Source organism: Lentzea sp. NPDC092896, from assembly GCF_044754905.1.
GTDB lineage: Bacteria > Actinomycetota > Actinomycetes > Mycobacteriales > Pseudonocardiaceae > Lentzea.
This window is the reverse complement of the sequence record NZ_JBIVPX010000012.1, coordinates 165,757-260,671: the sequence shown is the minus strand read 5'-3', so window position 1 is coordinate 260,671 and position 94,915 is coordinate 165,757. Positions and strand designations below refer to the sequence as shown.

Annotated in this window: 107 protein-coding genes, 1 tRNA gene and 2 pseudogenes (1 of these 110 cut by a window edge); 44 read left to right on the top strand and 66 right to left on the bottom strand. The window is 68.4% G+C overall.

Annotated features, from left to right (window positions below):
• Positions 1-55: 55 nt before the first annotated feature.
• The 3 genes from ACIQF0_RS42230 to ACIQF0_RS42220 are packed head-to-tail and all read right to left on the bottom strand — an operon-like array spanning position 56 to position 2,653.
• Positions 56-1,180: a ubiquinol-cytochrome c reductase iron-sulfur subunit gene (locus ACIQF0_RS42230; protein ID WP_360042460.1), complete on the bottom strand. Its 1,125-nt coding sequence runs from the start codon at positions 1,178-1,180 to the stop codon at positions 56-58.
• On the bottom strand, positions 1,177-1,989 hold the full coding sequence (locus tag ACIQF0_RS42225) for a c-type cytochrome (RefSeq protein WP_401039650.1): 813 nt from the start codon (positions 1,987-1,989) through the stop codon (positions 1,177-1,179). The genes ACIQF0_RS42230 and ACIQF0_RS42225 overlap by 4 nt, the downstream gene beginning before the upstream one ends.
• 52 nt (positions 1,990-2,041) lie before the next feature.
• Positions 2,042-2,653 carry a heme-copper oxidase subunit III gene (locus ACIQF0_RS42220; RefSeq protein WP_093599929.1) on the bottom strand — a complete coding sequence of 204 codons (612 nt, stop codon included), beginning with the start codon at positions 2,651-2,653 and terminating at the stop codon, positions 2,042-2,044.
• A 93-nt stretch (positions 2,654-2,746) separates the two neighbouring features.
• On the opposite strand from ACIQF0_RS42220, the gene ACIQF0_RS42215 reads away from it, so the two are divergent.
• The 4 genes from ACIQF0_RS42215 (at position 2,747) to ACIQF0_RS42200 (ending at position 5,540) form a co-directional block, all read left to right on the top strand.
• On the top strand, positions 2,747-3,160 hold the full coding sequence (locus ACIQF0_RS42215) for a hypothetical protein (protein WP_401039648.1): 414 nt from the start codon (positions 2,747-2,749) through the stop codon (positions 3,158-3,160).
• 65 nt (positions 3,161-3,225) lie between these two features.
• Positions 3,226-3,636: a hypothetical protein gene (locus ACIQF0_RS42210; protein ID WP_319978396.1), complete on the top strand. Its 411-nt coding sequence runs from the start codon at positions 3,226-3,228 to the stop codon at positions 3,634-3,636.
• Positions 3,637-3,643: 7 nt separating this feature from the next.
• On the top strand, positions 3,644-4,696 hold the full coding sequence (gene trpD, locus ACIQF0_RS42205) for an anthranilate phosphoribosyltransferase (protein ID WP_401039645.1): 1,053 nt from the start codon (positions 3,644-3,646) through the stop codon (positions 4,694-4,696).
• 157 nt (positions 4,697-4,853) lie between these two features.
• On the top strand, positions 4,854-5,540 hold the full coding sequence (locus ACIQF0_RS42200) for a lysophospholipid acyltransferase family protein (protein ID WP_360042448.1): 687 nt from the start codon (positions 4,854-4,856) through the stop codon (positions 5,538-5,540).
• A 177-nt stretch (positions 5,541-5,717) separates the two neighbouring features.
• Here ACIQF0_RS42200 and ACIQF0_RS42195 read toward each other — a convergent pair whose 3' ends face one another.
• Together ACIQF0_RS42195 and coxB are read right to left on the bottom strand one after the other, a co-directional pair.
• A complete protein-coding gene (locus tag ACIQF0_RS42195; protein WP_360042445.1) occupies positions 5,718-6,134 on the bottom strand; it encodes a cytochrome c oxidase subunit 4 in 417 nt (138 codons plus the stop codon).
• A 13-nt stretch (positions 6,135-6,147) separates the two neighbouring features.
• The gene (gene coxB, locus ACIQF0_RS42190; RefSeq protein WP_401039641.1) at positions 6,148-7,080 is read right to left on the bottom strand and encodes a cytochrome c oxidase subunit II; all 933 of its coding nucleotides are present in this window, start codon (positions 7,078-7,080) and stop codon (positions 6,148-6,150) included.
• Between the two features lie 181 nt (positions 7,081-7,261).
• On the opposite strand from coxB, the gene asnB reads away from it, so the two are divergent.
• Entirely contained in the window at positions 7,262-9,190 is a 1,929-nt protein-coding gene (asnB, locus tag ACIQF0_RS42185) for an asparagine synthase (glutamine-hydrolyzing) (RefSeq protein ID WP_401039638.1), read from the top strand.
• 36 nt (positions 9,191-9,226) lie between these two features.
• Here the strand turns inward: asnB and ACIQF0_RS42180 are convergent, their stop codons facing one another.
• Together ACIQF0_RS42180 and ACIQF0_RS42175 are read right to left on the bottom strand one after the other, a co-directional pair.
• Entirely contained in the window at positions 9,227-10,003 is a 777-nt protein-coding gene (locus tag ACIQF0_RS42180) for a class I SAM-dependent methyltransferase (protein ID WP_401039636.1), read from the bottom strand.
• Between the two features lie 7 nt (positions 10,004-10,010).
• Complete coding sequence (locus ACIQF0_RS42175; protein WP_360042483.1) at positions 10,011-10,943, bottom strand: carbohydrate kinase family protein; 933 nt, start codon at positions 10,941-10,943, stop codon at positions 10,011-10,013.
• Positions 10,944-11,100: 157 nt separating this feature from the next.
• On the opposite strand from ACIQF0_RS42175, the gene ACIQF0_RS42170 reads away from it, so the two are divergent.
• Positions 11,101-11,274: a hypothetical protein gene (locus ACIQF0_RS42170; protein WP_170176554.1), complete on the top strand. Its 174-nt coding sequence runs from the start codon at positions 11,101-11,103 to the stop codon at positions 11,272-11,274.
• 150 nt (positions 11,275-11,424) lie between these two features.
• Here ACIQF0_RS42170 and ACIQF0_RS42165 read toward each other — a convergent pair whose 3' ends face one another.
• Positions 11,425-11,793 (bottom strand): iron-sulfur cluster assembly accessory protein, encoded by a 369-nt coding sequence (locus tag ACIQF0_RS42165; protein WP_030474606.1) that lies wholly within the window; start codon positions 11,791-11,793, stop codon positions 11,425-11,427.
• Between the two features lie 174 nt (positions 11,794-11,967).
• Positions 11,968-13,014: a glycerate kinase gene (locus tag ACIQF0_RS42160; RefSeq protein WP_401039631.1), complete on the bottom strand. Its 1,047-nt coding sequence runs from the start codon at positions 13,012-13,014 to the stop codon at positions 11,968-11,970.
• Positions 13,015-13,056: 42 nt separating this feature from the next.
• On the opposite strand from ACIQF0_RS42160, the gene ACIQF0_RS42155 reads away from it, so the two are divergent.
• The 3 genes from ACIQF0_RS42155 to ACIQF0_RS42145 are packed head-to-tail and all read left to right on the top strand — an operon-like array spanning position 13,057 to position 15,339.
• Positions 13,057-13,683, top strand: coding sequence for a DUF3043 domain-containing protein (locus ACIQF0_RS42155; RefSeq protein ID WP_360042428.1), 627 nt, complete (start codon positions 13,057-13,059; stop codon positions 13,681-13,683).
• A 3-nt stretch (positions 13,684-13,686) separates the two neighbouring features.
• Positions 13,687-14,319 (top strand): class I SAM-dependent methyltransferase, encoded by a 633-nt coding sequence (locus ACIQF0_RS42150; RefSeq protein WP_401039628.1) that lies wholly within the window; start codon positions 13,687-13,689, stop codon positions 14,317-14,319.
• A gap of 33 nt (positions 14,320-14,352) precedes the next feature.
• The gene (locus ACIQF0_RS42145) at positions 14,353-15,339 is read left to right on the top strand and encodes an aldo/keto reductase family protein (protein ID WP_360042423.1); all 987 of its coding nucleotides are present in this window, start codon (positions 14,353-14,355) and stop codon (positions 15,337-15,339) included.
• On the opposite strand, the gene ACIQF0_RS42140 is transcribed toward ACIQF0_RS42145, so the two are convergent.
• Positions 15,336-15,536 (bottom strand): hypothetical protein, encoded by a 201-nt coding sequence (locus ACIQF0_RS42140; protein WP_360042420.1) that lies wholly within the window; start codon positions 15,534-15,536, stop codon positions 15,336-15,338. The genes ACIQF0_RS42145 and ACIQF0_RS42140 overlap by 4 nt on opposite strands.
• A 16-nt stretch (positions 15,537-15,552) precedes the next feature.
• On the opposite strand from ACIQF0_RS42140, the gene cobU reads away from it, so the two are divergent.
• The 3 genes from cobU to cobS are packed head-to-tail and all read left to right on the top strand — an operon-like array spanning position 15,553 to position 17,871.
• Positions 15,553-16,104 carry a bifunctional adenosylcobinamide kinase/adenosylcobinamide-phosphate guanylyltransferase gene (gene cobU / locus ACIQF0_RS42135; RefSeq protein WP_401039623.1) on the top strand — a complete coding sequence of 184 codons (552 nt, stop codon included), beginning with the start codon at positions 15,553-15,555 and terminating at the stop codon, positions 16,102-16,104.
• Positions 16,101-17,159 (top strand): nicotinate-nucleotide--dimethylbenzimidazole phosphoribosyltransferase, encoded by a 1,059-nt coding sequence (gene cobT / locus ACIQF0_RS42130; protein WP_401039621.1) that lies wholly within the window; start codon positions 16,101-16,103, stop codon positions 17,157-17,159. Before cobU ends, cobT begins: the two co-directional genes overlap by 4 nt.
• Positions 17,160-17,169: 10 nt before the next feature.
• The gene (gene cobS / locus ACIQF0_RS42125) at positions 17,170-17,871 is read left to right on the top strand and encodes an adenosylcobinamide-GDP ribazoletransferase (protein ID WP_401039620.1); all 702 of its coding nucleotides are present in this window, start codon (positions 17,170-17,172) and stop codon (positions 17,869-17,871) included.
• Here cobS and ACIQF0_RS42120 read toward each other — a convergent pair.
• Positions 17,868-18,956, bottom strand: a complete 1,089-nt coding sequence (locus tag ACIQF0_RS42120; protein ID WP_401039617.1) for a branched-chain amino acid aminotransferase — start codon at positions 18,954-18,956, stop codon at positions 17,868-17,870. The two genes, cobS and ACIQF0_RS42120, sit on opposite strands and share 4 nt — an antisense overlap.
• A gap of 92 nt (positions 18,957-19,048) precedes the next feature.
• Here ACIQF0_RS42120 and ACIQF0_RS42115 point away from each other — a divergent pair, with 92 nt between their 5' ends.
• On the top strand, positions 19,049-19,330 hold the full coding sequence (locus ACIQF0_RS42115; RefSeq protein ID WP_401039614.1) for a hypothetical protein: 282 nt from the start codon (positions 19,049-19,051) through the stop codon (positions 19,328-19,330).
• Here the strand turns inward: ACIQF0_RS42115 and ACIQF0_RS42110 are convergent.
• Entirely contained in the window at positions 19,257-20,504 is a 1,248-nt protein-coding gene (locus tag ACIQF0_RS42110; protein WP_401039612.1) for an APC family permease, read from the bottom strand. The two genes, ACIQF0_RS42115 and ACIQF0_RS42110, sit on opposite strands and share 74 nt — an antisense overlap.
• A gap of 200 nt (positions 20,505-20,704) precedes the next feature.
• Between ACIQF0_RS42110 and ACIQF0_RS42105 the strand changes: the two genes are divergently transcribed.
• Positions 20,705-22,177: a leucyl aminopeptidase gene (locus ACIQF0_RS42105; RefSeq protein WP_330270068.1), complete on the top strand. Its 1,473-nt coding sequence runs from the start codon at positions 20,705-20,707 to the stop codon at positions 22,175-22,177.
• 257 nt (positions 22,178-22,434) lie between these two features.
• On the opposite strand, the gene ACIQF0_RS42100 is transcribed toward ACIQF0_RS42105, so the two are convergent.
• Positions 22,435-22,803 carry a VOC family protein gene (locus ACIQF0_RS42100; RefSeq protein WP_360042396.1) on the bottom strand — a complete coding sequence of 123 codons (369 nt, stop codon included), beginning with the start codon at positions 22,801-22,803 and terminating at the stop codon, positions 22,435-22,437.
• A gap of 62 nt (positions 22,804-22,865) precedes the next feature.
• Here ACIQF0_RS42100 and ACIQF0_RS42095 point away from each other — a divergent pair, with 62 nt between their 5' ends.
• A complete protein-coding gene (locus ACIQF0_RS42095; RefSeq protein ID WP_401039608.1) occupies positions 22,866-23,324 on the top strand; it encodes a MarR family winged helix-turn-helix transcriptional regulator in 459 nt (152 codons plus the stop codon).
• 38 nt (positions 23,325-23,362) lie between these two features.
• Complete coding sequence (locus ACIQF0_RS42090) at positions 23,363-23,827, top strand: OsmC family protein (RefSeq protein WP_360042390.1); 465 nt, start codon at positions 23,363-23,365, stop codon at positions 23,825-23,827.
• Here ACIQF0_RS42090 and ACIQF0_RS42085 read toward each other — a convergent pair.
• Complete coding sequence (locus ACIQF0_RS42085) at positions 23,824-24,150, bottom strand: oxidoreductase (protein WP_360042387.1); 327 nt, start codon at positions 24,148-24,150, stop codon at positions 23,824-23,826. The two genes, ACIQF0_RS42090 and ACIQF0_RS42085, sit on opposite strands and share 4 nt — an antisense overlap.
• Before the next feature lie 179 nt (positions 24,151-24,329).
• Here ACIQF0_RS42085 and lpdA point away from each other — a divergent pair, with 179 nt between their 5' ends.
• From lpdA to ACIQF0_RS42055, 6 genes are all read left to right on the top strand, one after another.
• Positions 24,330-25,718: a dihydrolipoyl dehydrogenase gene (gene lpdA, locus ACIQF0_RS42080; RefSeq protein ID WP_401039603.1), complete on the top strand. Its 1,389-nt coding sequence runs from the start codon at positions 24,330-24,332 to the stop codon at positions 25,716-25,718.
• 51 nt (positions 25,719-25,769) lie between these two features.
• Positions 25,770-27,512, top strand: a complete 1,743-nt coding sequence (gene sucB, locus ACIQF0_RS42075) for a 2-oxoglutarate dehydrogenase, E2 component, dihydrolipoamide succinyltransferase (protein WP_401039600.1) — start codon at positions 25,770-25,772, stop codon at positions 27,510-27,512.
• 158 nt (positions 27,513-27,670) lie between these two features.
• Positions 27,671-28,561: a TIGR01777 family oxidoreductase gene (locus tag ACIQF0_RS42070; RefSeq protein WP_401039597.1), complete on the top strand. Its 891-nt coding sequence runs from the start codon at positions 27,671-27,673 to the stop codon at positions 28,559-28,561.
• A complete protein-coding gene (locus ACIQF0_RS42065) occupies positions 28,558-29,148 on the top strand; it encodes a phosphatase PAP2 family protein (RefSeq protein ID WP_360042376.1) in 591 nt (196 codons plus the stop codon). Before ACIQF0_RS42070 ends, ACIQF0_RS42065 begins: the two co-directional genes overlap by 4 nt.
• Entirely contained in the window at positions 29,105-29,833 is a 729-nt protein-coding gene (gene lipB / locus ACIQF0_RS42060; protein ID WP_401039593.1) for a lipoyl(octanoyl) transferase LipB, read from the top strand. The genes ACIQF0_RS42065 and lipB overlap by 44 nt, the downstream gene beginning before the upstream one ends.
• Before the next feature lie 42 nt (positions 29,834-29,875).
• Complete coding sequence (locus tag ACIQF0_RS42055) at positions 29,876-30,370, top strand: hypothetical protein (RefSeq protein WP_401039590.1); 495 nt, start codon at positions 29,876-29,878, stop codon at positions 30,368-30,370.
• A 55-nt stretch (positions 30,371-30,425) separates the two neighbouring features.
• On the opposite strand, the gene ACIQF0_RS42050 is transcribed toward ACIQF0_RS42055, so the two are convergent.
• The 3 genes from ACIQF0_RS42050 to ACIQF0_RS42040 are packed head-to-tail and all read right to left on the bottom strand — an operon-like array spanning position 30,426 to position 32,672.
• Positions 30,426-31,355 (bottom strand): LLM class F420-dependent oxidoreductase, encoded by a 930-nt coding sequence (locus tag ACIQF0_RS42050; RefSeq protein WP_360042368.1) that lies wholly within the window; start codon positions 31,353-31,355, stop codon positions 30,426-30,428.
• A gap of 10 nt (positions 31,356-31,365) precedes the next feature.
• Complete coding sequence (locus tag ACIQF0_RS42045) at positions 31,366-32,376, bottom strand: CaiB/BaiF CoA transferase family protein (RefSeq protein ID WP_401039670.1); 1,011 nt, start codon at positions 32,374-32,376, stop codon at positions 31,366-31,368.
• Positions 32,373-32,672: an antibiotic biosynthesis monooxygenase gene (locus ACIQF0_RS42040; protein WP_189159205.1), complete on the bottom strand. Its 300-nt coding sequence runs from the start codon at positions 32,670-32,672 to the stop codon at positions 32,373-32,375. The genes ACIQF0_RS42045 and ACIQF0_RS42040 overlap by 4 nt, the downstream gene beginning before the upstream one ends.
• A gap of 94 nt (positions 32,673-32,766) precedes the next feature.
• On the opposite strand from ACIQF0_RS42040, the gene ACIQF0_RS42035 reads away from it, so the two are divergent.
• Positions 32,767-33,543, top strand: a complete 777-nt coding sequence (locus ACIQF0_RS42035; protein WP_191303149.1) for a cyclase family protein — start codon at positions 32,767-32,769, stop codon at positions 33,541-33,543.
• 179 nt (positions 33,544-33,722) lie between these two features.
• Here the strand turns inward: ACIQF0_RS42035 and ACIQF0_RS42030 are convergent, their stop codons facing one another.
• From ACIQF0_RS42030 to ACIQF0_RS41995, 8 genes and pseudogenes are all read right to left on the bottom strand, one after another.
• The gene (locus tag ACIQF0_RS42030; protein ID WP_401039584.1) at positions 33,723-34,640 is read right to left on the bottom strand and encodes an acyltransferase domain-containing protein; all 918 of its coding nucleotides are present in this window, start codon (positions 34,638-34,640) and stop codon (positions 33,723-33,725) included.
• A 67-nt stretch (positions 34,641-34,707) separates the two neighbouring features.
• Positions 34,708-35,922 (bottom strand): ketosynthase chain-length factor, encoded by a 1,215-nt coding sequence (locus ACIQF0_RS42025; protein ID WP_360042359.1) that lies wholly within the window; start codon positions 35,920-35,922, stop codon positions 34,708-34,710.
• Positions 35,919-37,187, bottom strand: a complete 1,269-nt coding sequence (locus ACIQF0_RS42020; protein WP_319978430.1) for a beta-ketoacyl-[acyl-carrier-protein] synthase family protein — start codon at positions 37,185-37,187, stop codon at positions 35,919-35,921. The genes ACIQF0_RS42025 and ACIQF0_RS42020 overlap by 4 nt, the downstream gene beginning before the upstream one ends.
• Before the next feature lie 95 nt (positions 37,188-37,282).
• Positions 37,283-37,897, bottom strand: a pseudogene (locus ACIQF0_RS42015) (citramalate synthase); the annotation flags it as partial.
• Positions 37,897-38,085, bottom strand: a complete 189-nt coding sequence (locus ACIQF0_RS42010) for a hypothetical protein (protein WP_360042352.1) — start codon at positions 38,083-38,085, stop codon at positions 37,897-37,899. The gene ACIQF0_RS42010 and the pseudogene ACIQF0_RS42015, both read right to left, overlap by 1 nt.
• Positions 38,086-38,094: 9 nt before the next feature.
• Entirely contained in the window at positions 38,095-39,030 is a 936-nt protein-coding gene (locus tag ACIQF0_RS42005) for an aromatase/cyclase (RefSeq protein WP_330270084.1), read from the bottom strand.
• 29 nt (positions 39,031-39,059) lie between these two features.
• Entirely contained in the window at positions 39,060-39,311 is a 252-nt protein-coding gene (locus tag ACIQF0_RS42000; RefSeq protein WP_093600032.1) for an acyl carrier protein, read from the bottom strand.
• Between the two features lie 159 nt (positions 39,312-39,470).
• Positions 39,471-40,280, bottom strand: a complete 810-nt coding sequence (locus ACIQF0_RS41995) for an AfsR/SARP family transcriptional regulator (RefSeq protein WP_360042348.1) — start codon at positions 40,278-40,280, stop codon at positions 39,471-39,473.
• 210 nt (positions 40,281-40,490) lie between these two features.
• Here ACIQF0_RS41995 and ACIQF0_RS41990 point away from each other — a divergent pair, with 210 nt between their 5' ends.
• From ACIQF0_RS41990 to ACIQF0_RS41975, 4 genes are all read left to right on the top strand, one after another.
• Positions 40,491-40,673, top strand: coding sequence for a hypothetical protein (locus ACIQF0_RS41990; RefSeq protein ID WP_360042345.1), 183 nt, complete (start codon positions 40,491-40,493; stop codon positions 40,671-40,673).
• On the top strand, positions 40,670-42,934 hold the full coding sequence (locus ACIQF0_RS41985) for a TOMM precursor leader peptide-binding protein (RefSeq protein ID WP_401039577.1): 2,265 nt from the start codon (positions 40,670-40,672) through the stop codon (positions 42,932-42,934). Before ACIQF0_RS41990 ends, ACIQF0_RS41985 begins: the two co-directional genes overlap by 4 nt.
• Before the next feature lie 8 nt (positions 42,935-42,942).
• Complete coding sequence (locus ACIQF0_RS41980) at positions 42,943-43,614, top strand: hypothetical protein (RefSeq protein WP_360042340.1); 672 nt, start codon at positions 42,943-42,945, stop codon at positions 43,612-43,614.
• 102 nt (positions 43,615-43,716) lie between these two features.
• Positions 43,717-45,990 (top strand): sensor histidine kinase, encoded by a 2,274-nt coding sequence (locus ACIQF0_RS41975; protein ID WP_401039571.1) that lies wholly within the window; start codon positions 43,717-43,719, stop codon positions 45,988-45,990.
• A 55-nt stretch (positions 45,991-46,045) separates the two neighbouring features.
• Here the strand turns inward: ACIQF0_RS41975 and ACIQF0_RS41970 are convergent, their stop codons facing one another.
• Both ACIQF0_RS41970 and ACIQF0_RS41965 read right to left on the bottom strand, forming a co-directional pair.
• A complete protein-coding gene (locus ACIQF0_RS41970; RefSeq protein WP_360042335.1) occupies positions 46,046-47,053 on the bottom strand; it encodes a ketoacyl-ACP synthase III family protein in 1,008 nt (335 codons plus the stop codon).
• A gap of 5 nt (positions 47,054-47,058) precedes the next feature.
• Entirely contained in the window at positions 47,059-47,646 is a 588-nt protein-coding gene (locus ACIQF0_RS41965) for an NAD(P)H-dependent oxidoreductase (protein WP_319978439.1), read from the bottom strand.
• Positions 47,647-47,754: 108 nt separating this feature from the next.
• Here ACIQF0_RS41965 and ACIQF0_RS41960 point away from each other — a divergent pair, with 108 nt between their 5' ends.
• Entirely contained in the window at positions 47,755-48,360 is a 606-nt protein-coding gene (locus ACIQF0_RS41960) for a DNA-binding response regulator (protein ID WP_401039567.1), read from the top strand.
• An 18-nt stretch (positions 48,361-48,378) separates the two neighbouring features.
• On the opposite strand, the gene ACIQF0_RS41955 is transcribed toward ACIQF0_RS41960, so the two are convergent.
• Genes ACIQF0_RS41955 through ACIQF0_RS41945 form a run of 3 tightly spaced genes read right to left on the bottom strand, consistent with a single transcriptional unit; the run spans position 48,379 to position 50,712 of the window.
• Positions 48,379-49,596, bottom strand: coding sequence for an NAD(P)/FAD-dependent oxidoreductase (locus tag ACIQF0_RS41955; protein ID WP_401039565.1), 1,218 nt, complete (start codon positions 49,594-49,596; stop codon positions 48,379-48,381).
• A gap of 1 nt (position 49,597) precedes the next feature.
• Entirely contained in the window at positions 49,598-50,377 is a 780-nt protein-coding gene (locus ACIQF0_RS41950) for an SDR family NAD(P)-dependent oxidoreductase (RefSeq protein WP_093600062.1), read from the bottom strand.
• Between the two features lie 11 nt (positions 50,378-50,388).
• Positions 50,389-50,712, bottom strand: a complete 324-nt coding sequence (locus tag ACIQF0_RS41945; RefSeq protein ID WP_093600065.1) for a 2Fe-2S iron-sulfur cluster-binding protein — start codon at positions 50,710-50,712, stop codon at positions 50,389-50,391.
• A gap of 152 nt (positions 50,713-50,864) precedes the next feature.
• Here ACIQF0_RS41945 and ACIQF0_RS41940 point away from each other — a divergent pair, with 152 nt between their 5' ends.
• Together ACIQF0_RS41940 and ACIQF0_RS41935 are read left to right on the top strand one after the other, a co-directional pair.
• Positions 50,865-51,305, top strand: a complete 441-nt coding sequence (locus tag ACIQF0_RS41940) for a DinB family protein (RefSeq protein WP_401039561.1) — start codon at positions 50,865-50,867, stop codon at positions 51,303-51,305.
• Between the two features lie 115 nt (positions 51,306-51,420).
• Positions 51,421-52,839, top strand: a complete 1,419-nt coding sequence (locus ACIQF0_RS41935; RefSeq protein ID WP_401039559.1) for an alpha/beta fold hydrolase — start codon at positions 51,421-51,423, stop codon at positions 52,837-52,839.
• Between the two features lie 53 nt (positions 52,840-52,892).
• On the opposite strand, the gene ACIQF0_RS41930 is transcribed toward ACIQF0_RS41935, so the two are convergent.
• Both ACIQF0_RS41930 and ACIQF0_RS41925 read right to left on the bottom strand, forming a co-directional pair.
• The gene (locus tag ACIQF0_RS41930; RefSeq protein WP_401039557.1) at positions 52,893-54,125 is read right to left on the bottom strand and encodes a cytochrome P450; all 1,233 of its coding nucleotides are present in this window, start codon (positions 54,123-54,125) and stop codon (positions 52,893-52,895) included.
• A gap of 30 nt (positions 54,126-54,155) precedes the next feature.
• The gene (locus ACIQF0_RS41925) at positions 54,156-54,914 is read right to left on the bottom strand and encodes an SDR family oxidoreductase (protein ID WP_360042313.1); all 759 of its coding nucleotides are present in this window, start codon (positions 54,912-54,914) and stop codon (positions 54,156-54,158) included.
• Between the two features lie 99 nt (positions 54,915-55,013).
• On the opposite strand from ACIQF0_RS41925, the gene ACIQF0_RS41920 reads away from it, so the two are divergent.
• A complete protein-coding gene (locus ACIQF0_RS41920; RefSeq protein WP_401039555.1) occupies positions 55,014-55,343 on the top strand; it encodes a hypothetical protein in 330 nt (109 codons plus the stop codon).
• Between the two features lie 48 nt (positions 55,344-55,391).
• Here ACIQF0_RS41920 and ACIQF0_RS41915 read toward each other — a convergent pair whose 3' ends face one another.
• Together ACIQF0_RS41915 and ACIQF0_RS41910 are read right to left on the bottom strand one after the other, a co-directional pair.
• A complete protein-coding gene (locus ACIQF0_RS41915; protein WP_401039553.1) occupies positions 55,392-56,402 on the bottom strand; it encodes a zinc-binding dehydrogenase in 1,011 nt (336 codons plus the stop codon).
• A gap of 14 nt (positions 56,403-56,416) precedes the next feature.
• Positions 56,417-57,631 (bottom strand): cytochrome P450, encoded by a 1,215-nt coding sequence (locus ACIQF0_RS41910; RefSeq protein WP_401039550.1) that lies wholly within the window; start codon positions 57,629-57,631, stop codon positions 56,417-56,419.
• Between the two features lie 124 nt (positions 57,632-57,755).
• Here ACIQF0_RS41910 and ACIQF0_RS41905 point away from each other — a divergent pair, with 124 nt between their 5' ends.
• Both ACIQF0_RS41905 and ACIQF0_RS41900 read left to right on the top strand, forming a co-directional pair.
• The gene (locus ACIQF0_RS41905; protein ID WP_401039547.1) at positions 57,756-58,880 is read left to right on the top strand and encodes an epoxide hydrolase family protein; all 1,125 of its coding nucleotides are present in this window, start codon (positions 57,756-57,758) and stop codon (positions 58,878-58,880) included.
• On the top strand, positions 58,877-60,283 hold the full coding sequence (locus tag ACIQF0_RS41900; RefSeq protein WP_401039544.1) for an MFS transporter: 1,407 nt from the start codon (positions 58,877-58,879) through the stop codon (positions 60,281-60,283). The genes ACIQF0_RS41905 and ACIQF0_RS41900 overlap by 4 nt, the downstream gene beginning before the upstream one ends.
• Before the next feature lie 51 nt (positions 60,284-60,334).
• Here the strand turns inward: ACIQF0_RS41900 and ACIQF0_RS41895 are convergent, their stop codons facing one another.
• Entirely contained in the window at positions 60,335-61,543 is a 1,209-nt protein-coding gene (locus ACIQF0_RS41895; protein WP_401039541.1) for a cytochrome P450, read from the bottom strand.
• A gap of 142 nt (positions 61,544-61,685) precedes the next feature.
• Between ACIQF0_RS41895 and ACIQF0_RS41890 the strand changes: the two genes are divergently transcribed.
• Positions 61,686-62,522: an NAD(P)H-binding protein gene (locus ACIQF0_RS41890; protein ID WP_360042294.1), complete on the top strand. Its 837-nt coding sequence runs from the start codon at positions 61,686-61,688 to the stop codon at positions 62,520-62,522.
• A gap of 65 nt (positions 62,523-62,587) precedes the next feature.
• On the opposite strand, the gene ACIQF0_RS41885 is transcribed toward ACIQF0_RS41890, so the two are convergent.
• Complete coding sequence (locus ACIQF0_RS41885) at positions 62,588-63,040, bottom strand: hypothetical protein (RefSeq protein WP_401039538.1); 453 nt, start codon at positions 63,038-63,040, stop codon at positions 62,588-62,590.
• A 173-nt stretch (positions 63,041-63,213) separates the two neighbouring features.
• Between ACIQF0_RS41885 and ACIQF0_RS41880 the strand changes: the two genes are divergently transcribed.
• Positions 63,214-63,438 (top strand): acyl carrier protein, encoded by a 225-nt coding sequence (locus ACIQF0_RS41880; RefSeq protein ID WP_093600101.1) that lies wholly within the window; start codon positions 63,214-63,216, stop codon positions 63,436-63,438.
• A 9-nt stretch (positions 63,439-63,447) separates the two neighbouring features.
• The gene (locus tag ACIQF0_RS41875) at positions 63,448-64,488 is read left to right on the top strand and encodes a ketoacyl-ACP synthase III family protein (RefSeq protein WP_401039536.1); all 1,041 of its coding nucleotides are present in this window, start codon (positions 63,448-63,450) and stop codon (positions 64,486-64,488) included.
• Between the two features lie 53 nt (positions 64,489-64,541).
• Here ACIQF0_RS41875 and ACIQF0_RS41870 read toward each other — a convergent pair whose 3' ends face one another.
• Complete coding sequence (locus ACIQF0_RS41870; protein ID WP_401039533.1) at positions 64,542-66,020, bottom strand: amino acid adenylation domain-containing protein; 1,479 nt, start codon at positions 66,018-66,020, stop codon at positions 64,542-64,544.
• Positions 66,021-66,162: 142 nt separating this feature from the next.
• On the opposite strand from ACIQF0_RS41870, the gene ACIQF0_RS41865 reads away from it, so the two are divergent.
• Positions 66,163-66,636, top strand: a complete 474-nt coding sequence (locus ACIQF0_RS41865) for a hypothetical protein (protein ID WP_319978457.1) — start codon at positions 66,163-66,165, stop codon at positions 66,634-66,636.
• Between the two features lie 119 nt (positions 66,637-66,755).
• Here the strand turns inward: ACIQF0_RS41865 and ACIQF0_RS41860 are convergent, their stop codons facing one another.
• The 3 genes from ACIQF0_RS41860 to ACIQF0_RS41850 form a co-directional block, all read right to left on the bottom strand.
• Positions 66,756-68,507 (bottom strand): DHA2 family efflux MFS transporter permease subunit, encoded by a 1,752-nt coding sequence (locus ACIQF0_RS41860; protein WP_401039530.1) that lies wholly within the window; start codon positions 68,505-68,507, stop codon positions 66,756-66,758.
• A gap of 244 nt (positions 68,508-68,751) precedes the next feature.
• The gene (locus ACIQF0_RS41855; protein WP_360042280.1) at positions 68,752-69,831 is read right to left on the bottom strand and encodes an acyl-CoA dehydrogenase family protein; all 1,080 of its coding nucleotides are present in this window, start codon (positions 69,829-69,831) and stop codon (positions 68,752-68,754) included.
• Positions 69,832-69,852: 21 nt separating this feature from the next.
• Positions 69,853-70,278, bottom strand: a complete 426-nt coding sequence (locus tag ACIQF0_RS41850; RefSeq protein WP_401039528.1) for a nuclear transport factor 2 family protein — start codon at positions 70,276-70,278, stop codon at positions 69,853-69,855.
• Between the two features lie 163 nt (positions 70,279-70,441).
• Between ACIQF0_RS41850 and ACIQF0_RS41845 the strand changes: the two genes are divergently transcribed.
• Entirely contained in the window at positions 70,442-70,924 is a 483-nt protein-coding gene (locus ACIQF0_RS41845; protein ID WP_093600122.1) for an SRPBCC domain-containing protein, read from the top strand.
• Positions 70,925-70,997: 73 nt separating this feature from the next.
• Here the strand turns inward: ACIQF0_RS41845 and ilvN are convergent, their stop codons facing one another.
• The 3 genes and pseudogenes from ilvN to ACIQF0_RS41830 form a co-directional block, all read right to left on the bottom strand.
• Positions 70,998-71,264, bottom strand: a complete 267-nt coding sequence (gene ilvN / locus ACIQF0_RS41840) for an acetolactate synthase small subunit (protein WP_093600125.1) — start codon at positions 71,262-71,264, stop codon at positions 70,998-71,000.
• Positions 71,264-72,982, bottom strand: a pseudogene (locus tag ACIQF0_RS41835) (acetolactate synthase large subunit); the annotation flags it as partial. The pseudogene ACIQF0_RS41835 and the gene ilvN, both read right to left, overlap by 1 nt.
• A gap of 5 nt (positions 72,983-72,987) precedes the next feature.
• On the bottom strand, positions 72,988-73,803 hold the full coding sequence (locus ACIQF0_RS41830; protein ID WP_030474542.1) for an AfsR/SARP family transcriptional regulator: 816 nt from the start codon (positions 73,801-73,803) through the stop codon (positions 72,988-72,990).
• Between the two features lie 544 nt (positions 73,804-74,347).
• On the opposite strand from ACIQF0_RS41830, the gene ACIQF0_RS41825 reads away from it, so the two are divergent.
• Entirely contained in the window at positions 74,348-75,310 is a 963-nt protein-coding gene (locus tag ACIQF0_RS41825; RefSeq protein ID WP_401039524.1) for a sensor histidine kinase, read from the top strand.
• 207 nt (positions 75,311-75,517) lie between these two features.
• On the opposite strand, the gene ACIQF0_RS41820 is transcribed toward ACIQF0_RS41825, so the two are convergent.
• The 3 genes from ACIQF0_RS41820 to ACIQF0_RS41810 form a co-directional block, all read right to left on the bottom strand.
• Entirely contained in the window at positions 75,518-76,123 is a 606-nt protein-coding gene (locus ACIQF0_RS41820; RefSeq protein ID WP_093600134.1) for a DNA-binding response regulator, read from the bottom strand.
• Positions 76,124-76,399: 276 nt separating this feature from the next.
• Positions 76,400-77,083 carry an SDR family oxidoreductase gene (locus tag ACIQF0_RS41815; RefSeq protein WP_360042268.1) on the bottom strand — a complete coding sequence of 228 codons (684 nt, stop codon included), beginning with the start codon at positions 77,081-77,083 and terminating at the stop codon, positions 76,400-76,402.
• A 67-nt stretch (positions 77,084-77,150) separates the two neighbouring features.
• Positions 77,151-77,741: a TetR/AcrR family transcriptional regulator gene (locus ACIQF0_RS41810; RefSeq protein ID WP_360042265.1), complete on the bottom strand. Its 591-nt coding sequence runs from the start codon at positions 77,739-77,741 to the stop codon at positions 77,151-77,153.
• A gap of 89 nt (positions 77,742-77,830) precedes the next feature.
• On the opposite strand from ACIQF0_RS41810, the gene ACIQF0_RS41805 reads away from it, so the two are divergent.
• From ACIQF0_RS41805 to lipA, 3 genes are all read left to right on the top strand, one after another.
• Positions 77,831-78,139 carry a hypothetical protein gene (locus ACIQF0_RS41805; RefSeq protein ID WP_401039520.1) on the top strand — a complete coding sequence of 103 codons (309 nt, stop codon included), beginning with the start codon at positions 77,831-77,833 and terminating at the stop codon, positions 78,137-78,139.
• Positions 78,136-79,038 (top strand): oxidoreductase, encoded by a 903-nt coding sequence (locus ACIQF0_RS41800; protein ID WP_401039517.1) that lies wholly within the window; start codon positions 78,136-78,138, stop codon positions 79,036-79,038. The genes ACIQF0_RS41805 and ACIQF0_RS41800 overlap by 4 nt, the downstream gene beginning before the upstream one ends.
• Positions 79,039-79,268: 230 nt before the next feature.
• Complete coding sequence (gene lipA / locus ACIQF0_RS41795; RefSeq protein WP_319978467.1) at positions 79,269-80,270, top strand: lipoyl synthase; 1,002 nt, start codon at positions 79,269-79,271, stop codon at positions 80,268-80,270.
• A gap of 125 nt (positions 80,271-80,395) precedes the next feature.
• Here the strand turns inward: lipA and ACIQF0_RS41790 are convergent, their stop codons facing one another.
• The 9 genes from ACIQF0_RS41790 to ACIQF0_RS41750 are packed head-to-tail and all read right to left on the bottom strand — an operon-like array spanning position 80,396 to position 84,245.
• Positions 80,396-80,935: an alkaline shock response membrane anchor protein AmaP gene (locus ACIQF0_RS41790; protein ID WP_401039513.1), complete on the bottom strand. Its 540-nt coding sequence runs from the start codon at positions 80,933-80,935 to the stop codon at positions 80,396-80,398.
• A complete protein-coding gene (locus ACIQF0_RS41785; RefSeq protein WP_401039512.1) occupies positions 80,932-81,450 on the bottom strand; it encodes a DUF6286 domain-containing protein in 519 nt (172 codons plus the stop codon). The genes ACIQF0_RS41790 and ACIQF0_RS41785 overlap by 4 nt, the downstream gene beginning before the upstream one ends.
• Entirely contained in the window at positions 81,447-81,827 is a 381-nt protein-coding gene (locus ACIQF0_RS41780; RefSeq protein WP_401039510.1) for an Asp23/Gls24 family envelope stress response protein, read from the bottom strand. Before ACIQF0_RS41780 ends, ACIQF0_RS41785 begins: the two co-directional genes overlap by 4 nt.
• Before the next feature lie 2 nt (positions 81,828-81,829).
• Entirely contained in the window at positions 81,830-82,006 is a 177-nt protein-coding gene (locus ACIQF0_RS41775) for a hypothetical protein (protein ID WP_093600157.1), read from the bottom strand.
• Between the two features lie 11 nt (positions 82,007-82,017).
• A complete protein-coding gene (locus ACIQF0_RS41770) occupies positions 82,018-82,458 on the bottom strand; it encodes an Asp23/Gls24 family envelope stress response protein (protein ID WP_360042248.1) in 441 nt (146 codons plus the stop codon).
• A 57-nt stretch (positions 82,459-82,515) separates the two neighbouring features.
• On the bottom strand, positions 82,516-82,800 hold the full coding sequence (locus tag ACIQF0_RS41765; RefSeq protein ID WP_401039506.1) for a hypothetical protein: 285 nt from the start codon (positions 82,798-82,800) through the stop codon (positions 82,516-82,518).
• A gap of 2 nt (positions 82,801-82,802) precedes the next feature.
• Positions 82,803-83,150: an Asp23/Gls24 family envelope stress response protein gene (locus ACIQF0_RS41760; protein ID WP_360042242.1), complete on the bottom strand. Its 348-nt coding sequence runs from the start codon at positions 83,148-83,150 to the stop codon at positions 82,803-82,805.
• A 4-nt stretch (positions 83,151-83,154) separates the two neighbouring features.
• Positions 83,155-83,697, bottom strand: a complete 543-nt coding sequence (locus ACIQF0_RS41755; RefSeq protein WP_401039503.1) for an Asp23/Gls24 family envelope stress response protein — start codon at positions 83,695-83,697, stop codon at positions 83,155-83,157.
• A complete protein-coding gene (locus ACIQF0_RS41750) occupies positions 83,688-84,245 on the bottom strand; it encodes an RNA polymerase sigma factor (protein WP_401039501.1) in 558 nt (185 codons plus the stop codon). Before ACIQF0_RS41750 ends, ACIQF0_RS41755 begins: the two co-directional genes overlap by 10 nt.
• A gap of 183 nt (positions 84,246-84,428) precedes the next feature.
• Between ACIQF0_RS41750 and ACIQF0_RS41745 the strand changes: the two genes are divergently transcribed.
• Positions 84,429-84,635, top strand: a complete 207-nt coding sequence (locus ACIQF0_RS41745; protein WP_401039498.1) for a CsbD family protein — start codon at positions 84,429-84,431, stop codon at positions 84,633-84,635.
• 52 nt (positions 84,636-84,687) lie between these two features.
• Here the strand turns inward: ACIQF0_RS41745 and ACIQF0_RS41740 are convergent, their stop codons facing one another.
• From ACIQF0_RS41740 to ACIQF0_RS41700, 9 genes are all read right to left on the bottom strand, one after another.
• Positions 84,688-85,713, bottom strand: coding sequence for a saccharopine dehydrogenase NADP-binding domain-containing protein (locus ACIQF0_RS41740; RefSeq protein WP_360042236.1), 1,026 nt, complete (start codon positions 85,711-85,713; stop codon positions 84,688-84,690).
• A 9-nt stretch (positions 85,714-85,722) separates the two neighbouring features.
• Positions 85,723-86,016, bottom strand: a complete 294-nt coding sequence (locus ACIQF0_RS41735; RefSeq protein WP_093600715.1) for a hypothetical protein — start codon at positions 86,014-86,016, stop codon at positions 85,723-85,725.
• A gap of 86 nt (positions 86,017-86,102) precedes the next feature.
• Complete coding sequence (locus tag ACIQF0_RS41730; protein ID WP_401039493.1) at positions 86,103-86,588, bottom strand: GNAT family N-acetyltransferase; 486 nt, start codon at positions 86,586-86,588, stop codon at positions 86,103-86,105.
• A 13-nt stretch (positions 86,589-86,601) separates the two neighbouring features.
• Entirely contained in the window at positions 86,602-87,804 is a 1,203-nt protein-coding gene (locus ACIQF0_RS41725) for a cytochrome P450 (RefSeq protein ID WP_401039490.1), read from the bottom strand.
• A 57-nt stretch (positions 87,805-87,861) separates the two neighbouring features.
• A complete protein-coding gene (locus ACIQF0_RS41720) occupies positions 87,862-88,233 on the bottom strand; it encodes a hypothetical protein (RefSeq protein ID WP_401039487.1) in 372 nt (123 codons plus the stop codon).
• Positions 88,234-88,304: 71 nt separating this feature from the next.
• Positions 88,305-89,162, bottom strand: coding sequence for a hypothetical protein (locus ACIQF0_RS41715; RefSeq protein ID WP_401039484.1), 858 nt, complete (start codon positions 89,160-89,162; stop codon positions 88,305-88,307).
• Between the two features lie 99 nt (positions 89,163-89,261).
• Positions 89,262-89,333: transfer RNA gene (locus ACIQF0_RS41710), tRNA-Val, on the bottom strand.
• A 36-nt stretch (positions 89,334-89,369) separates the two neighbouring features.
• The gene (locus ACIQF0_RS41705; RefSeq protein ID WP_401039481.1) at positions 89,370-89,834 is read right to left on the bottom strand and encodes a peroxiredoxin; all 465 of its coding nucleotides are present in this window, start codon (positions 89,832-89,834) and stop codon (positions 89,370-89,372) included.
• Positions 89,835-89,915: 81 nt separating this feature from the next.
• On the bottom strand, positions 89,916-90,347 hold the full coding sequence (locus ACIQF0_RS41700; RefSeq protein ID WP_191305365.1) for a DUF3052 domain-containing protein: 432 nt from the start codon (positions 90,345-90,347) through the stop codon (positions 89,916-89,918).
• 319 nt (positions 90,348-90,666) lie between these two features.
• Between ACIQF0_RS41700 and aceE the strand changes: the two genes are divergently transcribed.
• Entirely contained in the window at positions 90,667-93,426 is a 2,760-nt protein-coding gene (gene aceE / locus ACIQF0_RS41695; RefSeq protein ID WP_360042217.1) for a pyruvate dehydrogenase (acetyl-transferring), homodimeric type, read from the top strand.
• Positions 93,427-93,474: 48 nt separating this feature from the next.
• Here the strand turns inward: aceE and ACIQF0_RS41690 are convergent, their stop codons facing one another.
• On the bottom strand, positions 93,475-94,704 hold the full coding sequence (locus ACIQF0_RS41690; protein ID WP_401039478.1) for a GNAT family N-acetyltransferase: 1,230 nt from the start codon (positions 94,702-94,704) through the stop codon (positions 93,475-93,477).
• Between the two features lie 116 nt (positions 94,705-94,820).
• A protein-coding gene (locus tag ACIQF0_RS41685; RefSeq protein ID WP_401039477.1) for a M14 family zinc carboxypeptidase crosses the window boundary here: on the bottom strand, positions 94,821-94,915 show its 3' portion. It continues 1,078 nt past the right edge of the window; the window shows 95 of its 1,173 coding nt (coding positions 1,079-1,173); its start codon lies off the right edge, out of view — the gene reads right to left on this strand; its stop codon occupies positions 94,821-94,823.

Genomic DNA, 94,915 nt, shown 5'->3' with positions numbered 1-94,915 from the left:
GCCCCTGCGACGCGCGCGGCCGCGTTGGCCGGCTTCGTCGGCGTGGTGATGGCACTCATGACTTACGCTCCCAGAACGCCGGACCCACAGCCTCGATGAAGTCGCTGCGGGCAACCAAGTATCCGTCTTCGTCCACCGTGATCGGAAGCTGGGGAAGAGGACGGGTTGCCGGACCGAACCGCGGCTTGGCGTACTCGAACACGTCGAACTGCGACTGGTGGCACGGGCAGAGCAGCAGACCGGTCTGCTGCTCGAACAGCGACGTCGGGCATCCGAGGTGCGTGCAGATCTTGGAGTACGCGTAGAGGTCGCCGTAGTTGAAGTCTTCCTGACCAGCGCGCTTGGTGACCGCCTGGTTCGGGCGCATGCGGATGAGCATGACCGGCGCGTCGGCCCGCTTGAGGGCCGCGACCAGGGCGTGCTCGTCCTCGCGCTCGGACTCCCGGAACGGGAACACCGTCTCGAAGCCGCCCGGCTCGACGTCCTCGGGACGCACCAGGGAGACCTCGTGGAAGTTGCCGGTGTGGCGGCGCAGGTAGACCTTCTCGCCCTTTTCGGCCTTCCAGCCGGTGTGCCACAGCGAGTTCTTGGTCTCGCTGTCCGCGTGCGGGTTCTTGATGAGCGCGCCCAGCGGGACGGCCGCGACGCCCAGACCCAGCACGCCGGCGCCGAGGCCCGCGGTGCGCTTGATCAGGCTGCGGCGCGCGATGCCGCTGCGCTCGCCCGCGTCGGCGAGCTCCGCGACCAGGGTGGCGCGGTCAACCTCGGCCGACGGGCCGTCGTGGCGCTGCTGCACCGCGAGCTCTTCGGGGATGAACTTCTTGGTGTAGAGCAGCGCGGCGACGCCCAGCGCCACCACCGACAGGCCCAGGAACAGGCCGATCAGCGGGTTGTAGAGCATGTGCAGCAGGTGGCCGTCGGTGTGCGGGGCCTCGTACTGCCACGGCCAGAACAGGAACACGCCGAGGAAGGCCAGTCCGGACAACGCGGAGATCACGAACCAGAGCGCGACGACGCGCTCGGCGCGACGCTCGGCACGCGTCCCGGGGACCGGGAACCTCTCCTCGTAGTGGACGAGCTCGACGCCGTCCATCTTCGTGCCGAGCCTGACGAGGTCGTCCCGGCTCATCTCCGCGAGCTCTGCCTCGCTGGGCAGCTCGGTCGGCTTGTCGCCGCTCATGCCTTGGCTCCGATCCAGAGGGTCACGCCGATGAGCGCGGCGATGCCCACGATGAACGCGATCAATCCCTCGGAGACGGGTCCGAACCCGCCCAGGGGGTTACCGCCGGAGTTGTTGTTTCCGTCGGTGACCGACTTGACGTACGCGATGATGTCTTTCTTCTCTTCCGGCGTGAGCTGGCGCTCGCCGAACTTCGGCATGTTCTGCGGGCCGGTCAGCATCGCCGTGTAGATCTGGTCCTCGGTCACGCCGTCGAGCTCCGGCGCGAACTTGCCGGACGACAGCGCGCCGCCACGGCCCGTGAAGTTGTGGCAGCTGGCGCAGTTGAGGCGGAAGAGCTCGCCACCGCGCGCGGGGTTGTCGCCGCGCAGGGCCTCGCCGGACTCGGAGGGCTTCTTCGGGCCCTCGCCACCGTTGGCGGTGATGTAGGCCATCAGCGCGTTGATCTGCTCGGGGGTGAGCTTCGCCGGCTTGCGGATGGCCTGGGCCTCCTGCCGCGCCATGGGCATGCGGCCGGAGGAAGTCTGGAAGTACACCGCGGCGTCACCGACGCCGATCAGGCTCGGCCCGCGGTCCTTGACGCCCTCGAGGGACTTGCCGTGGCAGCCCGCGCAGGTGTTCAGGTAGATCTGCTCGCCCTGGCGGACCAGAGCGTCCTCCTGCTGCGCCTGAGCGGTCTGCGCCTGGGGCGCGAACGCGGCGAACAGCATGCCTGCGCTGAGCAGGGCGAAGCCCAGCGCGAGCAGACCGGCGACCCGGCGGCGCAGCTTCGTGCGGGCGCCGCGCGGGCGTTTCGTAGTGGTGGTCATGGTGTGCGGCAACCCTTGCTGTCAGTTCGGGAGCTCGTGGCTGGGGAGCAGGTCAGGGCACGATGTAGATGATGGCGAAGAGCCCGATCCACACGACGTCGACGAAGTGCCAGTAGTACGACACGACGATGGCGGAGGTGGCCTGCGCCGGCGTGAACTTGCTGAGCTTCGTCCGGATCAACAGGTAGACGAACGCGATCAGACCGCCGATGACGTGCAAGCCGTGGAAGCCGGTCGTGAGGTAGAAGACCGTGCCGTAGGCCGACGACGGGATCGTCGTGCCCTCCTCGACGAGGGTGAAGTACTCACCCGCCTGGCCTCCGACGAAGATCGCTCCCATGATCAACGTCACGATGTACCAACGACGCAGACCGAACACGTCGCCCCGCTCAGCGGCGAACACGCCCCACTGACACGTGAAGGACGACGCGACCAGGATGATCGTGAAGACCGCCGCGTAGGGAACGTTCAGGTGGGTGGGCGCTGGGGGCCAATGCCCAGTGTCGTTCTGGGCCTTCACCGTGAAGAACATGGCGAAGAGGCCAGCGAAGAACATGAGCTCGCTGGACAGCCAGACGATCGTGCCGACGCTGACCATGTTCGGGCGGTTCAGCGAGTGCACGCGCTGGCCGATTGAAGGCGCTGCCGTGGTCACGCGCAGCATTATTGCCTGCGGAATTTCCGTCCGCCCATCGGGTCCTGCGCGGATCATGGGTCGGCTGGGTCACACAGCGGGTGATCGCGAGGAGATCAACGAATGGGCTTGCTGGGCCGATTGCGGGACATGCTGCGCCAACTCCGCGGACAGCGGGAGGTGCCGACGCTGTCGATCGACGATCCGGAGCTGGTCGTCGTGGTCGAGGCGTTCGACATCGCGGAGGCCGATTCGGCCGCTCTGGCCCGTTCGCCGCAGTGGCGCGCCGACGAGCTCGCCGTGCTCCGCCACCACGTGCGCATCCCCGTTGACCAGGTCGAACGCGCGCGAGAGCTGCTCACGCCCGACGGCTGGGTGCTCGCCGCCGGTGATATATCGCATATCAGTCGGGTGCAGAAGCTGGACGCCCTGCACTGCGCTCAGGAGCGGTCGAGGATGGCCTCGCTGGCGCAACGACTGGGCGGGGACGCACTGGGGTGGGACGCCCTGCAGAAACCACACGAACCGGCCCGATAGCATCACGGCGACCTTGGTCACTTTCTTCACGACCGCAGTCGGCAGTCGCAGCGGAGGATCCAGAGATGAGCACGCAGACCACGAAGATCCTGGTGTTCAGCCACCGGCCCGAGGTGCGTGAGACGATCATCACTGCGGTCGGCCGCCGTCCCGCGCCGGACCTCGCGCGCGTCGAGTACGTCGAGGTCGGCGCTATCGCGGACGTCCTCTACGAGGTGGACAACGGCACCGTCGACCTGCTGATCCTCGACGGCGAGGCGCAGCCGACCGGTGGCATGGGCCTGTCCCGCCAGCTCAAGGACGAGATCACGAACTGCCCGCCGATCGTCGTCGCGGTGCGCCGCAAGGACGACAGGTGGCTCGCGACCTGGTCGCAGGCGGACGCGGTGCTGGTGCACCCGCTCGACCCGCTGGCCGCCGCCGAGACCGTGGCCGAGGTGCTGCGGGGCTTGGCTTTGCCCGTCGTCAAGGGCTGATCCCGTCATGAGCCAGCGCACCTGGCCCTCGCTGCTCAACCGGCTGCTCGACGGCGTCGACCTGACCGCTGACGACACCGCCTGGGGAATGGACCAGGTGATGTCCGGCGAGGCGACCGCGGCGCAGATCGCGGCGTTCGTCGTCGCGCTGCGCGCCAAGGGCGAGACGCCGGAGGAGGTCGACGGCCTCGCGACGATGATGCTCAACCACGCGAACCGGTTCACGGTGGACGTGCGGGCGACCGACATCGTGGGCACCGGCGGCGATCATTCCGGTTCGGTGAACATTTCGACGATGGCCGCGATCATCACGGCCGCCGCGGGCGTGCCCGTGGTCAAGCACGGCAACCGCGCGGCGTCGTCGCAGTGCGGCACGGCGGACGTGCTGGAGGCGCTGGGCGTCGCGATCGACCTGCCCGCCGGCGGTGTGCAGGAGACCGTGCGCGAACTCGGCATCGGCTTCTGCTTCGCGCCGGTGTTCCACCCCGGCTTCCGGCACGCGGGCCCGGTGCGACGCGAGATCGGCATTCCCACGTCGTTCAACCTGCTCGGCCCCCTGACGAACCCGGCGCAGCCCACGGTCGGCCTGATCGGCTGTGCGCGGGCGTCGGCGGCGCCGCTGATCGCCGGCGTGTTCGCGCGGCGGCGCAACACCGCGCTGGTGGTGCGGGGCGACGACGGGCTCGACGAGATCACCACGACCACGACGACGTCCGCGTGGCTCGCGCAGGACGGTGTGGTGCGCACGGAGACCATCGATCCGTCCGTGCTCGGTGTGAAGCCCGCGCGCGAGGAGGACCTGAAGGGCGGCGACTCGTCGGTCAACGCCCAGGTGGTCCGCGACCTCGTGGCCGGCAAGACGGGTTCGGTGCGGGACGCGGTGCTCGTGAACGCGGCGGGCGCCATCGCGGCGCACGGCGGGTTCTCCGACGACCTGCACGCCGACCTGACGGCCTCACTGAGCCGCGCGGCCGACGCGATCGACTCAGGCAGGGCGGCGACGCTGCTGAGCCGCTGGGTGGAGCTCTCACAGGCTCTGAAGGCGTCCTCTAAGAAGTAACCGAACGACTGACTGAACGGGTTCCGGTCACGCGTCGTCGCCGACGCGTGACCCTGCTCGCACGGCCGCCGCATCGGTGTAGTCCGAGCGAGTGATGGGCCAGAGATGCGCGCCACGTGGTAACGCCGTCGCAATCGCCACCTGGAATGCTGGAGTCATGGCCCTCCTCTACCCGGTGATGAAGCACGTCGTCGCGCGCACAGCCCGTCTGGTCTACCGCCCGGTGGTGGACGGTCTGGAGAACATCCCCACCGACGGCCCCGTCATCCTGGCGGCCAACCACCTCAGCTTCATCGACAGCGTCGTGATCCCGATGGTCGTGCCGCGCCGGGTGTCGTTCCTCGCGAAGGCGGAGTACTTCACGGGCACCGGTCTGAAGGGCTCGCTGTCGCGCTGGTTCTTCTCCTCGCTCGGCCACGTGCCGGTGCACCGCGGCAAGGGCCGTGACGCCCGTGCAGCGCTCGACACGGCCGCCGACATCCTCGCGCGGGGTGACGCCTTCGCCATCTACCCGGAGGGCACGCGCTCGCTCGACGGCATGCTCCACCGCGGCCGCACGGGCGTGGCCCGCATGGCGCTGGAGTCCGGGGCCCCGGTCATCCCCGTCGGCATCATCGGCACGGACAAGGTGCAGCCGGTCGGCAGCAGGTTCCCGAAGATCGTCCCGGTGACGGTCCGCTTCGGCGAGCCGCTCGACTTCAGCCGCTACGAGGGCATGGAGGAGTCGCTGCCGGTGCTGCGCAGCGTCACCGACGAGATCATCTACCGCATCCTCGACCTGAGCGGCCAGGAGTACGTCGACGCGTACCAGAAGACGCCCGAGAAGGTCTCGGCCGCCGCGTAGCCGCCACAGACTCGTTCGAGGCCTGCGAAAGGGCCCTCCTCGCTGTCGGCGGGGAGGGCCCTTTCTCGTGCGATATGCGATGTATCACATACGGGACATCAGTCCGTCCACACACGACTGAGGCCCCCTCCGCTGTGGAGGGGGCCTCAGTCGAAGCAATATCCGATGTATCGGATATCAGTCGTGGTTGGGACCGGTGTGGTACTCGAACACCAGACCGCCGACCATGACCAGCACCATGACGATGGCGATCACCAGCAGCCACACGTGCCAGAACGCCAGCGCCACACCGGTGGTCGCCGCCGCGGCGGCGAGCCCGACCGGCCAGTACGAGCCGGGGCTGAAGAAGCCCAGCTCACCGGCGCCGTCGGACACCTCGGCGTCGGGGTTGTCCTCCGGCCGCACCTCGATGCGGCGGGCGACGAACCGGAAGTAGGTGCCGGTGATGAGGGCCAGGCCACCGGTCAGCGCGAGCGCCACCGTGCCGGTGGGCTCGACGTGGCCGGTCGCCAGGTGCGTCCAGTAGCCGTACACGATGGCCATCAGGAACGAGAAGGCCATCACCAGGTCGAATACGCGAGCTTCGATCTTCATCGCGAGGCGTTCCCTACTTCTGGCCCGCACCGGAGGCTTCGCGCGCCGTCCGGTCGGTGTTGAACGGGGTGGTCGTCGTGGCAAGCGGCGAACACCACTTGTCACAGTTCACCTGAGAGAGGGCTTCGGCCGTGGTGTACGGCTTGCCTGTCTTCTCGTTGACCTGCTTGCGCAGCTCGATGTACTTCTCGAAGTCGGCTTCCTCAAGGGCGCGGACCTCGAAGTTCATCACCGCGTGGTACGAGCCGCAGAGCTCGGCACAACGGCCGACGAACGCGCCAGGACGGTCGATCTGGTCGATCTGGAAGACGTTGTCCTGGTTGTTCTTCTCCGGCATCGGGAAGACGTCCCGCTTGAAGTGGAACTCCGGCACGAAGAACGAGTGGATGACGTCCGTCGAGCGCAGCGTGAACTGGATGCGCTTGCCGGCCGGCAGCACCATGATCGGGACTTCGCCCGAGGTGCCGACCGTGCTGACGACGTTGCCCTCTTCGGTCTTGTGGTCCGGGTACTGGAACTCCCAGTTCCACTGGAACGCGATCACGTCGACGTTGACGTCGGGCTTGCCCGACTTGTCCGTGACGTAGTTCTGCGTGACGGCGGTGAAGTAGAACAACACCGCCACGATCACCGTCGGCACGACGATGAGCACGATCTCCAGCGGGAGGTTGTACGCCGTCTGACGCGGCAGCTCCTCCGACTTCTTGCGGTGGAACACCACCGACCACAGGATCAGGCCCCACACGATGACGCCGACGACGAGCGCGGCGACCACGGACCAGGTCCAGAGCTCGCGCATCTTCTCGGCCTGCGGCGTGACGGCCTGCGGCCATCCGAAGCGCAGCACCTCGTCCGTGGAGCAACCGGTGGCCCCGACGCCGACCAGGCCTACCAGCCCAGCGGTCTTCACCAGCCGGGATGCCCTGGTGCCCTCCTTCAGGCCCACTGCTCGCCCGCCTCCTCGTTCCATGCCAACGGATCAAGCGGGAGCGTAGCCCAGCGCAACGGCGCTCACCCCTTGGGGGCACCGCCGCTGCGGTGCAGTTTCGGTCACACAGAGGCCCTTCGGCATACTGAGGACTTCCCCGTGGTCTTCCCCTTCGTGTTTCTTGAGAGGTGCGAGAGCCTTGTGCGGCCTGGCAGGACTTGTATGCCCTAGCGAGAACGAGGCCGAGAACGCGCGCCCGGCCATGGAGGCGGCGCTGCGCTGCATGCGGCACCGCGGCCCGGACGAGAGCGGCACCAGGCGGGTCGACGAGGTCGTGTTCGGCTTCAACCGGCTCGCCATCATCGACATCGAGCACTCCCACCAGCCGTTGACCTGGGGTCCGGCGGAGTCGCCGAGCCGGTACACGATCAACTTCAACGGCGAGATCTACAACTACCTGGAACTGCGCGCGGAGCTCACCGAGAAGCACGGCGCGGTCTTCCACACCGACGGCGACACCGAGACCATCGTCGCCGCCTACCACTACTTCGGTCCCGCGGCGATCACGAGGCTGCGCGGCATGTTCGCGTTCATGATCTGGGACTCCGAGCGCGACATCGTGTTCGGCGGCCGCGACCCGTTCGGCATCAAGCCGCTGTACTGGGCGCAGGGTCAGAGCGGCGTCGCGTTCGCCAGCGAGAAGAAGCTCCTGCTGGAGATCGCCTCCACGATCGGCATCGCCCCGAAGATGAACGTCAAGGGGCTGCAGCACTACCTCACGCTGCAGTACGTGCCGGAGCCCGCGTCGCTGCACGACCAGATCTACCGCGTCGAGTCCGGCCACTCGTTCACGCTGGTCCCGGGCGAGTCGCCGAGGTTCGAGCGGTACTTCCCGGCGAACTTCAAGGTCCGCACGGTCCGCAGCGAGGGCGAGGCCGACGCGCTCTACGACGAGATCGCCGCCGCGCTGCGCGACTCGGTCGCCAAGCACATGCGCGCGGACGTGACGGTCGGCTCGTTCCTGTCGGGCGGCATCGACTCGACGGTGGTCGCGGCGCTGGCCAAGGAGCACAACCCGGACCTGATCACGTTCACCACGGGGTTCGAGCGGCAGGGGTTCTCCGAGGTCGACGTGGCCGCGGAGTCCGCCGCGCTGATCGGCGTGAAGCACGTGGTCCGCACGGTCAGCGCGCAGGAGATGATGGACTCCCTGCCGTTGATCACCTGGTACCTCGACGACCCGGTGGCCGACCCGGCGCTGGTGCCGTTGTGGTTCATCGCCCGTGAGGCGCGTCAGCACGTGAAGGTCGTCCTGTCCGGCGAGGGCGCGGACGAGCTCTTCGGCGGGTACACGATCTACCGCGAGCCGTTGTCGCTGGCGGGGTTCGAGAAGGTGCCGGGCGCGCTGCGCAAGGCGATGGGCAAGGTCTCCACGAAGATCCCGCACGGCGTGCGCGGCAAGGACCTGCTGCGTCGCGGGGCTTTGACGCTGGAGGAGCGCTACTACGGCAACGCGCGCATCTTCCTCGACGACCACCTGCGGCAGGTGTTGCGCACGTACGACCCGGCGGTGTCCCACATGGACGCGACGGCCCAGCCGTACCGCGAGTCGCGCAACTGGGACCCGGTCACGCGCATGCAGCACGTCGACCTGTTCACGTGGCTGCGCGGGGACATCCTGGTCAAGGCCGACAAGATGACCATGGCGAACTCGCTGGAGCTGCGCGTCCCGTTCCTCGACCCCGAGGTCTTCAAGATCGCGTCGCAGATCCCGAGTGAGTTGAAGATCACGAAGGACACCACGAAGTTCGCGCTGCGCAAGGCGATCCGCGACATCGTGCCGGCGCACGTGCTGAACCGCCGCAAGCTCGGCTTCCCGGTGCCGATCCGGCACTGGCTCAAGGACGAGATGCACGACTGGGCCGTCGACATCGTGCGCACGTCGCAGACCGACCAGTACATCGACAAGTCCGCGGTGCTGCGGCTGATCGAGGAGCACCGCTCCGGCGTGCTCGACCACAGCCGCCGCATCTGGGCACTGCTGGTGTTCATGATCTGGCACGGCATCTTCGTCGAGGGCCGCATCCAGCCGGTGGTGCCGGAGCCGCACTACCCGGTCAAGCTCTAGCGGTTGGGGCCCCTCTCCGGAGGGGCCCTTCTCGTTTCAGCGACGTCCCTGAGCACTGCAGATCGCGTACGAGCTGACGACGGTGTCCGGGGACGCCATCAGTTCCAGGTAGCGGGCGAACTCGTCGTCGGTGAGCGGGAGCTTCGCGCGCATCAGCCGCGCGGTCGCGGCGAGCAGGCGGCATCCCGCGGAACCGCCCTCCCACTCCCGCACCTCGCGGGAGCCGCTGACGTCGTTCAGGCCGGCGTCGTGCAGCGCCCTCTCGATGCGCGCGCCCCACGCCAGTTCGGCCCCCGCGTGGTCGAGCAGTGTCAGCAGGGCGTTCTTCACCCGCATGATCAGCTTCGCGTCCTCGGGACCCGACGACGGCCCGGTGGAGAGGACTTCGAGCGGGAGGCAGTCGAACTCCTCGAGCACGAGCCATCCGCCGGGACGCAGCGAGTCGCGCAGCTTGCGCAACACGAGGTCGCGGGCGGGGAGGTAGAAGAGCACCAGGCGGGCGTGGACCAGGTCGAACGCGTTGCCGGGCAATATATTGGATACTACGTCGTGCTCCAGAACGGTGACATTGTCGCGTTCCTCGAGCCGGGTGACGTCGATGTCGGTGACTGTCACGTGCCCGGACGGAGCGACGACGTCGGCGAGCCAGTTCGCCACCGACCCGCCACCACCTCCGACTTCGAGGCAGCGCCAGCCGTCCGCCACACCCAGCTGCTCGACGCGGGCGAACGTGCCCGCGTCGAGCAGAGAGCTCAGCGCGTCGAACTTCGGATCGAGCGACTCACCGGTGTCGCCGAACAGGTACGTCCCCATTGTCCGATCATGGCAGGACGGGAGCGATCTCCTCAGCGGCTTCCGCACCAAACGCGCCACGAATGCGAGCGAGAGCCGACTCGCGCTCGATCACCCACTCCTGCGTGCCCACGGTCTCGAGCACCTCGACGGCGATGAACGAGCCGAGCTGAGCAGCGCGTTCGATGCTCAGGCCCGCGGTGATGCCGGCCAGGAAGCCCGCGCGGAAACCGTCGCCGACACCGGTCGGGTCGGTCTTCGCGACCTCGGGAACGGCGGGGACGTGCAGCGAGAAACCGTCGCGGTCGACGATCTCGACGCCCTTGGCACCGAGCGTGGTGACGCGCTTGCCGACGCGGGCGAGGACGTCGGCCTCGGTCCAGCCGGTCTTCTGCAGCAGCAGTTCCCACTCGTAGTCGTTGCTGAAGAGGTACTCGGCGCCCTCGACGAACGCACGCGCCTGCTCGCCGTCCATGCGGGCGAGCTGCTGCGACGGGTCGACGGCGAACTTGTAGCCGCGCTGACGGCACTCGTCGGCGTGACGGAGCATCGCCGCGGGGTCGTCGGGGCTGATGATGACGAGTTCGAGGTTCTCGACGCGGTTCGCGATCGGCGCGAGCTCGATGTTGCGCGACTCGGCCATCGCACCGGCGTAGAAGGACGCGATCTGGCACATGTCGTCGTCCGTCGTGCAGACGAACCGCGCGGTGTGCGCGACCTCGGACACGTACACGCCGGACGTGTCGACACCGTGCCGCTCGAGCCACGAGCGGTAGTCGTCGAAGTCCTGGCCGACGGCGCCCACGAGCACCGGCCGCACCCCGAGCACACCGAGGCCGAACGCGATGTTCGCGCCGATGCCACCACGCCGGACTACGAGGTCGTCGACCAGGAAGCTCAGCGACACGCGGTCGAGACGCTCCGCGACCAGCTGGTCCGCGAAACGACCCGGAAAGTGCATCAGATGGTCGGTCGCGATGCTGCCGCACACGGCTAGGGGCACGTCGGCTCCTCTTTTCTTGTTGCGCTACGTGACAACTCACCCGGACGAGTACCGCTGTGAAGACTACTGTTTGGTAGGGCTACCGCAGGTCAGACCGCCGTCATACGGTCAGAAGGTGACGATCCCAGAGGCGACCACGATGAGTGAACTGATCGAGGACTGCGCGCAGCTCCCCTTCGCTCTGACCCACCCCGAGCACCCCCTTCCCGCCCCGCGCGACGCCGCGCCCTGGCAGGTCGACGAGCGGTGCGCCCACCAGGTCGAAGGCCTCGCCGAATACGGCGTCTGACTTCTGGGTCTGACTTCTGGGTCTGACTTTTCTGGGTCTACCTACCGGCTTCTCAGTCTGTCCGGGTCATACCTGGCAGATTTCCTGGTCCACACACGGAGAGGCCGCGTTCCCGTCGATGCGGGAACGCGGCCTCTCCGCGTGTTCGCCTTAGTGGAACGAGTCGCCGCAGGCGCAGGACCCGCCGGCGTTCGGGTTGTCGATCGTGAAGCCCTGCTTCTCGATCGTGTCCACGAAGTCGATGACAGCACCTTCGACGTACGGGGCGCTCATGCGGTCGACGGCGACCTTCATGCCGTTGAAGTCGACCATCGCGTCACCGTCGAGCGCACGCTCGTCGAAGAACAGCTGGTAACGAAGGCCGGCGCAACCACCGGGCTGGACGGCGATGCGCAGGTGCATGTCATCGCGGCCCTCCTGGTCGAGCAGCGCCTTCGCCTTGACGGCGGCCGCATCGGTCAGCGTCACGCCGTGGCTGGGCGCCTCAGTGGTCGAAGCGGCATCCTGAGCGGTCGTCATGGCTCTCCTAAGAGGTCCTTTGCGGGCGGTTCACCCATCAACAACACGGGCGTTCCCCGCCTTGTTCCACTTCCCATGGTCCCACAACGACGGGCCACGTCGCCTCAAGTGTCGACTGTCACGTAGACCACGCTCAAGCCAACCGATATATCAGTGCGCCCCGAGGTGCGGCTATCAACGAGACCACTGCGTGGCCACGTGCCGGGCCGTTGCAATGAGACTTTTGCGGGCGTCCGCAATCGACTTTTGCACAGAGCCGACGTGCTCGGACACCGAGTAGGCGGCCTGGACGCCGGCGGCGCCCATCTCGCGGCGGCCGACGCTGACCTGGCCCGCGACGGCGATGCACGGGATGCCTCGTTCGGCGGCGCCCGAGGCGACGGCGGTGATGAGCTTGCCGCGCAGTGACTGCCAGTCGAAGCTGCCTTCGCCGGTGAGGACGACGTCGGCGTCGTCGAGGGCGGCGTCGAGGCCGGTGAGTTCGCGGACGAGGCCCGCGCCGGACGTCACCGTCGCGCCCAGCGAGAGGAGCGCCGCGCCCAGGCCGCCCGCCGCTCCGGCGCCCGACATGTCGGCTACCGGCTTGAGGACGTCCATGGCGGCGAGCTTCGCTTCGAGGCGTTCCACGGCTTCCGGGGACGCGCCCTTCTGCGGGCCGAACGTGCGCGCGGCGCCGTGCGGGCCGAGGAGCGGGTTCTCCACGTCGGACGCGGCCACCAGCGATATATCAGTGAGGTCGACGCCCGCGTCCGACCCCGCATCGAACAGGGCGGCGAGCATGCCGGCGCCGCCGTCGGTCGTGCCGGAGCCGCCGAGGCCTACCGTGATGACATCGTTGTCATCCGCAGCTGCCGCGATGAGTTCGCCGACGCCTCGCGTTGTCGCCGTCTCGCAGGACTGCGCGCGGAGGTCCGCGGGGATGAGGTGGAGGCCGCAAGCTTCGGCGGACTCGATGTATGCAACACGTCGACCGTTCGCATGCACGCTGAGCCAGCGTGCCTCGACAGGTTCGCCGAGCGGGCCGGTGACGGTGATATATCGGATGTCACCTTCGGTCGCGGCGTGCAGGACGTCGACGAAGCCGGGGCCTCCGTCGGCCAGCGGGCGTTGGGTGACGACGTCGTCGGGCTTGGCGTCGTGCCAGCCGGTGGCGATGGCGTCAGCGGCCTCGCGGGCGGTCAGGGTGCCGCCGAAGCAGTCCGGAGCGATGAGTACGCGCACCTCGCGAAAGGTACAGAAGAACCACTGTCCTACCCTGTCGTTGTGAGGTTCCTGCGTCGCAACGCCGCTGATACCGATGCCCCGGCCACCGAGTCGGCCGACGAGGCCACCGACTCCAACCGCTCCGCGGGCAAGGGCAGGCCCACGCCCAAGCGGCGTGAGGCCCAGGGCAGGCGTTCCGGTCCGGTGCCGCCGCCGCCCCGCACGCAGCGCGAGGCGTTCAAGCGCATGCGCGGCAACAAGGTGAGCAAGGAAGACCGCCGTGCGGCGGCCACCGAGCGTCGTCAGCGCATGATGGCGGGCGACGACAAGTACCTGCTGCCGCGCGACCGAGGTCCGGTGAAGGCGTACATCCGCGACCTCGTCGACTCGCGGCGCAACCTCATGGGCCTGTTCATGCCGCTCGCCGTCCTGGTGTTCGTGGCGCTGCTGACGCCGTCGCTGGCCGTGCAGCGGTACGCGACGCTGGCGACGACGTTCATGCTGATCGCGATGATCATCGAGGGCTTCGTGCTCGGCCGCCTCGTCACGCGCAAGGTGCGGGCGAAGTTCCCGACCGAGCCGATCAAGGGCCTGTCGATCGGCTGGTACTCGTTCATCCGCGCGAGCCAGATCCGCAAGTTGCGCGTGCCCAAGCCGCGCGTGAAGCCGGGCGACGCCATCAAGTAGAGAGTGCGTCAGCAATTGCGCAAGCTTCAGCTGCCGGAGAAGCTGCGGTGGAACCACAACGAGTGGTACCGCCGCTGGCTGCTCCGGCAGTTGCCGTCCGGGGTCGATTCGGCCTTGGACGTCGGCTGCGGCCTGGGTGATCTGGCTCGATCGCTGAAGGCCGGCGAGGTCACCGCGATTGACGCGAACGCGCGCATGATCGAACGCGCGAGCGCCGGCAGCGATCGGGTCAACTGGATCCACGGCGACGTCCTCACCCACGACCTGGGTCGCTACGACGTCGTCACCGCCGAGGCGAGCCTGCACCACCTGCCGTTGCGCGAAGGCCTCGCCCGGCTCGCCGAGCTGACCAAGCCCGGCGGCACGCTCGTCGTCATCGGGCTCTACCTGACCGCGACGCGATCAGACCACGCGATGGAGTTCGTGACGTTGCCGGCGAACGCCGTTGTCGGTCTGCTCAAAGCGATCAACGGCACCGGTGGCAAGCCCCACGACCCCGAGATGCCGATGGTGATGACGGCGCCGACGTTGCCGGAGATCCGCGCGGCCGCGGCGGAAATCGTGCCCGGCGCACGCGTGCGGAGGCACCTGTTCTGGCGGTATTCCATGGTGTGGCACGCGCCCGAAGTTCATTAGCAGCACGAACGATTTCGGTTTAAGCTCGGATGTATGAAGTTCCGTCGACTGGGCCGCAGCGGCCTGTCCATCAGTGAGATCTCGTACGGCAACTGGCTCACGCACGGTTCCCAGGTCGAAGAGGACCAGGCCCACGCCTGTGTGAAGGCGGCGCTGGAGTCGGGGATCACGACCTTCGACACCGCCGACGTCTACGCCAACACCGCCGCGGAGTCGGTGCTCGGCCGGGCGCTGCAGGGTCAGCGGCGCGAGTCGCTCGAGATCCTCACCAAGGTCTACTGGCCAACCGGTCCCGGCGGCCCCAACGACCGCGGGCTCGGCCGCAAGCACATCATGGAGTCGGCCAACGCGTCGCTGAAGCGGCTGCAGACCGACTACGTCGACCTGTACCAGGCGCACCGGTTCGACTACAGCGTCCCGCTCGAGGAGACGATGCTGGCGTTCGCCGACCTCGTCCGCCAGGGCAAGGTCCTCTACGTCGGCGTCTCCGAGTGGACCGCCGAGCAGATCACCCGCGGTGCCGCGCTGGCCCGTGAGCTGAACGTCCCGTTCGTGTCGCACCAGCCGCAGTACTCGATGTTGTGGCGCGTGATCGAGCCGCAGGTCATCCCGGCGTGCGAGCGCGAGGGACTGAGCCAGATCGTCTTCTCCCCCGTCGCGCAGGGCATCCTGACCGGCAAGTACCTGCCGGGCGCCGAGGTGCCGGAGGGGTCGCGCCTGGCCGACGCGCGCGGGTCGCAGATGATCGCGCGCTGGATGCGGGACGACGTGCTCAACGCCGTTCAGCAGCTCAAGCCGATCGCCGAGGAAGCGGGCATCACGCTGGCGCAGCTCGCCGTCGCGTGGGTGCTGAAGAACCCGAACGTCGCGTCCGCGATCATCGGCGCGTCGCGTCCGGAGCAGGTCTTCGAGAACGTCAAGGCCATCGACATCGAGCTCGATGACGACGTGCTCACCCAGATCGACAAGGTCCTCGAGGGCGTCATCACCGACGACCCCCGCCTCACCGCCCAGGGCTAACCGGCTGGGTGGAGGCTCATCGGGCCGTACACCTCGGATTCCGAGCGCAGCAGCGTGACCTGGTCGACCCCGGCGTCGAGCAGGTCACGCCACTCGGCGTTGAACCAGTCCTCGGCCTCGGTCTGCTCGGCGAACGTCACATCCGGGCCCGCGACGTCGCGTCCGTGTGCATCCTGGTAGCGCCAACGGTATTCCACGGACGAAGGCTAACTCTTGTCATCTCGGACGCTCGTGCTCGGCGGAGCGCGGTCAGGCAAGTCAGCGCACGCGGAAGGTCTGCTCACCGAGGCGACCGTGACCTACGTCGCAACCGCGCGCAGATATCCGGACGACCCGGACTGGGACGCACGCATCGCGCTGCACGTCGCGCGGCGTCCGTCCACTTGGCACACGGTCGAGGCGTCGGCTCCTGCCGATCTGCCGGCCCTGCTCACCGCCACCCAGTACGAGGACCCGCCGATCCTGGTGGACGACCTGTCGACGTGGCTGGTCGGCGTGCTGGACGACGCCAACGCGTGGGAAGGCGCCCAGCACGAAACCAGCGGTGACGTGGTCGCGCATCACATCGACGCGATCGTGCGTTCGGTCGCGACGTGCCGGGCACGACTGGTGCTGGTGACGGCGGAGGTCGGCCTCGGCGTCATTCCGTCGACGCGTTCTGGCAGGCTCTTCCGAGATCACCTCGGTGCGCTCAACGCGCGCGTCGCCGAGGTGTGCGACGAGGTCACCCTGCTCGTCGCCGGCATCCCGTTGAAACTGCGATGAGGAGTGACCAGGTGAGCACCGAGTTCCCGCCGGTCGAACCGCCGGACGAGACCGTTCTGCGCGAGGCCGAGGCCCGGCACGCGGTGCTGACCAAGCCGGTCGGCTCGCTCGGACGGCTCGAGGAGCTGGGCAACTGGATCGCGGCCTGCCAGGGCGTCGTGCCGCCCAAGCCGTTCGTGCGGCCGCGGGTCGTCGTGTTCGCGGGCGACCACGGCATCACCGCCCAGGGCGTGTCGGCGTTCCCCAGCGAGGTGACCGGCCAGATGGTCGCGAACTTCCTGACCGGCGGCGCCGCCGTGAACGTGCTCGCGCAGGTCGCGGGTGCCACGGTGCGCGTGGTCGACATGGCCGTCGACGCGGACACCCCGGCCGCGGTCAGTCAGCACAAGGTGCGGCGCTCGTCCGGGTCGATCGACCGCGAGGACGCGCTCACCCGTGAGCAGTGCGAGCTCGCGATCGCGGCCGGCCGCGCGGTGGCCGACGAGGAGGTCGACGCGGGCGCCGACGTGCTCGTCGCCGGTGACATGGGCATCGGCAACACGACGCCCGCCGCCGTGCTGATCGCGTCGCTGACCGGGTCGGAGCCCGTCGCGGTCGTCGGACGCGGCACCGGCATCGACGACCAGGCCTGGATGCGCAAGACGGCGGCGATCCGGGACGCGCTGCGCCGGGCCCGCCTGGTGATCAGCGACCCGACCGCGTTGCTCGCCACGGCCGGTGGCGCCGACATCGCCGCGATGGCCGGGTTCCTGGCACAGGCCGCCGTGCGCAAGACGCCGGTCGTGCTCGACGGCGTCGTCGTCGGCGCGGCGGCTGTCGTGGCCGAGGAGTTGGCGCCGGGTGCTCGTGAGTGGTGGGTGGCCGGGCACGAGTCGGCCGAGCCCGCGCACGCGATCGCACTCGGGCATCTCAACCTGAAGCCGCTGCTGCAGTTCGAGATGCGGCTCGGCGAGGGGTCCGGTGCCGTGGCGGCGCTGCCGTTGCTGATCTCGGCGGTGAAGGTGCTCGCGGAGATGGCGACGTTCGAGAGCGCCGGCATCACGAACAAGGAATGAAGCTCCGCCCTTGAAACTGGCGTTCTCCTGGCTGACGGTCCTGCCGTTGCGCGTCGACGACGTCGACGAGCGAGCGGCAGGACGGGCCATTGCCTGGACGCCCGTCGTCGGCGTCGTCATCGGCGCGTTCGTCGTCGGTGTGCTCAAGCTGCTGGCGATATCCGATATATCGGCGCTCGTGGCCGGGTTCCTGGTCGTCGGCGTCGTCGCGCTGTCGACACGCGGTATGCACCTCGACGGGCTCGCCGACGTCGCTGACGGGCTCGGTTGCTACGGGCCGCCGGAGCGTGCGCTCAAGGTCATGAAGGACGGCGGCGCGGGGCCGTTCGGCGTCGTCTCGCTGATCGTGGTGCTGGGCGCGCAGGCCGCCGCACTCCCCCACGCTCACTGGGGTGTCGTGCTGCTCGCGTTCGCGACGAGCCGGGCAGCGTTCGGCATCTGTTGCATGCGTGGCGTGCCTGCGGCACGGCCCGAGGGGCTCGGTGCGCTCGTTGCGGGCACGCAGCATCCGTTGATGGTCATCGGCACGTGGGTGGTGCTCGCCGCTGCGGCGATTCCGCTCGGGTGGCGCGCGGTCGTCGCCGTCGTCGCCGCGTTCGCGCTCGTGTGGCTGCTGGTGAAGCACACCGGAAAGCGTTTCGGCGGCATCACCGGTGATGTGCTCGGTGCTGCCGCCGAAATCGCGCTTCTGGCCGTGCTGGTGATCGCTTAACCGAGCTTGGTCATCCAGCCGTGGGTGTCGGCGACGTGGCCGTGCTGGAGGCCGGTCAGGCGCTCGCGCAGCTGCTTCGTCACCGAGCCGGTGCCGCCGTCGGCGATGTCGAACTCGCCACCGGCGTGCTTGACGTGGCCGACCGGCGTGATGACGGCGGCCGTGCCACAGGCGAAGACCTCGGTGAGCTCACCGGAGGCGTTGGCCTTCTCCCACTCGTCGGTCGAGATGCGGCGCTCCTCGACGGTCAGGCCGAGTTCGGAGGCCAGTTCCAGCAGCGAGCTCCGGGTGATGCCGGGCAGCAGCGTGCCGGTCAGCTCCGGCGTGATCACCTTGTCCCCGAAGACGAAGAACAGGTTCATGCCGCCCATCTCCTCGACCCAGCGGCGTTCCACCGCGTCGAGCCAGACGACCTGGTCGCAGCCCTTCTCGGCGGCCTGCGCCTGCGCCACGAGGGACGCGGCGTAGTTGCCGGCGAACTTGGCCGCGCCGGTGCCACCGGGAGCCGCGCGGACGTACTCGGTCGAGAGCCACACGCTCACCGGCCGGACGCCGCTCGCGAAGTAGGAGCCGGCCGGGGAGGCGATCAGCACGTAGAGGTACTCGGTCGCGGGTCGCACGCCGAGGCCCTTCTCCGTGGAGATCATGAACGGCCGCAGGTAGAGGGACTCCTCCTCGGCCGAGGGCACCCAGCGGTCGTCGACCGCGAGGATCTGCCGCACGGACTCCAGGAAGAGCTCGTCGGGAAGTTCGGGCATCGCCATGCGGCGGGCCGAGGCGCGGAAGCGCTCGGCGTTGGCCGCGGGGCGGAAGGACGCGATCGAACCGTCGGGCTGCCGGTAGGCCTTGAGCCCTTCGAAGATCGCCTGGCCGTAGTGCAGCACCATTGCCGCGGGGTCCAGTGCGAGGGTGGAGTACGGGCCGACCTCAGCGTCGTGCCAGCCCTGCTCGCGGTTCCAGCGGATCGTCACCATGTGGTCGGTGAAGTGCTGCCCGAAGCCCGGCTTGGCAAGTACCTCCGCTACGCGCTCCGGGGTCGCCGGGTGCGGGTGGGGAGTCCGGGTGAAAGGCAACTCGCTCGTCATGTGAGCACGGTAACCCGCAGGTGGGGATACGGAAAATCGTCTTCCCAAAACTCGGACGTCCTACTAAGTGAAGCTCGATAGAGTCACCGGCCATGACCGAGCCGGAAAGATCTTCAGCAGGGTCCGACGTCCGCACCGTCCTGCAGGCCGCGCTGCTCGTCCTGGGCACCGGCATGACGTTCCTGGACGCCTGGGTTCTCGGCGGCGTCGGGGGCATCGTCGTCGCGGTGTTCCTAGTGGTCGTCTTCCTGGCCGGCTACCACGGCATCACCAAGAACGGTCCCAACAACAACGGCCGCGTCATCGGGCTTGCGGTGTGTGTTGCGGTGACGCTGCTCGTTTTTCTTTCAGTGACGCTCTCAGGGACGACGTGAGGCCGATGAGCCCGGTGCCGATGCCCAGTCCCGCGATGGAGATCAGCATCGCGGGCACCGGCATGCTCATGGCGAGCAGCACCGAGAGCCCGAGTCCGAGACAGGCCGTGCGCATCGGCCACGTGCGGTCGTTCTGCAGCAGGACTCGAGCCGACGCGTTCGTGAAGGCGTAGTAGAACAACGTCCCGCACGCCGCCACGCCCAGTGCCGTCCCCAACGGCATGAGCACCACGGCGAGTGCGGAAGCGGCGACCACGACGAGCGTCAGCGCGCCGGGCTTGAGGCGGGTCGGCAGGTCGCCGTCCTCGGCCAGACCGGTCAGCGTGCGGTGCGCGGACGTGAGGACGAAGTGCAGAGCGGCCACACCTGCCACCGCCGCGGCGATCTGCACGAGCGGCACCAGCGCGGCCGAGTCCGCAGCGACGAGCGCGTCGCGCAACGGGGCCGGCGACAACGCGAGGCGCGCGCTGCCGAGCTGACGGAGCACACCGGCGCCCACGGCCAGATAGACCACGAACGACAGTCCGATCAGGACCGGAATCGCGATCTTCAGCACGGACACCGGGCGCGGTCGCTCACCGCGGTGCGGCGCGGTGATGCGCTCGAAGCCGGCGAAGGCCATGAACATCAGGCCGGCGACGCCGACGAGTTCGTTGGGGGTGCCGGTCTCCCCCACCGACGGCACGGGCGCGATCGAGAAGCTCGCCGCGACGACCAGCGCCAGCACGCCGAGGACGACCACGGACACCAGCACGCTGACGCCCGAGGTGAAGCGGAAGCCGACCGCGCCGAGCAACGCCGTCGCGACGACCAGGGCAAGCGCGCCGATCATCGGCTGGTCCGGCACCACGTACGCGCCGAACATCGACGCCACCGCGGCCGCCATGGCGCACCGCCCCAGAAGGTGTGCACTCGCTGTCATCCGTGCGGGCCACACTCCGAGCTGCGCGCGCACGTATCCGTAACCGCCGCCGACGTCCGGGTAGGCGCGGGACTGGTCGGCGGTCGAGAAGGCCGAGCAGAGGGCGGCGAGCGCGGAGACGGCCAGCGCCGGGAGCACCCACCAGCCCGCAAGTCCTGCGGCTGGGGCGAATCCGGCGAAGACCCCCGCTCCGAGCACCGCGGGAAGACCGAGCGCGACCGTCGTGACGATCTCGCGAGGCGTGTGGGTCACGGGGTACACGTTCTCAGATGCGGCATCCGGCCGTAACCACCCGGTCGACTGATGCGTGAAACGGGCGAATCGCCACTGTGCGCAACTGTCAACGTCACGGATTGCGGCGATCGTGGCGGGGCTGGGCATTAGTGGGACAGTCCGACCTTTAGCATGAGTCACGATTCCGAGCCCCGCCCGCAACAACCCTGGAGCAGCACGTGACAGCCCCGAAGCTGGCCCTCACCGAGGGTGACCTGAGCACCACCGCCGCGGACGCAGTCGTCGTGGGCACCCTGCAGGGTGCGGACGGTCTGGAGCTCGCCCCCGGTGCCGAAGCTGTCGCCGCCGCGTTCGACGGCGCGCTGCTCGACGTGCTCGGCACCCTGCGCGCGTCCGGCAAGGCCGACGAGCTCGTGAAGGTGCCGACGTTCGGCAAGATCGCCGCCCCGCTCGTGCTGGCCGTCGGCCTCGGCAAGACCGCCGGTGAAGAGCAGGTGCGCCGCGCGTCCGGTGTCGCCGCCCGCGCGCTGGGCGGCAAGAAGCGCGCGATCAACACGCTCGCCGCCCTGCACGTCGGTGCGGCGGCCGAGGGCACGCTGCTCGGCGCCTACTCGTTCACCGAGTACAAGTCCGACAAGGGCGAGGGCCCGGTCGTGAAGGTGGACCTGCACGCCGCCGGTTCCAAGGAGAACAAGGCCGCGCTGAAGGCCGCCGTCGCGATCGCCGAGTCCGTCGCCATCGCGCGTGACTTCATCAACACGCCGCCGAACGACCTCTACCCCGCCTCGTTCGCCGCCCGCGCGGAGAAGCTCGCCACCGCGGCCGGTCTCGACGTCGAGATCCTCGACGAGAAGGCGCTGAAGAAGCAGGGCTTCGGCGGCATCCTGGGTGTCGGCGTCGGTTCGACGCGCCAGCCGCGCCTCGTGCGCATCTCGTACAAGGGCACGAAGGCCGTCAAGAAGGTCGCGCTCGTCGGCAAGGGCATCACGTTCGACACCGGCGGCATCTCGATCAAGCCGGCCGCGGGCATGGACGAGATGACCTCGGACATGTCGGGTGCCGCCGCGATCGTCGCCACTATGGTGCTCGCCGCGAAGCTCAAGTACCCGCTGGAGATCATCGCGTCGATCCCGATGGCGGAGAACATGCCGTCCGGTGACGCGTACCGCCCCGGCGACGTGCTGACCATGTACGGCGGCAAGACCGTCGAGGTGCTCAACACCGACGCCGAGGGCCGCCTGATCCTGTCGGACGCCATCGTGCGCGCGTGCGAGGACAACCCCGACTACCTGATCGAGACCGCGACGCTGACGGGCGCGCAGGTCGTCGCCCTCGGCAAGCGCACCTCGGGCGTCATGGGCTCCGACGAGTTCCGCGACCGCGTGGCCGCCATCGGCACCGCCGTCGGCGAGTCGGCGTGGGCGATGCCACTGCCCGAGGAGCTGCGCGCGGACCTCGACTCGCGTCTCGCGGACCTCGCGAACGTCACCGGGCACCGCTGGGGCGGCATGCTCGCCGCCGGGCTGTTCCTGCGCGAGTTCGTGGCCGAGGGCGTGCAGTGGGCGCACATCGACATCGCGGGCCCGGCATTCCACACGGGTGGCCCGTACGGATACACCTCGAAGGGCGGCACCGGCGTTCCGGTGCGGACCATCGCGGCTGTTCTGGCGGATATCGCCGCCAACGGCTGAGCAATTCTTTCCGCACAACGGGCGGAGCTCCTTCGGGAGCTCCGCCCGTTGCGTTGCAGCCGATATATCAGTTGCTCCGACGTCGTTGAACAGCCCCTTTGCAACGAGTCTTTTGACTTCGTCCGCAAACGTGTCGTTGCAAGGGCACTCAAGCAGGGGCGTCGACGGGCGGGCGAAATGACGCCGCGCGGGCTTTCGCGATGACGGCCTGCTATTTCGGCGAGAAGCGCGAAGAAGGGCTTGCGGGCATTTGCTCGTCAGGCGCGGTCGTGGAGCGTGACGTGGTAGCCGTCGGGGTCGGCGAAGGTGAACGTGCGGCCGAAAGGGCCGTCGATCGGCGCGGAGACGATGGGGTGGCCGTCGGCGGCGAGGGCGTCGTGGACGGCCTGGACGTCGGTGGCGTGGAACCAGATCGCGGCGCCGATGCCGGGCTGGGCGACGGAGGCGAGATCGGTGCCGGGAACGACGTCGCGGAGGGCGAACGCGATCGGCTTCGTCTCGAAGACGACGGCGTGCGGAGGTCCGGTCGGCGAGCGGACGAGGCCGAGGTACTGCTCGTAGAACGCCCGGGAGGCGTCGAGGTCGCGCGCTTGCAGCGAGATGAAGTCGGGGCCCGTGGCGGCCATGATGACGCTCCTTCTGTCGTGTCAGTATTCTGACACGGACCACGCTATGTCAGAATACTGACATGAGTCAAGACGGTGCCGGCGTCGACCTGGAGACGTCACTGGGCTACCTGCTGAAAGAGGCGTCGAGCGTGCTCCGCGCCGCCATGGAGGAGGTGCTGCGGCCGCTCGGGATGAGCGTCACGCACTACTCCTGCCTCGAACTGCTGGCGCAGCGGCCGGGTCTGTCGAACTCCGAGCTCGCGCGGGGCGCGTTCGTCACGCGGCAGTCGATGAGCGTGCTGCTCCAGGCCCTGGAACGGGACGGCTACGTGACCAGGCCCGCGGCGGCACCCGTCGGGAAGGTTCTTCCCACGCGGCTCACGCCTCGCGGGCGGCGGAGCCTCGAGGCCGCGTCCGCGGCGGTCCGGTCCGTCGAGGTCAGGATGCTGGGCGAGCTGACGGAGGCCGAGCAGGCGAACGCTTTCCGGATCCTGCGGGGGATGATCCATTCCCTGCGCGACGGCAGTGACGGCGCGTAGGGCTGTGCCGCGAGGCCCGGCGGGTGGAGTATTTCCACATGGGGACGCATCAGTACGAGGCCGACGTCGTCTGGACCGGGAACACCGGGAGCGGGACTTCCGGGTACAAGTCCTACGAACGCGCGCACGAGGTCCGGGTCGAGGGCAAGGAGACGATCCTCGGGTCGTCCGATCCGTCGTTCCGGGGTGACCGCGGCCGGTACAACCCCGAGGAGTTGCTCGTCGCGTCGCTCTCGCAGTGCCACATGCTCTGGTACCTGCACCTCGCGTCGGTCAACGGCGTCGTCGTGACCGGCTACCGCGACCACGCCACCGGCGTCATGGCCGAGCACTCGGACGGGTCCGGGCGGTTCACCGAGGTGGTGCTCAACCCCGTCGTGACCGTCGCCGATCCCGCGACCAAGGAGACGGCGCAGGCGTTGCACGAGAAAGCGCATTCGATGTGCTTCATCGCGGCGAGCGTCAATTTCCCCGTTCGGCACGAGCCGGTCGTGAGGATTTAGAGTTCGCCGGAAGCCTTTTTTCGCGCGGTGTAGTCGCGCATGCGCTTCGGGTAACCCACGATGCCCGCGTCGTAGATCGGCATGCCGAGTTTGCGTGCGAACGACCGCGCGGCGTCCGGCGACGGCACCCGGCGCCGGGTCCACTCGCCGTCGTGAGCGACCAGGACCACAGTGGTCTCGGTCACCGTGGTCTTCGGCTCCACATAGGCCTCGACGCCGTGGCGGCTCTTCGTCCACTGTTCGAGGTGGCTCGTGTCCTGGTTGGAAGCGGTCCGCAGCACACCTGCGCGCGGCTTCCTGCGAAAACGATCGAACAGCCCCATCGGGCACCTCCTGCGCTTCCCTCCACCATGGTGCCAGGTAAGGGTGTTATGAGTAGGTGAATGATCAGAGCCGGGCGTGGTGTCCTATGCCGGATCACCGCGCTCCGGCAACTAGTGACAAGATGGCCGCGTACCTCGCGCGCACCCGCGCGTAGTAAGTAATCCCGAGGAGATCCGAAGTGACTTCGCCGGAACTGGAGTCGGCCACCAACGCCGATCTCGTCATCCTCGGCGGTGGTTCAGGTGGCTACGCCTGCGCGTTCCGCGCGGCCGAGCTCGGCCTGTCCGTCGTCCTGGTCGAGAAGGACAAGCTGGGTGGCACCTGCCTGCATCGCGGTTGCATCCCGACCAAGGCGCTGCTGCACGCGGCCGAGGTGGCGGACAACGCCCGCGAAGGCGACCAGTTCGGTGTGAAGAGCTCGCTCGAGGGCATCGACATCGCCGGCGTCAACTCGTACAAGGACGGCGTGATCTCGCGGCTCTACAAGGGCCTGCAGGGACTCGCGAAGGCCAACAAGGTCACCCTCGTCGAGGGCGCGGGCACGTTCGTCGGCCCGAACACCGTCGAGGTGAACGGCCAGCGCTACACCGGCAAGAACGTCGTTCTCGCGACCGGTTCGTACGCCCGCAGCCTGCCCGGTCTGGAGATCGGCGGCCGGGTCATCACCAGCGACCAGGCGCTCAACCTGGACTTCATCCCGGAGAAGGTCGTCGTCCTGGGCGGCGGCGTCATCGGTGTGGAGTTCGCGAGCGTGTGGCGTTCGTTCGGCGCCGACGTGACCATCGTCGAGGCCCTGCCCCGCCTGGTCCCGGCCGAGGACGAGTACGCGTCCAAGCAGCTGGAGCGCGCGTTCCGCAAGCGCGGCATCAAGTTCAAGACCGGTGTGAAGTTCACCGGCGCCACCCAGTCCGACTCGGGTGTGTCGATCACGCTGGAGAACGGCGACGTCCTCGACGCCGACCTGCTGCTCGTCGCGGTCGGCCGCGGCCCGAACAGCGCGGGTCACGGCTACGAGGAGGCCGGGATCACGATCGACCGCGGCTTCGTCATCACCGACGAGCGCCTGCGCACGAACCTGCCGAACGTCTACGCCGTCGGCGACATCGTCCCCGGCCTGCAGCTCGCGCACCGCGGTTTCCAGCAGGGCATCTTCGTGGCCGAGGAGATCGCCGGCCAGAACCCGAAGGTGATCGACGAGGCGGGCATCCCGCGCGTCACCTACTGCAAGCCCGAGGTCGCCTCCGTCGGTCTCTCCGAGGCCGCGGCCAAGGAGAAGTACGGCTCGGCCGAGGTCTTCGTCTACGACCTCGCGGGCAACGGCAAGAGCCAGATCCTCAAGACCGCTGGTGGCGTGAAGCTCGTCAAGGCCCCCGACGGCCCGGTCGTCGGCGTCACCATGGTCGGCGAACGCGTCGGCGAGCTCATCGGTGAAGCACAGCTGATCTACAGCTGGGAGGCTTACCCGGAGGACGTGGCTCCGTTGATCCACGCCCACCCGACCCAGACTGAAGCCCTCGGCGAGGCGTTCCTCGCCCTGGCCGGCAAGCCGCTGCACGTGCACGGCTGACCGTTCCCCACACAAAGTCAGCCACACGAGAGCACGAGGAGTCAGCGAACAATGGCCTTCTCCGTCCAGATGCCCGCACTCGGTGAGAGCGTCACCGAGGGCACGGTCACCCGGTGGTTGAAGCAGGAAGGCGACCGGGTGGAGGTGGACGAGCCGTTGCTCGAGGTCTCCACCGACAAGGTCGACACCGAGATCCCGTCCCCGGCGGCCGGCGTCCTGCAGAAGATCGTCGCGCAGGAGGACGACACCGTCGAGGTCGGTGGCGAGCTCGCGGTCATCGGTGACGGCGACGCCGCACCGGCTGCCGAGCCCGCTCCCGCGCAGGAGGCTCCGGCCCCCGCGAAGGAAGAGGCTCCTGCCGCTCCCGCCCCGGCACAGGAAGAGGCTCCGGCCCCGGCCGCGCCGTCCGGTGGTTCGGCCGAGGGCACCGACGTCACGATGCCCGCGCTCGGCGAGTCCGTCACCGAGGGCACCGTCACCCGCTGGCTCAAGCAGGTCGGCGACAGCGTCGAGGTCGACGAGCCGCTGCTCGAGGTCTCGACCGACAAGGTCGACACCGAGATCCCGTCGCCGGTCGCGGGCACGTTGCTCGAGATCAGCGCCGGTGAGGACGAGACCGTCGAGGTCGGCGGCAAGCTCGCCGTCATCGGTTCGGGCAGCCCCGCGCAGTCCGCTCCCGCCCCGGAGACCAAGCCCGAACCGAAGCAGGAGGCGCCCCAGCAGGCCGCTCCGGCTCCGGCCCCGCAGCAGGCTGCCCCGGCACCCGCTCCGGCTCCGGCCGCCCCGGCTCCGCAGGCCGCTCCGGCCGCCGCGCCCGCCGCGTCTTCTTCTTCCGACGACGCGAACGGCTCGCCGTACGTCACTCCGCTCGTGCGCAAGCTCGCGTCGGAGAACGGCATCGACCTGGGCTCCCTCAAGGGCACCGGCGTCGGTGGCCGCATCCGCAAGCAGGACGTGCTCGCCGCCGTCGAGGCCAAGAAGGCCCCGGCTCCGGCACCGGCCGCCGCCGCTCCCGCCGCGTCCGCCCCCGCCGCTCGCACCGCCGCCCCGGCGTCGGTCGACAACTCGGGCAAGCGCGGCACCGTGCAGAAGCTCCCGCGCCTGCGTCAGATCGTCGCGCAGCGCACGCGTGAGTCGCTGCAGATGTCGGCCCAGCTCACCCAGGTGTTCGAGGTCGACGTGACCAAGATCGCCCGGCTGCGCAACCAGGCCAAGAAGGCGTTCGAGGCTCGTGAGGGCGCCAAGCTCACGTTCCTGCCGTTCTTCGCCAAGGCCGCCATCGAGGCCCTCAAGGCCCACCCGGTGCTCAACGCGTCGATCGACGAGGAGCGCAAGGAGGTCACCTACCACGGTGCCGAGCACCTCGGTCTGGCGATCGACACGGAGCGCGGCCTGCTCAACGCCGTGATCCACAACGCCGGTGACCTGAACCTGTCGGGCATCGCCCACAAGATCGGTGACCTGGCGGCGCGTGCCCGCTCGAACAAGCTCACGCCCGACGAGCTCGCCGGCGGCACGTTCTCGCTGACCAACCTCGGCAGCAACGGCGCGCTCTTCGACACCCCGATCATCCAGCAGCCGCAGGTCGGCATCCTGGGAGTCGGCGTCGTCAAGAAGCGCGCGGTCGTCATCACCGACGAGGACGGCGGCGACACCATCGCGATCCGCTCGATGATGTACCTCGCGCTCACCTACGACCACCGCCTGGTCGACGGTGCCGACGCGGGCCGCTTCCTCACGACGGTCAAGAACCGTCTCGAGGAAGGCGCGTTCGAGGCCGACCTCGGTCTCTGACCCGCGTTACCAGCACTGATATCCGATATATTGGATATCGACTGAATAGTGTGACCTGAAGGCCATCCCGGTTTGCCGGGGTGGCCTTCGGCACATCCTGGGTCCGGTATGCGAAGTACGGCTGTGCACGTGACGCGTCAGTGGGGAACGATCTAGGTATGCGCGTTGTCATCGCGGGATCGTCGGGATTGATCGGCACGAGCCTGGTGGCGTCCATGCGCGCCGCGGGCCACGAGGTGCTGCGGCTGGTGCGCCGCAAAGCCGCCGCGCCCGACGAACGCGGGTGGGACCCGTACGCCGGGCGCATCGACGACGGGACGTTCGACGGCGTCGACGCCGTCGTCAACCTGTGCGGCGCGGGCATCGGCGACAAGCGGTGGGACGACGCGCGCAAGCAGGTCCTGCACGACAGCCGGGTCGTTCCGGCCGAGGTGCTGTCGGCGGCGGTCGTCGAGCACGGCGTGCCGGCGCTGGTGAGCTCGTCGGGTGCCCACTTCTACGGCGACACCGGCTCGCGCCTCGCGGACGAGGACGCGCCGGGCGGCCACAGCTACATGTCGCGGCTGACCCAGGACTGGGAAGCGGCGACGTCCGTGGCGCAGGAAGGCGGCGTGCGTGTCGTACTAATGCGCACCGCTGTCGTCATCTCCCCGTCCGGTGGCGTGTTCGGCCGGTTGAGGCCGGTCTTCCAGTTCTTCCTGGGCGGCAAGCTCGGGTCCGGGGAGCAGTACTTCCCGTGGGTGTCGCTGGACGACGTCGTGTCGGCCTACCGGTTCGTCGTCGAGCACGACGACGTCCGCGGGCCGGTCAACGTCGCGGGTCCGACGCCGGTCACGAACGCCGAGTTCACCAAGGCGGTCGGCACCGCGCTGCACCGGCCGACGCCGTGGACCGTGCCGGCGTTCGCGCTCAAGACCCTGCTCGGCGGTGAGATGGCCGAGGAACTGCTGCTCAGCGGTCCTGGCCTGACGCCGAAGGTGCTGGAGAGCCGCGGCTTCCACTTCCTGCACCCGGCACTGCCGGCGGCGCTGAACGCGGCGGTCGCATGACCCGAGTCGTCGCGGCCCTCCTGCTGATCTCGTGGATCCTCCTGGGACTCCCCGAGATGACCGGGCTCGACGTGTGGGTGCACAACGGGCTGCCGCGACCGGAGTGGTTGCAGACGACGGCGTTCGTGGTGGGCCTGGTGCTCGGGCCGACGATCGGGTGGGCGTTCGCGGCGGTGTTGTTCGTGCTCGCCTGGAAGCGGCGTGATCCGCGGTTGTGGAAGGCGTTGGCGTTGCACGCGCTGTGCTGCGCGACGTTGCTGACGAGGTTCCTGTTCGACCGCGTCCGGCCCATCGAATACCACCTGCCCAGCTATCCCAGCGGACACACGGTGGCGATCGCGTCCACGGCGTTCACCCTGGTCGTGCTGCTGCGCAGGACCACCTGGAACGTGGCTCTGTGGGCGGTGCTCGCGGTGCTGGTGGGCGGGTTCGCCAGGATCGTGCTGGAGATGCACTGGGTCACCGACGTCATCGGCGCCGTGCTGGGTGTGACGGGCGTTGGACTCGTGGCAGCACTCGCTCTGGGGTTGGTAACGTCGGGTCGTGAACTCGTGCCGCACCTCGTCAGACCCCGTCGTCATCCGTGAGCTGGGGCTCATCGACTACATGACGGCGTGGGACCTCCAGAAGCAGATCGCGGAGGCACGCGCAGGCGGTACGGGCCCGGACACCCTTCTGCTGCTCGAACACCCGCCCGTCTACACCTGCGGCAGGCGGACCCTCGACGAGGAGCGCCCGCTCGGGGGCAGCACCCCGGTCATCGACGTCGACCGCGGCGGCAAGATCACCTGGCACGGCCCCGGCCAGCTGGTCGGCTACCCGATCATCAGGCTGTCCGAGCCGATGGACGTCGTGGACTACGTGCGGCGCGTCGAGCAGGGCCTCATCGACGTGTGCGATCAGCTCGGTGTGCACACCGGCCGGATCGAGGGCCGCAGCGGCGTCTGGCTGCCGGCAGACGACCGGGGCCCGGAGCGCAAGGTCGCCGCTATCGGCATCCGCGTGCAGCGCGGTGTGACCATGCACGGCTTCGAGATCAACTGCAACGCGAGCCTCGACGCGTTCGGCGACATCATTCCGTGCGGGATCAAGGACGCGGGCGTCGCTTCTCTCTCGCACGAACTGGGCCGCGACGTCACCGTCGCCGAGGTGCTGCCGCTCGCCCGTGACGCTGTGCTCGCGGCGCTCGACGGCACGCTCCCCCTGACGGACCGCACTTTGGCCCGCACTGGCCCCGTCGCTCCGGGTATCACCTTCGCTAGCATTCCGTAGCCCTGCGGCGGGGAGTCGCGGGATCGCGGAGGAGGGTGCGTCGTGAGGTTGTCCCGACGCCAGGTGTTCAAGGCTGCCGGATTAACGGCGCTGGCAGGCGGAATCACGTCGAACGGATCGGTGGCGGCGGCCGCGCCCGTACGAACGTGGTCCGGTGAGATCCAGATCAGCGAGTGGGAGCAGTACTACCTCGGGCTTGATGGCGGGGCGCACCAGAAGGCGCTGAGCGCATTGGACATCGCACATCGCGACGGTTTCCGCGCTGACGAGCAGTACCTGATGGTGCCGGTCGAGTCCGTGCGACGGGCCGCGCTGGAGTTCGGTGACCACGCGGCCGCCGACATATTGCGCGACCGCTTCGGCCTCGACTCGCCGTCGATGCTCGGACGTGGGCTCAAGCTCGTGCTCGGGCAGGACGGGCTGGAAGAGCGATACCTCGACGAACCCGCGTTGCAGCTGCGATACATCGGATATCGGCGGCGGTTCGCGAACTACGTGATGCCGATGCCACCAGCAGTGCACAAAGCGCTCGCCTGATATCCAATATCCATTAGCCGATATCCAGAATCCGATATATCAGACCGGCGATATATCAGAGTTGGGGCGCCACGTCCGACGCGATGTCGGTGATGTGGTCGAGGTCGGCGAGATCCAGCGTCTGCAGGTACACGCGCTGTACACCGGTCGCATCCCGCCACGCGCCGATGCGGTCGACCACCTCGGCCGGGGTGCCGGCCAGACCGTTCGCCTTGAGCTCGTCGACCTCGCGGCCGATCGCGGCGGCCCTGCGGGCGACGTCGGCGTCGGTCCGGCCGACGCACGCGACGAGGGCGACCGAGCGGATGATCTCCTTCGGGTCGCGGCCGGTCTCCTCACAGGCGGTGTCGACGCGGGCGAACTGCTCGACCGCGGCGTCGATGCCGACGAACGGCAGGTTGAACTCGGTGGCGTAGGACGCGGCCAAGGCGGGCGTGCGCTTGGCACCCATGCCGCCGATCAGCAACGGGACGCGCTCCTGCGCGGGCTTCGGCAGCGCCGGCGAGTCGGTCAGCGTGTAGTGCTTGCCCTCGAACGAGAAGGTGCCGCCGAGCGGGGTCTCCCACAGGCCGGTGATGATCGCGACCTGCTCCTCGTAGCGCTCGAAGCGCTCCCCCAGCGACGGGAACGGAAGCCCGTACGCGGTGTGCTCGGCCTCGTACCAGCCCGCGCCGATGCCGAACTCCACGCGGCCGCCGGACATCTGGTCGACCTGGGCGACGCTGATGGCGAGCGGTCCCGGGTGGCGGAACGTCGCGGCGGTCATCAGCGTGCCCAGGCGGATCGTCGACGTGTCGCGGGCCAGACCGGCGAAGGTGATCCACGGGTCGGTCGGGCCGGGAAGGCCGTCGGCCGAGCCCATCCTGAGGTAGTGGTCGGAGCGGAAGAAGGCGCCGTACCCGGCGTCCTCGGCCGTCCTGGCCACCCGGAGCAGGTCGTCGTAGCTCGCGCCCTGCTGGGGTTCGGTGAAGATTCGGAGTTCCACGAACGCGAATCTAGTCGCCGAAAAACTCTGCGGAAAAGCGCGGTGCAGGCACAGCCGCCCCGTCCGCGGTGAACACTCCGCGTGCCACCAGGTGCGGATGCGCGGCCGCCTCCTCCAGGGTCAGCACCGGCGTCACGCAGGCATCAGAAGAGGCGAACACCTCCGACCACTCGTCACGGGTCCTGGTCAGGAACGCCTCGGCGAACGTCTTGCGCAGCAACGGCCAGGAGTCGCGGTCCAGCTGCTCGGGCAGGTCGGCGGCGTGCAGTCCCAGACCGGCCAGCAGCAGCGCGTAGAACTGCGGCTCCAGCGACCCCACCGCGACGGAACGGCCGTCCGCGCACTCGTAGATCGAGTAGAACGGGCATCCGCCGTCGAGCAGGTTCGAGTCCGGCGAGTCCTCCCACACCGACTGCGCCTTCATCGACCAGATCATCTGCGCCAGCGACGCCACACCGTCGACGATCGCCGCGTCGACGACCTGACCGAGGCCGGTGCGCTGCCGTTCCCACAACGCCGCCAGCACGCCCAGCACCAGGTACAGCGAGCCGCCACCGAAGTCACCGACCAGGTTCAGAGGTGGCTTGCCGATGGCGTGCAGCACTCCGGTGACCGACAGGTAGTTGATGTCGTGGCCGGCGCGCTGGGCCAGCGGACCGTCCTGACCCCACCCGGTCATCCGCGCGTAGATCAGGCCGGGGTTGACCGCCAGGCAGTCGGAGGGCCCGAGTCCGAGCCGTTCCAGCACGCCGGGGCGGAAACCCTCGATCACCACGTCGGCCGCCGAGATCAGCGACAGCACGGAAGCGCGGCCGTCCGCGGACTTCAGGTCCGCCGACACCGAACGCCTGCCGCGCAACAGGAAGTCGCGGGAGGCGTCCGGCACCACGGACAGGCCGCCGGACGGACGTTCGACGCGCACGACGTCCGCGCCGAGGTCCGCCAGCAGCATCGCGCCGTGCGGGCCGGGACCGATGCCGCCGAACTCGACGACCTTCAGCCCGTCGAGCGGTCCCATCAGGACTCAGAGGCCACGAACGACAGGCGCGGGTTGAAGATCGCGCCCGTGGACTCGGCCAGGCCGCGCATCGCCTTGGCGTGGTTGCCGAAGTCCGGGTGGGCCAGTGCCGCGCGCAAGGCGTCGGCGCTCTCCCACAACGCGATGTTGATGTACGACGCCGGGTCGTCCAGCTGGCGCGACAGCGTGTACTGGATCAGGCCCGGCTGCTCGCGCAGGAAGGCGGCCGTCTCGTCGAAGGCCTTCTCGAACTCCTCCGGGTCACCGGTGAGCGTGAAGCGGTTGAGGAAGGTGATCATGAGGTGGCTCCTCCAGAAACGGTGTCAGGCTAGGCAGAACCATGCCCACCGCGTCTTGAGACGTGCTCAAGGAACGCCCGCCAAGCTCGACCGCATGCGCATCATCGATCTGTCTTCCCACATTGACGCATCCGCGTACGAAGCGGACCCGGTGACGCACGAGGTGCTCACGGCCGCCCAGGGTGCCGAACACATGGCCGAGCAGCTCAAGGCGCGGCTCGGCATCGAGTTCGACGTCTCCGTGCTGCGGGACTCCGAGTTCCTCACGCTGGACCGGATCAGCCTGACCTCCCACACCGGCACGCACGTGGACGCGCCGAGCCACTACGGCTCGAAGACCACGTACGGCAACGGGATCCCGCGCCACATCGACGAGATGCCGCTGGAGTGGTTCCACAACCCCGGTGTGAAGCTCGACGTCCGCGGCCACGGCACCGGCGTCATCGGCGTCGAGGTGCTGGAGAAGGAGTTCGCCCGCATCGGTTACACGCCGAAGCCGATGGACATCGTCATCCTCGACACCGGCGCCGCCGAGCACGCGGGCACCCAGACCTACTTCACCGACTACACCGGGCTCGACGGCCCCGCCACGAACTTCCTGCTGGACCTGGGAGTCAAGGTGATCGCCACCGACGCGTTCAGCCTCGACGCGCCGTTCCCGGACATCGTCAAGCGCTACCTGCAGACCAAGGACGAGAGCGTGCTGTGGCCCGCGCACTTCGCCGGCCGCGACCGCGAGTACTGCCAGATCGAGCGTCTCGCGAACCTGGAGGCGTTGCCGGACTTCGGGTTCACCGTCGTCGCGTTCCCCGTCAAGATCAAGGGCGCCGGCGCGGGCTGGACGAGGGCCGTCGCACTGCTCGACGACTGAACCGGACAACTAGCTCTCAAGTGAGAGCTGAATCACCGTACCTACCTTGGTGGGTATGGATAACAGTGAATGGCCACCAGAGAACGAAGACCACATCGTCCGCGGAATCGACTAGCCACCGCCAAAGGGCCGCCCTCACCCAGAAGCTTTCTGGAGAGGGTGGCCCTTTTATATCGCGGTCACACCAAGCGAGCACGAGCCGTGTCCACGGTGTCCGCTGCGTCCAGCAACGGCAGCACCTGCGAGGCACCGGAACGCACGGCCTTCGTCCGCCGTGCGAACGACGTCAGGGTCTGTCCGGGTCCGGCTTCCACCAGCAGGACGTCGTACATCGCCACGAGTTCGTTCAACGCCGGTCCGAAGTAGACGGCGTCGGTCAGCTGACGGGTCCAGAACCGCGCGGACAACGCGTCCTCAGGAGTCATCAGCTTGCCCGTGTACCCGGAGTACAACGGCATCTGCGGCGCACGGGGCGAAGCGCTCCACGAAGCCAGGGCCTCGTCCACGGCGGGCTGCATAGCCGGGCTGTGGAACGGCGTCGACGCCGGCACGGTCACGACGATGTAGTCGTCCGCCTCCAGCCGCGCCCGCACCCTGGCCAGCGGCTCGTCGGACCCCGCCAGCATCGTCTGCCGGGCCGAGTTCACGGCCGCGATCGCCACGTCGCCTTCCAGGTACGGCAACAGGTCTGCTTCCGAAGCGGCGGCGGCCAGCATGCCGCCGGAGGGAATCGGCACGGCGGACAGCACCCGGTCCCGCACCAGGGAGACGGCCTCTTCCAAGGTGAACACCCCGGCCAGCGTCGCCGCGACGACCTCACCCGCGGAGTGCCCGATCAACGCGACGGGCTTGACGCCCCACGACAGAACGGTGCGCCCCAGCGCGTAGTCGACGGCGAACAGCAACGGCTGCGCCCGCGACACGTGATCGACGTCCGCCCCGGAAAGCCAGTCCTCGCAAGCAAGAGAGCCGACCTCGCCGAACAGCTCGAACACCTCGTCGATCACCGAGGTGAACACGGCATCCGTGCCGTACAGGGACGCCGCCATCCGCGGGTACTGCGATCCCTGGCCCGGAAACATCAGTGCTACGTCCACAACACGCCTCCAGAAACGGCTCAAGGCCGTGAAGGGGACACCTTCACGGCCTTGAGGCACATGACATCTACCTGTACTCGCGAACCACCATGGCGGAGTTGAAGCCGCCCTTGCCGCGACCGAGCACCAGCGCAGCCTTGATCTTGCCGTGCCGCGCCTCGTTCATGACGAGGTCGATCTCGTACTCGGGCACCAGGTTCTCGACGTTGATGGTCGGCGGGATCGCGCTCCAGTAGATGGAGAGGATCGCCGACGCCACGTCGAGCGAGCCACCACCGGCGAACAGACGCCCGGTCATGGTCTTCGGCGCCGTCACCGGCACGCCGTACGGCCCGAAGATGCCCTTGATCGCCTCGGCCTCGGCCTTGTCGAGCTCGGGAATGCCCGCCGCGTCGGCGAACACCACGTCGATCTCCGAGGCGTCCATGCCGGCGTCGCGCAGCGCCAGCTCGGCCGCCCGCTTCAGACCCGGCTCCCGCGACGGCATCTTCGAGTCGAACGTCGAGGCGTACCCGACGATCTCACCGTAGATGCGCGTCCCCGGACGGCCGGCCGCCGACTCCGGCGTCTCGACCACCATGATCGCGCCACCCTCGCCCGCGACGTACCCGGAGGCGTCGCGGTCGAACGGCAGGTAGGCGCGCTTCGGGTTGTTGTTGCGCGACAGGCAACCCGAGGCCTGGTGGGCCACCCACGCCCACGGGCACAGCGAGGAGTCCATGCCGCCTGTCAGGGCGAGCTGGACACCCTTGCGCAGCTGGCGCCGGGCGTGACCGATGGAGTCGATGCCACCGGCCTGCTCGGACACCACCACCGCGCCGGGACCGCGCGTGCCGTGCCGGATGGAGATCTGGCCCGTGTTGACCGCGTAGAACCACGCGAACGACTGGTACGCCGAGACGTACTCCGGACCCTGGTGCCACAGCTTCTGCAGTTCGCGCTGACCGAACTCGTACCCGCCGGCCGTCGCCGCGGTGATGACCGCGATGTCGGTGTCGGGGATGTCGTTCGGCTGCACACCCGCACCACGCAACGCCCAGTCCGTGCCGACCAGTGTCAGCCGCGTCATGTGGTCCGTCTGCGGCAGCAGGCGACCCTGCAGGTGCCGCCCTGCCTCGAAGCCAGGCACCTCACCGGCGATCTTCGCCCAGTAGTTCGCGCTGTCGAACCGGGTGATCGGCCTGATCGCCGCCTCCCCGTGCAGGGTCGCCCGCCAGTACGCGGTCGGCCCCAAACCGTTCGGAGACGCGATGCCGATTCCCGTCACCACTGCCCGAGTCACCGGCCTGCCCCTTCCACCTTTTTGAGCACCATGGCGCTCTGGAATCCACCGAAACCACTGCCCACGGTCAGGAGGGTGTCGACCTTCTTCTCGCGCGCCACCAGTGGCGTGTAGTCGAGGTCGCACTCGGGGTCCTGCTCGTGGAGGTTCGCCGTCGGCGGGATGAGGTCCTGCTCGAACGCCAGCAGCGAGCCGACGATCTCGAGCGAACCGATCGCGCCCAGCGAGTGCCCGATCATCGACTTGAAGCCGGAGACCGGGGTCTTGTACGCGTGCGCACCCAACGAACGCTTGAAAGCGGCCGTCTCGTGCAGGTCGTTCTGCTTGGTGCCCGACCCGTGCGCGTTGATGTAACCGACGTCCGTCGCATCCGCACGCGCCTGCTTCAGCGCGATGTTGATGGCGTCGGACATCTCGATGCCCTCGGGGTGCAGGCCCGTCATGTGGTAGGCGTTGCACCGCGAGGCGAAGCCGGCGACCTCACCGTAGATGTGCGCACCGCGAGCGCGGGCGTGCTCCAGCTCCTCGAGCACGATGATCGCGCAACCCTCGCCCAGCACCAGGCCGTCGCGGGTCTTGTCGAACGGCCGGCACGCCGTTGTGGGGTCGTCGTTGCGGGTGCTGGACGCACGGATCACGTCGAAGCAGACCACGGTGATCGGGGAGAGCGGAGCCTCGGTGCCGCCGGTGACGACGACGTCGGCCGAGCCCTCCAGGATCAGGTCGGCCGCGTAACCGACCGAGTCGAGACCCGAGGTGCAGCCCGTGGAGACCACGGAGACCGGTCCCTCGGCGCCCACTGTCCACGCCAGCTCCGTCGCCATCGAGGACGGCGTGAAGTAGTCGTAGAGGTGCGGGACGGCGTAGGACTGGTCGACCTCCCAGTACTTGCCCCGGTCGGAGCCGACGATGAACTCGCGCTCCAGCGAGGTCGTGCAGCCGACCGCGGTGCCGAGCGAGACACCGATGCGGCCGGGGTCGAGCTGGTCGAACTCGATGCCGGAGTCCGACATCGCCTCACGACCCGCGACGACCGCGAACTGCGCGGCTCGGTCGAGCCGGCGGATCTCCTGCGGCGTGAGGCCTTCGCGCACTGGATCGAAATCTGCTTCCCCCGCCATGCGGGAGCGGTACGGAGACGCGTCGAAGTGCGTGATGTTGCGAGTCGCCGTACGCCCTTCGGACAGCAGTTGCCAATACGCCTTCGTTCCGATGCCACCAGGTGCGACCACGCCCACCCCGGTGATGACGGCGCGACGACTCATCGGACACCTCCAATCGCCTTCTGTGCGGACACGGTCTGCTCCAATCTCGGACAGGGCACGGGAGCGATACCTGTTTCTGCCGAATGAACCGATGATGAAACGCCCCGATCGAGGCCACCTCGAACGACGGCGTAGGACCCCTGTACGAGTCCGGCCCCCGCGTCGGTCGCGAACAGCTGTTTCGCTGCCGAGCCGCCGTCGTCGTCACATCCGAAACCAAGGGGCACACCGGTTTCCGCGACCGCCGCGACGATCTCGCCGATCTGGTCCGGCCACAGCTTGCCCGCTGTGTCGTGCAGCAACACGGTTTCCGCCCCAGCCTCCGCGGCGGTCAGCACGACCTCCAAAGCGTTCTCGGGGTCGATCAGCCAGCCGTCGAAGAAGTCCCGCGCCTCGACGATCACTCGTCGTTCGGCGCGCACGAGTTGACGCACGGCCTCTCGAACCACCGAAAAGCCGTGCCCTTGGACAACTATCGCCACCGCGGGGGTTTCCGCGGCGATGAGTGCGGCAAGGTCCTCCGCACCGCCTGAGGCGATGAGGGTGGCGGCCCGCAACCGGAGTTCGATCGCCGCCCGGTGGTAGAACGACCGGGCGGGTCTGCCTCCGTCGACGAACGTGACTCCGAGCGCGTCGAGGCGCCGCGCCGCGACCAGTCTGTCCGAAATGGACAGGCTGGTGCGGCGCAGCGAGATGTCGTAGAGCTTCATCAGAACCCCGACAGCAGTACTCGGGAGGCCTCGATCTCGTAGGCACAGGGCGCCACGTCCGAAGAGGGACAACCCTTGCGCTCGTGCTCGACCGCGGCCTTCTCCAGGTACATGGAGACCACGTAAAGTCCGTTGCGGCTTGCAGCGCGTGCTGCGGCGGTCAGTAGTTCCGCGCCACCCAACCCCATCGCGTCACCTCACCCGTTCTCGGCGAATTCCTTGGCGTGCCGGAGCGTCGTGAGGCTGTTGGTGCCCAGTGCGTGACGGATGAGCTCGCGAGCGCGCTCGATCGTCCCGTCGGCTCCCAGGATCTCGGGGATGACCTCGGGCCGGATGACGACGGTGTGGTGCGACGTCGCCTCGATGCCGGCCTCGATGCCGTCGCCGATGTCCCTGAACGTCCACCGGCCGACGTGCGCCGCCATGATCGGCGGTGTGTGCGTCTGCTTGTAGACGATGCCGTCGTACGGGGTGCAGACCCGCACCGAGTGCGTGGTGTGGATCGACCCGTCCGGGCTGCGCGTGTCCATCTCCATGGACTGCACGCCGGTGACGGCTTCCTTGAGGTCCAGCTTCGCCACGTGCGGCAGACGCTCCGGCCACAGGTCCGAGCGGTACAGGAACTCGTAGACGTCCTTGCGGCTCGCGTGGATCGTGATGCTGTCCGAGAACGACAGCACCAGCTTGTCGTAGTCGTCGCCGTACTCGGCCGCCCGCTTGAGGGCGGCGAGCTCGGCGTCGCTGTTGTTGTTGACGGCGTTCAGGATGAGGTCGACCGCCTCGGGCTGCGCCGCGGTGAAGTGGTGGAGCAGATCGACCCTGGTCGCCGAATCGGCGATCGGGACGATCCGCCACTCCCCACCCATCGTCTTCACCGGTGCCGCCGAACGCTCCTGCTCGAACTTGATGTGCAGGTTCGCCGGGTCGAGCTCGCGCCGGGACGTCCACGTGCGCACGTCACCGTTGGCGAACGCGTGCAACCGCAACCGCTCCGTCGAGCCATCCCGTTCGAACACCTCGGCCTGGACCGTGGGTCCGAAGATGTACGGCCAGGTCGTCACGTCCGCGACCAGGTCGTACACCACCTTGGCGGGAGCCCCGATCATGACCGTGTGCGTGGTGGTGTGCGTCATGTCCGTCTCCGTATCCCGAGTCGCCGGCGTCAGGCCGCGATCTGTCCGTTGACCTTGTCCAGCAACTGACGCGGCGTCTCGATGTACGCCAGCTCGTCGTCGGCGATGGCGGCACCGTGCTTGCGCTTGATCAGCGCGACCGTCTCCAGCAGGGCGAGGGAGTCGAAGCCCAGCTCGAGGAACGGGATGTCGAGAATGTCCTGGCCCGGCTTGAACGAGTCGTCGTCGCCCGCGGCCTCGTTGAGGATCTCTTTGAGTCCCTCGATGGTCAGTGCGCTCACGGCTAGCTTCCTTTCCTCCAGCGGGCGGTTTCCGCGCGCCCACGACTGAGGTTGTCACCGCACGCCTGTAAGCCGGTGGAGAGATTCTCGAAGAAACCGTTGCACGACAAGCAAAAACGGCCCGCGCCACAGTGTGGCGCGGGCCGCTGGAGCTTTGATCTAGGCCAGAAGGCGTTGCAGCTGACGGGTTTCGGCGCTGTCGAGGCGCGGGTCGGACGTCAGGATCGCGTGCTGCAAGGTCTGCAGGCGCGACGACGGTTCGACGCCGAGCTCCTCGATCAGGGTGTTGCGCAGGCCCTTGAACGCGTCGAGCGCCTGCCACTGCCGGCCCGCGCGGAACAGCGAGATCATGTACTGCGCGCACAGGTTCTCGTTCATCGGGTTCTGCACGGTCAGCACGGAGAGCTCGGACAGCAGCGCCTTGTGCTTGCCCATCCGCAGCTCGGCGTCGATGCGCGCTTCGAGCACGCCCAGCCGGGCCTCTTCGAGGCGCACGATCTCGATGCCGAGCGGCATGCCCGGTCGCACGTCCACGACGGCGGCGCCGCGCCACATCTCGAGCGCCTGACGCAGCAGCCGGGAGGCCGAGACGTAGTCCTCGACGTCGTAGGCCTGCTGGCCCGCGCGGGAGAGACGTTCGAACTCGTGCACGTCGACGGCCTCCGGCGGCACGTCGAGCAGGTAGCCGCCGTACCGGGTGACCAGGACTTCCTTCGCCGCACCCTCGTCGGACGCCGACAGGGCGTCTCCGATGAGCTTGCGCAGCTGCAGGATGTAGGTCTGCAGGGTGGTGCGGGCGCTGCGCGGCGGACGGTCGCCCCACAGTTCCTCGATCAGCGTGGGAACGGACACGACCTGCCCGGAGTGCAACGCGAGCAGCGCCAGGATCTGCCGTGGCTTGGCCGCGGTGGGCGTCACCGAGCGACCGTTCACCTTGGCCTCAACGGGCCCCAGGACCTTGATCTGCATCGCGACCCCTCCTTCGGTTCCGAGCACGGCATTAGTCTGCTCGGTCTAACGACGGGGCGTTAGTGCACAGGCCATCGATGTCAGGTGAGTTCTGCCCGTGCCGGGTATGAAAACTTCATACGGAGGCGCATTAGCCGGTAACTACCGATCCATTAGCGCTGGTCCGCATCATTACCCACAACAAATCACACGCAAACATCGGAGATGAACATGTACCCCACCGTCACCGTGGAGCACTTGTCTTCCGTCCCCACCGCCACAGACGACTCCGACGACATGAAGATCTACCAGTTCGACCGTGAGGCCTCGATGGACTGGTGGATCATCTACGCCTCCGGGACGTGCTCCCCGGGCAGCTGCTACAAAGCCGAAGAGGCGGTCCTCGCGGCATGAGACACGAACTGGCCGAACCGGGCGAGCAACGCATCGGGTTCAAACGACACCTCCGGCCGCAGATAGTGCAGGGTGAAGCCGTTTACCTGTTCGGAGAATCAGGGGTCACGGCCATTGCAGGCACCCACGTCGAAACGCTGGCGCCGTTGCTCGACGGCACCCGCGATCTCGCCGCACTGCTGCGCGACGTCCCCGCTGGTCTGAGCGCCGACAAGGTGGGACGCATGCTCACGCGGCTCGCCGCGGCGGGACTCATCGGCAGCAGGGGCACGGAGGACGGTTCGGCCACGGCCGAGGCCTCACTCGCGTACTGGGACGCGGTGGGTCTCGACCCCGCGGACGCGGTGGCGGCGACATCGACGTCGCTCGTCTCCGTGGTCGCGATCGGGGACATCGATCGCGACGCGCTCGTGGAAGCCTTGCACCGCAACGGACTCACGGTCACCTCGGGGAGTGGTGACCTCACGGTCGTGGCGTGTGCGGACTACCTGGCCCCCGAGCTCCGCGCCATCGACGAGGCACATCGCGCGACAGGCACGCCTTGGCTGCTGGTCAAGCCCGTGGGCGCGCAGGTGTGCGTCGGTCCCTTCTTCACCCCCGGCGACGGCCCCTGCTGGCGTTGCCTCGCCTCATGCCTGTCCGTGAACCGGAAGGCGGAGGCGCACGTGCGGGCGCGGTGCGGACAGAGTGGTCCGGCACCACGCCCTGCCATCGGCCTGCCGTCGCTGCGGGCGACGGCGCTGGAGATCGCGTCGGTCGAGGCGACCAAGTGGCTCGCGGGCATCCGCCACGAGACACAGCGATCCATCTGGAACTACGACAGCCTCACGATGAAGGTCACCCAGCACGAGGTGCGGCACCGCCCGCAGTGCTCGGACTGCGGTGACCCCGAAGTTGTCGCGCGCAGGGCGTTCGAGCCGGTCGAACTCACGAGTCGCGTGAAGCGCTCCTGCGAGGGCGGCGGCCACCGGTCGTCGTCCCCGCAGGAGGTGCTCGACACCTACCGGCACCTCATCGGTCCCCTCACCGGGATCGTCAAGGACATCCGCCGCAACGACCAGGGCCCGGCCTTCTTCAACTCCTTCGTGTCCGGCTCGAACATCGCGGCCGCCGGCGAGGGCATCGAGGGGCTGCGCTCGGCGCTGCGGGCCGACACCGGCGGCAAGGGCATGACGCCGCTCGACGCCGAGGTCGGCGCCCTGTGCGAGGCCGTGGAACGACGCAGCGGCGCGTTCTTCGGCGAGGAGGCACGGGTGAGCGGCAGCTACGCCTCGCTCGGCGACCTCGCGATCCACCCCCTCACCGTCCAGCAGTACGACCAGCGCCAGTTCGAGGGCCGCGAGGAGTGGAACGCGAGCCACTCGATGTTCCAGCACGTCACCACGCCGTTCGACGAGAACGAGGTGATGGACTGGACCCCGCTCTGGTCGCTCACCGACCAGCGGCACAAGTTCCTGCCCACCGGCATGCTCTACTTCGGCGCCCCCTGTCCGCCGAGTGTCACGTCGGACTCCAACGGCTGCGCCGCGGGCAGCAGCCTGGAGGACGCGGTGCTGCAAGGGCTTCTCGAACTGATCGAACGGGACGCGGTCGGCATCTGGTGGTACAACCGGACGCCGGTGCCGGGCGTGGACCTGGACTCGTTCCACGACCGGTGGATCGACGAGCTCCGCGACGTGCACGCGAACCTCGGCCGTGAGGTGTGGCTGCTCGACGTCACCGCCGACCTGGGCGTGCCGACGATGGTCGCCGTGTCGCGCCGCACGGACGGCGGGCCGCGCGAGGACATCATGTTCGGCTGCGGCGCGCACCTCGACCCGCGGACCGCGGCACGCCGCGCTCTCACCGAACTGAACCAGTGCATGCCCTCGCTGTGCGGGCAGGTCGACCTGGCCCGGTTCGACGTCGATCTGCGGCACTGGCTCGAGACGGCCCGGCTCGCCGACCACCCCTGGCTGGCACCCGATCCCGACGAACCGGCGCGCGACGTGTTCCACCACGGCTACGTTCACCGCGCCGACCTCACCGAGGACATCCGCGCCATCCAGGACACCCTGGAGGCCAAGGGAATGGAGCTGCTCGTGCTCGACCAGACCAGGCCCGACATCGGACTTCCGGTCGTGCGGGTCGTCGTGCCGGGCCTGCGGCACTTCTGGTCGAGGTTCGCTCAAGGCCGCCTCTACGACGTCCCTGTACAACTGGGTCGGCTGGCACGACCACGCCGGTACGAAGAGCTCAACCCGATCCCGTTGTTCATGTGATGAACGGGATGACCATCGCCCAGAGCGGAGGCGCTGTGGTGCCCACGCAGTCGCACGTCCCGGCAGGCAGGCCGCTGTGGTCGTTGCTGGAGGACGCCTTCGTGGACGAGGGCGCCGAGCACCTGACCGTGCACGGCAGATGGGGTGCGATCCAGATCGCCGACACCAGCCCGCTGGTGCGCGAGGCGTTGCACCGGATGAGCCTCGGTCCGGTGGCGCTGGAGAACATCTCGGCGCTGCACGAGAACTTCGTGCGGTGGAAGACCGGCTCCGGTCCGTGCCTCATCTGGCGCAAGCTCAAGAACACGCTCGACCAGCTGGGCGGCTGCCTCGTGCCGTCGCTCGGGCTGAACGACGGCGCCGGCCCGATCCTGTCGGTCGTCGCGGTCACGCGGGACGCGGTGTTCGCGTTGCCGCACATCGAAGAGCACGAGATCGTCACCATGCGGCCGCGCACCGAGATCGAACGGCTGAACGGGGACCAGGCCCTGGCGTGTCCAGGACTCGCCTATCAGGTGATTCTGCACAGCGCGCCCGCCACCGAGATCGCGAAGTCGTTGCTGCACACGGAGAGCACGATCGCCGAGGTGGCCGAGGCGTTGCAGGTGGAGAAGACGCTGGTCGGAGATGTTGTCGCTTATCTGGCGGGGGCCGGACTCGTCGTCGTCCAGAGGTGTTGAGCCATCGCCATGTTGCTCCGATCGCGGATCGCAAAACGCGAGATTTCCCAGGAAGCGCCCGTATCATGGCCGCGTCCGGACCCTCGCGTGGGAGCTGCTGCTGTGACGCTGCGACAGGAACGCTCATCGGTGTCCCGTCGTTTGGCGTACGTCGTGATCAGCGTGGTGTTCGTCGGCTACTTCAGCAACGCGTTCCTCTACGTCCTGCAGGCCGGCGCCACCCCCGTGCGGATCGCGGGTTCACTGGCCTGTCTGCTCTCGATCGGGTACCTGCAGCTGCGGGTGTTCTCCCGGCCGGGCACGGACCTGAGGTCGGCCAAGGCCTACCTGGCGCTCGGCGCGCTCGCGCTGCTGGTGTTCGTGCCGATGCTGTTCTTCCCCAACGCGTGGGCCGGCATGCCCGGTTTCTTCGCGGGCAGTGCCCTGCTGGTGCTGCCTGGCCGGGTGCGGTGGCTGGTGTTCGGCGCGGTGGCGCTGGTCAACGCCGCGGCCAAGATCGGCCAGTGGGAAACCGGCGTGCTGATCTACTACCTGGTGTCGTCGATGGTCGCCGGCCTGGTCGTCTACGGCCTGTCGCGGCTGCCGTCGCTGGTGAAGCAGCTGGAGACGGTCCGGTCCGAGCTCGCCGACCTGGCGGTGTCGCAGGAACGGCTGCGGTTCGCCCGCGACCTGCACGACCTGCTCGGGTTCAGCCTCTCGGCGATCACGCTGAAGGTGGAGCTGACCCGCAAGCTGATCGGTGAACACACCGACCGCGCGCTGCGTGAGCTGGCGGAGATCCTCGGCATCGCCCGTGAGGCCCTGACGGACGTTCGTGCGGTGGCGTCGAGCTATCGCGAACTGTCGCTGGCCGACGAGATCGAGTCGGCGCGGTCCGTGCTGACCGCCGCGGGGGTCACGGCGACGATCGAGGCGGACGAGACCGAGCTCGCCCCCCGGTCCAGGACCGTCCTCGCGACGGTGCTGCGCGAGGGTGTGACGAACCTGCTCCGGCACAGCGAGGCCACCCGCTGCACGATCACGATCTCCGGCACGGACGGGTTCGTGTCGATCGACGTCGTCAACGACGGCGCTCCCGCCGAGGCCGGCACCGATCAGGGCAGCGGCCTCACCAACCTCGCCACCCGCACCACCGCCCTCGGTGGATCGATCCTCGCCCAGGCCTCACCGGACGGCGTCTACCGGCTGCACGCCGAGGTGCCGACCGATCCGGCGTCGGAGGAACGGGCGAGCGACCCGCGCCCCGCCGGCCCCATGATGGCGACGCGGTTCGCCCAGGTGCTGCTCACGGCGGTCGTGGTCGGGTACGGAGCGATGGCGACGACGCTGTCCACGCACTTCTACTCGTCGGTCGGGGCGGCCGGGATCGCGGCCGCCGCGGTGAGCAGCGCGGTGGCCGTCGGGCTCGTGCTGGGCCTGGTGAGCCGTCCCCACGTCCGGTTGACCCCGGTCCGCGTCGGCGCGGTGCTGGCCGCGCTGGCCGTCTGCGTGTACACGGCCCCGTTCGTGTTCACCAACCCCTACCTCGGCGCCGTGCCCGGCTTCCTCGCCGGATCGGCGGCGCTGCTCCTGCCCCGCCGGACCGGCTGGCTCGCGTTCGTCGCGGTCGTCGCGGCGCAGGGCGCGATCTACCACGTGATGGGCCCCTCGATCGGTGAGGGCGTCGTGGACACCGTGTACGGCGTCATCGCCGCGACGAACCACGGCCTGGTGCTCTACGCGTTGACCAGGCTGCGTTCCACGGTGAACGAGCTGCACGAGGCGCGGGAGGAACTGGCGACGGCGGCGGTCACGCAGGAACGGCTGCGGTTCGCCCGCGACCTGCACGACCTGCTCGGCTACAGCCTCTCCGCGATCACGCTGAAGAGCGAGCTCACGCACCGGCTGGCGGTGATCGACCCCGGCCGGGCGCGCCAGGAGCTCACCGAGGTGCTGGAGATCTCCCGGCAGGCTTTGGCGGACGTGCGGTCGGTGGCCCTGAGCTATCGCGAGCTGTCGTTCGACGAGGAGACCCAGTCGGCGCAGGCGTTGCTGTCCGCGGCCGACATCGAGGTCACCGTGCGGATCGACGCGTGCGACCAGCTGCCCAAGGAGGTGACGGTGACGCTGGCGACGGTGTTGCGCGAGGGCGTCACGAACCTCCTGCGGCACAGCAAGGCCGAGCACTGCGAGATCGTGCTCGCCAGCTCGCGGCACCTGGTCACGATGGACATCATCAACGACGGGATCCCCACCATCGAGCGGAAGTCGCGCGACGGCAGCGGGATCGGCAACCTGACCACCCGCGTCCGTGCGCTCGGCGGTGACCTGCAGGCCGGTCTCACGCCCGAGCACACCTACCGGCTGCGCGCCGAGATCCCGTTGCCGTTGAACTGAAAGCAGCGAAAAGGGCCGCGTGAGGGAATCCCTCACGCGGCCCTTTTCGGTGTGCTCACAGCATCTCGATGACCGCGCAACCCCAGCTGTAACCGGCGCCCACGCCGAACATCACGATCCGCTGGCCCGACGTCGCCTTGCCGGTCTGCACCAGGTGGTCGAAGCTCGCGAACTGGTCGCCGGCGCCGAGGTGCCCGACCGTGCGGCTCCACTCCCACGTGGTGCGCTCCGGCTCGATGTCGTACGGGCGCAGGTAGTTCACGTCCAGCCGGCGGCGGCCGAAGTGCGGCAGGATGATCCAGTCCGCGTCACCGATCTTCATGTCGGCGTCGGACAGGGCCTGCTCCACGGCGAGCGCCTGGCCCGCGTTGGCCTTGTTGATGCCGTAGGACAGCCCGAACTCGCGGCTGAACGTGTGCTTGGCCTCCTCGAAGTCCACCGGGATGCGGTGCGAGAACGGCGCGAGGCCGAACGGCACGTCGCCGCGGTGCAGCGGTTCGAGGTCGGAATCCGCATTGATGGCCAACGAAAGCAGCTTCGCGTAACCGCCGCGGGTGGACAGCACGAGAGCCGACGCACCGTCGCCGTAGGGCGTTCCGGGGTCGGTCTTCCAGCGGTCGATTCCGGGCAGGCAGAAGCGATCTGAGGACGTCAGGAGGGCATCCCTGCCGGGACGGGCGATCAGGTAGGACACCGCGAGGTCCATGGCGGCCAGACCGCCGTTGGACATCTGCCGGATCTCCAGCGCCAGGCAGGAGTTCCTGACCGTCTCGCGCTGGATGTAGGAACCGACCGGCCACAGGTCCTGGCCCTGGTGGTAGGTGGTGGCGTGCAGGATCAGGTCGACGTCGTCGGGCTGCGATCCCGCCCGTGCCAACGCGACCCGTGCCGCCTCGACCGCCATCTCGGCCGCCGACTCGTGCGGGGACACGGACACGGACTCGACGTCCGTCCGCGAGACGAGCTTCGGCTCGCACTCCCCCGACGCGATCGCGTCCGCGACGTTCAGCGTCGAGGGCAGGCGCACGCCGCTGCCATTGACGAAAACATCCTTCACTCGCACCGCGGTCAGACCTCCTTCAGCGCACGTGCGACGCGCACGACGCGTTCCGCCTGAATCTGGGCCGCCTGCAACGCGATCTCGTCGACCGGCAGGTTGTCCGCGCCCAGGACGTGAGAGGTGCCGTAGGGATTCAGGTTTCCTCCCGGCGGCACGATGATCCCGCCGAAGTGGCAGACCATGTTGTAGATCGACACGAGCGTGGTCTCCATGCCTCCGTGCAGGCTGCCGCCGGAGGTGAACGCGCTGTACACCTTGTCGGCCAGCAGACCGCTGAACCAGGCGGGCCCCAGCGTGTCGATGAACTGCTTGAGCTGCGCGGACACGTTGCCGAAGCGGGTCGGCGTGCCGAAGACGACGGCGTCGGCCCACAGCACGTCGTCGACCGACGCGACGGGGACGTCCGCGGTCTCCTCCAGGTGCGCCGCCCAGGCCGGCCTGGATCGCCACGCCGCCTCGGGCGCCAGCTCCGCAGCCCGTACCAGCCGCACCTCGGCGCCGTGCTTCTCGGCCGTCTCGGAGATCTCCGAGGCGATCCGGTGAATCGTTCCCGTCGAGGAGTAGTACACGACTGTCACGTTGACGCTGCGTTCCATGACGCATCCCTTCGCGAGGCAGCTCGGTTCACCCTTGCCGGGCCGCCTTGATGTGGCGTGGAGCGCGACATGAACGTTGGGAGATATGGTGTCGCGCGGAGGGGCGCGATGATCAGGGTTCTGCTCGCGGAGGACATGCACATGGTGCGCGGTGCTCTCATCGCGCTGCTCAACCTCGAACCGGACATCGAGGTCGTGGCCGAGGTGAGCTCCGGCGACAAGATCGTGCCGGCGGCGCGCCAGCACGGTCCCGACGTCTGTGTGATCGACATCGACCTGCCGATCCTCGACGGGCTGAGCGCCGCGACGACGATCCGCGAGACGATGCCGCAGGTCAGGACGTTGATGCTGACGTCGCTGGGCCGTCCGGGGACGTTGCGCAGGGCGCTGGCGGCCCGCGTGGACGGTTTTCTGCTCAAGGACGCGCCGCCGACGGAGCTCGCCGACGCGATCCGCCGCGTCGCCGCCGGGGAACGCGTCGTGGACAGCCAGCTGGCCCTGGCCGCGTGGGATCGCGGCGAGTGCCCGCTGACCGACCGCGAGCTGGAGGTCCTCCGGCTGGCCGCGAACGGTGCCGACGCGCCTGACATCGCTGTCGCGCTGTCCCTTTCGGTCGGCACGGTCCGCAACTACATGACGACGATCATGACCAAGCTCAACGGCCGCAACCGGGTGGACGCCATCCGCATCGCCGAGGAAGCCGGCTGGCTGTAGCTGTGCGGATGGCATCGCTCAGGCTGCCCGCTGCTGGCTGGCGCGCAGGTCGAAGCCGGGCTGGGCGACGATCTCCGGGGTGAGCGAGTTGCCGCCCTCCAGGATCCGGCGCCCCATCAGGAAGTCGATCGGCCGGTTGTAGGCCTCGATTCCAATCAACCTGTCATTTTTGAAGCAGAACACGGAGAACCTGCCCTCGGCCGGGTCGCCGACGGTGACCGTGCGGTCGTGGCCGTTGGTGAGGCCCGCGGTCTGCAGCTTCACGTCGTACTGGTCGCTCCAGAACCACGGCAGGGCGGTGTAGGGCTCCGCGCTGCCCATGATGGCCGCCGCGACCGTGGTGCCCTGGTCGGTGGCGTTCTGCACCGACTCCAGGCGGATCAGGCCGCCGGCGTGCGTGCTGGCGAACCGCGCGCAGTCGCCGAGCGCGTGGACGCGCGGGTCGACGGTGCGCAGGTGGGAGTCGACGAGGATGCCGTTGTCGACCGCGAGCCCCGCGCGCTGGGCGATCTCGGTGTTCGGGATGACGCCGATGCCCGCGACCACGAGGTCCGCGACGAGCACCGTGCCGTCCGTGAGCTCGACCAGGCCTTCCCTGACCGCCGCGACGCCCGTTCCGGTGAGGATCTGGACGCCTTCGCTGCGGTGGCGGTTGACGAGGTGCTGGGCCGTCTCCGCGGACACCGCCCGTTGCATCACCTGGCCCTGCGCCTCGACGACGGTCACCTCGTGGCGCAGTTTCCTGACCACGGCGGCGAACTCGAGGCCGATGAACCCTCCGCCGATGACGACGACGTCGAGCCCGATCTGGCCGTCGAGCCGTTCCCGGATCGCGTCCGCGTCGGCGACCGTGCGCAGGTTCAGCACGTGCTCGGCGCCGGGGATGGGCAACGGCCGCGGCCGCGCGCCCGTCGCGAACACCAGGTGGTCGTAGCTGATCGTGCGGGCACATCCCAGCACCGCGACCCGTGCCTGGCGGTCGACCCCGATCACCCGCTCGCCGGTCACGAGCTTGATGCCGTGGTCGTCGTAGTACGAGTCCTGCCTCAGGACCAGCCCGGCGAGGTCGGTCTCCCCCGCCAGGTAGGCCTTCGTGAGCGGGGGCCGCTGGTACGGCGCGGCCTGCTCGTCACCGATGAGCGTGATGGGGCCGCGGTGTCCCTGCTCGCGCAGGGACACCGCGACCTGGCAGCCCGCCTGCCCGGCCCCGACGACGACTACCGACTCGCCGCGCATGTCAGTAGTTGCCCAGCCCGCCGCAGACGTTGAGCGCCTGTGCGGTGATCGAGGACGCGGTGTCCGTGGTCAGGTACGTCACGAGACCGGCGACCTCTTCCGGCGTGCTGTACCGACCCAGCGGGATCTTGGCGTTGAACTTCTCGAGGACCTCTTCCTCGGAGACACCCCAGTGGTTCGCGTAGCCCTGGCGGACGCGGCCGGCCATGGGCGTCTCGACGTAGCCGGGGCACACCGCGTTGACGGTGATCCCGGACTTCGCGAGCTCGATGCCGACGGCCTTGCTGAACCCGACGACGCCGTGCTTGGACGCCGAGTAGGGCGCGGCGAACACGACGCCCTGCTTGCCGCCGGTGGAGGCGATGTTGATGATCCGGCCCCAGGACTGCTCGACCATCTTGCCGGTGCTCAAAACCTCTTTGGTGAACCGGAAGACACCGTTGAGGTTGGTGTCGATGACGTCCAGCCAGAGGTCCTCGTCCAGCTCGGCGGTGATGCCGCCGCCACCGCGACCCGCGTTGTTCACGAGGATCTCGATGGGGCCGAAGACCTCGACGGCCTTCTGCACCGCGGTGCGGATGTCCTCTGTGGACGTCACGTCGGAGGCGGCGCCGTCGGCCTCGATGCCTTCTTCACGCAGCTGCTTCACCGTGGTCTGGACGTTCTCGGCGTTGCGGGCCACGACGAAGACCGCGTGTCCCTCCCTGCCGAGACTGCGGGCGACCTCGAGACCGATTCCGCTGGTGGCGCCCGTGACCAGGGCGACCCGTCGCTTGCTCATGCTTCTCTCCCTCAGAGTTGCTTCTCAGGCATGTGCACGACGAGCCCGTCCTGCTCCTCGGTCACGGGGATCTGGCAGCTCAGCCGGCTGTTCTCCTTGCGCTCGCAGGCGGTGAAGTAGAGAAGCTCGTCCTCCACCTGGTGCATCTGCGACAGCGGCTTGGTGTTCTCCGGGTCGACGTACACGTGGCACGTACCGCACGAGGCCCCACCACCGCACTGGGCGACGATTCCCTTGATGCCGTTGAGAACCGCGCCGCGCATCACGGAGTCGTTCTGGGCCACGTCGACAACGGTCTCGATGCCGTCGTGCGAAACGTAAGTGATCTTTGGCATGGCAGTTCTCCCACGGATCTGCGGCTCGCCGGACGTGGTTCACCTTGAACGTCATCGCTTTGCACGTGGTGGAGACCACCTTGAGCGTTCAGGAGCTTGCCGGAACAGCAAGTTCGCGTGCGTTCCTCTCCGGAGCGACCGAGAATCGAGCCATGCCGAGGAAACGCGACCAACCGCCGCCCAGGACCGGCGGGAGTGAGACCGAGGTCCTGCGCGGGTTCCTCGACTACCTGCGCGCGGCGGTGATCGCCAAGGTGGAGGGTGCACCCGAACCCCAGGTCCGGACCGCGATGGTCCCGTCGGGAACGAACCTGCTGGGGTTGTTGCGCCACCTCACGTTCGTGGAGCGAGCGACGTTCCTGGGCGTGAAGCCGCGCGGCTGGAAGGCAACCTTCCACGTGCCCGAGGGCGACAGCGTCGCGCACGTCGTGGCCGGCTACCGGGAGGCGGTGGAGCGGGCCGACGAGGTGATCGACGGCAGTGCCGCCGAAGACGTCCGGTGGCGGCTCGCGCACATGATCGAGGAGACCGGCCGGCACGCCGGGCACGCCGACGTCGTCCGGGAGCTGATCGACGGGCGGACCGGGCGCTGACCTCGAACACCCCGTCCCGCCACAAACCGGGCGGGTGGCTCGCGGTTCCGCTGGCATTCGAGCAGGTCTTGCGACGCTGCGGTGTCGGCGTACACCCACACGCGGAGGTTCCACCGTGCCCCTCAAGGAGTTCTACGACCAGCAGGTGAACTGGTCACCGCCGTTCGAGGACGGCCTTGAACGCGCGACGGTCGTCGTGCCACGCGACTATTCCGACCCGGACGGTCCCAAGCTCACCATCGCGATCGCCCGTCTCAAGGCCACGGACAAGGCCCAGCGCCGCGGTGTGCTGCTGGCCGTCAACGGCGGACCCGGTGGCGACGGCGGCGACGGCCTCGGGCTGATCAAGCGCCTCGGCAGCCGGGTCCGGACCGCCTACGACCTCATCGGGTTCGACCCGCGCGGGTACGGCGAGTCCACCAAGCTCTACGCCGAGGTGACGATTCCCAAGGCGCCCTTCGACTCCCGGCCGCCGGACTCGCTCTTCGAGCAGCTGGCCGAGGACATGCGGCTGCGCGAGCTCGGTTGCGAGAAGGGCGGCGGCGACCTGCGCCCGCACATCACCACCCGCAACACCGCCCGTGACATGGACCTGATCCGCGTCGTGCTGGGCGAGGAGAAGATCTCGTTCGTCGGGTACGCGTACGGCGTGTACGTCGGCGCCGTCTACGGCACCATGTTCTCGGAGAACCTCGACCGCACGGTCTTCGACTCGTGCATCAATCCACAGTGGACGTGGCGCGAGCAGTTCGTCACCCAGGCGGAGGCGGTCTACCGCAACGTCGCGCTGTGGGCGGACTGGACCGCCGAGCGCGACGGGCACTTCCACCTCGGCAACACCTCGGCAGCCGTCATCGCCGAGATCGAGGCCGTCGTCGCGAAGCTCGAAGAAGGCGACCAGATCCAGCTCCGCACGCTGTTCGACGGCGCGGTGGGCACGCGGGCCACGGACCGCGGGCAGTGGGACTCGCTGGGCTACCTCGTCGGCGACCTGCGCACCACGTTGCAGGACGCCAACTTCGAGAAGGCGCGGGCGTTGATCGTCGGGCAGGCCACCTGGCGGCCGCAGGACTCCGAGGGCGACCTGCGGGTCGGCGTGCTGGAGGCCATCACGCTGGAGACCTACTGGCCGCAGGACCTGGAGGTCTACTACGCCGACGTCCGCAAGCACCGCGCCGAGCACCCGTACGGCTACGGCGTGCTGCGCGCCCAGCCGTGGGTCGGCGCGTTCCGGACGTTCGAAAGCCTGGAGCCGCCGACGAAACTGGCGCAGCCGGGCTACCCCAAGGGTCTCGTGGTGCAGGCCGACGGCGACCCGATGGACCGCGTCGAGGGCGGCATCGAGCTGGCCGCGCTGCTGGACCACCCGCTCGTCCTCATCGAGGACTCCGGCGACCACGAGGTGTACGGGCTGGCGGGCAACGAGGTTCTCGACTCGCTGGTCGACGACTACCTCGTCGACGGTGTGCTGCCGGCGAGCAAGCACACCAGGATTCCCGGGCACGTGCAGCGCCCGAACATCCCGAAGGACTGACGCACCAACGAAAAGGGCCCCGCACCGAGGTGCGGGGCCCTTTCTCGTGAAGCTCAGTCCTCGGCGGGGATGTCCCACGTGACCGGCAGCTCCCAGAGGCCGTAGATCACGGCGCCTTCCTTGCGCGGGATCTCCAGGAACGGCTTCGCGAGCCGCAGCGAGGGGATCCGCTGGAACAGCGTCGACCACACGAGCTGCATCTCCAGGCGCGCCAGGTCGGCACCGATGCAGTGGTGCAGGCCGTGCCCGAACCCGAGGTGCTTGCGGGTGCCGCGCTCCAGGATCAGCTTCTCCGGCTCCGGGAAGATCTCCGGGTCGCGGTTGCCGTTGAGACCCAGGCACAGGATGCCGTCGCCGGCCTTGATGGTCTTGCCGCCGATCTCGATGTCCTCCAGCGCGACGCGCGGGATGGCGGTGTCACCGATGGTCGCGAGGCGCACGAGCTCCTCGACGGCCGGCTCGATCATGCCCTCCGGGTCGTCCAGCAGCAGCTTGAGCTGGTCCGGGTTCTCCAGCAGCGCGGCGGTGCCCAGCGACAGCATCGAGGCCGTGGTCTCGTGGCCGCCGTTCATCAGCAGGCGGATCATGTTGAACAGGTCGCGGCGCGTGTACTCCTCGCCGGACGCGGCGTACTCCGCCATCGCGCGGCTGAGCAGGTCCTCGCCGGGCTCCTTCTCCTTCAACGTGATCAGCTTGTCGACGTAGGCGTTCACCTCGACGATCGCGGCCTGACGCTGTTCGGGCGTCGAGTGGCCGCCGAGCAGACACGTGCCGTGCTCGATGAAGAAGTCGTGCTCGTCCTGCGGAATGCCGAGCAGCTCGCAGATGACCGTCATCGGCACGGCGAGCGAGAACTCGCGGTGGAAGTCGATCGGCGGCGTCATGTTCAGGATCTTGTCGATGTACTCGTCGACGATCTCCTGGATGCGCGGGCGGAGGCGCTTCACCTGGCGGTTGGTGAACGTCACGGCCGCCTTGCGCCGGGTCTTGGTGTGCTCCGGGTTGTCGTAGCCGATGAACGACGTCTCGGTGCGGAACTCCGGCGGCGCGATGAAGTAGAACGGGAAGTTGTCGTGCTTGCGCGACGCGCTGATCCGCGGGTCCGTCAGGAGCTGCTTGATGGTGTGGTAGCCGCTGATCGTCCAGATCCGCAGACCGGAACCGGTCAGCGTCACCTCGACGACGTCCTCCTCGGCCATCTCGGTGTACTGCGCGGGCGGGGTGAACGGGCATGTGCGCTTGTACGGGAACGTGTCCACACCTGGCTCGGTGGCGCTGCTGGTCATCTGCGTCTTCCTCCTAGTCGAAAAGTTGGCTCACGCCAGATCAGCGCCGCCATCGAGCGTGATGACTTGACCGGTGACCCACGAGCTCGCGGGCTCGGCGAACCGGGTGATCCACGGAACGACGTCGTCGACCTCGCCGGTGCGACCCAGAGGCGTCTGCGAGGCCTGGAAGCCGAAGTAGCCCTCGACCTCCTCGGGGCTCAAACCGTTGGCGGAGTACACCTCCGTGCGCACCGCTGCGGGCGCGACCGCGTTGACGCGGATGCCCTGCGGGGCCAGTTCGAGGGCCCAGCTGCGCACCAGGCTGTCCACGGCGGCCTTGCTGGCGCCGTACACGCCACCACCCGGCACCGCGATGTGCCCGGCGTTGCTGGAGACGAACACGATGCTGCCGCCGGGCGAAGTCAGCTGCGGCAACAGCTTGGCGGTCAGCACCAGCGGGCCGACCAGGTTGGTGTCCAGCACGTCCCGCGCGGTGGCGAGGTCGAACCCCGCGACCGGCGTGAAGCGGAAGATGCCGGCGTTGTGCACGAGCACGTCCACCCTGCCGCCGCCCAGTTTCACGGCGTCGGCGACCTTCTGCGCGCCTTCGTCCGTCGTCACGTCCGCGACGACCGCGGTGATCGCGGGGTGCAGGGCGACGACCTCGGTGAGCCGGTTCTCCCGGCGGCCGGTGATGATCACGTTCGCGGCGCCGAGGTCGGCGAACGCCAGCGCCGCCGCGCGGCCGATGCCGGTTCCCCCACCCGTCACGACGACCTGCTGTCCGGCAAATGGTGCGTCCGACATGACGCCTCCAGCTTCTTTCCACTCGGTAGGGCAGTCAGCGACAACCCTGCTGGGTGTTCCTTGAGTCCAGGTCTAGCTGGGACGGAAACCCTGGGGAGCATGGGAACTCTTGCGGTGGGCAGGTGGCGCGCCCGAGTCGGCAGACCCGGTGGCCACACGGAGAGCGAGTTCGAGTTCGCGCGCGACGGCACAGCGATGCTGGTCGTGGGCGGAAAGGGAGCGGGCACGTGGACCCAGACGGGTCCCGACACGTTCAGCTATCGGATCAACGAGGAACTGACCGAGGCTCCGGGGACGATCGAGATCGCCCAGGACGCCGTGCTGCGCGGCGACGAGTTCGTCAGCAACGGCAACGCGGTGGTGCGCCTGGCGAACGGCACGACAGCGCGTGAGGCGGCAATCAGCATCACGGCGCAAAGGCTGGGCTAGAACCTCGAAGGGGGCGCCAGTCAAGGCGCCCCCTTCTCCACACGCGCGTCAGGAGATCTTGACCGTCACGTTGCCGGTGTACTTGCCCGCCAACAGCGACAGCAACGCCTGCGGCGCGGTCTTGACCCCGCCCTCCACGATGGTGTGCGGGAAGACGAACTTGCCCTCCTGCAGCCACTGTCCGAAGTGGACGACCCAGTCCTGGATCTGCTCCGGCAGGTGGTAGCAGGCGAACGGGCGGATCTCCAGGTGCTTGGTGATCGCCGTCATCAGGTCGATCCGCGGGTGCTCGGCCGTGCCGTCGTTCTGGTTGGCCAGCGCGCCGCACAACGCGAAGCGGGCGTGCGGACGGGCCGCCTGGAGCGCGGCCTCGAACTGCTCGCCACCGACGTTGTCGAAGAACACGCTGATGCCGTCCGGCGCCAGCTCGCGCAGCCGGTCGGACACCGGGCCGTCCTTGTAGTTGAACGCGGCGTCGAAGCCGAGCTCGTTCACCAGCCAGTCGACCTTCTCCTGGCTGCCGGCCGAGCCGATCACCTTGGCGCCACGGGCTTTCGCGATCTGCCCGGCCAGCGACCCGACGCCGCCGGCGGCACCGGTGACGAACACGACGTCGCCCTCACCGGCCTGCGCGATGGTCGCCATGCCGTAGTAGGCCGTCGGCCCCTGCGACAGGAAGTAGACCGGCGACGGCACGTAGTGCGGGTTCTGCTTGATGAACTGCTGCGCCGGGCCGACCCAGTACTCCTGCCACGGGCCGAACGACTGCACCAGGTCGCCGACCTCCAGGTCGGGGCTGTTCGACTTCACGACCGTGCCGACACCACCGCCACCCGCGGGATCGCCGACCTTCCACGGCGGCACGCCGGGGATCTGGCAGTCGGACCTCATGAACTCCTTGAAGGCGGCGGCCACCGACACGTAGTCGACGCGCACCAACACCTCACCGTCACCGGGCTCGGGGACGGCCACCTCGACGACGTCGAAGTGCTCGAGGGTCAGGTCGTCCTCGACGTGCTTGGCGAGCCTGACCTCCCACTGCTTCTCGGGGATGCTCATGGCTCTCCTTCTATCTATCCCCAGGTGACGGGGAGGCTGACGAGTGAGTGGTTGATTTCGCCCTGGTGCCACTTCAGGTCCGCGTACGGCACCGCGAGCCTGAGGTCGGGGAAACGGCGGGTCAGACCTTCGATGGCGATCGCCATCTCCATGCGCCCCAGCTGCTTGCCGAGGCAGTAGTGCACGCCGTGCCCGAACGCGATGTGCGGGTTCGAGGCGCGGTCGATGTCGAGCCGCTGCGGGTTCTCGAAGACGTCCTCGTCGCGGTTCGCCGACGACAGCACGAAGAACACCGCGTCGCCCTTCGCGATCTTCTGCCCGCCGAGCTCCAGGTCCTCCGCCGCGATGCGGTGGAAACCGGTGGTGTCGGTGGCGAAGAGGTTGACGTGCCGCAGGAGTTCCTCGACGGCCGCGGGGATCAGCGACGGGTCGGCGACGAGCCGCCGCCACGTGTCCGGGTGGTCGTGCAGCAACGCCAGCACGGAGTTGGAGATCTGGTTCGCGGCGGTGTCGAAGCCGGCGCCGATGAGGGTGAACGCGAACGTCACCAGCTCCTGCTCGCTCAGCTTGTCGTCGTTGTCCCGCGCGGAGATCAGGTCCGACAGCATGTCCTGGCCGGGCTTCTCGCGCTTCTGCGCGATCAGGCCCATGACGTACCCGGCGAGCCTGCCGAACGCCCGCATCGGCGCCTCGGGGTCGTTCTCGTCGAACGTCGCGAACGCCCGCGCGTCCGTCTCGAAGATCTTCAGGTCCTCGGTCGGCACGCCGAGCAGGTCACCGATGATCGTGAGCGGCAGCGGAACGCAAAGCGCCTCAACGAGGTTGACCGGCGCGCCCTTGAGCTCGACGGCGTCGAGCAGCTCGTCTGCCACCTTCTGCACGCCCGCGCGCATCGCCTCGACCTTGCGGACGGTGAACGCGCCCATCACCAGCTTGCGCAGCCGGGAATGCTCGGACCCGTCCAGCGAGATGATCATCTCGGGGGTGGTGGTCATGGCGCCGCCGACCTGGGGAGCACCCTCGACGCACGTCAACGCGCGGCTCAGCCTGGGGTCGGCGAGCCCGGCGCGGACGTCCTCGTACTTGGTGATCACCCAGGTCGGCGTGCCGGAGTTGGTGGGCACCTTGGCCACCGGGCACTCGGCGCGCAGCTTGTCGTACTTGGGGTCCGGGCCGCGGTAGGAGGAACCGCTGAACGGGAACTCCTCGTCCAGTTCAAGGGGCAGCACGGGAACACCTCCGGGGGGATCACATCGGCCTGGCCTCGCGCCGAACCTTGCTACGCGCACCTCGAAGGCGGCTCGAAACCTGAATGTCGACCGGGATTTGAGCCCCCGTACCTACCTTCGCGCCATGGACACTGCACTCGTGCCGTTCCGGGTCGAGGTTCCCGACTCCGAACTGGCGGACCTCACACGGCGGCTGGCAGCGACCAGGTGGCCGGACGCGGAGACCGTGGACGACTGGTCGCAGGGCATGCCCCTGGCCTACGCCAAGGACCTGGCCGAGTACTGGGCGAACGTCTACGACTGGCGCGCCACCGAGGCGAAGCTCAACGCCATCCCCCAGTTCAGGACGGAGATCGACGGCGTCGGGATCCACTTCCTGCACGCGCGTTCCCCGCACCCGCAGGCGAAGCCGTTGCTGCTCACGCACGGCTGGCCGGGTTCGGTCGCGGAGTTCCTCGACGTCATCGAGCCGCTGACCAACCCGCCGGACCCGGCCGACGCCTTCCACGTCGTCGCGCCCTCGTTGCCCGGCTACGGTTTCAGCGACAAGCCGACCGGAACCGGCTGGACGCTGGAACGCATCGCCGCGTCGTTCGTCACGCTGATGGGCCGCGTCGGCTACGACAAGTTCTACGCGCACGGCAACGACTGGGGCTCGTTCATCACGGGCATCCTCGGCCACATCGCGCCGGACCACGTCGAGGCGATCCACCTCGTGATGCCGTTCGCCCCAGCACCCGATGCGGAAGTCCAGCTGACACAAGAGGACTACAAGGGTCTCGGCGCGCTCAAGGAGTTCGCCGCCAAGGAGTCCGCGTACGCGGCGGTGATGAACACCAAGCCGCAGTCGCTGGCGTACGGGTTGACCGACTCCCCCATCGGCCAGCTCGGCTGGGCCGGTGAGAAGTACTGGTCGTGGAGCGACCACGACGGCGACGCGGAGAAGATCATCTCGCGCGACCGGATCCTCGACATGGTCTCGGTGTGCTGGTTCACCGCCACGGCCGCGTCGTCGGGCCGGTTGTACTGGGAGAGCTACAACAAGTCACCGCTCACCCAGGTCGATGTGCCGACCGGGTTCTCGGTGTTCCCGGCCGACGCGCGGATGCCCAAGGCGTGGGCCGAGCACCGGTTCACCGATCTGCGCTACTGGCGGGAGATGCCGTCCGGCGGCCACTTCCCCGCGCTGGAGAACCCGGTCGTGCTCGTCGAGGAGCTGCGGACGTTCTTCCGGCTGGTGCGCTCATGACGGCCACGCTCAACAAGCCGGGCACCAGACTCGGCCTCGTGCTGGCCGTCTGCTGCCTGGCGCAGTTCATGAACGTGCTGGACGCGTCGGTCATGAACGTCGCGCTGCCGTCGATCTTCGAGGACCTCCGGTTCGAGCGGCACGACCTGCAGTGGGTCAACAGCGCGTACACGATCGCGGTGTGCGGCTTCCTGCTGCTGGGCGGCCGGCTCGCCGACCTGTTCGGACAGCGCCGGGTGTTCCTCTTCGGCGCGGCCCTGTTCACCGTCGCGAGCGCGGTCGGTGGCATGGCGACCTCGCCCGGCACCCTGATCGCGGCCCGCGGGTTCCAGGGCCTGGGCGCGGCCGTGATGGCACCGGCGTCGCTCACGGTCCTCGGCACCACGTTCCGCGACCCCACCGCCCGCGCGAAGGCCTTCGGCTGGTGGAGCGCGGTGTCCGGCACGGGCGGGGCGGTCGGCGTGCTGCTCGGCGGCATCGTCACCGAGTCGCTCGGCTGGCGCTGGGTGCTGCTGATCAACGTGCCGCTCGGCATCGCGCTGGTCTCCATGATCCGCGGTGCCGTGCCGGAGACGCCGAGCAACGGTGGCCGCAAGGCGCTCGACGTCCCCGGCGCGTTCACCGTGACACTCGGTCTGATGGCGCTGGTCTACGGCATCGCGCAGTCGCACGAGCTCGGCTGGGGTTCCTGGCAGGTCGCCGGATCGCTCGCGCTGGCGGTGGTCCTGTTCGCGTTCTTCCTGCGCCAGCAGACGGTGTCGAGCCATCCGCTGATGCCGCTGGGCATCTTCCGCAACCGCGCGGTGACGGCGGCGAACATCGTGGCGTTCTTCGCGATCGCGGCCCTGTTCAGCACCTTCTACTTCCTGACGCTGGTGCTGCAGCAGGTGATGGGCTTCAGCCCGTTGCAGACCGGTCTCGGCTACCTGCCGTTGTCGATCGGCATCGCGCTCGGTGGCTTCAGTGTGGCGCGGATCGTGCCGAAGATCGGTCCACGGCCGGTGCTGATCGCCGGTCTGCTCACGGCGACCGTCGGCCTGCTCTGGGTGTCCACAGCGGACGAGTCGTCGACGTTCCTCGGCTCGATCCTCATCCCGACCACGTTGCTGGGTCTGGGAATGGGCGCCGTTCTCAACGCCACCACCAACGCGGCGACGTCCGGTGTGCCGCGTGAGCAGGCGGGCCTCGCGTCCGGTCTGCTCAACACGATCCGCCAGATGGGCAGCGCGATCGGCCTGGTCGTCCTCGCGACGATGTCGTCGGCCCGCGCCGACTCCCTGCTGGCCCAGGGTGAACCGTTGCAGCACTCGCTCGGTTCCGGTTTCGGGCTGGCGTTGTTCGGTGCCGGCGTCTTCACCTTCTGCGGTGCGCTGGCCGCGATCGCCGTACCTCGCAAGAAGTAGCCCGCACAGCGAAAGGCCCGCCCGGAGAGTTCCGGGCGGGCCTTTCGCGTTTCAGAAACCCTTGCCGTGCAGGTCGACCGGCAGCGCGACGAGCCGGTGGTTCATGTCGGCCTTCTGCCACTCCAGGTCCTCCTCCGCGACGGCGAGGCGGGCGGCCGGGAAGCGCCGGGTCAGTTCCTCGAACGCGGTGGTCAGCTCGATGCGCGCGAGCGGGGCGCCGAGGCAGCGGTGGATCCCGTACCCGAACGCGAGGTGCGCGTTGTCGGTCCGCGTGAAGTCGAGCGTGTCGGGGTCGGTGAACAGCGTCTCGTCGCGGTTCGCCGAGTTGGTCGACACGAACACCGCGTCACCCTGGGGAATCGTCACGCCGAACAACTTCACGTCCTCGGTGGCGATCCGCGGCAGACCGGTCGTGTCGTTGGTGGACAACGTGATCCAGCGCAGCAGCTCCTCGACCGCCGCCGGCACCTCCTCCGGCCGCTCCCCCAGCCGCACCCACACGTCGCGGTGGTGCCCGAGCAACGTCAGGACCGAACTGGCCAGGTGACAGGCGGTGGAGTCACCACCGGCGCCGAGCAACGTGTAGCCGAGGCCGATGAGTTCGCCGACCTCCAGCTTGTCGTCACCGATCCGCGCCTCGGTCAGCGCCGACAGCACGTCGTCGCCGGGCGCGGCCATCTTCCCGAACACCAGCCCGGCCATGAACTCGCCGAGCTGCTCGCCCGCCGCGGCCGCCAGCTCCGGCGCGTCGACGGCGGCGAACTCCCGGATCAGTCGTGCGAACGTGTCGCGGTCGCCGGCGGGCACACCCAACAGGTCACTGATCGCGATGATGGCCAGGGGGAACGTGAACTTGCCGAGCAGATCGACCGGTCCCTCGAGAGCTTCGGAATCCGCCTGGTCCAGCAACTCTGCCACCAGCCGCTGGATTCTCGGTCGCATGGACTCGATCCGGTCGACCGAGAACGCCTGCGACACCAGGTCGCGCAGCCTCGTGTGCGCCGGCGGGTCCAGCGAGATGATCATCCCGGGCGGCGCCTGGAACAACCCGGGAAAGGTCGGCGCGGACGGTTCATAGGACGCCGCACGGGAAAACCGCACGTCGTCGAGCACCACGCGGACCGAGTCCTGCGTGGTCGCGACCCAGCAGTGACCGCCGCCGTTCGCCGGCAGGCGCACGACAGGACTCGACGCGCGGAACCCGGCGAACTCCGGCGCCGGACCGCGGTAACTGGATCCGGGAACGGGAAAGGAAACCACCGTGCGCTCCTCGCAGCTCTGGACAGTGTTTTCGCAGGTTAGGAGCCCTGACCTGAAGCACGGTCTAGTGCCGTTCGAGTGACCGGGTGAACGCTGTGCGTGATCAGCCATCCAGGCGAACCACCCAATTCGGGAGATCCACATGACCATCCTCGTCACCGGGGCGCGCGGCAACGTCGGCCGTCGCGTGCTCCAGCGGCTTTACGCGGCGGGTCACAGCCTGCGCGCGTCCGGCCGAAATCCCGCGGAACTCGACGTGCCCGAGGGCGTGGAGACAGTCGCGCTCGACCTCAACGACCCGGAGACGTTCGTCGCGGCCCTCGCCGGTGTCTCCAAGGTGCTGCTCTACGCGGAGCCGGACGGCATCGTGAAGTTCCTCGACGAGGCCGAGAAGGCCGGCGTCGAGCAGATCGTGCTGCTGTCGTCGAACACCGTGGGGCTGCCGGGCGCCGACCAGGACCCGTTGGCACACCACCACTTGCTCGTCGAGGAGGCCGTGGTCACCTCCGGCCTGAGCTACACGATCCTGCGGCCCGGTGCTTTCATGAGCAACGCGTTCGGCTGGAGCTACTCGCTGCAGGCCGGCGACACGATCGACCAGGTCTTCCCCGAGGCCCAGGTGGCCCCGGTGCACGAGGATGACATCGCTGACGTGGCGGTCGTCGCGCTCACCGAGAAGAAGCTCCAGGACGAGATCGTCGACCTCACCGGCCCGGAGTCGCTGACGTTCCGCCAGGAACTGGAGATCGTCGGCGACGTGCTCGGCCGCAAGCTCGTGATCAACGGCCTGACCCGTGAGGAGGGTGAGGCGCAGATGAGCAACTTCGTGCCGCCGCCCGTCCTGACCTCACTGCTCAACCAGTGGGAGGCCGCTGTCGGCGTCGTCGCGGACACCAGTGCCACGGCCGAACGGATCACCGGCAAGCCGGCCCGCACGTTCCGCCAGTGGGTCGAAGAGCACGCCTCGTTCCTGGTGTGACTGCCCACGGGCCGGAGTCGGGATGAGGGCGGCGGACCCGTCCCGGCTCCGTCCGTGCGCGGGTACTACACGCGAGCCATCGTGAACGTGATGTTCGAGGTGCCCAGGTTCGTGCCGTCCGCGAGGAAGAACGTGGACGGGCCGGAGCTGGTGAAGTTGTCCGGTCCACTTTGGACGGCGTCCTGGTCGAAGTCGACGTAGGCGAAGTAGGCGCCGTTCTCGTCGTAGACCTTCTCGCCGCGGAACTTGTAGTGGAACTTGTTGACGCCGGTCGACCACCACGTGCCCTGGGTGGTCGTGTTCTGCTCGTTGGTGACGAACACCTTGCCGTTGGCCTTGAACTGCAGCTTGGTCGGGTGGTCGCCGTCCGTCCTGGTCACGTACCCGGTCCAGGAGCCCACCGGTGTGCAGGTCGCGTTCGCCGCGGTCGCCATGCCTGTTAAAGCAAGCAGGACCACGGCCGTGACCGCTCCTGTGCGCGCGAAGGCGGTCGAACGTTTCGGAGTGAACGTCTGCATCTGTGTGGCTCCCAATCCCTGTTGCGTGCGACGGACGCGCGCAACCGTCGGTGAAACCCCTCGACGCAAACTTCAGAACGGCTCGAACGTGCGGTTTTCCGCCGCGGCCCAAGCTCGTCTCAACCCGAGTAACGCAAAGTTTTCGTTACTCAAGGGCTGACAGGGAGGACACCGTGGCCGAACGGGAGACAGAGCTCTGCGAGCTGTTCGGGGAGGTGCTCGGGGTACCGGGAATCGAACCGGAGGACCACTTCTTCGACCTGGGAGGACATTCGCTGCTGGCGTCGAAGCTGGTCAAGCAGGTCCACGAGCGGTACGGCGTCCGCGTCCCGTTGCGCAGCTTCTACGAGGACCCGACGGCGCGCGCCGTCGCCAAGCAGCTGGACCAGGCAGCCTAGGAGTTCGAGATGCGATGGAATGACCTGTACATCGCCGGTGTGGGCACATATCTGCCCGAGCAGGTCGAGACGGTGGACGACGCCATCGCGGCCGGCCGGTACACAGAGGAGAAGAAGGCCATGAACGGCTACCGGGAGCTGCGCGTCGCGGCCCCTGGTGAGACCGGTCCGGTGATGGCCGCCAGAGCCGGTGTCGAGGCGGTGGAACGCTCGGGGCTCAGTCCGCTGGACTTCGGCCTGACCGTGCACGCCTCCCTGTCCCACCAGGGACTCGACCTGTGGACGCCCGCGAGCTACGTGCAGGCCAACACGGTCGGCGGCACCGGGCCCGCGTTCGAGGTCAAGCAGGGCTGCAACGGCTTCATGGCCGCGGTGGACCTGGCCGCCTCGTACCTCTCCTCGCACCAGGACCTGCCGGCCGCGCTCGTGACCGCGGGCGACGCCTTCCACCTGCCCTACTTCGACCGGTGGGCCTCGGAGGAGCAGAACGTCAACGGAGACGGCGCGGGGGCGCTCGTCCTGTCGAACCGTTCCGGCTTCGCCCGAATCCGCTCCATCCACTCGCACGCCGACTCGACGCTCGAGCAGATGTCGCGCGGCTACGCGGAATGGACGACGGGGCCGTTCGCGGACGGCCAGACCCTGCAGCTCAACAGCGGCGTGGAGGACTTCCTCCAGAACGCCGACGTCGACCTCGACGACATGATCGCGCGCATCGGCGGCGGAGTGCGGCACTCGCTGAAGATGGCGTTGTACGAAGCGGAGATCGAGCTCGCCGACGCTCGGTTCTTCCTGCACCAGCAGCTCGCGGAAACCATCGTCACGCACGGCATCTGCGGTTTGCTGGGCGTCGACCGGACCTCCACGACGTACGACTGGGCCAAGCAGTACAGCATGGTCGGCACCGCGGACATCGCTCTGGGACTCGACCACGTGCTGGCCGAGCGCGACCCGCAGCCGGGCGACCTGATCGTCCTGCAGTCCTCCGGCGCGGGGTACGTCTGGACCGCGGCCGTCCTGGAGATCCTCGAAGTTCCTTCCTGGGTCTAGAGAACGTAAAGAAAAGGGCGGGCTCTCCTTGCGAGCCCGCCCTTTCCGCGCGTTCAGATGTAAAGAGACTTGGAGTTCCAGTCGGGTTCCGGCAGAGCCTTGCGGTCGGTCTTGCCGTTGCTCGTGATCGGCAGCTCGTCCACCACGACGAACCCGGCCGGCACCATGTGCTCGGGCATGTTCGCGCGCATGTGCGTCTTCAACGCCCGCTTGTCCAGCTCCTCACCGGACTTCACGACCCACGCGACGAGCCTGCGGTCACCGCTGGGGTGCGTGCGGAGGCTGACCGCGGCGGTGCGGACCTGCGGGTGCTCGGTCAGCGCGTTCTCGACCTCGCCCGGTTCGATCCGGAACCCGCGCAACTTGAACTGGTCGTCGATGCGGCCGAGGAACTCGACCACGCCGTCCGCGCGCTTGCGGCCCTGGTCACCGGTCCGGTAGTAGCGCTCGCCGTTCCAGCTGCCGCGCACGAACTTCTCGTCCGTGAGGTCCGGCCGCTTCCAGTAGCCGCGCGCCACCTGCGCGCCGCCGATCCACAGCTCGCCTGGCGTGCCCGGCTCGACCGGCTTCCCCTCCGCGTCCACGACGACGACCTCGACGTTCTGCAGCGGCGAGCCGATCGGCACCGCGCCGCCCAGGTCCTCGTCCGCGCCGATGCGGTGGCAGGTCGCGAACGTCGTCGTCTCCGTCGGCCCGTAGCCGTTGACGATCTGCACCTCCGGCACGGCTTCGCGCAGCTGCCGCACGTGTGGCACGGACAGCACGTCTCCTCCGGACAGCACGGTGTGCACGCCCTTGAACGCGGCCACGTCGACGTCGATCTGCCGGTGGAACAACGCCGCGGTCAGCCACAGGACGCTGATCTCGTTGGACCGCAACAGGTCCCCGAGCTCTTCGGCCTGCACGACACCGGGCGGGGCGAGCACCACGCGGGCGCCGTTGAGCAGCGCTCCCCAGATCTCGAACGTGGCGGCGTCGAACGCGACCGGCGCGAGCTGCAGGATCCGGTCCGCGGGCGTGACGTCGACGTAGTTCGCGCCGGTGACGAGGTTCGTGATGTTGCGGTGCTCGATCATCACCGACTTCGGTTTGCCCGTGGACCCCGAGGTGTACATGAGGTAGGCGAGGTCCCGGGGAGCGACGACCGGAAGCTCCACTGTGGACCGTCCGGTGGGCGGCGACACCTTCAGCGTGGTGAAGCCGGCGAAGAACTGGCCGATGACCAGGGACACGTCGGCGTCCGCGAGCATCATCGAGACCCGTGACTCGGGGTCCTCCGGGTCGATCGGCACGTACGCCGCGCCGGCCTTGAGCACGCCCAGCAGCGCCACGACGAGCTGCGGCGACCGTTCCAGGCACACCGCCACCCGGTCGCCGGGCAGCACGCCGGCCTCGGCCAGCTCACCGGCCAGCGCGTCCGACCACCGGTCCAGCTCGGCATAGCTCAGGGAACCCTGTTCCGCCGACAGCGCCACCGCGTCGGGCGTTCTGGCCGCCCGGCAGCGGAACGCGTCGGTCACCGTTGCAGACATGCCCAGCTCCTCTCATTTCGCCCATCCTCCGCAACCGGCCTCGAAGTCCCCTCGGGTCACAACTGGCGCTACAGGGGTGTTTGAGCTGCCCGAACAACACTCAGCGCGTCCGCTGCCCCACCTCACCGGAGGCGCATCCCCCATGAACGTCCGCAAGAAGGCTCTGGCCGCCGTGGCCGCCTGTGTGCTGGCAGTCCCCGTCGTCGCCGCCGCTGGTGCCAACGCGAAGCCCAGCTACGAGAACGCTCTCGTCGGCCGCTGGGACCTCACCGTGACCATCCACATCGAGGAACCGCCGCTGCTCACGCCGCTGTTCTGCGACTTCACCGCCGACTACCAGCTGCACTGCGAGACCAAGCCCGGCTACCCGGACCAGCTCGAGGGCCGGGGAGTCTGGACCGCGCAGAAGGACGGCCAGTTCAGCTTCTGGATCACGCACCACGCCCACCGCGACGAGAACGGCAACCCGGTCGGCTCGATCAACGCGAGCCACCTGGGCAAGATCAGCGCGAACAAGAAGAAGTTCACCACCAAGGCGCACACCTACATCAACCTCAACGACGGCACCCCGTGGCAGGGGCCGGTCGACGTCGAGGGTGACGCCAAGCGCATCTGAATTTCCCACGGCAAAGGCCCCTCACCGCCGGCGAGGGGCCTTTGCCGTGTCCAAGCCCTGAAACGGCCTGAGGCCCCTGGCGGATCGCCTGGGGCCTCAGGGATTCCAGCGGGAGGGAACTACGCCTTGGCGGTCTCCTCAGAGCCCTCTTCGGCGCCTTCCTCGGCCGGCGCGCCCCACTCCTCCTGCTTCAGCCAGCGAGGCAGGAAGGAGGCGAGCAGCAACGCCAGTGCGGCGAAGCCGAAGCCCACGTACAGGGTGGTGCGGAACGCGTCCGTGAAGGACTGGCCCGCGGCCTGGTGCGAGTACTTGTCGGCGATCGCCTTGGCCTGCGGGTCGGCCTGGACCGCGCCACACGCCGCAGCATCCGGCGTACCGGAGAACGTCGTGGCGGCACAGGTCTGGAAGGCACCCGCGAGTTCGGTGGCCTTGGCGTCGGCGACACCGGCGGTCACGAGCTCCTGGCGGACCTGCGGGGCCAGCGACTCCGCGTTGGCGGCGCCGTGGGAGGCCAGCGGCGCGAAGAACGCCAGCGTCACGACCGAGATGCCGACCGCGAAACCGAGCTGCTGCTTGGTGTTGATCAGGCCGGATGCCGCACCCGCGTCCTCGTGCGGCACCTCCTGCAGGGCGAACAGCGCGATAGGCGTCGCGGTCATACCGAAACCGAGACCGATCAGCAGCAGTCCGGGCACGAGGCCCCAGCTGGTGATGTCGGGGCTGACCGAGAACAGCAGCACCGCGACACCGACGGCGATCACGACGGCACCGACCTGCAGGACGGCGCGACCGAACTTCGGCACCAGCGCGATGACCGAGGCCGACGCGGTGATGAAGGCACCGATGCAGAACGCCAGCAGCGTGACACCGGTCCGCAGCGGCGAGAAGCCCAGACCCTCCTGCAGGAACAGGTACAGGGCCAGCATGAACATGCCGGTGAACGAGAACATGCCCAGCATCAGCGCGAGGGCCGCGGAGAAGCTGCGGGACTTGAACAGGCTCAGCGGAACCAGCGGCATGCCGTCCTTGCGCTGCTTGGCACGCTCGTAGGCGACGAAGCCGATGAAGCCCACGACGGACGCGGCCATCAGCACGAAGCCCCACGCCGGCCAGTGCAGCTCGCGGCCGAAGGTGAGCGGGAACAGCAGGGCGGTGAGGCTGACGGTCGCGATGACGACACCGATCAGGTCGAGCCTGATCCGGCTCGGCGCCTTCGACTCGTTGATGTACTTCCAGCCCAGCGCGTACCCGATCAGGCCGATCGGGACGTTGACCAGGAAGATCGTCCGCCATCCCCAGTCGAAGACGTTCGCGGCGACGAGCACGCCACCGACGAGCGGCGCGATCGTGGCGGCGAGGCCACCGATGGTGCCCTGGATGGCGAAGACCGCGCCCTTCTCCTTGTCGGGGAAGGTGACGTGGATGATCGACATGACCTGCGGGACCATCAGGCCGGCCGCGAGACCCTGGGCCAGACGGGAGATCACGAGCATCTCGGGGTTGACCGCGATGCCGCACAGGAACGACGTGAGCACGAAGCCGAGCACGCCGAGCTGGAACATGCGGCGACGGCCGTAGATGTCGCCGAGACGCCCACCGGTGATCAGTGTGAGCGCGAACGCGAACACGTAACCGGCGGTGATCCACTGCAGCTGCACGAAGCTCGCGCCCATGCCGTGCTGGATCGCGGGAAGCGCGACGTTGACGATGCTGCCGTCCAGCATGTCCATGAACGTCGCCACGGTCATGATGATGAACGCGATCCAGCGGCGCGGGTCAGCCGCCGAAGGCGCGTCAACGACCTCAGCCGCCTGCGCAGCGGCAGTCGCCGGTGGCGACTCCAGGTCGGGATTGGTATTGGTGGAGGTCACGATTTCTCCTCAAGTGACTTATTTTCGCTGCGCACGACAGGCGATGGGTCAGGACTACTCGTCGGTGAAAGCCGGTCGAGTTGAACGAGGTCCCACCCCCTGCCTGAAAAACGACTGCCGGTCGATGACCTTCAGGGTGATCCCCTCCGCTTGAGTCCCGGTCAGGTCGCGGCGGAGCGTTTCGCGCGCACGCCGAAGGCCCTGGTGCCGGGGAGGTGGGCACCAGGGCCTTTCGAGTCCGGGGTCAGCCGTAAAGCGACGCCGGATAGGTGCGCACGGACGCGGTCTCGTACCGCAGGGCGACGTGGCTGGAACTGCTCACCACGTCACGCCAGAACCGTTGCAGCGCACCGCCTTCCGCGAGTCCGCTGGTGCCGGCGGCCCGCACCAGGCCACCGACCGCGTCGACCAGGACCTCGGCCGCGTAGGCGACGTTGCGCTCGTTGCGCGCCATCGCGGCCGGGGTGAACTCGCGGTCGTCGAGCACCCTGGCGTTCTGCTCCACGAGCAGCCTCGCCGACTCGACCTGACCCGACGCGCGGACCAGGTCGACCGCGGACGTCACGGCCTGCTTCTTCCCCGACAGCACCGAAACGCACGCGTCGAGCGCTCCCATCGCCGCACCGACGGCCGGAGCGGCGAACGTGAGGCCGCCGACCGCCTGGAACGGGACGTTGTGGCTCGGCACCGGCGACCAGCTGGTGCCGGTGAGGAGATCCGCCCGGTTGAGCGACAGGTGGGCGGGCACGAACACGTCGTCCACCACGACCGAATGGCTGCTGGTGGCCTTCATGCCGACGCTGTCCCACGTCTCGAGAATGGTGAAGTCCTTGCGCGGCAGTGCGAAGAACCGGCCTTCCTCGCCGACCATGCCGCACAGCAACGCCCAGTCGGCGAAGTCCACGCCGCTGACGTAGGTCCACCGGCCGCTGAGCCGGTGGCCGCCGTCGACGACGGTGCCCTTGCCCATGGGCGGCTGGCCGGTCACGATGAACGTGTCCGGTCCGGACGCCCAGATCTCGTCGTGCCCCTGTTCGGGCAGCAGTCCCGCGAACCGGGACGAGTACGCGGACAGCGACGCGCACCACGCCGCGGCCGAGCAGCCCTGTCCGACGGTGAGCACGGCCTGGGTCAGTTCTGCGAAAGTGCCTTGCGAGCCACCGCGTTCGGCTGCGACGAAGTGCCGCGCGAACCCGGCCTCGCGCAGTGCCTCCACGACCTCGGGAGCCAGCTTGCGGGTGGCGTCGGCGTCGGCCGCGTGCTCCGCGGCGATCAGCTTGGCCTTTTCCGCGAGCGCGACGAGCCCGGTGTTCTGAGCAGTCACCTCGTCACCTCCTGGGAAACTTCACGCAGCCTGAACGGGCAGGTCGCGGTGAATGGTGCGGGACTTGGTGTAGAGCCGGCCGTCGATGCGCACGAGCACGTCCTCGATGGAGAAGGTCGGCTCGAAGCTGACCACGCCCTCGGCGGTCGTGCGGGTGACGAGCGACGCGTAGCTGACGTTCAGCGTGTTCTCGTCGACCTCTTCGATCAGGTAGTGGTCGTTCCAGTGCCGCACGGCGACGCCCTTGTAGCGGGGCAGCGCCGCGCTGGAGCCGGCGATCAGAGCCGCCCGGCCCTCGATCTTCTCGCCCCGGTGGGCGTGGTCGGTGACCCCGTCCTCGGTGAACGTCTGGGCGTAGGCCTCCACGTCCAGCGCGTCGAGCAGCCGCATCTGCTGGGCGTAGAACGTCTGGACCTCGATGTGGACCGCAACATTGAGTGGGGACACGACAACTCCTCGGTCTGCCGGTTTCGCTACCGCGAATATGGGTGCGGCCGCTGGACATCCGGTCGAGCCGTCCTGGTTCGACCCCGGTTCCAGGTGGGGTTGAGACAAACCGGGCAGGGTCGAAGGCGACATCTCCCTTACTAGAACTCGCGAGGAGGGCCACATGGCCTCAACTCCCGATGTCGCCAAGTCGGTGACGGTCGAGGCGACGATCGAGCAGGCGTTCGCGATCTTCGCGTCGAAGCCGATCGAGTGGTGGCCGGAGTCGCACGTGTTCGTCAAGGACCGGCAGGCCATCACGATCGAACCGTTCGTCGGCGGGCGCTACTTCGAGCGCGGCGCGGACGGCGAGGAGATCGCCTGGGGCACCATCACCGAGTGGGACCCGCCGAAGCGTCTCGTGATGACGTGGCGCGTCGGCCCCTACTGGCAGCCGATCTTCGACGACGAGAAGGCCTCGTTCATCAAGGTCGACTTCGAGGTCGTCGGCCCGACGACGACGAAGGTCACGCTGACACACGCCGACCTGCACCGCCACGGTGAGATCGCCGAGGGCATCCACAAGGCGCTCGACGGCCCGTCGCCGGGCGAGACGCTGGAGACGTACGCCCGCGTGATCGAGAAGCACGTCCCGAAAGCTGCCTGAGACCCGGAATTCTCAGGCACAACGAGAAGCGGCCGCCCCAAGCCTCCGGGGCGGCCGTTTCTTCGTGCTGTGTCTAGGCGCCGAGTTCGATCGCTTCGTCGTGCGTGCGGTCGACGACGCTCTTGACGTCGACGACCCGGCCGAGCTGCTTGATCAGCTGGACGATCGTGCGCCCCGGCTGCAGCTCGACGACGACGTCGAGGCGGGACAGATCACCCCGCTCGGCCGGCGCGAGGCTCAGCGACTCGACGTCGACGCCACGGCTGGAGAACAGCACCACGATCCGAGCCAGCGCGCCGGGCTCGTTGCGCAGCAACAGGGAAAGCGAATGTCTGGTCATCACTCTTCCTCGTCGAACAGGGGCCGGATGCCCCGCGCGGCCATGACCTCGTCGTTGCCGGTGCCCGCGGCGACCATCGGCCAGACCTGGGCGTCCTGTCCCACCACGAAGTCGACGACGACGGGCCGGTCGTGGACCGCCATCGCCTCCAGGATGGTTCCGTCCACTTCGGACTGGCTGTCGCACCGCAGGCCGACGCAGCCGAGCGCGTCGGCCAGCTTCACGAAGTCGGGGTGGCGCTGGTGCGTGCCGAGCCTGGTGTTGGAGTAACGGCCCTCGTAGAACAGGGTCTGCCACTGGCGGACCATGCCGAGGTTGCCGTTGTTGATGATCGCGACCTTGATCGGGATGCCTTCGGCGGCACAGGTCGCGAGTTCCTGGTTGGTCATCTGGAAGCAGCCGTCGCCGTCGATGGCCCACACCGTGCGCTCCGGTGCGCCGGTCTGCGCGCCCATCGCCGCCGGCACCGCGAAGCCCATCGTGCCCGCGCCACCGGAGTTGATGAACGAGCCGGGGCGTTCGTACTTCACGTACTGCGCTGCCCACATCTGGTGCTGGCCGACGCCCGAGACGTAGATGCTCTCCGGGCCGGCGAGCTTGCTGAGCCGTTCGATCACGTACTGCGGCGCGAGCATGCCGTCGGCGGGCCAGTCGTAGCCCAGCGGGTAGGTGGTGCGCAGTCCGCCGAGGTAGTTCCACCAGTCCGTGAGATCGGTCTTGCGGGTGATCACCGCTGAGAGCGCTGCCATGACGTCGCGGCAGTCGCCGACGATGCCGACGTCCGCCTTGCGGTTCTTGGAGATCTCGGCGGGGTCGATGTCGGCGTGGATCACCGCGGCGTGCGGGGCGAACTCCGGCAGCAGTCCGGTGACCCTGTCGTCGAACCGGGTCCCGAGCGCGATCAGCAGGTCGGCCCGTTGCAGCGCGGCGACGGCGGGCACCGTGCCGTGCATGCCCGGCATACCCAGGTGCAGCGGGTGCGAGTCGGGGAACGCGCCGCGGGCCATGAGCGTGGTGACGACCGGGATCCCGGTCTTCTCCGCGAGCTTGTGGAGCTCTCCCGCCGCGCCGCTGCGGATCACGCCGCCGCCGATGTAGAACACCGGCCGCTTGGACGAACCGATCAGCTGGGCGGCGTTGCGGATCTGCACCGGCGAGAGCACCGGGCGCGACGGCGTGACGAGCTTCGGTGGTGTGTAGGTCGTGGCGGTGGCCAGCACGTCCTTGGGCAGGTCCACCAGCACCGGGCCCGGCCGCCCCGATGACGCGAGCTTGAACGCCTCGGCGATCACCCGCGGAATGTCGGCCGGGTCGTGCACCTGGAAGCTGTGCTTGGTGATCGGCAGCGTGATGCTGCGGATGTCCGCCTCCTGGAAGGCATCCGTCCCGATCACCGACCTCGCCACCTGGCCGGTGATCGCCACGATCGGCACCGAGTCCATGTAGGCGTCCGCGAGAGGCGTCACCAGGTTCGTCGCTCCCGGCCCTGATGTCGCCATGCAGACGCCCACTCGTCCGGTCGACTGCGCGTACCCCTGGGCGGCGTGGCCGGCGCCTTGTTCGTGGCGCACCAGCACGTGCCGGATCTTCGAGTCGAACAGCGGGTCGTAGGCGGGCAGGATCGCCCCGCCGGGCATCCCGAAGATCACCTCGCAGCCGACGTCCTCGAGCGCCTTGATCAACGCACCTGCACCGGTGGTATCCACGGTTGCTCCCCGAACTTTCAGCCCGCGAGCTGGCGCTCCAGCTGGCGCGGCGACAACGGCTTGTCGAGCGACGGCTCGGAGCTCAGGATCGCCCGCTGCAACTGACGCAGCCTTTCGGACGGCTCAAGCCCCAGCTCTTCGATCAGCGTGTCGCGCAGCGACTGGTAGGCCTCCAGCGACTTCCACTGCCTTCCGGCCCGGTAGAGCGCGAGCATGTACTGCGCGCACAGGTTCTCGTGCATCGGGTGCTGCGCGGTGAGCACCGACAGTTCGGACAGCAGCGACTGGTGCTTGCCCAGCTGCAGGTCGGCCTCGATGCGGGTCTCCAGCACGCCGAGGCGGCTTTCCTGCAAACGGGTGACCTCCATGCCGAGCCGGACGCCGATCTGCACGTCCACGAGCACCGGTCCGCGCCACACCTCGGCGGCACTGCGCAGCAGCCTGCTCGCGGATTCCAGGTCGCCGATCTCGAACGCCCGCTGACCCGCGCTCGCGAGCCGCTCGTAGCTGCGGACGTCGACGCTCTCCGGCGGAACGTCCAGCATGTAGCCGCCGTAGCGGGTCACCAGAACGTTCTTCGCGACACCGGGACCCTCACCCGGCATGGCCGCCTCGATGCGCCGGCGCACCTGCAGCACGTAGGTCTGCAAAGTGGTGAGTGCGCTGCGTGGCGGTGTCATTCCCCAAAGCTCTTCGATCAACGTCGGAACCGTGACGACGTGTCCAGCCTGCAGTCCGAGCAGCGAGAGCACCTGCCTGGGCTTCACCGCGCTCGGCGCGATCGAGACGCCGTTCTCCCGTGCCTCCAGCGGTCCAAGAACCTTGATCTCCATTGGAGCCTCCCCTGCTCAGCGGCGGACGACTTGGTCGTGCCATCAAGTTCACCTGAGGCGGGCTATCGGACGCCACGTATCCGGCCATGACTCTCGGATGGCGAACTACTGCACCCGGCGTGAGATATTCATATGCTCAAACGAACCCAAACCGTCCCGCCTCGTAATCGAACGACCACGAGCGGTGACAGTTGCGAAAAATACTCGTCCATTGGCGTGACATTGACCGGCGAGTCAATGCGACTTCGCATTCTGAACCGATTCAGTTGCCGTCCCGAACTGCTCTCGCATGTCTAGTATTCGGCCTGGGCGCGCGCCGTGCGAGGTGTTTGACCGGCGTTGACACTCAGACTTTGCTCTGGAGCGGTTTGCTCTTGGGGGGCACGTGAATGCTTCGCCTGCGATACCGAGATACCGCGCGATCATCGTCGCGGTGTTCGCCGCGGTGTGCCTGACCGACCTGACACGCGCGCTACTTCTCACCGGCGAAGTCACCGAATTGGCGGTGTCGGTCATTGATTTAGCGGTACTTGTCCTACTGCAAGTGTCGTATTTCCGGCGTCTGAGCGCACTCCAGCGACACCTCGCGCTGACAGCCCAGGCCGTACTGCTGGTCCTGCCGTACGTCCTCTTCGGCTATTCCTGGACGGGTGTCGCGGGCCTGGTCGCCGGCAACGCCCTCCTCGTTCTGCGCCCAGCGCTGGGCTGGTCCATCTTCGTGGCGACAGTCGTCGCGACCGGCCTCGCCCAGGCGGCCCACGGCGAGGCGATGATGGCCACCACGGCCACCGCCCTGCTGCTAGCGGGCCTGGCCACGGGCTTCGCGACTCACCGCGACTGGCCGGCCCCACCCGAACCCGAGCCGACTCCCGCTCTGGTCGTAGACCCCGTCGTCACCACCACCGCGGCGGTCACCGCCGAACGCGTCCGAGTCGCCCGCGACCTGCACGACCTGCTCGGCTACAGCCTCAGCGCCATCAAGCTGAAGAGCGAACTGGCCCACCGGATCGTCGCCGACCGCCCGGACCACGGCTGGGAGTTCATGCAGGAGCACATCACCGACATATTGGACATCACCCACCACGCCCTGGCCGACGTGCGCTCACTGGCCCGCGCCTACCGTCCGCTGTCCCTGGCGGACACGTCCGACTCGGCCAAGGCGATGCTGGCGGCGTCGAACATCGACGTGAGCGTCGAACTGGCCCACGACCCGCTCCCGGAGCCGGTGGAGACCGTCCTGGCCGCCGTCCTGTGCGAGGCCGTCACGAACGTCCTGCGCCACAGCGACGCCAGCACCTGCACCATCGGCGTACACCAGCGCGGCACCACGATCCTGCTCGACGTCATCAACAACGGCGCCGCCGACCGCCCGGTCTCCGCCGACTGCAACGGCGTCCGCAACCAGGCCGAACGCATCAAGGCCGTCGGCGGCACGTTCAGCGCCCGCCACATCGGCGACGGCTCGTTCCACGTCCACGCCACCATCCCGGCGACCCCGGAGCCCTGACCCTCAGGCCCCGAAGCCGCCGGGGTCAACCAATATATTGGCGCACCCAGCCGCCGTCCGCCCCAAAGACGATCTTCCCGCACACCCCTGACCTGGCCCTTAGCAACGAGTCTTTGGACTTCGTCCGCAAAAGACTCGTTGCAATGGTCCCGGCGAAGGCTCGGCGAAGATCAGGAGCACCCCGCCCCGAGCCGGCCCAGGGCCGGCTCAGAACCAGCCGGACTTGCGGGCGATGCGGACGGCGTCGACCCGGTTGCGGGCGTCGAGCTTGGCCGTCGCCGCCGTCAGGTAGTTGCGGACCGTGCCGACCGACAGGAACAGCGTCGTGGCGATTTCCATGGCGTCCGCGCCGTCGGAGGCGAGTCGCAGCACTTCCAGTTCGCGTGGCGTCAGAGGGCACTCGTCGGTGTCCCACGCGGAAAGAGCGAGCTGCGAGTCGATCACGCGCCGACCAATTGAGACACCGCGAATGGCGTCAGCGAGTTCTCCGACTGGAGCATCCTTGAGGATGAAGCCATTCACGCGTGCGTTGAGTGCTCGGCGCAGAGTGCCCGGCCGGCCCAGGCTGGTGAGAATGAGTGTGCGCGTCTCCGGTGCGGTGTCGTGGATCACGGTGGCGGCGGAAAGGCCGTCCATACCCGGCAGGTCGATGTCGAGCACCGCTACGTCCGGTTTGTTCTTCTCGACCGCCGCGATGATTTCGTCACCGGTTGCGACAGAGGCGACGACCTCAATATCCGGTTCAAGATTCAACAAGGCGACCAAAGCACCGCGGACCATTTGCACGTCCTCGGCTAGTAGCACTCTGATCATCCGACCCCCTTGCTTGCCCCCAGGTCACCATTTCGAGTCTTACACTCGGTGACCATGCAGGACAAGCATTGAGTCCGGGTGCGCCGAGCGTTACTCCAAATGCGCTAGGAGCAATTAATGAGGTTAATCGGCGGATGACCAGGGGTCACCAGTCGCTCACAGATAGCTCAGGGACCGAATCGAGTACCGGGACGACTCGAGCACTGCCCGAGCACAAAGCGGTACAAGCGATTCGGCCCCTGAAGCAGGCTCCGAAGTGATCATCACGGAGATGACTCAGCGCGTCTCGCCCCATCGCTCCAGCAGTTCCAGGCCGCCGTCGACGGTGATCACCTGACCCTGGATCCACGCGGCCTCGTCGGTGCAGAGCAACGAAACGGCGTTCGCGATGTCCTGCGGCAGGGTGACGCGACCGGACGGGCTCTTGATCGCGAGCCGGTCCACCAGGTCCGGATCGATGTTCATGGGGCCGTTGTCCACAACGGTGGTGACAACGGCGTTGACCGCGACCTTGTACCAAGCCATTTCCAGCGCGAGCGTCCGAATCACGCCGTGCACCGGTGTCACCGTGTAGCCGGCGATGACCACGCGGCCGCCGTCGACGAGAGCCTTGGCGAGCGGCTCCACGATGTTCAGCAACGGCGTGAGGTCCGGTGACACGGCGTGGTGCACGAACACGTCGAGCTGTCCGCGGTCCTGCTTGACCTGGTCGAGCAGGGAGCGGACCGAGTGCTCGTCGTGGATGTTCAGCTTGGTGACCGTCACCGAGCCGGGCTTGCCCGCGAGCACGGTCTTCGCGCGCTCCAGGTCGACGTTGTCCTCGTCGGATGTCGTCAGGATGACATGGGCGCCGTTGTCGCAGAGCTTGCTCGCGATGGCGAGGCCGAGCCCGTGCGTTCCCGACGTGACAACTGCGATCTTGCCGTCGAGTCCCAGGCGCGTGTTGACAGGTTCGATCATGATGCCGACCACCTCTGTTGTCCGCGTGGTGATCGACGCTCCGCCCGGCCACTAGGGCCGAACTCGACTACTTCTTGCGCAGACCTTCCAAAACACGCAGGATCGCGCGTTCGACCTCACGCCCGGTGCGCTTCGGATCGGACGAGCTCGCGATGGTGCTCGCGCACGCGGACAGCGCGCCGAACAGCAGCCGGGCCATGATCTCCACCGGCGCCTCCTCGATCTCACCGGCGTCCACGAGCAGCTGCACGGCCGTGCGAAGCAGACCGAAGCTGAACTGCTCCTCCGCCTCACGCCAGCGTTCCCAGCCCATCACCACTGGCGCCTCGTGGACGATGATCCGCTGGTATTCCGGTTCGAGGCACTTGCGGACGTACGCGCGCAGACCGGCGACAGCGGTCTCCCAGGCGTCGCCGTCCGCCGTGATCACCGCGGTCAGCGAGGCGATCGAGCGGGTCTCGACCTGGGTGAAGGCCGCCTCGAACAACGCCTGCTTGCCGCTGAAGTGGTGGTAGAGCGCACCTTTCGTCACGCGGGCGCGTTTGACGACCTCGTCGAGCGAGGTGCCGGCGTAGCCGCGTTTGGTGAAGAGGTCGACGGCGCTGTCCACCAACGCCTGCCTGGTCGACTCCGAGTACTCGGAGCGTCGAGTTCGCACGACCGAAACGTATCTCACATACCGACGGTACGTACCGGTGGTATGTTCGTGTCATACCGAGGGTATGCGAGAAACCGGGGGTACGAGACATGGGCTGGGCAGACCACTACCGTCGCCGCGACGCGCTCGACGCCGTCCTGCGCGACGCCCGCCGCGACCCGTCCGCGCCGCTGATCGTGGATCCGGACGTCTTCGGCTCACTGCACGAACTGCTGCTGGCACTCGACCACCGCTGGCAGAACAAGCTGACCGCCCGCATGGAGAACGCCGGATTGAACGGCCACGTCGACGAGGGCCGCGTCACCGCCGAACTCGCCGCCGAGGAACCGGTGTTGCGCGCGGTGCTCGACACACACCTGTCGCTCGGCAGCTACCGGACGGTAGGAATGACTCCATGAGTCGTTGGACCGAAGCCGACATCCCCGACCAGACCGGCCGCACAGTCCTGGTGACCGGCGCGAACTCCGGTCTCGGCCTGCGCACCGCCCAGGTGCTCGCGGCCAGGGGCGCCCACGTGATCATGGGCTGTCGCTCGGTCCAGCGCGGGGAGACCGCGCGCCGCGCCGTCAAGGGGTCGGCCGAGGTCCTCGAACTCGACCTCGCCGACCTGGCCTCCGTGCGCGCGGCCGCCGAGACGACCGCGGAGAAGGTCGAGAAGCTCGACGTCCTCATCAACAACGCGGGCATCATGGCCGTCCCGAACGGCCGGACCGCCGACGGCTTCGAGCGCCAGTTCGGCACCAACCACCTGGGCCACGCCGCGCTGACGTTCCTGCTGCTCCCGGCGCTGCGTCGAAGCCCAGGCGCGCGCGTCGTCACCGTGTCGTCGCTGATGCACCAGTACGGCCGCATGAACTTCGACGACCCGAACTGGGAACGCCGCTCGTACAGCGCCCGCAGCGCCTACTGCCAGTCGAAACTGGCGAACCTGCTGTTCGCACGCGAGCTGGAACGCCGTTCGCCGGACGTGACGTCCATCGCGGCGCACCCCGGCATGACGGCCACCGACCTGGCCAACAACATGGCCGACGCGCACAGGTCGGTCGTCATGCGGGCCGGCGGCAAGCTCTTCGGCCTGTTCTCGCAGTCCGTCGAGATGGGCGCGTTGCCCCAGCTCTACGCGGCGACCTCACCCGAGGCACACGGCGGTGCGTACTACGGGCCCGGCGGCTTCAACGGCCTGCGCGGCCACCCGTCCGTCGCGGGGATGACCGCCGCCGCCCGTGACGACCTGGCCGCGAACCGCCTTTGGGAACTCACGATCAAGCTGACCGGAATCGCTCCAGATCTTCCGTAGGGGTGTCGGCGCCCTCGCCTGGGGGGAGTGGGAAGGCGCCGACGAGGCCCGGTCGTCACCTCCGGGCCGGGAACATCTTCAGTCAGGAAGTGTTGTTCATGTCCGACGCGACCTGCGTGAACAACAGATCGTGAACAACGAGCGCTCCACCGGGAGCCCGGTTCTGGCGCTTAGCCTGACCTGGGAGTGCGTGACCCCGGACACTTGAGCGCGCAGCGTAGGGTGAGGACGTGACTGTGGTACCTGAGGGTCGGAAGCTGCTGCGGCTCGAGGTCCGCAACAGCCAGACGCCGATCGAGAAGAAGCCCTCGTGGATCAAGACCAGGGCGAAGATGGGCCCCGAGTACCGGGAGCTCAAGAGTCTGGTCAAACGCGAAGGCCTGCACACGGTCTGCGAAGAGGCCGGCTGTCCCAACATCTACGAGTGCTGGGAAGACCGCGAGGCCACGTTCCTGATCGGCGGTGAGCAGTGCACCAGGCGCTGCGACTTCTGCCAGATCGACACGGGCAAGCCCGCCGACCTCGACCGCGACGAACCGCGCCGGGTCGCCGAGTCCGTCCAGGCGATGGGCCTGCGCTACTCCACGGTCACCGGCGTCGCCCGTGACGACCTGGAGGACGGCGGCGCGTGGCTGTACGCGGAGACCGTCCGCCAGATCCACGAGATGAACCCGGGCACGGGCGTCGAGCTGCTGATCCCGGACTTCAACGCGGTCCCGGAGCAGCTGGCCGAGGTCTTCGAGTCCCGTCCCGAGGTGCTCGCGCACAACCTGGAGACCGTCCCGCGGATCTTCAAGCGCATCCGCCCGGCGTTCACCTACGAGCGTTCCCTCGAGGTGATCACCAAGGCCCGCGAGTTCGGCCTGGTCACCAAGTCGAACCTGATCCTCGGCATGGGCGAGACCCCCGAGGAGGTCACGGAGGCGCTCTCCGACCTCTACGACGCGGGCTGCGACATCATCACCATCACCCAGTACCTGCGCCCGTCGCCGCGGCACCACCCGGTCGAGCGCTGGGTGAAGCCCGAGGAGTTCGTCCAGCACAAGGAGACGGCCGAGGAGATCGGCTTCCTCGGCGTGATGGCGGGCCCGCTCGTCCGCTCCTCCTACCGCGCCGGCCGCCTGTACGCGCAGGCGAAGCAGAAGCGCGGCGAGGACCTCCCGGAGAACCTCCAGCACCTGCTGACGGTGTCCGCGTCCCAGGAGATCACGAGCCTGCTCGCCCCGCGCTGAGCGGAGCGAACGGCGAACCAACCGATATATCAGCTGGTCACCCACGCAGGGTGACCAGCTGTTTTGCATCCGGATGCAAAGAACGTTTGCGGACGTCCGCAAACGTTCTTTGCATAACCGATATATCAGTGCACGCGGGCGTCGGCCTTCGTGGGCGACATCCGGAACTCCACGGTGGCGTGGAGGTCGGGCGCGGCGAGCGCTTCCCGGAGGCGTGGCAGGCCCTCGTCGTCGATGCGGCGGCGGATCCCCCGCAGATCTGCGTCGCCGTGGGCGCGGACGACGAGGGCCAGGCGTGGGGCGGTGTGCGGACCGGTCAGCGCGGCCTCGACCTTGCGCACACCGGGGTAGGCGGTGATCTCTTCGGCGAACGGCGCGGTGGCCGTGGCCGTGGTGATGCGGGTGGTGCCTGCCTCGTCGGCCCAGCGCCAGGACGCGACCTTGCGGCGCGGGATCTGGGCGGTGAGCCAGCGCAGGCACAGCAGTGCGATGACCACCGCCGCGGCCGCGATCACCCACAGCACCCACGTCGGCGGCAGCGCTGTGCCGGGTATCAGTGCGGCGGAGCGGTCCACCTGCGGCACGTAGCCGTAGTGGACGGCGAGCGCGGAGGCGCCGGCCAGCACCAGCACCAGGCCCAGCAGGCCGAGGAGGAATCGGTTCACGGTGTGCTCCTGAGTGCCTTGACCCGCACCACGACCTGCGGCGGCCGCGCGAGGGCGAACTCGCCGACTCGGTGTTCGACGGCCGCGCGGACGGCGTCATCCAGGCCGTCGACCACGGCGCGCCGGGTGCGCACGACCGCGCGAACCCGGCGGCGGCGCACCTTCACAGCGGCGGATTCGACGCCGTCGACGACGGCGGCGGACCGCAGGGCGTTGCGCAGACCGCGCACCGACACCGCGGTGTGCTGGTCCAAAGCCGCCGTCCGGGCCCTGCCTGGCACGACCGCGACGAGGAGCAGCACCAGTCCGATGGCCGCGACGACCCCGCCCGCCACGACCACCTCCTGAGCCGACCACGTCGTGTCGTGCAGCAGTCCGGCCAGGGAGTCGTACGGCAGCAGGGGCGTCTCGCCCACGGCCAGTTGGATCGCGCACACCGCCACCACGACCGACGCGGCCAGCAGGACGAGCGCCGTGAGCGTGGCGGGCAGGGCCCGGCGGGAGCGGCGGGTCATTGGACCCTCCTCACCGGAGCCGTGTCCGCGCGCAGCACGCCGACCGACACGTCCACAACGGACACTCGCAGGCCGGTGAGCGCGGCCACCCGTTCGACCAGGTGGGCACGCACCCGCGCCGCGGTCGACGCGACCGGTGCCGGGTAACGCAGGTCGAGGCGCGCGTCGAGCGTCGCCACTCCCCCGGTCACCCGTGCGGTGACCGCGCAGTCGAGCACGTCCGGGACCTCCATGGCGGCACGCCCGGCGATGCGGCCCACCGCGCGGTCCGCGACGGTGGTCAACCCAGGCTGGGCCTTACCAGGCTGGGCCCTACCGAGCTGGGCCGCATCAGGCTGGGTCACACCTGGCTGGGCGGCGGCGAGCGGTGTGGTCATCGTCAGTCCCGATCCCTGCCCAGCAACTGCGCGAGGTCGAGCTTGCCCTCGGCGACCCGGCCCGCGACCAGGCCGAGCGCGCCGAAGACGAGCACGAGCAGGAACGCGCTGAAGCCCCCGAACGCGGCGGCCAGGCCGAGCGCCAGCCCGGTCAGCAGGCCCAATGCGGTGGTGCTCATCGCGGTTCCTTTCACTGCACGCGAGCGGTTTCGGGCTCTTCGCCCTCGGTGTCGCTCGGGATGTGCACGTCGTTGACGTTGATGTTGACCTCGACGACCTCGAGGCCGGTGATCTGCTCGATCGCCGTGATCACGTTGGTGCGCACCGACTTCGCGAGATCCGCGATCGGCACGCCGTACTCGACCACGAGCTCCAGGTCGACCGCGGCCTGCTTCTCGCCGACCTCGACCGACACGCCCTGGCCCGCGCTCGCGGTGGCGCCGGGGATGCGGTCGCGCAACGCGCTGAGCGCCCTCGTCGCGCCGCCGCCCAGCGCGTGCACGCCCCGGATCTCCCGCGCGGCGAGGCCGGCGACCTTCTGCACGACGACGTCCGCGATGGTGGTGGATCCCTTGTCGGTCACCAGTTTCCCGGCCACGACACCGTTCTTCTCCACAGTCTGCGTGCTCATCGCAATCCCTTCCTTCGAAGCGTTCACATCAGAGAGACACCGCCTGCGACCGATTCGTCACGACCCGTTCAGGTGATCGAGGGCACGTTTGTCCACATCGGTCACCACGATTCGCACGACGGCCGTTTCCCATTGCGTGCCAAGGAGAACGGACTTCATCGCCATGCAGGCCTCGGTGAGCGCCAGCGGCAGCCGGGTGGCGACGACGCGGACGCACACCAGTTCGTCCTCGACGTCGACGGCCAATGCGTCGACGTCCCAGGAGATCCACGAGCGCGCGGGCTCGGGCACCGACGGCCGAAGCCCGTCGACTTTCTCCAGTGCCTTCAACAACTCCGTCACGATCACCATGCGACGTCCACGATCGTCACGAGAACGGACTCCACCTCGACGCCGGTCAGTTCCGGCACGAGTGCGCGCACCGACCGTTGCACGGCACGGGCCACGGCGGCGGCCTGGTCCTGACCCGAGATCACCACGTCCACCTCCAGCACCGCGGCCGTTCCCGACCAGCGCACCCGCACGCCTTCCACCGGCGCGGGCTGCAATCCCTTGATCTGCTGCCTCGCCGCGCGCACCACCGAACTCACCAGGCCGGCCACACCCGGCTGCACGCGCACGCCGGCGACCCGCTCGGCCGCGTGCACCGCGACCGCCGCCACCGCCGGAGCGGACACGACTGTTTCGATCACTCGCTCATCCTTCGAGAACGTCGGACACGACGAGGTCCAGGCGGGCGAGCCGCACACCGATCCGTGCGGAGGCCGCGGCCAGCACCCTGCGCCGCACCTCGTCGTACGCCTGGTGCGTGACCTGGCCGGCGGTGATCGCGATGCTCAGTTCGACCTCGATCACCGGATCCGTGCCGGTCGACTCCGGCGCTTCGACGACACGGCATCCCCGCGCACGTACGCCGTGCACACCGTCCGCCGCGTAGCGCAGCACCGCCGCGACTGCACGCGTGCTGATCCGGGCCAGCCCGTCGCCGGGCAACGGCACGACGTCGGACCGCCGCACGTCGGCGCGCACCGCGGACATCACGCGGCTGACCAGGTCGAACGGCGGCTCGACCTCTTCGTTGACCATCTCCGCGGTCGCCTCGCGCAGAACCAGCAGACTCTCCCGCACCGCACCGCAGTGCGGACACGAGCGCGTGTGTTCGTCGGAGAGGTCGATCGCCTCCCAGACCTCTTCTACGTCCCGCCCGCACGGCAGGACGTAGTCGGACGTCACCGCCACGGCGCCATCACCTCCGCGAGTTGTGCCCGTGCCCGCGCGAGCCTGCCGCGCACCGACTGCTGGGTCGTGCCGATCGCCGCGGCGATCTCGTCGTAGGACCGGCCGTGGACCTCGCGCAGCACCCAGCACGCCCGCTGCTCTGGAGTGAGGCCGCGCAGTGCGGCCTGCAGCGCGTCGAGCTGCGCGCTCACCTCCACCGCGCGGTCGGGCCGGGTGCGCGGCGCCGGCGACTCGTGCTCGTCGAGCTCGGTGTCGGCGTGCGGTTTGCGCTTGCGCAGCACGTTCAGGCACTGGTTGGTGGTGGTGCGGTAGAGCCAGCCGATGAACGCCGCGTCGTCGTTGAGCTGCCCGAGTCGCCGCCACGCGGTCAGGAACACGTCCTGCACCGCGTCCTCGGCGTCGCCGGTGCTGCCCACGATGCGCAACGCCAGCCGGTACATCGGACCCTGATAACGGCGCACGAGCTGCTCATATGCCCTCACGTCGCCGTCACGGGACCTTGCCACCAGCGTGGCATCGTCGAGTGCGGCTGCTTCGGCCACGCTCATGCGCACACCCCCCGCCCAATTTGCTTCGTCGCCCGATGGACACGTTCGAACGCGGAACGTCACGCGGTTCCCTGATTTCCCACCCGTGATCGCTCTCACCCGGTTTTCACCCGACCGTGGCGTGACGAAGCTGCGGGAACGGGCATCGAACAGGCGTCAGACCAACCAGCTCAGGAGGACGCGATGTCGCTGTCGGACAAGATCGGCAACAAGGCGGAAGAGCTCGGCGGCAAGGCCAAGGAGACCGCGGGTGAGGTCACCGGTGACGACCAGCTCGCGAACGAGGGTCGCGCCGACCAGGCGAAGGCGGCCGTGAAGGACGGCGTGGAGAAGGTGAAGGACGCCGTCGGCGGGGTCGTCGACAGCGTCGCCAAGCACCTCAAGAAGTAGCGAGCACCTCTAGAAGCAGTTAGAGGCTTCAGAAGAAGTTAGAGGCTATAACTCAGCTGAAGCGGACCTCGCCCGCGACGACGCCGTCGAGCTCGCGCACGAAGTCGGCGCCGAACGCGCTGGACGGAGTGTGCGAGCCGGGCGCCACGCCGTTGATCTTGCCGATGGCGCGGAGCACGGAGTCCGCCGTGAGGCTGTAGGCGTTCGGGGTGGTGATCGCGCATTCGACTTTCGTCTGCGCGTCCCACGCCTCACCGAACACCTCGGCCCTGGTGTTGGCGCGCTTGCGCTCGTCAGGGCCCTTCACCTTGCCGGCGACGGTCTTCGCGACGCTCTGCACGAAGGGTGTCTGCAACACGGGCGCGAACACCTGCTGCAGTTGGCCGAGCACGCCCGGCACGGTGGTGAACGTCGTGATGTTCGGGATGCCGGTCGAACGGTAGGCGGTGCTCACGTCGCCCCACGGGATGCTGCCGACCTCGCGCGGCCCGGACCGGAAGTAGGCGGTGCGCCTCCGGTGCCCGATGCGAACGCTCTTCAAGTCGCCGTTCACGCGGATCCGCCCACCCACGGCGGCGGCCTCGACGGACGTCTTGGTCGTGCCCGCGCTCGCTCCTCCCCCGACGACGAACGCGAGGTCGAGGTGCGTCGCGGACGGCAGGGCGTTCTTCAGGATCGCGGCCAGGCAGTCCGTGGGAACGACGTCGAACCCGGCGCCGGGCAACAGCACGATGCCGGCTTTGCGCGCGTCGATGTCCCTCACGCCGATGGACTCGAAGACGTCGATCTCACCCGTGATGTCGAGGTAGTGCGTGCGGGTCCTCAGGCAGGCGTCCACCATCGCGGTGGACGTGTGCGCGAACGGTCCCGCGCAGTGCACGACGGCGTCGACGTCCTCGAGATGCGCCCGCGCCTGGCTCAGGTCGAACGCCCGGTGCTCCAGCCCGAGGGCGGCGGCGATCGGCTCGACCTTCTCGTGGGAGCGACCGGCGAGGATCGGCCGTTCCCCGCGCTGGACCGCGAGCTCGGCGATGAGGCGTCCGGTGTAGCCGTTGGCGCCGTAGACCATCCACGTCATGCCGCGACCTTACCGGCGAGTAGGCCGTCGGGAACCGACCAAAGAGCCGATCAGCAGGAGTACGCCCACCGCGATGACAGGCAGCCCCCAGAGCAGCCGGCGATGCCGCAAATCGGCACAGATGTCCACATAGGCCGGACTGACCGCGGAGGCCGCGGGCTCGTCGAAGCCGAGACCCAGGCTGTTGCCGCACGGGATCAGCGACCCGCTCGGCGCCTCGACGGCCAGCATCACGAACAGGATCGCACCCCCACCGAGCAAGAACGCGAGACCGACCACGACGGCGAACGTGCGCACTGACATAGGCAAAAGTTACGTCTCAAATGGACTTGGGGATAGCCCTGGTCAGACGCATTGGGGTTGATCCCCTAATCCCCCGCTGAACGCTCTCACGCCCCCATGTCCCACGATGCGGGCGAAAACGAGTAGCGCTGCTCCACACGGCCGTTGCGCGGATGCGGCACGGGGGCGCCGACCTTGATCCACCCGAGGCGTTCGTAGAGCCGCACGCCCCGGACGTTGTCGACGTAGACCAGCAGCTCGGCCTTCTCGTATCCATTCTTGATCAACGCATCGGGCAGCGCGCGCAGCAACGCCTCGCCGACGCCCTTGCCCCACGCGTCCGGATGCACGCCCACGTAGTTGATGTAGGCGGTGTCCGTCTCTTGTGGACCTCCGGCGATGAAACCCACGGCCTCACCGTCCTCCTGCGCGAGCAGCAGCAACGAAGGCTCGTTCGCGAGAGCGCTCTCCACGCCGGGCCTAGCCGCTTCGAGCGACGGAACCTCGTCGTAGCCGTCCCTCTTCGCGACCGCGTGCGCCCAGATCAACGCGGCCGTGTCGACGTCTTCCTGTCCCCCTTGGATGATCTCCACGCAGGCCAGCGTGTCAGCGCCGGAGCACGACCGGAAGCGATTTAAGGCTGGCCATGATGTCGTTGTGCGTCACCGCGGGCTGCTCGTCGCCCGAGTAGGTGGTGCGCGGGAACCGGCTCGTGAGGTGCCGCAGCACGGTTTCGGTCTCCAGCCGGGCGAGCGCCGATCCCAGGCAGAAGTGCGGGCCGTGGCCGAACGTCACGTGGCCGGTCGTCTCGCGGTCGAGCCGGTACTCGTCGGCCTTCTCGTGCGCCTGCGGGCACCGTCCGGCGGCGCCGAGGTTGATCAGCAACAGCGTGTTCTCAGGGACCGAGGTGCCGTCGATCTCGACCGGCTCGGTGGTGATGCGGTGCGTGGCGCTGCGAACCGGCGAGTTGTGCCGCAGCGTCTCCTCGACGAGTTGTGGCACCAGGTTCGAGTCGGCCGCCGCTTTCTCCCACAGGCCGTTGTCCAACGCGTCGTGCACGACGTTCGCGATGAGGCTCGCTGTCGTCTCATGGCCCGCGACGACGAGAAGGAGCGCCATCGCCATGAGCTCGTCGTGGCTCAGGTGGTCGCCGTCGTCGCCGGCGGCTGTGGTCAACGCTCCGAACAGCGACCTGGAATCCAGGGCGTTGCTCGTGAGCAACGTGTGGAAGTAACCGCCCAGCGCGTCGCTCGCGGGCTGCGACACTTCGGGATCCATCGACATCATCGTCTCGATCAACGTGCGGACGTGCGCGCGATCTTCCGCCGGCAGCCCGAGAACCTCGCCGATGACGTGCATCGGCATCGGCACGGCCAACTCGGCGACGAGGTCGATCTCCTCGTTCTCCGCGAGCCCCCCGACGAGTTCCGCGGTGATCTCCTCGATGCGCGGCGCGAGCTGCTGCACCGCCTTGCCGTTGAACGCCTTGACCGCGAGCGCCCTGAGCCGGGCGTGCTGCGGGTTGTCGCTGTTGAGCATGCTCGGCCCGAACAGGCCCGCGAGATCCGTCTGCGTACTGCCCAGCTCCGTCAGCTGCCGCTTGATCTCGCGCTGCAGAGCCGCGCTGTCCTTGGAGAGCCGCTGGTCGACGAGCAGCTGGCGGGTGAGCTCCAACCCGACCGTGACCACCTGCATCTCGACGCCGTTGGGCAACGTCACGGCGTGCAGAGGCCCTTCGTCCCGTGCGTCGTCCTCGATCCGGTGGTGGTCACGTGCGCGCAAATCGCCGCCGGTCAACAAGTTCGACATGGCCGGTCTTCGCCTCCGTTTGGATTCGACTAAGACCGTTCTACCGTGCCGGCAAAGCTATTGGAGCGCGTCCAACGCACTGATCGTCTCGACCGAGGGCAACCGCGGCGGCTCGGCAGCGATGGCCTTCCGCCCGAGCACCCACTCCGGCAGGTGATGCCGGAGCGCGGCCCGTCCCTGGGCCGTGATGTCGACCGGCGCCGCCATCCCGTGGTCCATCGCCCGCTCGGGGCTGACCCACGTGATCCAGTCCCGCAACCGCAGGACCTCCAGGTCGTCCGAGTCCCACTGCTTGGCGGGCCGGTGCTCCAGGTACCAGCGCGTGGCACCGCGGTGCACGCCTCCTTGTTCGACCAGGGCGAGCAGCTTGACCTGCTCCTGCGTAACGGTGGTGGGGACGGGTTTCGCGGCCTTGCCCTTGCGCTTCACAGGTAGTCGTCGTCCTTCGGAGATGGCGAACCTCGAACAAGCTACGGCACCGTCTCAATTCGTTCCAGGGATCATGTGCAGTAGAAGGGCTCGGACATGTAGCAGTAGACGCCGTTCTGCCTGCTGGTCGTGCGGAACGGCTTTCCGTTGTTGCCAACGGTCTGCACGCCGCTCCTGCCCCCGGCCGACCAGTCGAGCTCGATCATCCACGTGCAGTCGCACGACAACGTGTGGGCGGAGACGGTGAAGACCTCCGGCTGGGTCGAGGAAACGCTGTAGGGGAACCGGATCGGATCGACCCTCAGCCCTTCCGCCGCCAGGCTGGCGGCGGCGTCAGGATCCAGGTCGTCCGGGAAGCTGACCGGCTGCTCCCGGTCCAGGTCGACGTCCATGTAGTGCGCGTTCACCGGCTCCCCGCACTGACCGCTGAGAATCGTTCCCTTCAGCGGCGGCTTCCTCTCCAGCACCTTGACCCGGATACCGGTGATCACGACGTTGCTGGTCGCCTCGTGCCCCTGTGCGGTGATGGTGAACGACGCCTCGCTCGCCTGTGCGCCGTCCTTGGTGTGCTCCCACGTGGCCCACCGGTCCGACCGGATCGACGGGTCCGACACCGCCTCGAGCTCCGCTGGCGACTTCGAAGCCACCCAGGCGAACCGGCAACCGTCCGTGAGGGTCTTCACAGCGACCGCCAGCGGTTCGGACGGCTTGGAAGGTGAGCTGCGGACGAGCACCACGGCGACAGCGGCCGCCACCGCGAGAAGGCACACGATGATCACGACCGCCCACCGCGGCCCGAGGTTGAACATGAAGTTGTTGCCGCGGAAGACACCGATGTTGCCGTGGCTGCTGCCCAGCTGGAAGACCGTCCCCGCGTCGCCGTCGACGGTGTTGGTGGTCTGGGAAGGTGGTTCAGGTCTCTCGTGCACCGGACGACCTCCTGCGCCGCAGCGGGGATCTACGCCCTTGCTGCTTCGACCGAGATCGTTCCGGCGTTACGGGATTCCACCTGAAAGAGGTGATCGCGGTGGGCGCGACAGGGATCGAACCTGCGACCGCTCGGGTGTAAACCGAGTGCTCTTCCGCTGAGCTACACGCCCCGGCCCGGCGCCGCGAAGCGCTGGGGTACAGCTACATCATGCCCTGAGGGAGGCTACGGCCTTCTTCCAGGCGTCCTGATCGCGGGCCTCACCCGGCGCGTTCACCTCGGCGAAGCGGACGACGCCGGCGGTGTCGACCAGGAACGTGCCCCGCAGCGCCATGCCTGCGGCCTCGTTGAACACGCCGTAGGACTGCGCGACGGCCCCGTGCGGCCAGAAGTCCGACAGCAGCGGGAACTGGTAGCCCTCCTGGTTCGCCCACGCCTTCAGCGCGAACGGGGAGTCCACGGACACGCCCAGCACCTGGACGTTCTCGTCCTCGTAGGTCGCCAGTTCGTCGCGCAGCTGGCAGAGCTCGCCGTGGCAGGTGCCGCTGAACGCGAACGGGTAGAAGACCAGGAGCACGTTCTTCTCGCCACGGAACGACGACAACGTCACAGGCTGCTTGTTGTAGTCGTTGAGCGTGAAGTCCGGGGCCTCCGAACCGACCTCGACCGCCATGAACCAAACCCCTCCGGTGCGACAAAGGACCACGAGCGCACCAGGCGCCCGTGGTTCAACCCTATGTCAGCCCGATGAGGGTCAGCGCTTGGCCTTGGCCGACTTCGGCCACACCAGGCGGATGCCCGCCCAGTCGTCGGCGACGCTGATGTTGGAGGTCTGGGACAGGCCAGCGGTGGGGACCGCTTCGGCGACGTCGCTCGGCTCCACGTGGCCGGGGCGGCCGGTCTTCGGGGTGAGAACCCAGATCACGCCGTCCTCGGCGAGCACGCCGGTGGCCTCGAGAAGGGCGTCAACCAGGTCGCCGTCGTCCTCCCGCCACCAGAGCAGCACGACGCTCACGGTCTCGTCGGCCTCCTCGTCGAGGAGATCTCCCCCGATCCGCTCCTCGACTGCGGCACGCAAGGCGTCGTCGACGTCCTCGTCCCAGCCGAGTTCCTGGACGACCATGCCCGATTCGATCCCGAGCTTCTCGGCGACGCCGATCTTGCCGGCGTCTTCCGCGGCGACCACGGTTTTCACTCCTCCAACTACGCAAGAGCGACAGCCCTAAGACTGCCGCCAGAGTCCGTTACTCGGGCTAGCGAACACTGTCAGCTACCTCCGGCGCAACTGTTGACCACGTGACACGCCGTAACAGGTACCCCTGTGGAGATCCCTACACTGGCATGAGGCACGCTCTACATACCTCTTATCGCGCGCGCGTGAGCGACACGATCCAGAACTACCGACCGGTAGCGATGACGAAGTCGCCACGCAAGGACAACGATAGGAGCGCGTGGCACGGTTTCCGGGCCATCGCGTGTACCGCCAACGAAGCCGAGGAGACACCTTGAGCCCGCAGAACACAGGCCCCGAGCGGGTACGTGTCATTCGCGACGGTCTCGCAGCCCACCTGCCGGACATCGACCCCGAAGAGACGTCCGAGTGGCTGGAGTCGTTCGACGAGGTGCTCAAGGGCGGCGGGCAACAGCGGGCTCGCTATCTGATGCTTCGCCTGCTGGAACGCGCGGGCCAGAACCAGGTCGGCATCCCCTCGCTGACCAGCACGGACTACGTCAACACCATCCCCACCGAGCGGGAGCCGTGGTTCCCCGGTGACGAGGAGGTGGAGCGTCGTTACCGTGCGTGGATCCGCTGGAACGCCGCGATGACGGTGCACCGCGCGCAGCGGCCCGGTGTGGGTGTCGGTGGACACATTTCGACGTACGCCTCCAGCGCGTCGCTCTACGAGGTCGGCTTCAACCACTTCTTCCGCGGCAAGAACCACCCCGGCGGCGGCGACCAGATCTTCATCCAGGGCCACGCCTCCCCCGGCGTGTACGCTCGCGCCTTCCTCGAGGGCCGGCTGAGCGAGCACCAGCTCGACGGCTTCCGCCAGGAGTACTCGCACGCCGGACCGGGCGGCGGTCTGCCGTCGTACCCGCACCCGCGCCTCATGCCGGACTTCTGGGAGTTCCCCACGGTCTCCATGGGCATCGGCCCGATGAACGCGATCTACCAGGCGCGATTCAACCGCTACCTGCGTGACCGCGGCTTCAAGGACACGTCCGACCAGCACGTGTGGGCGTTCCTCGGCGACGGCGAGATGGACGAGCCCGAGTCGCGCGGCCTGCTCCAGCTCGCCGCGAACGAGCAGCTGGACAACCTGACGTTCGTGGTCAACTGCAACCTGCAGCGCCTCGACGGCCCGGTGCGCGGCAACGGCAAGATCATCCAGGAGCTGGAGTCGTTCTTCCGCGGCGCCGGCTGGAACGTCATCAAGGTCGTCTGGGGCCGCGAGTGGGACGCGCTGCTGCACGCGGACCGCGACGGCGCGCTCGTCAACCTGATGAACAACACGCCCGACGGCGACTACCAGACGTACAAGGCGAACGACGGCGCGTACATCAAGGAGCACTTCTTCGGCCGCGACCCGCGGACGAAGGCGCTCGTCGACCCGATGACAGACGACGAGGTGTGGAACCTCAAGCGCGGCGGCCACGACTACCGCAAGGTCTACGCGGCCTACAAGGCGGCGACCGAGACCGTCGGCCAGCCGACCGTCATCCTCGCGAAGACGATCAAGGGCTACTCGCTCGGCAAGCACTTCGCGGCGCGCAACGCGACGCACCAGATGAAGAAGATGACCCTGGACGACCTCAAGGGTTTCCGGGACAGCCTGCGCATCCCGATCTCCGACGAGGTGCTCGAGAAGGACCCGTACCTGCCGCCGTACTACCACCCCGGGCAGGACAACCAGGAGATCCAGTACATGCTGGAGCGCCGCCGTCAGCTGGGTGGCTTCCTGCCGGAGCGCCGCACGAAGTCCAAGGCGCTGGTGCTGCCGGGCGACAAGGTCTACGAGGGCATCAAGCGCGGCTCCGGCAAGCAGGAGGTCGCCACGACGATGGCGTTCGTCCGGCTCGTCCGCGACCTCGCGAAGGACCCGGAGATCGGCCCGCGCATCGTGCCGATCATCCCGGACGAGGCACGAACGTTCGGCATGGACTCCATGTTCCCGACGCAGAAGATCTACAACCCGAACGGCCAGGCGTACACCTCGGTGGACGCCAACCTGATGCTCGCCTACAAGGAGTCCGAGCAGGGCCAGATCCTGCACGAGGGCATCAACGAGGCGGGTTCCACGGCGTCGTTCACGGCGGTCGGCACGTCCTACGCCACGCAGGGCGAGCCGATGATCCCGATCTACATCTTCTACTCGATGTTCGGTTTCCAGCGCACGGGCGACGGCCTGTGGGCGGCGGCGGACCAGATGGCGCGCGGCTTCGTGCTGGGTGCCACCGCGGGCCGCACCACGCTGACCGGTGAGGGCCTGCAGCACGCCGACGGCCACTCGCTGCTGCTGGCGCACACGAACCCGGCCGTGGTCTCGTACGACCCGGCGTGGTCCTTCGAGGTGGCGCACATCGTCAAGGACGGTCTGCGCAGGATGTACGGCGAGAACGCCGAGAACATCTTCTACTACATGACGGTCTACAACGAGCCGTACGTGCAGCCGGCCGAGCCGGAGGGCCTGGACGTGGAAGGCCTCCTGCGGGGCCTCTACAAGTACCAGGACGGCCCGCAGACCGGTGGCCCGCGTGCCCAGATCCTCGGGTCGGGTGTGGGCCTCCCGTGGGCGCTCAAGGCGCAGAAGCTGCTCGCCGAGGAGTGGGGCGTGTCGGCGGACGTGTGGTCCGCCACGTCGTACTCGGAGCTGCGCCGCGACGCCGTCGAGACCGACCGCCACAACCTGCTGCACGTGGACGCCGAGCCGCGCGTGCCGTACGTGACGCAGGTGCTCAAGGACGTGCAGGGCCCGGTCATCGCCGTGTCCGACTGGGCGTCGGCGATCCCGGACCTGATCCGCCCGTACGTCCCGACCGACATGACGACCCTGGGCACGGACGGCTTCGGCTTCTCCGACACCCGCCCGGCCGCCCGCCGCCACTTCCTGGTGGACGCGGAGTCCGTCGTCGTCGCCACGCTGGCCGCACTGGCCAGGCGCGGCGAGGTGGGCCAGGACAAGGTCGTCGAGGCGTCCCGCAAGTACCGCATCAACGACGTGCAGGCCGCTGGGCCTTCCACGGGCGACGCGGGCCTCGCGTAGTCACTCGCTGAACCGAAGGGCCGCTCCGCACGCGCGGGGCGGCCCTTTTCACGCCCTGAGGGCGTACTCGGTGAACTGACCGGCGATGGTGAACCCGAGACGCCGGTAGACGGTCTCACCGTCCTCAGAGGCCTGTAGAACGGCAATGCGGTACCCCTCGGCGCGTGCGGTGCGCAGCGCGGCCAACGTGATCGCACCGCCGTAGCCGCGCCGGCGTACTCCGGCGAGGGTCGCGATGTTGTAGATCCCGGCGACTCCGGCGTGCAGGAACACCTCCGCCGTGCACACCGCCCTGCCGTCCACGTACCCGAGGAGGTAGCGCGCCTGACTCTCCAACGCGTGCGCTGCGGCCTCGCCGTAGAAGCGGCGGACCGTCGCGGCGGGCGGATCCCAGTTCGCGGCGAGGATCGTGGCGTAGTCGTCGAGGTCTGCCTCGGTGGTCACCCGCCGGATCTCCAGTCCTTCGGCGTACGGCTCGGGCAGTGCGGCGTCGGCGAGGTCCATCCACATCGCGGCCTCGGTCTCCGCCTGCACGACACCGGCCCGCACCAGTGCCGCGCCGAGGTCGGCCGGGGTCGAGGCGGGGCCGACCCACCACGAGTGCGGACGCCCGGTCGCCTTCACCGCACGGACCGTCTCGGCGACGCGAGCCGTCACGTCGTCCGCGGTGAACCGGGCCACCGCGACGATGTTGAACGTGTCGTCGTCCAGGCCGCTGTCCGCGATCACCAGGTCGTCCGTCTCGGCCACGGTCGCGCCCGCGAGACGCCGGTGGAGGTGGCAGGCGTGCTCGGCGAGGTTCTGCTCCGTGCTCGTCAGCAGGCCGGTGGTGACCTGACGCAACGATTCGTCGGCAGGCTCGACGTAGTCGTACTCGTCGACGTCGAGAGAGGCGCGCACCGATGCGAGAAAAGCGAGCGACTCGGCGGAGATCCACCAGCCGATGCCTGATCTGTCGTCGTTCCTGGCGCCGTCACGGCAGTAGCGCACGACGACGAGGCTGGCTGATACATCGGATATCGCCGTGAGTGCGACGAGTTCGTCGTGGAAGGGACGCAGCCGGAAGACGACGTGCTCGATCTGCTCGTCGAGCCGCTTCGCACCGCGGTCGACGATCTTCCACACGTGCGCCCGCGGAATGTCGTGCTCCGGCCGCTTGCTGCCGCGGACGAGCACCTCGTCCGGCTCCAGCCCCAGACGACGAGCGATCTCGACGGCGGACGTCGTGTCGCTCTTGAGGGCGAAGTAGGCGTACTGCTCGACTCGCACGCCGCCCATCGGACCACGTCCCAAGATCACCCGCGACCGATATATCAGTTCGCCGGTGCACCGGTTGTGCAATGGACGTTTGCGGACGACCGCAAACGTCCATTGCAAAATGGCAGGTCAGAGGGTTAACACTGGGCGATGGGCTGGGCAGACAGGAGCGGGCCGTCGGCTCGCGCGTCCAGCAGCAGCGGGACCAGGGCGCGGGCCTCCTGCTTCAGCG

Bases quoted from the DNA above. Each gene is read 5' to 3' on its own strand.
- ACIQF0_RS42215 (WP_401039648.1), top strand. From the start codon at position 2,747: ATGGGCTTGCTGGGCCGATTGCGGGACATGCTGCGCCAACTCCGCGGA.
- ACIQF0_RS41955 (WP_401039565.1), bottom strand. From the start codon at position 49,596: ATGCGCGGCGAGTCGGTAGTCGTCGTCGGGGCCGGGCAGGCGGGCTGC.
- ACIQF0_RS42120 (WP_401039617.1), bottom strand. From the start codon at position 18,956: ATGACGAGCGAGTTGCCTTTCACCCGGACTCCCCACCCGCACCCGGCG.
- ACIQF0_RS41985 (WP_401039577.1), top strand. From the start codon at position 40,670: ATGAGACACGAACTGGCCGAACCGGGCGAGCAACGCATCGGGTTCAAA.
- ACIQF0_RS42095 (WP_401039608.1), top strand. From the start codon at position 22,866: ATGAGTCAAGACGGTGCCGGCGTCGACCTGGAGACGTCACTGGGCTAC.
- ACIQF0_RS41770 (WP_360042248.1), bottom strand. From the start codon at position 82,458: ATGAGCACGCAGACTGTGGAGAAGAACGGTGTCGTGGCCGGGAAACTG.
- ACIQF0_RS41965 (WP_319978439.1), bottom strand. From the start codon at position 47,646: ATGGAACGCAGCGTCAACGTGACAGTCGTGTACTACTCCTCGACGGGA.
- ACIQF0_RS42020 (WP_319978430.1), bottom strand. From the start codon at position 37,187: ATGAGTCGTCGCGCCGTCATCACCGGGGTGGGCGTGGTCGCACCTGGT.
- ACIQF0_RS42175 (WP_360042483.1), bottom strand. From the start codon at position 10,943: ATGCACTTTCCGGGTCGTTTCGCGGACCAGCTGGTCGCGGAGCGTCTC.
- ACIQF0_RS41890 (WP_360042294.1), top strand. From the start codon at position 61,686: ATGACCATCCTCGTCACCGGGGCGCGCGGCAACGTCGGCCGTCGCGTG.
- ACIQF0_RS41865 (WP_319978457.1), top strand. From the start codon at position 66,163: ATGAACGTCCGCAAGAAGGCTCTGGCCGCCGTGGCCGCCTGTGTGCTG.
- ACIQF0_RS41815 (WP_360042268.1), bottom strand. From the start codon at position 77,083: ATGATCGAACCTGTCAACACGCGCCTGGGACTCGACGGCAAGATCGCA.
- ACIQF0_RS41775 (WP_093600157.1), bottom strand. From the start codon at position 82,006: ATGAGCACCACCGCATTGGGCCTGCTGACCGGGCTGGCGCTCGGCCTG.
- ACIQF0_RS41740 (WP_360042236.1), bottom strand. From the start codon at position 85,713: ATGACGTGGATGGTCTACGGCGCCAACGGCTACACCGGACGCCTCATC.
- ACIQF0_RS42225 (WP_401039650.1), bottom strand. From the start codon at position 1,989: ATGACCACCACTACGAAACGCCCGCGCGGCGCCCGCACGAAGCTGCGC.
- ACIQF0_RS42090 (WP_360042390.1), top strand. From the start codon at position 23,363: ATGGGGACGCATCAGTACGAGGCCGACGTCGTCTGGACCGGGAACACC.
- ACIQF0_RS41875 (WP_401039536.1), top strand. From the start codon at position 63,448: ATGCGATGGAATGACCTGTACATCGCCGGTGTGGGCACATATCTGCCC.
- ACIQF0_RS41925 (WP_360042313.1), bottom strand. From the start codon at position 54,914: ATGTCGGACGCACCATTTGCCGGACAGCAGGTCGTCGTGACGGGTGGG.
- ACIQF0_RS41900 (WP_401039544.1), top strand. From the start codon at position 58,877: ATGACGGCCACGCTCAACAAGCCGGGCACCAGACTCGGCCTCGTGCTG.
- ACIQF0_RS41945 (WP_093600065.1), bottom strand. From the start codon at position 50,712: ATGCCAAAGATCACTTACGTTTCGCACGACGGCATCGAGACCGTTGTC.
- sucB (WP_401039600.1), top strand. From the start codon at position 25,770: ATGGCCTTCTCCGTCCAGATGCCCGCACTCGGTGAGAGCGTCACCGAG.
- ACIQF0_RS42220 (WP_093599929.1), bottom strand. From the start codon at position 2,653: ATGCTGCGCGTGACCACGGCAGCGCCTTCAATCGGCCAGCGCGTGCAC.
- ACIQF0_RS41950 (WP_093600062.1), bottom strand. From the start codon at position 50,377: ATGAGCAAGCGACGGGTCGCCCTGGTCACGGGCGCCACCAGCGGAATC.
- ACIQF0_RS41940 (WP_401039561.1), top strand. From the start codon at position 50,865: ATGCCGAGGAAACGCGACCAACCGCCGCCCAGGACCGGCGGGAGTGAG.
- ACIQF0_RS41690 (WP_401039478.1), bottom strand. From the start codon at position 94,704: ATGGGCGGCGTGCGAGTCGAGCAGTACGCCTACTTCGCCCTCAAGAGC.
- ACIQF0_RS42005 (WP_330270084.1), bottom strand. From the start codon at position 39,030: ATGACGCACACCACCACGCACACGGTCATGATCGGGGCTCCCGCCAAG.
- ACIQF0_RS41750 (WP_401039501.1), bottom strand. From the start codon at position 84,245: ATGAGCGTGGCCGAAGCAGCCGCACTCGACGATGCCACGCTGGTGGCA.
- ACIQF0_RS42100 (WP_360042396.1), bottom strand. From the start codon at position 22,803: ATGGCCGCCACGGGCCCCGACTTCATCTCGCTGCAAGCGCGCGACCTC.
- ACIQF0_RS42085 (WP_360042387.1), bottom strand. From the start codon at position 24,150: ATGGGGCTGTTCGATCGTTTTCGCAGGAAGCCGCGCGCAGGTGTGCTG.
- ACIQF0_RS41785 (WP_401039512.1), bottom strand. From the start codon at position 81,450: ATGACCCGCCGCTCCCGCCGGGCCCTGCCCGCCACGCTCACGGCGCTC.
- ACIQF0_RS42230 (WP_360042460.1), bottom strand. From the start codon at position 1,180: ATGAGCGGCGACAAGCCGACCGAGCTGCCCAGCGAGGCAGAGCTCGCG.
- ACIQF0_RS42040 (WP_189159205.1), bottom strand. From the start codon at position 32,672: ATGATCACCTTCCTCAACCGCTTCACGCTCACCGGTGACCCGGAGGAG.
- ACIQF0_RS41915 (WP_401039553.1), bottom strand. From the start codon at position 56,402: ATGAGCATCCCCGAGAAGCAGTGGGAGGTCAGGCTCGCCAAGCACGTC.
- ACIQF0_RS41980 (WP_360042340.1), top strand. From the start codon at position 42,943: ATGACCATCGCCCAGAGCGGAGGCGCTGTGGTGCCCACGCAGTCGCAC.
- ACIQF0_RS41820 (WP_093600134.1), bottom strand. From the start codon at position 76,123: ATGATCAGAGTGCTACTAGCCGAGGACGTGCAAATGGTCCGCGGTGCT.
- ACIQF0_RS42115 (WP_401039614.1), top strand. From the start codon at position 19,049: ATGACCGAGCCGGAAAGATCTTCAGCAGGGTCCGACGTCCGCACCGTC.
- ACIQF0_RS42195 (WP_360042445.1), bottom strand. From the start codon at position 6,134: ATGAAGATCGAAGCTCGCGTATTCGACCTGGTGATGGCCTTCTCGTTC.
- cobT (WP_401039621.1), top strand. From the start codon at position 16,101: ATGAGGAGTGACCAGGTGAGCACCGAGTTCCCGCCGGTCGAACCGCCG.
- ACIQF0_RS41735 (WP_093600715.1), bottom strand. From the start codon at position 86,016: ATGTCAGTGCGCACGTTCGCCGTCGTGGTCGGTCTCGCGTTCTTGCTC.
- ACIQF0_RS42035 (WP_191303149.1), top strand. From the start codon at position 32,767: ATGCGCATCATCGATCTGTCTTCCCACATTGACGCATCCGCGTACGAA.
- ACIQF0_RS42200 (WP_360042448.1), top strand. From the start codon at position 4,854: ATGGCCCTCCTCTACCCGGTGATGAAGCACGTCGTCGCGCGCACAGCC.
- ACIQF0_RS41920 (WP_401039555.1), top strand. From the start codon at position 55,014: ATGGGAACTCTTGCGGTGGGCAGGTGGCGCGCCCGAGTCGGCAGACCC.
- trpD (WP_401039645.1), top strand. From the start codon at position 3,644: ATGAGCCAGCGCACCTGGCCCTCGCTGCTCAACCGGCTGCTCGACGGC.
- ACIQF0_RS42145 (WP_360042423.1), top strand. From the start codon at position 14,353: ATGAAGTTCCGTCGACTGGGCCGCAGCGGCCTGTCCATCAGTGAGATC.
- ACIQF0_RS41845 (WP_093600122.1), top strand. From the start codon at position 70,442: ATGGCCTCAACTCCCGATGTCGCCAAGTCGGTGACGGTCGAGGCGACG.
- ACIQF0_RS41995 (WP_360042348.1), bottom strand. From the start codon at position 40,280: ATGCAGATCAAGGTCCTGGGGCCCGTTGAGGCCAAGGTGAACGGTCGC.
- ACIQF0_RS42065 (WP_360042376.1), top strand. From the start codon at position 28,558: ATGACCCGAGTCGTCGCGGCCCTCCTGCTGATCTCGTGGATCCTCCTG.
- ACIQF0_RS41800 (WP_401039517.1), top strand. From the start codon at position 78,136: ATGAGTCGTTGGACCGAAGCCGACATCCCCGACCAGACCGGCCGCACA.
- ACIQF0_RS42070 (WP_401039597.1), top strand. From the start codon at position 27,671: ATGCGCGTTGTCATCGCGGGATCGTCGGGATTGATCGGCACGAGCCTG.
- ACIQF0_RS41805 (WP_401039520.1), top strand. From the start codon at position 77,831: ATGGGCTGGGCAGACCACTACCGTCGCCGCGACGCGCTCGACGCCGTC.
- ACIQF0_RS42180 (WP_401039636.1), bottom strand. From the start codon at position 10,003: ATGGGGACGTACCTGTTCGGCGACACCGGTGAGTCGCTCGATCCGAAG.
- ACIQF0_RS42010 (WP_360042352.1), bottom strand. From the start codon at position 38,085: ATGGGGTTGGGTGGCGCGGAACTACTGACCGCCGCAGCACGCGCTGCA.
- ACIQF0_RS41745 (WP_401039498.1), top strand. From the start codon at position 84,429: ATGTCGCTGTCGGACAAGATCGGCAACAAGGCGGAAGAGCTCGGCGGC.
- ACIQF0_RS41990 (WP_360042345.1), top strand. From the start codon at position 40,491: ATGTACCCCACCGTCACCGTGGAGCACTTGTCTTCCGTCCCCACCGCC.
- ACIQF0_RS41725 (WP_401039490.1), bottom strand. From the start codon at position 87,804: ATGTCGAACTTGTTGACCGGCGGCGATTTGCGCGCACGTGACCACCAC.
- ACIQF0_RS42165 (WP_030474606.1), bottom strand. From the start codon at position 11,793: ATGACGACCGCTCAGGATGCCGCTTCGACCACTGAGGCGCCCAGCCAC.
- ACIQF0_RS41870 (WP_401039533.1), bottom strand. From the start codon at position 66,020: ATGTCTGCAACGGTGACCGACGCGTTCCGCTGCCGGGCGGCCAGAACG.
- ACIQF0_RS41960 (WP_401039567.1), top strand. From the start codon at position 47,755: ATGATCAGGGTTCTGCTCGCGGAGGACATGCACATGGTGCGCGGTGCT.
- ACIQF0_RS41885 (WP_401039538.1), bottom strand. From the start codon at position 63,040: ATGCAGACGTTCACTCCGAAACGTTCGACCGCCTTCGCGCGCACAGGA.
- ACIQF0_RS42210 (WP_319978396.1), top strand. From the start codon at position 3,226: ATGAGCACGCAGACCACGAAGATCCTGGTGTTCAGCCACCGGCCCGAG.
- ACIQF0_RS41705 (WP_401039481.1), bottom strand. From the start codon at position 89,834: ATGGCGGTCGAGGTCGGTTCGGAGGCCCCGGACTTCACGCTCAACGAC.
- ACIQF0_RS41830 (WP_030474542.1), bottom strand. From the start codon at position 73,803: ATGGAGATCAAGGTTCTTGGACCGCTGGAGGCACGGGAGAACGGCGTC.
- ACIQF0_RS41780 (WP_401039510.1), bottom strand. From the start codon at position 81,827: ATGACCACACCGCTCGCCGCCGCCCAGCCAGGTGTGACCCAGCCTGAT.
- ACIQF0_RS41905 (WP_401039547.1), top strand. From the start codon at position 57,756: ATGGACACTGCACTCGTGCCGTTCCGGGTCGAGGTTCCCGACTCCGAA.
- ACIQF0_RS41930 (WP_401039557.1), bottom strand. From the start codon at position 54,125: ATGACCAGCAGCGCCACCGAGCCAGGTGTGGACACGTTCCCGTACAAG.
- ilvN (WP_093600125.1), bottom strand. From the start codon at position 71,264: ATGACCAGACATTCGCTTTCCCTGTTGCTGCGCAACGAGCCCGGCGCG.